This is a genomic window from Jejuia sp. G7-7, assembly GCF_055808955.1.
In genome coordinates, this window is sequence record NZ_JBVVSZ010000001.1 from 1,268,773 (window position 1) to 1,384,115 (window position 115,343).

105 protein-coding genes, 3 tRNA genes, 3 rRNA genes and 19 pseudogenes (2 of these 130 only partly in view) are annotated in these 115,343 nt (G+C 32.5%); 52 read left to right on the plus strand and 78 right to left on the minus strand.

The genetic code is table 11. The annotated features are described in order from the left end of the window. Both AC0L5U_RS06220 and ychF read right to left on the minus strand, forming a co-directional pair. Positions 1 to 126, minus strand: partial view of an SRPBCC family protein gene (locus AC0L5U_RS06220; protein WP_473415290.1) — the 5' end (the start) only. 438 nt of this gene lie to the left of the window's left edge; the window shows 126 of its 564 coding nt (coding positions 1–126); it begins with the start codon at positions 124 to 126; the stop codon falls past the left edge of the window. Positions 127 to 137: 11 nt separating this feature from the next. Continuing rightward, positions 138 to 1,232 carry a redox-regulated ATPase YchF gene (ychF, locus tag AC0L5U_RS06225; protein WP_473415292.1) on the minus strand — a complete coding sequence of 365 codons (1,095 nt, stop codon included), beginning with the start codon at positions 1,230 to 1,232 and terminating at the stop codon, positions 138 to 140. A 224-nt stretch (positions 1,233 to 1,456) separates the two neighbouring features. Here ychF and AC0L5U_RS06230 point away from each other — a divergent pair, with 224 nt between their 5' ends. Then, positions 1,457 to 2,926, plus strand: a complete 1,470-nt coding sequence (locus tag AC0L5U_RS06230; protein WP_473415293.1) for a carboxypeptidase-like regulatory domain-containing protein — start codon at positions 1,457 to 1,459, stop codon at positions 2,924 to 2,926. An 11-nt stretch (positions 2,927 to 2,937) separates the two neighbouring features. Here the strand turns inward: AC0L5U_RS06230 and AC0L5U_RS06235 are convergent, their stop codons facing one another. The 8 genes from AC0L5U_RS06235 to AC0L5U_RS06270 form a co-directional block, all read right to left on the minus strand. Then, positions 2,938 to 3,903, minus strand: a complete 966-nt coding sequence (locus tag AC0L5U_RS06235) for a sulfatase-like hydrolase/transferase (protein ID WP_473415295.1) — start codon at positions 3,901 to 3,903, stop codon at positions 2,938 to 2,940. Next, the gene (locus AC0L5U_RS06240; RefSeq protein ID WP_473415297.1) at positions 3,873 to 4,328 is read right to left on the minus strand and encodes a sulfatase-like hydrolase/transferase; all 456 of its coding nucleotides are present in this window, start codon (positions 4,326 to 4,328) and stop codon (positions 3,873 to 3,875) included. Before AC0L5U_RS06240 ends, AC0L5U_RS06235 begins: the two co-directional genes overlap by 31 nt. 188 nt (positions 4,329 to 4,516) lie before the next feature. Next, the gene (locus tag AC0L5U_RS06245) at positions 4,517 to 4,924 is read right to left on the minus strand and encodes a hypothetical protein (protein WP_473415298.1); all 408 of its coding nucleotides are present in this window, start codon (positions 4,922 to 4,924) and stop codon (positions 4,517 to 4,519) included. 108 nt (positions 4,925 to 5,032) lie between these two features. Continuing rightward, positions 5,033 to 5,167, minus strand: coding sequence for a hypothetical protein (locus AC0L5U_RS06250; protein WP_473415300.1), 135 nt, complete (start codon positions 5,165 to 5,167; stop codon positions 5,033 to 5,035). Next, positions 5,161 to 5,535, minus strand: a complete 375-nt coding sequence (locus AC0L5U_RS06255; protein ID WP_473415301.1) for a hypothetical protein — start codon at positions 5,533 to 5,535, stop codon at positions 5,161 to 5,163. Before AC0L5U_RS06255 ends, AC0L5U_RS06250 begins: the two co-directional genes overlap by 7 nt. A gap of 127 nt (positions 5,536 to 5,662) precedes the next feature. Beyond that, positions 5,663 to 6,310, minus strand: a complete 648-nt coding sequence (locus AC0L5U_RS06260; protein ID WP_473415302.1) for a sterol desaturase family protein — start codon at positions 6,308 to 6,310, stop codon at positions 5,663 to 5,665. Between the two features lie 76 nt (positions 6,311 to 6,386). Further along, positions 6,387 to 6,632 (minus strand): hypothetical protein, encoded by a 246-nt coding sequence (locus AC0L5U_RS06265; protein WP_473415303.1) that lies wholly within the window; start codon positions 6,630 to 6,632, stop codon positions 6,387 to 6,389. Between the two features lie 435 nt (positions 6,633 to 7,067). Further along, positions 7,068 to 7,421, minus strand: coding sequence for a 4Fe-4S dicluster domain-containing protein (locus AC0L5U_RS06270; protein ID WP_189362346.1), 354 nt, complete (start codon positions 7,419 to 7,421; stop codon positions 7,068 to 7,070). A gap of 97 nt (positions 7,422 to 7,518) precedes the next feature. Between AC0L5U_RS06270 and AC0L5U_RS06275 the strand changes: the two genes are divergently transcribed. The 9 genes and pseudogenes from AC0L5U_RS06275 to AC0L5U_RS06315 all read left to right on the plus strand — a co-directional run bounded on the left by AC0L5U_RS06275 (position 7,519) and on the right by AC0L5U_RS06315 (position 16,064). Then, a complete protein-coding gene (locus AC0L5U_RS06275; RefSeq protein WP_473415305.1) occupies positions 7,519 to 8,577 on the plus strand; it encodes an acyl-CoA reductase in 1,059 nt (352 codons plus the stop codon). Positions 8,578 to 8,654: 77 nt separating this feature from the next. Then, a complete protein-coding gene (serC, locus tag AC0L5U_RS06280) occupies positions 8,655 to 9,719 on the plus strand; it encodes a 3-phosphoserine/phosphohydroxythreonine transaminase (protein ID WP_473415307.1) in 1,065 nt (354 codons plus the stop codon). A gap of 127 nt (positions 9,720 to 9,846) precedes the next feature. Next, positions 9,847 to 10,796, plus strand: a pseudogene (locus AC0L5U_RS06285) (D-2-hydroxyacid dehydrogenase). A gap of 116 nt (positions 10,797 to 10,912) precedes the next feature. Then, positions 10,913 to 11,551 (plus strand): DUF937 domain-containing protein, encoded by a 639-nt coding sequence (locus AC0L5U_RS06290; protein WP_473415308.1) that lies wholly within the window; start codon positions 10,913 to 10,915, stop codon positions 11,549 to 11,551. Positions 11,552 to 11,762: 211 nt separating this feature from the next. Further along, entirely contained in the window at positions 11,763 to 12,200 is a 438-nt protein-coding gene (locus AC0L5U_RS06295; RefSeq protein WP_473415309.1) for a DUF6146 family protein, read from the plus strand. Between the two features lie 36 nt (positions 12,201 to 12,236). Beyond that, positions 12,237 to 12,731 (plus strand): DUF6787 family protein, encoded by a 495-nt coding sequence (locus tag AC0L5U_RS06300; RefSeq protein ID WP_473415310.1) that lies wholly within the window; start codon positions 12,237 to 12,239, stop codon positions 12,729 to 12,731. Further along, on the plus strand, positions 12,731 to 13,063 hold the full coding sequence (locus AC0L5U_RS06305) for a hypothetical protein (RefSeq protein WP_473415311.1): 333 nt from the start codon (positions 12,731 to 12,733) through the stop codon (positions 13,061 to 13,063). Before AC0L5U_RS06300 ends, AC0L5U_RS06305 begins: the two co-directional genes overlap by 1 nt. 30 nt (positions 13,064 to 13,093) lie before the next feature. Further along, entirely contained in the window at positions 13,094 to 15,490 is a 2,397-nt protein-coding gene (locus AC0L5U_RS06310) for a TonB-dependent receptor (protein WP_473415312.1), read from the plus strand. A 10-nt stretch (positions 15,491 to 15,500) separates the two neighbouring features. Then, positions 15,501 to 16,064 (plus strand): type 1 periplasmic binding fold superfamily protein, encoded by a 564-nt coding sequence (locus AC0L5U_RS06315; protein WP_473415314.1) that lies wholly within the window; start codon positions 15,501 to 15,503, stop codon positions 16,062 to 16,064. Positions 16,065 to 16,141: 77 nt separating this feature from the next. Here AC0L5U_RS06315 and AC0L5U_RS06320 read toward each other — a convergent pair whose 3' ends face one another. Together AC0L5U_RS06320 and folE are read right to left on the minus strand one after the other, a co-directional pair. Continuing rightward, complete coding sequence (locus AC0L5U_RS06320; protein WP_473415317.1) at positions 16,142 to 16,390, minus strand: hypothetical protein; 249 nt, start codon at positions 16,388 to 16,390, stop codon at positions 16,142 to 16,144. Between the two features lie 114 nt (positions 16,391 to 16,504). Beyond that, positions 16,505 to 17,093, minus strand: a pseudogene (gene folE, locus AC0L5U_RS06325) (GTP cyclohydrolase I FolE). 151 nt (positions 17,094 to 17,244) lie between these two features. On the opposite strand from folE, the gene AC0L5U_RS06330 reads away from it, so the two are divergent. Next, positions 17,245 to 17,907 (plus strand): ABC transporter ATP-binding protein, encoded by a 663-nt coding sequence (locus AC0L5U_RS06330; RefSeq protein WP_473415319.1) that lies wholly within the window; start codon positions 17,245 to 17,247, stop codon positions 17,905 to 17,907. On the opposite strand, the gene AC0L5U_RS06335 is transcribed toward AC0L5U_RS06330, so the two are convergent. The 5 genes from AC0L5U_RS06335 to AC0L5U_RS06355 form a co-directional block, all read right to left on the minus strand. Beyond that, entirely contained in the window at positions 17,904 to 18,188 is a 285-nt protein-coding gene (locus AC0L5U_RS06335; RefSeq protein WP_473415320.1) for a hypothetical protein, read from the minus strand. The genes AC0L5U_RS06330 and AC0L5U_RS06335 overlap by 4 nt on opposite strands. A 5-nt stretch (positions 18,189 to 18,193) precedes the next feature. Next, a complete protein-coding gene (locus tag AC0L5U_RS06340) occupies positions 18,194 to 19,075 on the minus strand; it encodes an MFS transporter (protein ID WP_473415322.1) in 882 nt (293 codons plus the stop codon). Positions 19,076 to 19,211: 136 nt separating this feature from the next. Further along, positions 19,212 to 19,685: a hypothetical protein gene (locus AC0L5U_RS06345; RefSeq protein ID WP_473415323.1), complete on the minus strand. Its 474-nt coding sequence runs from the start codon at positions 19,683 to 19,685 to the stop codon at positions 19,212 to 19,214. Continuing rightward, positions 19,649 to 20,545, minus strand: coding sequence for a Gfo/Idh/MocA family protein (locus AC0L5U_RS06350; protein ID WP_473415325.1), 897 nt, complete (start codon positions 20,543 to 20,545; stop codon positions 19,649 to 19,651). The genes AC0L5U_RS06345 and AC0L5U_RS06350 overlap by 37 nt, the downstream gene beginning before the upstream one ends. 21 nt (positions 20,546 to 20,566) lie before the next feature. Then, positions 20,567 to 21,943 (minus strand): 3-keto-disaccharide hydrolase, encoded by a 1,377-nt coding sequence (locus tag AC0L5U_RS06355; protein WP_473415326.1) that lies wholly within the window; start codon positions 21,941 to 21,943, stop codon positions 20,567 to 20,569. Positions 21,944 to 22,133: 190 nt separating this feature from the next. Here AC0L5U_RS06355 and AC0L5U_RS06360 point away from each other — a divergent pair. From AC0L5U_RS06360 to AC0L5U_RS06415, 12 genes and pseudogenes are all read left to right on the plus strand, one after another. Then, a pseudogene (locus AC0L5U_RS06360) lies at positions 22,134 to 22,897 on the plus strand (TIGR02757 family protein). Between the two features lie 42 nt (positions 22,898 to 22,939). Then, a pseudogene (locus tag AC0L5U_RS06365) lies at positions 22,940 to 24,424 on the plus strand (S10 family peptidase). A 202-nt stretch (positions 24,425 to 24,626) separates the two neighbouring features. Beyond that, positions 24,627 to 24,914, plus strand: coding sequence for a hypothetical protein (locus AC0L5U_RS06370; RefSeq protein WP_473415327.1), 288 nt, complete (start codon positions 24,627 to 24,629; stop codon positions 24,912 to 24,914). Continuing rightward, positions 24,884 to 25,090: pseudogene (locus AC0L5U_RS06375) on the plus strand (hypothetical protein); the annotation flags it as partial. The gene AC0L5U_RS06370 and the pseudogene AC0L5U_RS06375, both read left to right, overlap by 31 nt. A gap of 360 nt (positions 25,091 to 25,450) precedes the next feature. Next, complete coding sequence (rplS, locus tag AC0L5U_RS06380) at positions 25,451 to 25,801, plus strand: 50S ribosomal protein L19 (RefSeq protein ID WP_473415329.1); 351 nt, start codon at positions 25,451 to 25,453, stop codon at positions 25,799 to 25,801. Positions 25,802 to 26,649: 848 nt separating this feature from the next. Then, positions 26,650 to 28,860 carry an NADP-dependent isocitrate dehydrogenase gene (locus tag AC0L5U_RS06385; RefSeq protein ID WP_473415330.1) on the plus strand — a complete coding sequence of 737 codons (2,211 nt, stop codon included), beginning with the start codon at positions 26,650 to 26,652 and terminating at the stop codon, positions 28,858 to 28,860. A 135-nt stretch (positions 28,861 to 28,995) separates the two neighbouring features. Beyond that, entirely contained in the window at positions 28,996 to 29,337 is a 342-nt protein-coding gene (locus tag AC0L5U_RS06390; protein ID WP_473415331.1) for a hypothetical protein, read from the plus strand. Positions 29,338 to 29,526: 189 nt separating this feature from the next. After that, positions 29,527 to 30,288 carry a carboxypeptidase-like regulatory domain-containing protein gene (locus AC0L5U_RS06395; RefSeq protein ID WP_473415333.1) on the plus strand — a complete coding sequence of 254 codons (762 nt, stop codon included), beginning with the start codon at positions 29,527 to 29,529 and terminating at the stop codon, positions 30,286 to 30,288. A 277-nt stretch (positions 30,289 to 30,565) separates the two neighbouring features. Next, on the plus strand, positions 30,566 to 31,864 hold the full coding sequence (locus AC0L5U_RS06400) for a TonB-dependent receptor plug domain-containing protein (RefSeq protein WP_473415334.1): 1,299 nt from the start codon (positions 30,566 to 30,568) through the stop codon (positions 31,862 to 31,864). A 4-nt stretch (positions 31,865 to 31,868) separates the two neighbouring features. Next, positions 31,869 to 32,687: a DUF4249 domain-containing protein gene (locus AC0L5U_RS06405; protein ID WP_473415336.1), complete on the plus strand. Its 819-nt coding sequence runs from the start codon at positions 31,869 to 31,871 to the stop codon at positions 32,685 to 32,687. 61 nt (positions 32,688 to 32,748) lie between these two features. Beyond that, positions 32,749 to 33,573 (plus strand): N-acetylmuramic acid 6-phosphate etherase, encoded by an 825-nt coding sequence (murQ, locus tag AC0L5U_RS06410; protein WP_473415337.1) that lies wholly within the window; start codon positions 32,749 to 32,751, stop codon positions 33,571 to 33,573. Then, complete coding sequence (locus tag AC0L5U_RS06415; RefSeq protein WP_473415338.1) at positions 33,557 to 33,793, plus strand: DUF6095 family protein; 237 nt, start codon at positions 33,557 to 33,559, stop codon at positions 33,791 to 33,793. Before murQ ends, AC0L5U_RS06415 begins: the two co-directional genes overlap by 17 nt. Positions 33,794 to 33,860: 67 nt before the next feature. Here AC0L5U_RS06415 and AC0L5U_RS06420 read toward each other — a convergent pair whose 3' ends face one another. From AC0L5U_RS06420 to AC0L5U_RS06450, 7 genes are all read right to left on the minus strand, one after another. Then, a complete protein-coding gene (locus AC0L5U_RS06420; protein ID WP_473415339.1) occupies positions 33,861 to 34,361 on the minus strand; it encodes a hypothetical protein in 501 nt (166 codons plus the stop codon). Between the two features lie 263 nt (positions 34,362 to 34,624). Further along, complete coding sequence (locus AC0L5U_RS06425; protein ID WP_473415341.1) at positions 34,625 to 36,994, minus strand: HRDC domain-containing protein; 2,370 nt, start codon at positions 36,992 to 36,994, stop codon at positions 34,625 to 34,627. 161 nt (positions 36,995 to 37,155) lie between these two features. After that, positions 37,156 to 37,263 (minus strand): 5S ribosomal RNA (rrf, locus tag AC0L5U_RS06430). A gap of 132 nt (positions 37,264 to 37,395) precedes the next feature. Continuing rightward, positions 37,396 to 40,222: ribosomal RNA gene (locus AC0L5U_RS06435) — 23S ribosomal RNA — on the minus strand. A gap of 248 nt (positions 40,223 to 40,470) precedes the next feature. Beyond that, positions 40,471 to 40,544, minus strand: a tRNA-Ala gene (locus AC0L5U_RS06440). Between the two features lie 82 nt (positions 40,545 to 40,626). Beyond that, a tRNA-Ile gene (locus tag AC0L5U_RS06445) sits at positions 40,627 to 40,700 on the minus strand. Positions 40,701 to 40,789: 89 nt separating this feature from the next. Next, a 16S ribosomal RNA gene (locus tag AC0L5U_RS06450) occupies positions 40,790 to 42,311 on the minus strand. Together the 16S, 23S and 5S rRNA genes with 2 tRNA genes alongside form the textbook arrangement of a ribosomal RNA operon. 888 nt (positions 42,312 to 43,199) lie before the next feature. Here AC0L5U_RS06450 and thrS point away from each other — a divergent pair. The 5 genes and pseudogenes from thrS (at position 43,200) to AC0L5U_RS06475 (ending at position 46,654) form a co-directional block, all read left to right on the plus strand. After that, positions 43,200 to 45,135, plus strand: a pseudogene (gene thrS, locus AC0L5U_RS06455) (threonine--tRNA ligase). Positions 45,136 to 45,170: 35 nt separating this feature from the next. Further along, positions 45,171 to 45,712 (plus strand): annotated as a pseudogene (infC, locus tag AC0L5U_RS06460) (translation initiation factor IF-3). A gap of 47 nt (positions 45,713 to 45,759) precedes the next feature. Next, positions 45,760 to 45,957 carry a 50S ribosomal protein L35 gene (gene rpmI, locus AC0L5U_RS06465; protein WP_045468309.1) on the plus strand — a complete coding sequence of 66 codons (198 nt, stop codon included), beginning with the start codon at positions 45,760 to 45,762 and terminating at the stop codon, positions 45,955 to 45,957. A 100-nt stretch (positions 45,958 to 46,057) separates the two neighbouring features. After that, a pseudogene (gene rplT, locus AC0L5U_RS06470) lies at positions 46,058 to 46,401 on the plus strand (50S ribosomal protein L20). 167 nt (positions 46,402 to 46,568) lie between these two features. Further along, positions 46,569 to 46,654, plus strand: a tRNA-Leu gene (locus AC0L5U_RS06475). A 47-nt stretch (positions 46,655 to 46,701) separates the two neighbouring features. Here AC0L5U_RS06475 and AC0L5U_RS06480 read toward each other — a convergent pair. The 3 genes and pseudogenes from AC0L5U_RS06480 to AC0L5U_RS06490 all read right to left on the minus strand — a co-directional run. Continuing rightward, the gene (locus tag AC0L5U_RS06480) at positions 46,702 to 48,435 is read right to left on the minus strand and encodes a tetratricopeptide repeat protein (RefSeq protein ID WP_473415343.1); all 1,734 of its coding nucleotides are present in this window, start codon (positions 48,433 to 48,435) and stop codon (positions 46,702 to 46,704) included. A 22-nt stretch (positions 48,436 to 48,457) separates the two neighbouring features. Then, positions 48,458 to 48,715 carry a hypothetical protein gene (locus tag AC0L5U_RS06485; RefSeq protein ID WP_473415345.1) on the minus strand — a complete coding sequence of 86 codons (258 nt, stop codon included), beginning with the start codon at positions 48,713 to 48,715 and terminating at the stop codon, positions 48,458 to 48,460. 21 nt (positions 48,716 to 48,736) lie between these two features. Beyond that, positions 48,737 to 48,856: pseudogene (locus AC0L5U_RS06490) on the minus strand (hypothetical protein); the annotation flags it as partial. Positions 48,857 to 49,168: 312 nt separating this feature from the next. Between AC0L5U_RS06490 and AC0L5U_RS06495 the strand changes: the two are divergent. The 7 genes and pseudogenes from AC0L5U_RS06495 to AC0L5U_RS06525 all read left to right on the plus strand — a co-directional run bounded on the left by AC0L5U_RS06495 (position 49,169) and on the right by AC0L5U_RS06525 (position 54,033). After that, positions 49,169 to 50,071: a MerR family transcriptional regulator gene (locus AC0L5U_RS06495; protein ID WP_473415347.1), complete on the plus strand. Its 903-nt coding sequence runs from the start codon at positions 49,169 to 49,171 to the stop codon at positions 50,069 to 50,071. A 45-nt stretch (positions 50,072 to 50,116) separates the two neighbouring features. Further along, a pseudogene (locus tag AC0L5U_RS06500) lies at positions 50,117 to 51,579 on the plus strand (phytoene desaturase family protein). Positions 51,580 to 51,583: 4 nt separating this feature from the next. Then, the gene (locus tag AC0L5U_RS06505; RefSeq protein ID WP_473415348.1) at positions 51,584 to 52,423 is read left to right on the plus strand and encodes a phytoene/squalene synthase family protein; all 840 of its coding nucleotides are present in this window, start codon (positions 51,584 to 51,586) and stop codon (positions 52,421 to 52,423) included. Positions 52,424 to 52,433: 10 nt separating this feature from the next. After that, positions 52,434 to 52,887 (plus strand): annotated as a pseudogene (locus AC0L5U_RS06510) (sterol desaturase family protein). A gap of 6 nt (positions 52,888 to 52,893) precedes the next feature. After that, the gene (locus AC0L5U_RS06515; RefSeq protein ID WP_473415351.1) at positions 52,894 to 53,163 is read left to right on the plus strand and encodes a hypothetical protein; all 270 of its coding nucleotides are present in this window, start codon (positions 52,894 to 52,896) and stop codon (positions 53,161 to 53,163) included. 43 nt (positions 53,164 to 53,206) lie between these two features. After that, the gene (locus AC0L5U_RS06520; RefSeq protein WP_473415353.1) at positions 53,207 to 53,773 is read left to right on the plus strand and encodes a lycopene cyclase family protein; all 567 of its coding nucleotides are present in this window, start codon (positions 53,207 to 53,209) and stop codon (positions 53,771 to 53,773) included. A 44-nt stretch (positions 53,774 to 53,817) separates the two neighbouring features. Further along, complete coding sequence (locus AC0L5U_RS06525) at positions 53,818 to 54,033, plus strand: hypothetical protein (RefSeq protein WP_473415356.1); 216 nt, start codon at positions 53,818 to 53,820, stop codon at positions 54,031 to 54,033. Between the two features lie 15 nt (positions 54,034 to 54,048). Here AC0L5U_RS06525 and AC0L5U_RS06530 read toward each other — a convergent pair whose 3' ends face one another. From AC0L5U_RS06530 to mazG, 6 genes are all read right to left on the minus strand, one after another. Continuing rightward, the gene (locus tag AC0L5U_RS06530; protein ID WP_473415358.1) at positions 54,049 to 54,933 is read right to left on the minus strand and encodes a hypothetical protein; all 885 of its coding nucleotides are present in this window, start codon (positions 54,931 to 54,933) and stop codon (positions 54,049 to 54,051) included. A 17-nt stretch (positions 54,934 to 54,950) separates the two neighbouring features. After that, positions 54,951 to 55,259 carry a phospholipid carrier-dependent glycosyltransferase gene (locus tag AC0L5U_RS06535; protein WP_473415359.1) on the minus strand — a complete coding sequence of 103 codons (309 nt, stop codon included), beginning with the start codon at positions 55,257 to 55,259 and terminating at the stop codon, positions 54,951 to 54,953. A gap of 51 nt (positions 55,260 to 55,310) precedes the next feature. Next, positions 55,311 to 55,526, minus strand: coding sequence for a hypothetical protein (locus AC0L5U_RS06540; RefSeq protein ID WP_473415360.1), 216 nt, complete (start codon positions 55,524 to 55,526; stop codon positions 55,311 to 55,313). Beyond that, a complete protein-coding gene (locus AC0L5U_RS06545) occupies positions 55,513 to 56,340 on the minus strand; it encodes a hypothetical protein (protein WP_473415361.1) in 828 nt (275 codons plus the stop codon). The genes AC0L5U_RS06540 and AC0L5U_RS06545 overlap by 14 nt, the downstream gene beginning before the upstream one ends. A gap of 52 nt (positions 56,341 to 56,392) precedes the next feature. Next, positions 56,393 to 57,079, minus strand: coding sequence for an NAD(P)-binding protein (locus tag AC0L5U_RS06550; RefSeq protein ID WP_473415363.1), 687 nt, complete (start codon positions 57,077 to 57,079; stop codon positions 56,393 to 56,395). Positions 57,080 to 57,185: 106 nt separating this feature from the next. Beyond that, entirely contained in the window at positions 57,186 to 57,965 is a 780-nt protein-coding gene (gene mazG, locus AC0L5U_RS06555; RefSeq protein WP_473415365.1) for a nucleoside triphosphate pyrophosphohydrolase, read from the minus strand. A 184-nt stretch (positions 57,966 to 58,149) separates the two neighbouring features. Here mazG and AC0L5U_RS06560 point away from each other — a divergent pair, with 184 nt between their 5' ends. Beyond that, entirely contained in the window at positions 58,150 to 58,671 is a 522-nt protein-coding gene (locus tag AC0L5U_RS06560) for a WapI family immunity protein (RefSeq protein WP_473415368.1), read from the plus strand. Between the two features lie 284 nt (positions 58,672 to 58,955). Here the strand turns inward: AC0L5U_RS06560 and AC0L5U_RS06565 are convergent, their stop codons facing one another. From AC0L5U_RS06565 to AC0L5U_RS06590, 6 genes are all read right to left on the minus strand, one after another. After that, positions 58,956 to 61,223 (minus strand): aconitate hydratase, encoded by a 2,268-nt coding sequence (locus AC0L5U_RS06565; RefSeq protein ID WP_473415369.1) that lies wholly within the window; start codon positions 61,221 to 61,223, stop codon positions 58,956 to 58,958. 413 nt (positions 61,224 to 61,636) lie between these two features. Continuing rightward, positions 61,637 to 62,590, minus strand: coding sequence for an AAA family ATPase (locus AC0L5U_RS06570; protein WP_473415371.1), 954 nt, complete (start codon positions 62,588 to 62,590; stop codon positions 61,637 to 61,639). 3 nt (positions 62,591 to 62,593) lie between these two features. Beyond that, complete coding sequence (locus AC0L5U_RS06575) at positions 62,594 to 64,051, minus strand: peptidylprolyl isomerase (protein WP_473415372.1); 1,458 nt, start codon at positions 64,049 to 64,051, stop codon at positions 62,594 to 62,596. After that, a complete protein-coding gene (locus AC0L5U_RS06580) occupies positions 64,014 to 64,187 on the minus strand; it encodes a hypothetical protein (protein WP_473415376.1) in 174 nt (57 codons plus the stop codon). Before AC0L5U_RS06580 ends, AC0L5U_RS06575 begins: the two co-directional genes overlap by 38 nt. A 325-nt stretch (positions 64,188 to 64,512) precedes the next feature. Then, on the minus strand, positions 64,513 to 64,833 hold the full coding sequence (locus AC0L5U_RS06585; RefSeq protein ID WP_473415379.1) for a hypothetical protein: 321 nt from the start codon (positions 64,831 to 64,833) through the stop codon (positions 64,513 to 64,515). Beyond that, a complete protein-coding gene (locus tag AC0L5U_RS06590; RefSeq protein ID WP_473415381.1) occupies positions 64,811 to 66,817 on the minus strand; it encodes a peptidylprolyl isomerase in 2,007 nt (668 codons plus the stop codon). Before AC0L5U_RS06590 ends, AC0L5U_RS06585 begins: the two co-directional genes overlap by 23 nt. A 150-nt stretch (positions 66,818 to 66,967) precedes the next feature. Between AC0L5U_RS06590 and AC0L5U_RS06595 the strand changes: the two genes are divergently transcribed. Further along, positions 66,968 to 67,204 carry a hypothetical protein gene (locus AC0L5U_RS06595; RefSeq protein WP_473415382.1) on the plus strand — a complete coding sequence of 79 codons (237 nt, stop codon included), beginning with the start codon at positions 66,968 to 66,970 and terminating at the stop codon, positions 67,202 to 67,204. A gap of 92 nt (positions 67,205 to 67,296) precedes the next feature. Further along, complete coding sequence (locus AC0L5U_RS06600) at positions 67,297 to 67,803, plus strand: hypothetical protein (RefSeq protein WP_473415383.1); 507 nt, start codon at positions 67,297 to 67,299, stop codon at positions 67,801 to 67,803. A gap of 6 nt (positions 67,804 to 67,809) precedes the next feature. On the opposite strand, the gene guaB is transcribed toward AC0L5U_RS06600, so the two are convergent. From guaB to AC0L5U_RS06625, 5 genes and pseudogenes are all read right to left on the minus strand, one after another. Continuing rightward, the gene (gene guaB, locus AC0L5U_RS06605; protein WP_473415384.1) at positions 67,810 to 69,282 is read right to left on the minus strand and encodes an IMP dehydrogenase; all 1,473 of its coding nucleotides are present in this window, start codon (positions 69,280 to 69,282) and stop codon (positions 67,810 to 67,812) included. Positions 69,283 to 69,362: 80 nt separating this feature from the next. Then, complete coding sequence (locus tag AC0L5U_RS06610; protein WP_473415385.1) at positions 69,363 to 69,857, minus strand: hypothetical protein; 495 nt, start codon at positions 69,855 to 69,857, stop codon at positions 69,363 to 69,365. After that, on the minus strand, positions 69,848 to 70,339 hold the full coding sequence (locus tag AC0L5U_RS06615) for an FMN-binding protein (protein ID WP_473415388.1): 492 nt from the start codon (positions 70,337 to 70,339) through the stop codon (positions 69,848 to 69,850). Before AC0L5U_RS06615 ends, AC0L5U_RS06610 begins: the two co-directional genes overlap by 10 nt. Before the next feature lie 224 nt (positions 70,340 to 70,563). After that, positions 70,564 to 71,742, minus strand: a complete 1,179-nt coding sequence (locus AC0L5U_RS06620; RefSeq protein WP_473415390.1) for a porin — start codon at positions 71,740 to 71,742, stop codon at positions 70,564 to 70,566. A gap of 193 nt (positions 71,743 to 71,935) precedes the next feature. Next, positions 71,936 to 72,798, minus strand: a pseudogene (locus AC0L5U_RS06625) (hydroxymethylglutaryl-CoA lyase). A gap of 318 nt (positions 72,799 to 73,116) precedes the next feature. On the opposite strand from AC0L5U_RS06625, the gene AC0L5U_RS06630 reads away from it, so the two are divergent. Next, positions 73,117 to 75,039 (plus strand): T9SS type A sorting domain-containing protein, encoded by a 1,923-nt coding sequence (locus AC0L5U_RS06630; protein ID WP_473415391.1) that lies wholly within the window; start codon positions 73,117 to 73,119, stop codon positions 75,037 to 75,039. Positions 75,040 to 75,046: 7 nt separating this feature from the next. On the opposite strand, the pseudogene AC0L5U_RS06635 reads toward AC0L5U_RS06630, so the two are convergent. Continuing rightward, positions 75,047 to 76,080, minus strand: a pseudogene (locus AC0L5U_RS06635) (quinone-dependent dihydroorotate dehydrogenase). 161 nt (positions 76,081 to 76,241) lie between these two features. Between AC0L5U_RS06635 and pepT the strand changes: the two are divergent. The 3 genes from pepT to AC0L5U_RS06650 all read left to right on the plus strand — a co-directional run bounded on the left by pepT (position 76,242) and on the right by AC0L5U_RS06650 (position 78,469). Next, a complete protein-coding gene (pepT, locus tag AC0L5U_RS06640; RefSeq protein ID WP_473415392.1) occupies positions 76,242 to 77,489 on the plus strand; it encodes a peptidase T in 1,248 nt (415 codons plus the stop codon). A 122-nt stretch (positions 77,490 to 77,611) separates the two neighbouring features. Continuing rightward, complete coding sequence (locus AC0L5U_RS06645) at positions 77,612 to 77,818, plus strand: hypothetical protein (protein ID WP_473415393.1); 207 nt, start codon at positions 77,612 to 77,614, stop codon at positions 77,816 to 77,818. A gap of 78 nt (positions 77,819 to 77,896) precedes the next feature. Continuing rightward, the gene (locus AC0L5U_RS06650; RefSeq protein ID WP_473416188.1) at positions 77,897 to 78,469 is read left to right on the plus strand and encodes a YdeI/OmpD-associated family protein; all 573 of its coding nucleotides are present in this window, start codon (positions 77,897 to 77,899) and stop codon (positions 78,467 to 78,469) included. A gap of 75 nt (positions 78,470 to 78,544) precedes the next feature. Here AC0L5U_RS06650 and yajC read toward each other — a convergent pair whose 3' ends face one another. The 3 genes from yajC to nusB form a co-directional block, all read right to left on the minus strand. Then, complete coding sequence (gene yajC, locus AC0L5U_RS06655; protein ID WP_473415394.1) at positions 78,545 to 78,838, minus strand: preprotein translocase subunit YajC; 294 nt, start codon at positions 78,836 to 78,838, stop codon at positions 78,545 to 78,547. Positions 78,839 to 78,864: 26 nt separating this feature from the next. Continuing rightward, complete coding sequence (locus AC0L5U_RS06660; protein ID WP_473415395.1) at positions 78,865 to 79,206, minus strand: DUF1573 domain-containing protein; 342 nt, start codon at positions 79,204 to 79,206, stop codon at positions 78,865 to 78,867. A 228-nt stretch (positions 79,207 to 79,434) separates the two neighbouring features. After that, entirely contained in the window at positions 79,435 to 80,379 is a 945-nt protein-coding gene (nusB, locus tag AC0L5U_RS06665; protein WP_473416189.1) for a transcription antitermination factor NusB, read from the minus strand. Positions 80,380 to 80,718: 339 nt separating this feature from the next. Here nusB and AC0L5U_RS06670 point away from each other — a divergent pair, with 339 nt between their 5' ends. Further along, positions 80,719 to 82,344, plus strand: a complete 1,626-nt coding sequence (locus AC0L5U_RS06670; protein ID WP_473416192.1) for an ABC transporter ATP-binding protein — start codon at positions 80,719 to 80,721, stop codon at positions 82,342 to 82,344. A 146-nt stretch (positions 82,345 to 82,490) separates the two neighbouring features. After that, positions 82,491 to 82,885 (plus strand): annotated as a pseudogene (locus AC0L5U_RS06675) (PUR family DNA/RNA-binding protein). A gap of 67 nt (positions 82,886 to 82,952) precedes the next feature. Here the strand turns inward: AC0L5U_RS06675 and AC0L5U_RS06680 are convergent. Further along, positions 82,953 to 83,287: pseudogene (locus AC0L5U_RS06680) on the minus strand (tRNA-binding protein). A gap of 45 nt (positions 83,288 to 83,332) precedes the next feature. Between AC0L5U_RS06680 and AC0L5U_RS06685 the strand changes: the two are divergent. Continuing rightward, entirely contained in the window at positions 83,333 to 83,890 is a 558-nt protein-coding gene (locus tag AC0L5U_RS06685; RefSeq protein ID WP_473415396.1) for a thioredoxin family protein, read from the plus strand. Here AC0L5U_RS06685 and AC0L5U_RS06690 read toward each other — a convergent pair. The 4 genes from AC0L5U_RS06690 to AC0L5U_RS06705 form a co-directional block, all read right to left on the minus strand. Beyond that, the gene (locus tag AC0L5U_RS06690) at positions 83,887 to 84,372 is read right to left on the minus strand and encodes a GNAT family N-acetyltransferase (RefSeq protein ID WP_473415398.1); all 486 of its coding nucleotides are present in this window, start codon (positions 84,370 to 84,372) and stop codon (positions 83,887 to 83,889) included. The genes AC0L5U_RS06685 and AC0L5U_RS06690 overlap by 4 nt on opposite strands. A 1-nt stretch (position 84,373) precedes the next feature. After that, a complete protein-coding gene (locus tag AC0L5U_RS06695; RefSeq protein ID WP_473415401.1) occupies positions 84,374 to 84,919 on the minus strand; it encodes a YfiT family bacillithiol transferase in 546 nt (181 codons plus the stop codon). A gap of 217 nt (positions 84,920 to 85,136) precedes the next feature. Next, positions 85,137 to 85,559, minus strand: coding sequence for a hypothetical protein (locus AC0L5U_RS06700; protein ID WP_473415403.1), 423 nt, complete (start codon positions 85,557 to 85,559; stop codon positions 85,137 to 85,139). A gap of 135 nt (positions 85,560 to 85,694) precedes the next feature. Continuing rightward, positions 85,695 to 86,627 (minus strand): peptidylprolyl isomerase, encoded by a 933-nt coding sequence (locus AC0L5U_RS06705; protein WP_473415406.1) that lies wholly within the window; start codon positions 86,625 to 86,627, stop codon positions 85,695 to 85,697. A 178-nt stretch (positions 86,628 to 86,805) separates the two neighbouring features. On the opposite strand from AC0L5U_RS06705, the gene AC0L5U_RS06710 reads away from it, so the two are divergent. Together AC0L5U_RS06710 and AC0L5U_RS06715 are read left to right on the plus strand one after the other, a co-directional pair. Next, the gene (locus tag AC0L5U_RS06710; RefSeq protein ID WP_473415407.1) at positions 86,806 to 87,234 is read left to right on the plus strand and encodes a hypothetical protein; all 429 of its coding nucleotides are present in this window, start codon (positions 86,806 to 86,808) and stop codon (positions 87,232 to 87,234) included. 43 nt (positions 87,235 to 87,277) lie between these two features. Continuing rightward, complete coding sequence (locus tag AC0L5U_RS06715; RefSeq protein ID WP_473415408.1) at positions 87,278 to 87,829, plus strand: DinB family protein; 552 nt, start codon at positions 87,278 to 87,280, stop codon at positions 87,827 to 87,829. A gap of 267 nt (positions 87,830 to 88,096) precedes the next feature. On the opposite strand, the gene AC0L5U_RS06720 is transcribed toward AC0L5U_RS06715, so the two are convergent. Then, the gene (locus tag AC0L5U_RS06720) at positions 88,097 to 90,298 is read right to left on the minus strand and encodes a RecQ family ATP-dependent DNA helicase (protein ID WP_473415409.1); all 2,202 of its coding nucleotides are present in this window, start codon (positions 90,296 to 90,298) and stop codon (positions 88,097 to 88,099) included. Positions 90,299 to 90,548: 250 nt separating this feature from the next. Between AC0L5U_RS06720 and AC0L5U_RS06725 the strand changes: the two are divergent. From AC0L5U_RS06725 to lptB, 3 pseudogenes are all read left to right on the plus strand, one after another. Then, positions 90,549 to 91,465, plus strand: a pseudogene (locus AC0L5U_RS06725) (KpsF/GutQ family sugar-phosphate isomerase). After that, positions 91,465 to 92,288 (plus strand): annotated as a pseudogene (gene tatC, locus AC0L5U_RS06730) (twin-arginine translocase subunit TatC). Before AC0L5U_RS06725 ends, tatC begins: the two co-directional pseudogenes overlap by 1 nt. A 71-nt stretch (positions 92,289 to 92,359) precedes the next feature. Then, positions 92,360 to 93,098: pseudogene (lptB, locus tag AC0L5U_RS06735) on the plus strand (LPS export ABC transporter ATP-binding protein). Positions 93,099 to 93,916: 818 nt separating this feature from the next. Here lptB and AC0L5U_RS06740 read toward each other — a convergent pair. Genes AC0L5U_RS06740 through AC0L5U_RS06750 form a run of 3 tightly spaced genes read right to left on the minus strand, consistent with a single transcriptional unit; the run spans position 93,917 to position 95,826 of the window. Continuing rightward, positions 93,917 to 94,240 carry an LURP-one-related family protein gene (locus AC0L5U_RS06740; protein ID WP_473415410.1) on the minus strand — a complete coding sequence of 108 codons (324 nt, stop codon included), beginning with the start codon at positions 94,238 to 94,240 and terminating at the stop codon, positions 93,917 to 93,919. 12 nt (positions 94,241 to 94,252) lie between these two features. Then, on the minus strand, positions 94,253 to 95,068 hold the full coding sequence (locus AC0L5U_RS06745) for a TerC family protein (RefSeq protein ID WP_473415411.1): 816 nt from the start codon (positions 95,066 to 95,068) through the stop codon (positions 94,253 to 94,255). 5 nt (positions 95,069 to 95,073) lie between these two features. Beyond that, the gene (locus AC0L5U_RS06750; RefSeq protein WP_473415413.1) at positions 95,074 to 95,826 is read right to left on the minus strand and encodes a CDP-alcohol phosphatidyltransferase family protein; all 753 of its coding nucleotides are present in this window, start codon (positions 95,824 to 95,826) and stop codon (positions 95,074 to 95,076) included. Between the two features lie 199 nt (positions 95,827 to 96,025). On the opposite strand from AC0L5U_RS06750, the gene AC0L5U_RS06755 reads away from it, so the two are divergent. Together AC0L5U_RS06755 and AC0L5U_RS06760 are read left to right on the plus strand one after the other, a co-directional pair. Further along, a complete protein-coding gene (locus AC0L5U_RS06755) occupies positions 96,026 to 97,099 on the plus strand; it encodes a putative type IX sorting system protein PorV2 (protein WP_473415415.1) in 1,074 nt (357 codons plus the stop codon). Between the two features lie 76 nt (positions 97,100 to 97,175). Continuing rightward, positions 97,176 to 98,261, plus strand: a complete 1,086-nt coding sequence (locus AC0L5U_RS06760; RefSeq protein WP_473416194.1) for a lipoprotein N-acyltransferase Lnb domain-containing protein — start codon at positions 97,176 to 97,178, stop codon at positions 98,259 to 98,261. Positions 98,262 to 98,388: 127 nt separating this feature from the next. Here AC0L5U_RS06760 and AC0L5U_RS06765 read toward each other — a convergent pair. The 21 genes and pseudogenes from AC0L5U_RS06765 to AC0L5U_RS06865 form a co-directional block, all read right to left on the minus strand. After that, a pseudogene (locus AC0L5U_RS06765) lies at positions 98,389 to 98,924 on the minus strand (sugar transferase). A 16-nt stretch (positions 98,925 to 98,940) separates the two neighbouring features. Next, on the minus strand, positions 98,941 to 99,453 hold the full coding sequence (locus AC0L5U_RS06770) for a nucleoside-diphosphate sugar epimerase/dehydratase (RefSeq protein ID WP_473415416.1): 513 nt from the start codon (positions 99,451 to 99,453) through the stop codon (positions 98,941 to 98,943). Positions 99,454 to 99,533: 80 nt separating this feature from the next. Next, complete coding sequence (locus tag AC0L5U_RS06775) at positions 99,534 to 99,776, minus strand: hypothetical protein (RefSeq protein WP_473415418.1); 243 nt, start codon at positions 99,774 to 99,776, stop codon at positions 99,534 to 99,536. Between the two features lie 56 nt (positions 99,777 to 99,832). Beyond that, positions 99,833 to 100,531: a glycosyltransferase family 4 protein gene (locus tag AC0L5U_RS06780; RefSeq protein ID WP_473415420.1), complete on the minus strand. Its 699-nt coding sequence runs from the start codon at positions 100,529 to 100,531 to the stop codon at positions 99,833 to 99,835. Positions 100,532 to 100,572: 41 nt separating this feature from the next. Continuing rightward, complete coding sequence (locus AC0L5U_RS06785; RefSeq protein WP_473415423.1) at positions 100,573 to 100,842, minus strand: hypothetical protein; 270 nt, start codon at positions 100,840 to 100,842, stop codon at positions 100,573 to 100,575. Between the two features lie 32 nt (positions 100,843 to 100,874). Beyond that, on the minus strand, positions 100,875 to 101,516 hold the full coding sequence (locus AC0L5U_RS06790; RefSeq protein ID WP_473415426.1) for an O-antigen ligase family protein: 642 nt from the start codon (positions 101,514 to 101,516) through the stop codon (positions 100,875 to 100,877). An 8-nt stretch (positions 101,517 to 101,524) separates the two neighbouring features. After that, positions 101,525 to 102,244 (minus strand): hypothetical protein, encoded by a 720-nt coding sequence (locus AC0L5U_RS06795; protein WP_473415427.1) that lies wholly within the window; start codon positions 102,242 to 102,244, stop codon positions 101,525 to 101,527. Then, positions 102,245 to 103,312: a glycosyltransferase gene (locus tag AC0L5U_RS06800; protein ID WP_473415428.1), complete on the minus strand. Its 1,068-nt coding sequence runs from the start codon at positions 103,310 to 103,312 to the stop codon at positions 102,245 to 102,247. Positions 103,313 to 103,465: 153 nt separating this feature from the next. Further along, positions 103,466 to 104,428 carry a glycosyltransferase family 4 protein gene (locus AC0L5U_RS06805; RefSeq protein WP_473415431.1) on the minus strand — a complete coding sequence of 321 codons (963 nt, stop codon included), beginning with the start codon at positions 104,426 to 104,428 and terminating at the stop codon, positions 103,466 to 103,468. Then, on the minus strand, positions 104,425 to 105,420 hold the full coding sequence (locus AC0L5U_RS06810) for a glycosyltransferase family 2 protein (protein ID WP_473415433.1): 996 nt from the start codon (positions 105,418 to 105,420) through the stop codon (positions 104,425 to 104,427). Before AC0L5U_RS06810 ends, AC0L5U_RS06805 begins: the two co-directional genes overlap by 4 nt. 1 nt (position 105,421) lies before the next feature. Next, positions 105,422 to 106,975 (minus strand): glycosyltransferase family 2 protein, encoded by a 1,554-nt coding sequence (locus AC0L5U_RS06815; RefSeq protein WP_473415435.1) that lies wholly within the window; start codon positions 106,973 to 106,975, stop codon positions 105,422 to 105,424. An 11-nt stretch (positions 106,976 to 106,986) separates the two neighbouring features. Further along, entirely contained in the window at positions 106,987 to 107,715 is a 729-nt protein-coding gene (locus tag AC0L5U_RS06820; protein ID WP_473415436.1) for a glycosyltransferase family 4 protein, read from the minus strand. After that, entirely contained in the window at positions 107,687 to 108,130 is a 444-nt protein-coding gene (locus tag AC0L5U_RS06825) for a glycosyltransferase (protein ID WP_473415437.1), read from the minus strand. The genes AC0L5U_RS06820 and AC0L5U_RS06825 overlap by 29 nt, the downstream gene beginning before the upstream one ends. Continuing rightward, entirely contained in the window at positions 108,121 to 109,191 is a 1,071-nt protein-coding gene (locus AC0L5U_RS06830; protein ID WP_473415441.1) for a glycosyltransferase family 4 protein, read from the minus strand. Before AC0L5U_RS06830 ends, AC0L5U_RS06825 begins: the two co-directional genes overlap by 10 nt. Beyond that, a complete protein-coding gene (locus AC0L5U_RS06835; RefSeq protein WP_473415443.1) occupies positions 109,188 to 110,579 on the minus strand; it encodes a hypothetical protein in 1,392 nt (463 codons plus the stop codon). Before AC0L5U_RS06835 ends, AC0L5U_RS06830 begins: the two co-directional genes overlap by 4 nt. Positions 110,580 to 110,647: 68 nt before the next feature. Beyond that, a complete protein-coding gene (asnB, locus tag AC0L5U_RS06840; RefSeq protein WP_473415444.1) occupies positions 110,648 to 112,354 on the minus strand; it encodes an asparagine synthase (glutamine-hydrolyzing) in 1,707 nt (568 codons plus the stop codon). Position 112,355: 1 nt separating this feature from the next. Then, on the minus strand, positions 112,356 to 113,054 hold the full coding sequence (locus AC0L5U_RS06845) for an acylneuraminate cytidylyltransferase family protein (protein ID WP_473415446.1): 699 nt from the start codon (positions 113,052 to 113,054) through the stop codon (positions 112,356 to 112,358). Then, positions 113,054 to 113,374: a UDP-N-acetylglucosamine 2-epimerase gene (locus AC0L5U_RS06850; protein ID WP_473415450.1), complete on the minus strand. Its 321-nt coding sequence runs from the start codon at positions 113,372 to 113,374 to the stop codon at positions 113,054 to 113,056. Before AC0L5U_RS06850 ends, AC0L5U_RS06845 begins: the two co-directional genes overlap by 1 nt. Further along, positions 113,371 to 114,213 carry a UDP-N-acetylglucosamine 2-epimerase gene (gene neuC / locus AC0L5U_RS06855; protein WP_473415452.1) on the minus strand — a complete coding sequence of 281 codons (843 nt, stop codon included), beginning with the start codon at positions 114,211 to 114,213 and terminating at the stop codon, positions 113,371 to 113,373. Before neuC ends, AC0L5U_RS06850 begins: the two co-directional genes overlap by 4 nt. A 179-nt stretch (positions 114,214 to 114,392) precedes the next feature. After that, positions 114,393 to 114,845: a methyltransferase gene (locus AC0L5U_RS06860; RefSeq protein ID WP_473415453.1), complete on the minus strand. Its 453-nt coding sequence runs from the start codon at positions 114,843 to 114,845 to the stop codon at positions 114,393 to 114,395. 2 nt (positions 114,846 to 114,847) lie between these two features. Beyond that, positions 114,848 to 115,343, minus strand: partial view of an N-acetylneuraminate synthase family protein gene (locus tag AC0L5U_RS06865; protein ID WP_473415454.1) — the final stretch only. Its footprint extends 506 nt past the window's final position; the window shows 496 of its 1,002 coding nt (coding positions 507–1,002); its start codon lies beyond the right edge, outside the window; its stop codon occupies positions 114,848 to 114,850.

Here is a 115,343-nt window from a genome sequence, read left to right on the forward strand (position 1 = left end):
AATATTTCTGGCGAGATCAAAACAAGTTTTAGTATCACATTCAATCTCTGTTTTAATTTCAATTAAGGGCATTTTGTAATAATTATCTTTAATTTCAGTCGCTAAACTAACTAAAATCTTACACAAAAGGTAAAATATTACACATTAAATAAGAAGTGCATCACATCTCCATCTTTAACTACATAATTTTTACCCTCAACACGCATTTTCCCAGCTTCTTTTACTTTTGCTTCACTTCCGTAAGACACGTAGTCTTCATAAGCAATAACTTCAGCACGGATAAATCCTTTTTCAAAATCAGTATGAATTACCCCTGCAGCTTGGGGCCCAGTAGCACCAATATCTATAGTCCAAGCACGAACTTCCTTGACACCAGCAGTGAAATAGGTTTGTTGGTTTAGTAGTTTATAAGCTGAACGAATTAATTTAGCTGAACCTGGCTCTTCTAATCCAATATCTTGTAAAAACATTTGACGTTCTTCATAATCGTCCAATTCATTAATATCAGCTTCAGTACCAACTGCTAAAACTAAAACCTCAGCGTTTTCATCTTTAACAGCTTGTTTAACTTTTTCAACATAATCATTTCCTGAAACAGCAGCGCCTTCATCTACATTGCAAACATACATAACAGGTTTGTCGGTAATAAATTGAGAGGGTTTAACAAAAGCCTCATAATCATCTTCAGAAAACTCTAAAGCTCTTACTGAAATTCCAGATTCTAAGCCTGCTTTTATTTTCAATAAAACGGCTTCTTCTTTTTGAGCGTCTTTATTACCTGTTTTTGCAGCACGTTTTACTTTATCTAATTTCTTTTCAGCAGTTTCTAAATCCTTCAACTGCAATTCCATATCGATGGTTTCCTTATCACGAATAGGATCTACATTACCATCAACATGCACAATATTATCGTTATCAAAACACCTTAAAACATGAAGAATTGCATCAGTTTCACGAATATTAGCTAAGAATTGATTCCCTAAACCTTCGCCTTTACTCGCGCCTTTTACTAATCCTGCTATATCAACTATTTCAACTGTTGCTGGAATTACTTTTTCTGGATTTACTAAAGATTCTAATTTCTCTAAACGTGGGTCTGGAACATTTACCACACCAATATTAGGCTCAATTGTACAAAACGGAAAGTTTGCACTTTGCGCTTTTGCATTAGATAAACAATTAAACAACGTTGATTTACCTACGTTTGGTAATCCTACAATTCCTGCTTTCATAATTAATTAATTTTGCGAGTGCAAATGTAGTTAATCTAAAAGAATTTTTAGCAGTTAATCAATGCTAGCAATGAAACTTTATTGATTATATGAAAACATATTTTTTAACTAAACCAGCCATTAGATGATAACTAAAAGTTAAATACTATACTTATCGGTTTTGTGTTCTGTAACATTATTTAACTTGCCTCGTTTTATAAATAGAAACTATCATCATCAAAAAAATGCATTATAAAATCACACTACTTTTATTGCTTTTAGCGCCCCCTCTTTTATCTCAAAACATTACGGCTAAACTTATCGCTAAGGCTACTCAAAATCCAATCCCATATGCCAATATAAAAACAGGTAATTATTCTGGTGTGATATCAAATGACGAAGGCTTTTTTAGTGTTTACGCAGAAGATGAGACTAAAACAATTACTATCTCATGCATGGGCTACGAAAGTAAAACACTAAGTCTAGGAGATATTAAATCTCTAAAATACACTATAGAATTACGGGAAGTTATTAATCAATTAAATGAAGTTTTTATTAGCACTAAAACCCCAAACGTAGATTCTATTATTGCTAAAGTTAAATCTAAACTTGCAGATAATTACAACAATGATTTAAATGAATATAACATCTTTCAACGCACAACAGATCATGTTAATTTTAAAAAATTAGAATTTGAAATTGATAAAGCGTCACATGTTAATAAGAGAGAACTTGAAGCAGTTAATGCGAGTTTAAATAGCCTTGCTACTCAAGTGAAAAATAGTAATATGATCCAGTTTACTGATTTTAAAGGAAAACTTTACAGTTTAAATAAAGACAGTATTAAAATAGAAGTTGAAAAAGCTACTGAATTATTAGATTACAAAAACGATTTTTCAATTGAAAATATACAAGAAAAATCGCAAAAAATTATTTTAAGTTATTTAGATACCACTAAAACCTATAAGCTAAAAACAGGGTTATTTAAAATTGAAGATTCTTTGTCTTTAAATGATGACGATTTTAAAGAAGATGATAAAAACGAATACAAATTATCATTTTTAAATGGAGAAACAAAAGCATTGTTAAGGCGCGCTCAATTTTACAACAATTCTTTTTTAAACATAATATTACATACAGATTGGTACGAATATACTCTTGAAGATGTTGGTTATAACAATGGCGAACTCACATACATCATTAACTTTACTCCCAGGAAAGGAAAAGCGAAATATACTGGGAAAATTTATGTAACTGATGATACTTATGCTATTACAAGAGTAGATTATAATTATTATAAGAACCGACATGGCGAAAAACTAAATTTAAAATTTCTATTGGGGATTAAATACATTTCAAACATAAGTGAAGGGACTGTGATTTTTGAAAAAGACAGTTCTAATACCTACAACCCAAAATATATAAAGCGTACTACAGGAAGTTACTTTTATGTGAGTCGTCCCTTAAAATTTATCGAGAATAGCAAAAACCGCTATAAAGTAAGTTTTGACTTTAAAATTGAAGGCGACAATTTAAATAAACAGGAATTATTAATTACCGCTCATAACAAATTAACGTTTTTAGATTTTCAAGCCGAACGCCAAAAAGAAAAAACGCCTATTACAATTTTGACTAAATATGAGAAATCTGTTTGGGATAGTGAGGCTGTTTTAGAGCCTAGTTTAGAGATGAAAGCTTTTGAGGGTGAAAACTGAAACAAATAATATCACAATTTCGCTCTAATTTTAGCTTCATCGAGATATTGTTTCATTAGTATCACAACATCCTTATTTTTAGGTTTAGAGGCTATATTTATATTCTCATCAGCATCATTTTCTAAATCATACAACATTTCGCCTTCATTCTTTCCAGTATAACTCGTGTAAGTATGCGTTTTAGTTATAATAGCATCTGCACTTAAAAAACGACTGTACGCGTAATCTCTAAAACTTTTCTTTGGATTATTAAATAATTTTTTAAAACTTTCTCCTTGTAAATGCTCAGGTTTTTCTAATCCCACCAAATCGCAAAGTGTTGGATAAATATCTACAGATTCTACAATAGCATTAGTCTTTAAGCCTTTATAATTTTTGGGTAACTTAATTATTAGAGGCACACGCATAGAATGATGCATGGTGTTATGCTTACCCCAAAACTCATGTTCTCCTAAATTCCAACCATGGTCTCCCCAAAGCACAACAATAGTATTTTCTGCAAAACCTGAAGCCTCTAGTTGCTCCAACACATCTCCAATAAGTGAATCTATATAACTTACAGATGCAAAATATCCATGCTTCATCATTTTATGAAAATCATCAGATTTAGATTTTAAACTATCTAAATAGTAACTATAACGTTCTCCGCTACCTCGTAACGCTTTTGGTGCATCCTTTGGTCTAAACCTGTTTTCTGCTAATTCAATGGAATCTCTATTGTATAAATCCCAATACTTTTTTGGTGCATAAAATGGTAAATGCGGGCGAATAAAACCACAAGCAATAAAAAACGGCTCATTAGTTTTACTTGCATTTTTAATGTGCGCTTTTGTTTTTCTTGCAAACTCTCCATCAGGATAAGCTGAGTCTGGCACATCAGGAAACTCGTAAATTCGCCCTCTTCCTCTTTTACTTAATACTTTATAAGTTGATGGATCTAAGGCTTTTAAAAAACTTTCTTTACCAGAAGTCCCCATAAAATTGGGAGTAGTCCAGCTTTTGTTTCAGTATCAGTTCTATCATGAAACACTTTTCCAACAGAATATGTGTTATAGCCATTTTCTTTAAATAACTGTGGTAATGTTTTTATATTTGGTGCATCCTCAGACGCTTTAGAATCGTATTGTACAAATCTAGTTTTAGTAGGTAAAATACCTGTTAGCAAACTAGCTCTTGAAGCACCACAAACTGGAATATTACAATAAGCCCTATTAAACTGAAGGCTGTTTGCGGCTAACTTATCTATGTTGGGCGACTTTATTTGAGTCGCTCCATAAGCACCTAGCTCTGGTCTTAAATCATCCACAAAAACAAATAGCACATTGAGTTTTTCTTCACTTTGTGGTCTACATGATGCTAGACTAAAGAAAACTAATAAAATACTTATTAAAGTGATTTTCATTTGATATGCGTTATTATTTTAAAAAATTAACTTGTTAAAATGCAAGTTCTTTTTATTTAAAGTAAACTACCATTTCAAAATCCATTTCATAATATTTTCCTCCAATTCAAACTGCATTCGTTTTATTCGACTTTTTAAAACTAGATAAGGTACACCTAAGAGGATTAGAGATTGAATAAATACTGTAGTTAGAACAGAAATAATTGGTTCTTTTTTTCAATCAATGTAAATGAAACGAAATACATAAAAAAAACCACTATCAAAATATAAATTGAAGTTTTCAATAAACTCATACCAATTACTTCTGTATTCATATAAAGGACTTCTCCTTTCTGTCTAAAAACACCTTTAACAATTGATGAGTTTTTATTGAAATTGATAAATCGTTTTCGCTTCCTAATTTCAAATCCATTAAAATCTATCTGTCCTATATATGTGTTTTTACTTGAAGAGAAATATTCATTTAAATTAAAAACGCTTTTTGTGGTAGTAACATCAATATTTTCTTTAAAAATTTTTATACAATCACTCCTGTCAAGAGGAATTACAACAGAATAATCTTTAATCAATTTAATTTTCTTTAAAAACTCTTTCATTTTACTATTATTAGTAAATATAATAAATTTTACATCTGTAAAAAGCAAAAAAGTCCCAAGCTAAAACTCGGGATTCATCAATAATCGTCAATTTTCAATTTCTATTAATCAATTATGGACTTCTATTTCTTCCAAAACTATGTTACTCCATCCACCATAGCTTCCAACACCATAAACATAATTAGTTAATTCTACATCGCTATAAGCACAGCCGTCGTAAATTTCTACACCTAACTCTACCATTCCCATGAGTCTTCAACAAAATGCCAACTAAATACGTGAGTTGCATTTTTATTGCAACCTAAACTCCCCTGCTCTATTTCACCTAATGGAAAAAGCTTTCTATCTTCTAAAGATATTTTTAACTGGTTTAAACATTGTTGAATAACTTTTGAATTTGATGTTGCGGCTACAAACGAAGTGTCTTGCCAATTACCATGACTATTTTCAGGACAACTTTTAAACCTAAAGTAGCGCTTTAATACTTCAGGTGTGTTATTGTCATCATCATTATTACATGATGTAAGCATAATTCCAAAACCGTAAATAATGACACTTAATTTTAAAAAAATCTCTTCATCTTGATTTTTTTTAATACTATCATAATTCATTATTTACTCTGTTTTGAAATATCCCTGAATAGAAACATATCTTTTAATTTACTTGAAGCTCCATTATAAAAACCAGTTTCCTTTTCATAGTTTTTCGGATTTTGAAATGTGCCAAAAACCATATCTATTAATGGTAAATCAGAATAATTTTTTTATGAATCCCTCTACCATGATGTATAGAATGACTTTCTGGGCGTTGCACTATAAAACCTATCCAGCGAGGAGTTTTAATATTAGCATGTTGAAAAAAGGCAAGGAAGTTTATAATAAAAAGCAAAGGTGTTATAGATTGAGCCGACAACCCTAAAAGTAGTGCAAAACTTACGCTTCCAACAAGTGTAAATCCAATCATATCTAAAGGACTATGAAATAAGGAACCATAAGCATCCATACGTTCTGCACTATGGTGCACCTGATGAAATGTACGCCATAAAAAATCATATTTATGCATGGTTATATGATATAGATATATTACCAATTCATATACAAAAAAACCTATTATTAAGCTTGTAAAAAACCCTAAATGTGTTAAATCAAATACTTGAAATTTAGTGAGAAAAGGATCAATGAAAATTGGTAAATAAGAAGCAACAAAAAAGAAAGTAAAGAAGAAAACAAGTCCTTTAATTCTCCAAAATTTCACTTTAGGAAGTTTTCTAGCTGGAAAAATTTCTTCCCATAAAATTAAAAGTCCGTATGATGCTAAGATATAAAGCGATAATGGATCGAGTAATAGTTCTAAAGGTGTCGGTAATTCTGATAAAAAAGATTGCATAACTAATATTTTAATAATTGAAATGCTAAACTAGGAGCAATACAAGTATTAAAATAAAAATTAGACTTGACCTATGTTAGGAATTTAATTTATTCCTAATTCTACTCAAACTTTCAGGGTGTATGCCTAAGTATTTAGCTATTTTATTAACTGGAATGTTAGATAAATATTTAGAATGAGTCTTAAACATTTCCTCATAACGCTCTTCTGCCGTTTTTGATAAAAAATCTTTTTCGCGTTTAGCTTTTCTAATATAAGCCTGTTCTATCACTATACGACCTAGACTATTGGCTTTAAAAGATGTTTTATAAGCATCCTGCAAAGCTTTATATGTAACTTTCTCTAGACTACACTCGGTTAAAGCTATTACTTGAACATCCGCAGGTTGTTGCGTTAAAAAGAGGTTAATGCAGCTACCATTTCATTTTCAAAAAAAGTCAACTACCTTTTCCGTCATATAACTTTTAATATTCAATTCAACAATACCGTTATTTATAAAGTAAACAGCTGATTCTATTTTATTATAATCCGTTATAATTTGTCCTTTTTAAAAAAACTGGCTCTACTGCATATGGCAAATCATCGTATGAGTTACAATCTGTATTCAAAACCATATTATAAAATTCTAAAAAAGTCATATTAATAAATCAACTTTAAAATTAAAGTTTTTAAATTCATTATTTAAATTTGAAGCAAAAAAATCCCAAGCCAAAGCTCAGGATTAATTTTATAATTTAATGTCGGTTATCAACCTTAATTAACCATCAGGATGCATAAACTTCTGCTTCGCTAATAATTCTTCTTCAGTTTCCACAACATCCTCATCAGGCACACAACAATCTACAGGACAAACTGCAGCACATTGTGGCTCATCATGAAAACCTTTACACTCTGTACATTTATCTGGTACAATGTAGTAAAGCTCATCACTTACAGGTTCTTGAGCTTCATCTGCATCAACTTCGTTACCATTAGTAAGTACAACTGTACCTTCTAAACTTGTACCATCTTTGTAGCGCCAATCATCTGCACCTTCATATATTGCCGTATTTGGGCACTCAGGTTCGCAAGCACCACAATTTATACATTCGTCTGTTATTATAATTGCCATAGTAATTTTTATCTTTTAAAATTCAAGAACTCTATGTAGAATCCTTAAATTTGCAGTTGCAAAAATAAAGCCAAAACCATTCATAACCAAATTAAGGATGCTATTACAAGAAAGAATTAACGCTTTTGTAAAATTAGGAGATTTTTTAAGGCAATTTTCTAACGAAGTTGTCCAAAAAGATGATAATGTTGAACATAACGATATTTTCTTTGACGGCTTTAAACATCAACTTAAATTAGCTCAAGAACACAATGGATGGTTTACCAATGAAAATATCACGTTTGCTATAGACTCTTGGTCTACTGCTTTAACCTCAGAAAACATTTCTAAATGGCTTGAACCATATAACATAAACGAAACTGAACAAAAAACTGTTGCTATAATTATGGCTGGAAATATTCCGCTAGTTGGGTTTCACGATTTCTTGTCTGTACTTATTTCTGGGCATGATGTATTGGTAAAACAATCTTCAAACGATAAACATTTACTACCTTATTTAGCTAAATATTTAGAATATGTTGACAACAATTTCAAAGAAAAAATAACTTTTTCTGAAAAAAAACTAGAGAATTTTGAGGCTGTAATTGCCACAGGAAGTAATAATACAGCACGCTATTTTGAATATTACTTTAAGGAGAAACCTTCAATTATAAGAAACAACAGAAATTCGGTTGCTGTTTTAACTGGAAACGAAACACCTGAAGATTTGCAACACCTATCTGAAGATATTTTTAGATACTATGGTTTAGGATGTAGAAACGTTTCGAAATTATTTGTACCAAAAAACTACGATTTTACAGGTTTTTTTGAAGCTATGTATCATTGGCACCCTATCATCGATAAAGCAAAATACGCTAACAATTATGATTATAATAAAGCGGTGTATTTAATGAGCGAATTTGATATGTTAGAAAACGGTTTCTTTATGATTAAAGAAGACGAAAGTTATGCATCGCCCATAGCCACAGCCTTTTATGAATATTACGAAAACGTTGAACAATTAAAGCAAAAATTAAAAACGGATACACAACAAATTCAATGTATCGTTTCAAAAGGTTTTACTGAAAATGAAATTCCTTTTGGTCATACTCAAAAACCGCAACTTTGGGATTATGCGGATAGTGTAGATTCTATTAAATTTTTATTATCGATTTGACGAAAAAATTATTGAATTCTTAACAGAAAATACTGAATTAATTAGCAACTTTGCATCTTTAAATTTTACTAAAAAAAATGAAAAAACATAACTTTAGCGCAGGACCTAGTATTTTACCACCAGAAGTATTATTAAAAGCTTCTCAAGCCGTTGTTGATTTAGACGATAGTGGATTATCTTTAATAGAAATATCACACAGAAGCAAAGCTTTTGTTGACATTATGGAAAACGCTAGAGCTTTGGCTTTAGAGTTACTTGGTCTAGAAGGTAAAGGCTATAAAGCGTTGTTTTTACAAGGTGGTGCAAGTACGCAGTTTTTGATGGTGGCACTTAATTTATTAGAAAAAAGAGCCGGTTACCTAAACTCTGGAGCTTGGGCTGCTAAAGCAATCAAAGAAGCTAAAATTTACGATGATGTTTATGAAGTTGGTTCTTCTAAAGATGCTAATTATAATTACATACCTAAAGGATATGAAATTCCTGAAGATTATGATTATTTTCATTGTACATCCAATAATACCATTTACGGAACGCAAATGAAATCGTTTCCAAAAACTGATATTCCTTTGGTTTGTGATATGAGTAGTGATATCTTTTCTCGTACTCTAGATTTTACACAATTTGGTTTAATTTATGCTGGTGCTCAAAAAAATATGGGACCTTCAGGAACTACTTTAGTTATTGTAAGAGAAGATATTCTAGGTAAAGTATCACGTAAAATTCCATCAATGATGGATTATAAAGTACACATCGACAAAGGCAGTATGTTTAATACACCTCCTGTATTCCCTATTTATACATCTATGTTAACGTTAGAATGGTTAAAAGCACAAGGTGGCATTGCAGGTATTGCTAAAGAAAATGAAAAGAAATCTCGTTTAATGTATTCAGAAATAGACTTAAATCCGTTGTTTAAAGGATTTGCTTCTAAAGAAGATAGATCTGATATGAATGCTACATTCACATTAGAGAACGAAAATTTAAAAGATACTTTTGAAACTATGCTTAAAGAAGCAGGTGTTAGTGGTGTAAATGGACACAGAAGTGTTGGAGGCTACAGAGCTTCAATGTATAATGCAATGCCACTAGATAGTGTGAAAGTATTGGTTGAAGTAATGAGTGAATTAGAGAGTAAAGCTTAAAAAGTCTCAGTAGATAGTTGGAATTTTCAGTTACTCACTCAGATTAACAATATAAAAATAATTAAAAACTAAAATTTATCAGATGTAACTTCAAAACGTTACACTTTTAAACTTCTAAACTTAAACAATGAAAGTATTAGCAAACGATGGTGTTTCTCAAAGTGGTATTGACGCTTTAGAAAAAGGTGGTTACGAAGTAATTACAACTACTGTAGCGCAAGAACAATTAATAAACTATATCAACGAAAAAGATATTACGGTTTTATTAGTACGAAGTGCAACAACTGTTCGTAAAGATTTAATTGATGCCTGCCCTGGTTTAAAGATTATTGGTCGTGGTGGAGTTGGTATGGATAATATTGATGTGGAGTACGCACGCCAAAAAGGCTTAAGCGTTATAAACACACCTGCAGCGTCTTCACATTCAGTTGCTGAATTGGTATTTGGTCACTTATACGGTTTGGCTCGTTTTTTACATAACTCAAACAGAGATATGCCTTTAGAAGGCGATAGTAATTTCAAAGGCCTAAAAAAGCTTATGCAAAAGGAACTGAGCTTAAAGGAAAGACTTTAGGTGTCTTAGGTTTTGGTCGTATTGGTCAAGCAACTGCTAAAGTGGCTCTTGGTGCTGGAATGAAAGTTGTCGCTTTCGATCCGTTTTTAGAAAAAACTGATTTAGAATTAGAGTTCTTTGATGGTCAAAAAGTAAACTTTGAAATCAAAACAATTTCTAAAGAAGATGTTTTAAAACAATCAGATTTTATCACACTTCACGTTCCTGCTCAAAAGGATTATGTTATAGATGAAGCTGAATTCAATATGATGAAAGATGGCGTTATAATCGCAAATGCTGCACGTGGTGGTGTACTTAATGAAGTTGCACTAGTTAAAGCTATTGAAAGCGGAAAAGTTGCGAGAGCTGCTTTAGATGTTTTTGAAAAAGAACCAAAACCAGAAATGCAATTATTGATGAATTCTGCATTATCATTAACACCGCATACTGGAGCTGCAACTAACGAAGCCCAAGATAGAATTGGCACAGAACTAGCATCACAAATTATTAGTATTTTGGGATAGATTCTCTAAAATGTGACCTAAATAGAATTAATGAGTCCTAACTATAGAAGTTGGGACTTTTTTTGTACATTAAGCATCCATTTCACAAACTATATTAATTAAAAACACACACAAACATGTCTGGAATTTTAGATTTATTAAGCAGCGACCTAGGAAAAACTATAATTAGCGGAGTAGCAGGTTCAACAGGAAACGACACAAACAAAACAAGTAGCGTATTAACAATGGCGTTACCTGTATTAATGAAAGCAATGCAACGTAACGCTGCAACACCTCAAGGTGCAGAAGGGCTTATGGGTGCGTTAAGCGGTAAGCACGATGGCAGTATCTTAGATAATCTAGGTGGATTATTTGGCGGTGGTGTTGATGATAATGTAAAGCAAGATGGCTCAAAAATACTAGGTCATGTTTTAGGAGGAAGACAACAAGGTGTTGAAAAAATTATAGGAGAAAAATCTGGTTTAGATGCTGGTGCTGTTGGAAATATATTAAAAGTTGCTGCACCAATTTTAATGGGTGTTTTAGGAAAACAAACCAGACAACAAAATGTAAGTTCTTCAAATGGTATTGGAGACTTATTAGGAGGATTACTTGGCGGAAGTTCAGCTCAAAAAGAACAAAGCTTTTTAGAATCTATTCTTGATGCTGATGGAGATGGTAGCGTTGTTGATGATGTTGCTGGAATGGTTCTAGGAAACGCAAGCAAAAAAGGTGGTCTTGGTGGACTTTTAGGTGGTCTTTTCGGAGGAAAATAAACCTTATTGTACATATAAATAATAAAAATGCCAAATCTAATGATTTGGCATTTTTTGTTAAAAACACTTAAAAACAAACACTTGCGGAATGATTTTTGTAATTTCAATACTAAAATTACGTTAACTAGTTGAAATAGGCTATTCACTCATTTATACTTTTTAAAACTGGACTTTAGAGATACTTTTGAGGTATAAACAAAAACATATAATCATGAAAAATACTATTTACATCCTACTCATTAGTTTATTTCTTTTTAATTGTAATACTTCAAAAAAAGTAGTTTCAAAAAAAGACAACAAATTAGCAACTGCGAAACAAAATGATACTGTTAGGATTGCAAATGACGAATTAGAATATGAAATAATCATCATAGATCCGGGATTTGCTACTTGGTTAGTTTCTACTGCAAGACAAGAAGGCTTTTACACGCAACAGTATATGGAAACTAGAAATAGAATATATGTTATTGAGTGGAACCAACGTGTACAACAACCTTTTCGTTTCGATCCTAATTTGTACGAACTTCGAATAGATTACGAACAAAATATCGACTATGGCTACGAGGTAAATTATAAGCTCTACAATTACTTTATTTACTTTCAACAAAAATACAATCAAAGATTAGGACCATTTATTCCTAGAATTTAATTTCATTTTAATAGTTTTGCATCACAAATTGTTGATGTGAAAAAATTTAAAGAAAATTGGGAGATTGTTAGTAACTGGCAACTCATATTCCCAATATTAGGAATATTTGCTTTAGGCTACTCCGCTTTTAAGTTATCCTCTTTATTTTTAAAAGAATACCATATTGCATTTAATCTAGGGTTAAGTGCAATTATCTTTTTTGTGCTTTTGAAGCTCACTCTATTTATATTTTCCAAATTAGAAAAAAAATGGGATGTTAATTCTAGATGGGAATTAATAAGTATTTTTCTAGTATTTGCAATTACAGGCTCTTCTTCAGTTTTTGTTAGTAGACCATTAATTAAACTTGCTGGTATTAATAAAGAAAATTTACCCATCTTTGCATATTGGGTATTGTATATTATAATTGGTTTTATTTTCTATCAAATTTTATTGGTAGCTATTGGCTGGTTATTTGGTCAATATAAATTCTTTTGGGAATTTGAAAAGAAAATGTTACGCAGACTAGGTTTAAAACGTTTTGTGGATTAATGCATGAATTAAAAAAACATATCGTTTTTAGAGTATTTGCCTTAATTTTGGCAACAACATTGTTTGCGCCAACTATTATAAAATTTGCACACGTGTTTTCGCATCATGAGCATAAAGTATGTTCTGGAGATGAATCAACTCACTACCATCAGGTAGATTTAGACTGTGAATTTCAGAAATTCCAACTAAATACTAATTTTTTATTACCGCTTGAAAACGATAATTGGCCAGACACTTCTTATCCATATCAAGTATTCACATTAACATACAAATTCCTTAATAATCATCGGCAATTATCTTTCTCTTTAAGAGGGCCACCTGCTTTAGTTTAAATCCCAAATTTTAAACTAAAATACAATTCGATGAAATATTATTTATTGATTGTGGTGCTTTGTTTTTTAAACTTAGCCCATACTCAAAACTGCACATATACTTTTTTAGGAGAGATAAAAGACTTTCATGATGGTACACCTATGTCTGGTGCCACCGTTTATATTGAAACCTTAAACTCTTATACCACCGCAGATATTAATGGCAAATTCACTATTAAAAATCTTTGTGGCGGTTCTTTAGTGCTTATAATATCTCATGTTGGTTGTGAAAGCAAACGTTTGGAAGTTGACATCAATGGAGATACTTACAAAGAAATCAATATGGAGCACCACATAGAAGAGCTTCATGAAGTAAAAGTTTCTGGTAACTCCTCGAAAAAACTAACTAAAACCGCTCAAGAATCTCAGTTAAATACTGAAACAATTGAACGATTTAGTGCGCTAAACCTAGGTGATGCTATCAAACAAGTAAGCGGTGTGTCATCTATTAATACAGGAAACTCAATTGTTAAACCTGTTATTAATGGATTACACAGTAGTAGAATATCTGTAATTACAAATGGAGTATTATTACAAGATCAAGAGTGGGGTATTGAACATGCACCAAATGTAGATTTAAATGCAGCAGGTAGTATAAATGTGATTAAAGGTGCTAATGCTTTAGCTTATAGTGGCGATGCAATTGGAGGTGTAATAGTTTTAAAGCCTGCCAATATTAGTTTAAAAGATTCTATTTACGGAAAAACTATTTTAGGTGGACAAACCAACGGAAGGGGTTACAACATAGCTTCTACCCTAACCAAATCTTGGAAAACAGGTTGGTACGCTAATGGCCAAGTTTCATTAAAACGTTTTGGGGATTTTAAAGCACCTGATTATAATTTAACAAATACTGGGGTTAATGCGAAAGGATTCAATTTAAGTGCTGGTTTTAAAACTTTTGAAAAAGGCTTCAATATCAATTATAGTTATTTAAATAATGAAATTGGCATCTTAAGTGCTGCACATATTGGTAGTATTAACGATTTAGTTAGAGCTATTAATAATGGCGAACCTAATGTTGTAAAAGACTTTAGTTACGATATCAATTCTCCAAGACAAGAAGTGACACACCAAATATTAAAAACAGAATTTTATAAACGTTTTAAACAATTTGGGAGACTTCAAATACAGTATGATTTTCAAAACAATCAACGTTTTGAGTATGATATTCGAAGAGGCGACAATGATAGGGCTGCGATAGATTTAAATTTAAAAACACATACTATTAAGGCCAATTTGAAGTTAGATGCCAACACTAAAGCTGTTTATAATTTTGGAGTCCATACAAGATTGCAAAATAACTTTGCAAACCCTACTACTGGTATAAGACGATTGATTCCTGATTATGACAAGTATGATGTTGGAGTATTCGCTATTTCAAACTTAAAATGGGGAGAGCATACTATTCTAGACTTTGGACTGCGTTATGATTTTAATAGAATTGATGCTAAAAAATGGTTTTTAGAAAGCAGATGGGAAGAACGCAATTACGACAATGATTTTAGTGATATTGTTATAAGGACCGAGAATCTTCAAATCTTAGTAAATCCAGTTTACAACTTTCATAATGTATCGTTGTCAGCTGGAATATCTCATAAATTTAATGAGCAGCACTCTGTTTTGTTTAATTATGGCTTGTCGCAACGTTCTCCTAACCCATCAGAATTGTTTAGTGATGGTTTACACCATTCGGCAGCTAGAATAGAATTGGGAGATTTACGGATGAAGCAAGAAGTTTCAAACCGATTTGGAGGTACATACCAATTACAAACCTCAAATGTATCATTGCAAGTGGAGGGTTTCGCAAATCATATTAGAGATTTTATTCAAATCATACCTTTTGGAACAGAGCAAACTATTAGAGGTGCTTTTCCCGTATGGAATTATACCCAAACTAATGCATTTTTATTTGGTGTTGATATTACTGCAAATTATGATATTACTGAACAATGGCGCATTAATAATAAATCATCCTTTTTAAAAGGAAGAGATGTTGAAGCAAAAACTGCACTAATCGATATGCCTGCATTTAGAACAGTTAATGTGTTAGGGTACACTAATCAAAAATGGCTAGATTTCAATGCAAATTTAGAAAGCGAATGGGTTTTTAGACAAAACGATTACCCAAATTTTAATTTTGAAACCTTAAACCCAACTACGCAAGAAATGGTTTTGGTAGATATAAGTACACCTCCACCAGCGTATCATGTTTTGCATTTTAGAAGTGAAATTACAACAGCATTATCAAAAAAAACAAAATTAAACATTGGACTTAACGTATCTAATGTTTTAAATACTTCCTATAGAGAATACTTAAATAGATTGAGATATTTTGCCGATGATTTAGGAAGGAATTTTATGTTACAATTAAAGTTAAACTATTAAAAATTTAAAAATGAAACATTTAAAAAATTTATCAATTGCTATTATTACACTATTATTTATCTCGTCTTGTTCTGATGATGACACGCCCACACAAATAATTGAAGAAGAGGTAATCACAACCATGACGATAACCTTAACGCCTACTGGTGGAGGTACTCCAGTAATCATGCAAACAAGAGATGCAGATGGCAATGGACCAAATAATCCTGTGGTTACTAACCCGGTAAATTTGGCTGCAAATACTACATATAATGGAAGTATTGTGTTATTAAATGAACTAGAGTCTCCTGCTGAAAACATAACCGAAGAAGTTGAAGAAAAAGATGATGATCACCAATTCTTTTTCCAAGCTACAAATTCTATAGCAACATTTGCATATACTGATATGGATGGCGACAACAACCCGATAGGTTTAAGTTTCACACTTACTACTACTGATGCAGGTAATGGGACAGTTACGGTTACTTTAATTCATGAGCCAATGAAAGATGCAAGCGGTGTTAGTGATGGAAATATTGCAAACGCTGGTGGCGAAGAGGATATTTCAGAAACATTTAATGTAGTTGTACAATAATCTTTATTTGCACTTTAACCAAAAAATCCCTTTCCTAATTAGGAAAGGGATTTTTTTATCTTTAAAATTAATAGTTGCTATATATCTTCAGCTTCTACTTCTACTTCAACTACAATAGGCTCTTCTCCTTTTTGAAAGACATAAGTTAAAAACCACATAATCGTAAAGGTTGGAATGATATCAAACCCAGGAATTGCTTCTTCAATAAATGAAACAAAACCAGCAATTTTTCCTCTATTTCCTTTATACATTTTTGTCATTAAATATGCCGAAGCTGGCGCCCATAAAATATCTATAAAAGTTACCATACCAATGGCATCAAACAAGATGCTTAAGGCTAACTTTTTACTTTTGTAAATTTTCTAAATTCATAGTTATTTGTTTATAATAATAAGTACAATAAGTATACCAAATGTTACAACTAATTTTAAGATAATTAGCTACTTACCAATCAGCTTCAAAAACTCGTTACGAGTTTCTATCTTTTCAAACTGACCTCTAAACCCAGATGTTGTTGTTGTAGAATTTTGTTTTTGTACACCTCGCATCATCATACACATATGAGATGCTTCTATTACTACCGCAACACCCTGAGGCTTTTAAGGTATCATTTATGCAATCTAAAATCTGTTCTGTTAAACGTTCTTGCACTTGTAAACGTCTTGCAAAAACATCAACAATTCTAGGTAATTTACTGAGTCCAACAATATATCCATTCGGAATATATGCAATATGTACTTTCCCAAAAAATGGTAAGATATGATGTTCGCAAAGCGAATACAATTCAATATCTTTTACAATAACCATTTCATTATAAGACTCCTTAAACATGGCACCTTTTAAAATTTCAACTGGATCTTGCTCGTAACCTTGTGTTAAAAATTGCATTGCTTTTGCTGCACGCTCTGGGGTTTTTAATAAGCCATCGCGTTTGGTATCTTCTCCTATATCTTCAATGATGCTCTTATAACGCTCTTTTACATCATCTGTAATTTTTTCATTGTACTCTTCAAAACTTTTATATGGCATAACTCTTCTTTATTTTCAATATAAACATTTCCTTTTCATGTTTATTTTTTTCCTTAAAAATAAGTCCTAAAATACTATTCTGAAAAGAAAACAGTTCAAAATTGTGCAAAACATCATAAAATAGTAATTTCACACCTGTTATTTTTACCAAATGATAAAAGCAAAAAACATTCATAAATATTACGATGATTTACACGTTTTAAAAGGTGTTGACATTGAAGTAAAAAAAGGCGAAGTAGTTTCAATTGTTGGTGCTTCAGGTGCTGGAAAAACAACCCTTTTACAAATATTAGGTACATTAGATAAAGCCTCAAAAACTGAAGATTTCAGTTTAATTATAAATAACTCTGAAATAAAATCGTTAAAAGATAAAGCGCTCGCTAAATTTAGAAACGAGCATATTGGATTTATTTTTCAGTTTCATCAATTATTACCTGAGTTTTCTGCAATAGAAAATGTGTGTTTACCAGCATTCATTAAAGGTACAAATAAAGTTGAAGCAGAAAAACGCGCCAAAGAATTACTGGATTTTTTAGGGTTATCACACCGGTATAACCATAAACCAAATGAACTTTCAGGAGGAGAGCAACAGCGTGTAGCGGTTGCAAGAGCTCTAGTGAATAAACCCGATTTAATTTTTGCAGATGAACCTTCAGGTAATTTAGATAGTGAATCTGCAGAAAATTTGCATAACCTGTTTTTTAAATTGCGGGATGAATTCGGGCAAACTTTTGTAATTGTAACTCATAATGAAGAGTTGGCAAACATGGCAGATAGAAAGCTAGTGATGGTAGATGGTAAAATTGTGGATTAATCGTTCTTGTTTTTTAAAAGTATTACAATACCGAAAACTGGTCCTAAAGCAAGTACTAAAAAAAGATACTTCACATTAATTCCATTTTGTAAACTATTTAAAAGCTGAATACTAACAATAGTAATTGCAAAACCAATAGAATTAACTATTGTTAAAGCAGTACCTTTTGATTCTGAAGTGATATTTTGAGCCACCATTGTTGAGAATAATGGAGAATCTGCAATAACTACCATTCCCCAAAAAATCATAAAAATTATAAATAGTAGTTCTGAATGCTGCATAAAAATTATTGGAGACAACAAACAGCATGTACACGATAAAACCAGAGATAATGTCGCAATTTTTTTGCACCAAATGCTTGAGATAAATAACCAGATATAACACAAGCAACTCCTCCGCTAGCAATTATTACAAAACTTAATAACGAAATATTAAAATCTGTATTTGGGTTTAATTCATTATAACCTATTAATGCTAGAGGTACAAACGCCCAAAAAGCATACAACTCCCACATATGTCCAAAATACCCAAAAGCAGCAGTTCTGAATTTTTTCAGTTTGAATATTTTATAAAAAACAGAAATATCAAACCTATGAAGCTTTGTTTTATAAGGTCCATCAGGTACAAACAAAAATACCATACTACCCCCTAATATTGCTAAACCTGAAGTAAAATAAATCATATTTTTCCAAGAGATGAGATGCTCAAACCCTTTTAATAAATGAGGAAAAGCTGTACCCAAAACTAATGCTCCAACTAAAAAACCTAGAGATTTCCCTAATCCCTTTTTGTAATAATCTGAGGCAATTTTCATTCCTACTGGATAAATTCCAGCCAGAAAGAAACCTGTTAAAAATCGAAGCACTATTAAACTCAATAACGAATGATTTCCAAATGCAATCAAAACATTAAAAAGTGAAGCTATCAATGCACTAACAAAAAATACTTTAGAAGGCGAAAACCTGTCTGCGATAGTAAAAATCGCAAATAAAAATGTACCTATTATAAAACCAAATTGTACAGCTGATGTTAGATGTCCTAAAGAAGATTCTTCTAAATAGAAATTACTAATTAAGTCAGTAATAATAGCATTCCCCGCAAACCATAAAGAAGTACAGCAAAACTGAGCAAAAACTATTATTGGTAAAATTGACTTTTTTATATCCATTGATAGAATTAGATTCTAAAAAATTTAAGCGCCTAAATTAATGCTTTGTCGAAAACCAATAGAAAAACTTTAATAAAAAAACCAAAGATTATATTCTTTGGTTTTTATTCTTCCCTTTTATATGTTAACCTTGAATTTATAGCTTAGGCTCCCACCCTTTTTCATAATCTCTTTTCCATAGCATATCAGCACCTCTATTATGTAATACTCGACCTGTTTTAGAGTCTACATTTAAACTTTCTTTTAAATCTTGAGCAATATTACCTAAGTGGCATAATTGTGTAGAGATGGCAGCATCAGCAATTGGAGAATTTAGTTGTTCTCCTTTTAAAATAGCATTAATAAAGTTTTGCATATGTGAAACCGTTAAACCATCAAAACCAATAGTATCAGATGTTTTATTTGCTTTAGTTGCTTTAGCTTGATTTTCAAACTGCTTTTTTATTTCCTTTCCGCCTAAATCGAAAAGCGCATATTTAGCCCTATCCAAATGTATGCTCCCTTTTGTACCATAAATAACAGCACCTCTTCCTCCTATATATTTAAAGGCATTGCAACTTCTGCCATCCCAAGTTAATAACTTCCCATCTTCAAATTCGTAATTAACCATTTGTGTATCAAACCATTCCCAATCGTCATTTTTGTAATGTAACCTCCCCCTGTAGACACTACTCTTGTTGGATATTCTACACCCAAAGCCCAACGACAAATATCAATTTCGTGTGTGCCATTGTTATGTATTTCTCCTGTTCCCCAAGTCCTGAACCAATGCCAGTTGTAAGGGTGTACATTATCTCTGTAAGCTTCTCTTGGTGCTGGCCCTTGCCATAAATCCCAATTTAAAGTTGATGGCACAGGGACTTGTTTTCCTACTCCAATTGATTTTCTAGCATTGGCGTAAACTGCTTTTGCAGCGTAAACATCTCCAATAATTCCATCCTTAATATCGTTGACAGCTAAAGCCGAAGTTATCGAGGAACGTTGTTGATTTCCCATTTGACAAACCTTTCCGTATTTATTCTGAACCTCAACTATCAATTCATTTTCATGCGGATTATGGCTACATGGTTTTTCAACATATACATGCTTTCCTGCTTGCATTCCCATAATTGCCATTGGTGCGTGCCAATGCTCAGGTGTTGCAACTACTATGGCATCAATATCTTTGTCTTCTAATAATTTTCTAAAATCGCTTTCCGTCTTAGGTTTAGCGTTGGCTTCCTTTAAACAAAAATCCTTAAACTTATTTAAACGATTTGCATCAACATCACAAATCGCCGCTACTTTTCCCTGTTTAGATACAGCAATAGCTTTTACTAATCCATGGGCTCTACCTCCACAACCTAAAATTGCAAAATTCACAGCATCGTTAGATCCTAAGATGCTCGCATAAGAGCTAGTGTTGCTTAAAAGTGTAATACCCGCTGCACCCATTGCAGTATTTTTTATAAATTTTCTACGTGTAGTCATTTTAATATTTTTAGTTCTCAGTTAGTTTAATTCTTTAATTTTGATGTTCTTAAAATGAACTTCATCTCCATGGTCTTGTAATAAAATGAGACCTTCTTCAGCTTCGCCAAAATTTGGCCAATTTTTGTATTTACTATAAGCAACTAAAGCTCTCCACATTTGAGTGTTTCTGGTATATTTCACAACAGTACATCCGTTTAAAATGTGCTCAACGTCATTACCTTTTACAATAATTCGTGCACGATTCCAACCACCTTTATTTACATACTTTTTTGTATATAGAGATGGAATATACTCTTGCGCATTTGCAGTTATCAAATCATATAAAGATCCAATAGTTCTATTACCACTAGTTCCCTTTTTTGCATCAGGGTGTTTTTTATCATCTAAAATTTGAAATTCACAACCAATGGCTGATCCTTTTCCTTTATTCAAGTTAGTATCAACAAAATATTTAATACCACTATTGGCACCTTCAGTAAATTTAAAGTCTACATCTAACACAAAATTCTTGTAGGGTTTTGTAGTAACAATATCTCCACCGTGCACAGATTCTCCACCACCTGATGCATGAACTGTAAGAATCCCATCTTTTATACTCCAACCTTTGTCTGGGAAATTATCTTTTTTTGCACCTCTCCAACCATTAGTAGTTTTTCCATCCCAAAGCAACTTCCATCCATTAGATTTTTCTTCCTCAGTTAAGCTATTTAAAGTATAATTAACAATAGGCGCTGTGGTTTCAAATTTATAATCATCAGAAATCTGAGTTAGTTTAATATTTCGCCATCTAATTATTTTACCTGCTTTTTGTTTGTTATTACCAATACTATGTACTTGTAAGGCTATAAATCCTGTTTCGATAGTTTCCTCAAACAAATTGGCACAATTTACGCCATTAACCCACGTTGCAATTCTATTACCAGAAGCAATTACTTTTACTTTATTCCACTCTCCGTGTTTGTAAGCATTTCTAGAATCTGGGTTGTATTCTAAAGGATAGCGCCAACCTTTTCTGGCTTCATCAAATAAACCACCAAACCATCCTCTTGGAGAGTCATCTGCTTCAACCTGTAAACCATGTACCCGACCATCATTATAATCCTTATAACTATGACTTCTTATTTGTACACCTGAGTTTAACCCAGCACCAAGAAACATTTCGTATTCCAAAATAAAATTGGTGTAATCTTTTTTAGTCGTCAAAAAAGTGTTTGGAGTACCTATTTTGGAGGTGCCAACAATTTCATTATTTGCTACAGTATATTCAGCAGTACCATTCAGGACTTTCCATCCCTTTAAGTTTTTACCGTTAAACAATTCTATAGTTTTTTCTTGGGCATGTAAAAGAAATGTTAATGCACAAAGCATTGTGATACAAAAAACAGTTTTTTTCATTATTATAAGTAATTTTAAATGATTAGTTTGATTGAAAAACTATTGCTTCCAAATATATAGAAATTAAGATTCCTACGTAGGTTTTATACGTTCATAAATGTTGCTTATATGGTTAATATTTGATAAAATATAAAATCTTTGTGCTTATTTTTACTTTTCTTTGTTACTCAAATAATTCTATTTGATGACAATAAATAAAGCTGAACTTAAAGATTTTTTAGACTCTAAAGTTGAACAATACAACAATCCGAAATTTATAGAAAGTGACCCGATTCAAATCCCTCATGAATTCACAAAAAAAGAGGATATTGAAATTTCTGGTTTTTTAACTGCTACTATTGCTTGGGGGAATAGAAGAAGCATCATCAATAATGCAAATAGATTAATGAAATTATTGGATAATTCGCCGTATGATTTTGTTACCAATCATCAAGAAAATGATTTAAAAAACTACTTCCTTTTGTTCACAGAACATTTAATGGCGATGATTGTATGCAGTTTATAAAGTCTCTACAACATATTTACAATAACCATAATGGTTTAGAAAATCTATTTGCCAAACATGCTGAAGCCAATTCACTACAAACATCAATTTCAAAATTTAAAACTACTTTTTTTGAAATTAATCATTTAAAACGCACAGAAAAACATGTGAGTGATCCTTTAAATAAATCTGCTGCAAAACGCATTAATATGTTTTTACGGTGGATGATACGAAACGATAAAACTGGTGTGGATTTTGGAATTTGGAAAAGCTTATCCCCACATCAATTATCTTGTCCGTTAGATGTGCACTCAGGAAATGTTGCTCGTAAACTAGGATTATTGAAACGTAAACAAAATGATGCTAAAGCACTTTTAGAATTGGATACTGCGCTAAGAAAATTAAACAAAGCCGACCCTGTAAAGTATGATTTTGCGCTTTTTGGACTTGGGGTTTTTGAAGGGTTTTAACATTTGTTTTCTTTATCTTTAAGCAAAACTTAATTCTAAGTTATGAAACGTTACTTTTTTCTACTCTTTACGATTAGTACTTTTATTGGATTTTCGCAATCAAGAAAAATTCCAACTGATACAATGGTGGTTACAACGCATACCACATCTATAAAAGGAACTACAATTTCTTATACCGCTACAACAGGTACTCAACCTGTTTGGAATAAAAAAGGAGACCCGATTGCAACTTTATATTATACTTATTACGAAAGAAATAATGTTAAAAATAGAGCTAACAGACCATTGGTAATTTCATTTAACGGAGGTCCAGGTTCTGCATCGGTTTGGATGCATATTGCATACACAGGTCCAAAAGTTTTAAATATTGATGATGAAGGGTATCCTATTCAACCTTATGGTGTAAAGAACAATCCTAATTCTATTTTGGATGTGGCTGATATCGTTTATGTGAACCCTGTAAATACTGCATACTCAAGAATGTTAGAAGATAAAGAAGGGAAACTACCTAAACGCGAAACATTTTTGGTATAAATGCTGATATAAAATATTTGGCCGAATGGATTAACACCTTTGTATCCAGAAAAAGTAGATGGGAGTCTCCAAAATATATTATTGGTGAAAGTTATGGTGGTACGCGTGTTATGGGTTTAGCAAAAGAGTTGCAAGACAATCAATGGCTATATTTAAATGGTGTTATTTTAGTTTCCCCAGCCGATTATAAATTATATAGCACAAATCAGCCTGTGTATTCTGCTTTGAACCTACCCTATTTTACTGCTGCCGCTTGGCATCATAAAGCATTACCAAATGAGTTACAACAAAAAGATTTATTAGAGATTTTACCCGAAGCGGAAAACTTCGCCATAAATATATTAATGCCAACATTAGCAAAAGGTGGTTTTGTTTCTGAAAATGAAAAACAGGAAGTCGCAAAAAAATGGCATATTATTCGGGTTTAAGTGAAAAAGCTATTCTTCAGAATAACTTAGATGTACCCACTCGCTTTTTTGGAAAGAATTATTACGTGATAAAACAGGACAAACCATAGGGAGATTAGACTCAAGGTATTTAGGCGTTGACAAAAGTGAAGCTGGTGCTAGTCCAGATTATAATCCAGAATTAACCTCATGGATGCACTCATTTACACCTGCCATTAACTATTACATAAGGGAACATTTAAATTTTAAAACAGATGTGAAGTACAGTATGTTTGGAGATGTACACCCTTGGGACAGGCGCAATGACAATGTTCGTGAAGGTTTGAGAGATGCTATGGCAAAAAACCCTTATTTAAAAGTACTGGTACAATCTGGTTATTATGATGGTGCTACTACTTATTTTGCAGCAAAATATACCATGTGGCAAATAGACCCTAGCGGAAAACTAAAAGATAGGTTTATCTATAAAGGATACAGAAGCGGACATATGATGTATTTGCGACAAGACGATTTAGTGTCTGCTAATGATGATTTACGGGAGTTTATAAAGAATTCTTTATCAAATGGGAAGGCTGCTAAGTATTAGTTTTTATAGAATTTGATGGTTATAGATATGGTATTATTTAATCTCTTATTGAATTTTAAAAAATCGTTTGTTTATTCTAAAAACAAACTAACACTTACTTATGATTGACTTCATTTGTAAAACAATTTATAAATTCTATTAATAACGGAGTATATATTTGCTTTGTGTATCATTTAAGAAAACCGAAATAGAACTGTAGTCGATGATTAAAAAATGGATTCATAATTTTTTCAAAAAGAAACAGATTGTCGATGTTAATCTTGATATAATTCAAGAAGCTATTCTAAATTATCGAGAAGAAGGAAAAGAATTAATGTTTAAGCTTGGAGAAAAATATGGCTTGGATATTAATTTTAAAGAAGATTACGAAAAATTAATTTCTAGAAGCAATAATGATATCCCGCGAAGGGAAAGCTTTCAAAAAGATGGAATTATAGCTTTCACGGACAGGAATGTGGTTTTTATAATAAAAAACATCAAAAGAATGTAGAAGTTGTTTTGAGCAATCCACCTGAATTTGGACATATCGATTCTTGGTTTCTTCTATCTTATATGCAATCAATAGAGAAATACAAAAACGAAGTTGCAGGAATGAATTGGCAAAAATTAAAGTTGTTAGTTGATAAATTATATATGGATGGTAAAATTAAAAAAGTAGTTAAGTAAAACGTATCCCATATATTCAAATGAAGTTCTAATCGGAACAACCTTCAATCTAAAACCATAAGCCAGCAAACACACCCGTGTTAGGGATTGAACGGCATGTTTGAAATCCTTTTTAAAACTAAAGTAAAACGTATATTTAGGAAGGAATGAAACATTGTAGATTGCCACAGTCGTGCCTCCTTCGTAATGACGTTTTAAAAAGATTGAGTAGTGAAAGCCCAACCCTTTAGGGGAACACCATAAAAAATAAATTTAAAATTGCGCATTATCAATTATTAACTATATTTGCAGCCAAATTTGGGTTAACCTCTGGCGAAAATCGTGAATGTTGTTCTGAATTAATTATATAAATATTAAAAAATGGAATCTTTAGTAAAATTTGTTCAAGACGAATTTGTAACAAAAAAAGACTTACCAGAATTTGGTGCTGGAGACACAATTACTGTGTTTTACGAAATTAAAGAGGGTAACAAAACACGTACTCAGTTTTTTAGAGGTACGGTAATACAACGTAGAGGCTCTGGAGCATCAGAGACGTTTACAATTAGAAAAATGTCAGGATCCGTTGGTGTGGAACGTATATTTCCAATTAACTTGCCTGCTTTACAAAAAATTGATATTAACAAGCGTGGTAAAGTACGTAGAGCTAGAATTTTCTACTTTAGGGGACTTACTGGTAAGAAAGCAAGAATTACCGAAAAAAGACGCTAGAAATAACACTAGTACAATACTATTAAAAAGCTTTGGAAATTATCCAAGGCTTTTTTTATGAACAAAAGTTAATAACTACGGTTTATAACCAGTTGATATCTAATTTGTTGTGTGATTTTGATTTTTGAAACTTATTTTGTACTTTAGTATGAGAATCAAAAATAGAAATATGAAACTATTTTATTGAAATTCTTTAAAGATACGTTCTTTACATATTATTGTTTTTCGAGGTTAGTAGTTAAAAACGGTAAAACGTTGGCAACAAAAACCATGAGGTTATAAAATGTTTTAGTAGTTTAAATTACCAAAGCAAATGAGTAACTGAAAGCTTTTTTAAAATAAACGGTTACACCTATTATTTAATTTAGAAGTGTTTGGAATATTTGAATTAGTTTACTTAAGTAAATAATGAATGCCAATCATAAAGAAAAACAATCTACTGAAACATTGCGTGATAGGTCAATACATTTTGAAAATCACAAATTATGTTTCATTGATTTAACTGGACTTGAATTAAAAAGATTTGAATGTAATGTTTAAATTGATTTTAGTTGAAACACTAAAATAGGTCATGTAAAGTTATTTCAGAAAAGCCATGTCAGAAATAGATTAAATTCTATAGTGATATGGCTTTTGTTTTTTTGATACTTTCATATCGTTATTCTTGATAAATCCTTATCAGCTAGAAACTTTATTAAATTTATGCTAAATCTCTAGCATTTGGGTGTTTTTCCTGAATATATTATTCATATTTAAGTGTCAATTTTTGTATATTCGCAGTCGCTAAAAACGAATCATCTTTTTACTCCTGTTTTTAGTATTGTTATAATTCAAAAAACACGACACGAATGTCTAAAATTATTTACACTAAAACGGACGAAGCGCCAGCATTAGCAACACGCTCTTTATTACCAATTGTACAAGCTTTTGTAAAGTCTTCTGGTATTAATATTGAAACTAAAGATATTTCATTAGCAGCAAGAATTTTGGCTGTTTTTCCAGATTTTTTAAATGAAGACCAACGTGTTTCTGATGATTTGGCAATACTTGGGGAAATGGCAAAAAAGCCAGAGACTAATATTGTAAAGTTACCAAATATAAGTGCTTCTATTCCCCAGTTAAAAGCTGCTATTAGCGAATTACAAGCTAAAGGTTTTAATATTCCTGATTACCCAAACGACGCTGAAAATGATACTGATAAAGATATCAAATCACGTTATGACAAAATAAAAGGAAGTGCTGTAAACCCAGTATTGCGTGAGGGCAATAGTGATAGACGTGCACCAAAAGCCGTTAAGAATTATGCCAAAAACAATCCACACTCAATGGGTGCTTGGTCTAGCGATTCTAAAACACATGTAGCAACTATGAGTGGTGGCGATTTTGCCCATAATGAAAAATCTGTTACGCTTGTTGATGCAACTAGTATTAAAATAATTCATACTGATGAAAGTGGTAGTACCACAACATTAAAAGATAGTTTTGCTTTACTTAAAGGCGAAATTATTGATGCTACGGTAATGAACAAAAAGGCTTTGGTTAGCTTTTTAGATCAACAAGTTGCTGATGCGAGAGAAAAAGGGATTTTATTTTCGCTTCATATGAAAGGCACAATGATGAAAGTGAGTGATCCAATTATTTTTGGTCACGCTGTGAAAGCTTTTTTTAAAGATGTTTTTGCCAAACATGGCGAAACTCTTGAAGAATTAGGTGTAAATGTGAATTCTGGCTTAGGGAATCTTTTAGAACGTATTCAAGAACTGCCTGAAGCAAAGCGTAATGAAATTGAAACTGATATTGAAGCTACTTATAAAAAAGGGCCTGGTGTAGCTATGGTAAATTCTGATAAGGGGATTACCAATTTACACGTACCTAGTGATGTAATTATTGATGCTTCTATGCCTGCAATGATTCGTACTTCTGGTAGAATGTGGAATGCACAAGGAAAACTTCAAGATACTAAAGCGGTAATTCCAGATAGTAGTTATGCTGGTATTTATGCTGCAACTATAGATTTTTGTAAAGCTCATGGTGCTTTTGACCCTACAACAATGGGAACTGTTCCTAATGTTGGATTGATGGCTCAAAAAGCTGAAGAATATGGCTCACATGATAAAACTTTTGAAATTCCCTCAAACGGAACTGTAAAAGTTGTTGATGCTTCTGGAAATACTCTGCTTGAACATTCTGTTGAAGAAGGCGATATCTGGCGTATGTGTCAAACCAAAGATGCGCCAATTCAAGACTGGGTAAAACTAGCTGTTACACGTGCAAGAGCTTCTGAAACTCCAGCAGTATTTTGGTTGGATAAAAATAGAGCTCATGATGCTGAATTAATTAAAAAAGTAAATACGTATTTGAAAGATCACAATACAGCAGCATTAGATTTAAGAATCTTATCTCCTATTGAGGCGACAAAATTTACTTGTGAAAGAATTATTAAAGGTCAGGATACTATTTCGGTTTCTGGAAATGTATTACGTGATTATTTAACAGATTTATTTCCGATTTTAGAAGTTGGAACTAGTGCAAAAATGTTATCTATTGTGCCATTAATGAATGGTGGTGGTTTATTTGAAACTGGTGCTGGTGGTTCTGCTCCAAAACACGTGCAGCAATTACTTGAAGAAAACCATTTACGTTGGGATTCTCTCGGTGAATTTTTAGCATTAGCAGTTTCTTTGGATCATTTTGGTGAGGTTAACAATAATACTAAAGCTAAAATTTTAGGAGAAGCTTTAGATGACGCTACTGATAAACTGTTAGAAAACAAAAAAGGACCTTCTAGAAAAGCAGGTGAATTAGACAATCGAGGAAGTCATTTCTACCTAGCCATGTATTGGGCTCAAGAATTGGCAAATCAAAATAAAGATGCCGCTTTAAAAACCGAGTTTACTCCTATTGCAAATCAACTGGAAGAAAACGAAGCAAAGATTGTTAATGAATTAAACGAAATACAAGGTAAACCAACGGATATTGGCGGCTATTACGAACCAAATGAAGATTTAATAAATCAAGTAATGCGCCCAAACAAAACGTTTAATGCAATATTAAATTAGTCCATAAAATGTTATATAAAACAGGCTCCTTCAATAGGGAGCCTTTTTTAGTTTAGGGGATATTTTTTTGAGGTATTCTACGAGTTATCAGTCAATAACATTTAAGAGCATATTAACTTCTCTGTAAGTATTTCTGTGCTTTTTTTATTTAAATTTGAACAAGAAACTTACCTTCACGTTCTGAATTGGTCTAACCAAAGAGACTTTTTATTTACTGCCGAAAAAGCCAAAGAAGTAGCACAAAAAAGGTATGATATTTCTAAAAAGCGATATACACATGGTGAAATCACAATTACAGATTTAAACATTGCGCTTCAAGAAAAGGATAGAGCAATACTACAGTATTTAAATTCGCTTCAAAATTTCTGGCAAGACTATTATATATTAAGACAACTAACCCTTTATGATTTTATTAATGAAAAAAATAGAGTTAGAAGATATTCTTTACGATTAAACATTAACATAATCATAATTTAATACTTGTAATTTTTAGAAATAACTAATATTTTAACTAATAAAAACACATATTATAAAATATAAAGTTATTTAAACTAAAATCTTGCACACTTCAACTAATAAAAAAGTTACCATAGAGATGCTTTTCTAAATTTGTTAGCTCTCATATTACTTAATGGTTAATATTTTTAAATTCTCTCTCTTTTTTTATTGCTCAATATATCGGTTGTTAACGCCCAGCAACGATTTACTATAAGTGGTAAGATAACTGAAGAAAATAGTAACGAAACTCTAATTGGTGTTTCTGTAGTATTTCCAGAAAAAACAACAGGAACAATCACTAATGAATATGGCTTCTACTCTATCACGCTTCCAGAGGGTATTTATAAAATACAAATAAGTTACTTAGGGTTTTCTACAATAACAGAAACCATATCACTTTCACAAAATATCTCAAGAAATTTCAGTCTAAAAAATTCTATAGAAAGTTTAGATGAAATTATAATTACAAAAAGTTCAGAAAAAGTAAATACTCGTTCTCCCCAAATGAGTATTAATAAACTTTCATCTGCTGCTATCAAAGAAATTCCTCTATTGCTTGGTGAACCAGACATTATCAAAGCCATAACACTTCTACCTGGTGTTAGTAATGCAGGAGAGAACTCATCAGGGTTTAACGTTCGAGGTGGTGCCGTAGATCAAAACTTAATTCTTTTGGATGAAGCTACGCTTTATAATTCATCACATTTATTTGGATTGTTTTCAATTTTTAATCCAGATGCCATAAAAGATATAAGATTGTATAAAGGTGGAATCCCTGCACGCTATGGTGGTCGCGTTTCTTCGGTCTTAGATATTTATCAAAAAGAAGGGAATAGCAAAAAGTTCCATGGTAACGGAGGTATTGGTTTAGTAACTAGTAGGCTACTATTTGAAGGACCACTCAAAAAAATAAAAGCTCATTTCTTTTAGGGGGCGCTCCAGCTATGCACATTTATTTTTACCACTTTTTGATATTAGCAACAAAGCCTATTTTTATGATATCAACACCAAATTAAGCTACAAAATTAATGATGAAAACAATATATATCTTTCTGGATATTTTGGAAGAGACGTTTTTAGAGTAGATGATACTTTCGAGAATATTTATGGTAATTCGGTATTAAACTTTAGATGGAATCATTTATTTTCTGACAAATTATTCTCAAACCTTTCTATCATTTATTCTGATTATACATTCGGTCTAAACTTGGCCTTTATCGAATTTGATTGGACATCAGGGATTCAAAGTCTAAATATTAAGTATGATTTCAAGCATTATGTTTCAGATAAAATAAAGCTACAATACGGTTTTAATAGTTACTATTATAAATTCAATCCAGGTGATATCAAACCAAATACAGAAACTTCAGGAATTAATGAGGTATTACTAACCAATAAGTATGCCATGGAAAATGCCGTATACATTGATACAGAACATAAAATATCTGATAAGTTGGCTTTATCATATGGTTTAAGGGCTAGTGCGTTTTTTCGTTTAGGCCAAGATGAATTTGATATTTATGATAATAACCAACCAGTAATTTGGAATAATACTTTTAAAATCTACGAGAAAGCAGAACCAATTGACAACAAATCATTTAAACGAACTGATGTTATTGAACAATTTTTCAACTTAGAACCTAGAGCTGCACTTTCTTATCAACTCAACTCAAATAGTTCCCTAAAGATTAGTTACAACCGAATGAGCCAGTATTTACATTTATTATCAAATACTAATTCACCAACTCCTTTGGATATTTGGGTGCCAAGCGGGAAATATATAAAGCCACAATTACTCGATCAATATGCTGCAGGCTATTTTATAAACTTCAACAAAGAAAAATACTCCATTGAACTAGAAAGTTTTTACAAGACTATAAAAAACAGAATTGATTATATTGATGGAGCAGACTTAATTGCAAATAACAACATTGAACGTGCAATTTTAAACGGAAGTGCTAGAGCATATGGCTTAGAGTTTTTATTGCGAAAAAACAAAGGAAGATTTAAAGGTTGGATAGCCTACACACTATCAAAATCTGAACAGCAAACAGAAGGAAGAACTCCTGAAGAATTTGGGATAAATAATGGCGATTGGTATAATACGCCTTATGATAAAACACATGACATTTCAGTTACTTCTAGTTTTAAATTAAGTAATTCTTGGAAAATAAATACTAACTTTCTGTTCCAAACAGGACAGCCAGTAACATTTCCTAATAGTCAATATGTGTTTAATGGGGTAGTTATCCCAAATTATAGTGGAAGGAATAAGGATAGACTTCCATCCTATCATAGATTAGATTTGGCATTTAATTACACACCAAAGCCCAAGGGAGAACAAAGATTGCGAAGTTCATGGGATTTTGGAATTTATAATATTTATAATCGTAGAAACGCCACTTCTATAGATTTCAATAGAAATGGAAGAACAGGACGAAATGAGGCTACACGTCTATCTATATTTGGTATAGTGCCATCTTTATCATATAATTTTAAGTTTTAAGATTATGAAAAAAATAATAGTAATATGTTTATTGGGAGTTTTAACTTTTTATAATTGTGAAGATGTTATTCAAGTTGAATTAGAAACTTCAGAACCGAAATTAGTCATTGATGCTTCTTTAGGATGGATTAAAGGCACTAGTGGCAACATGCAAGAAATTAGATTAACCCTGACATCTGGTTTTTTTGATACCATAATACCTCCAGCTAGTGGTGCAATTGTTACTGTAACGGATGAAAATGATAATACCTTTAATTTTATTGAAAAAGATGCTACAGGGAAATATAGAAATCAAAATTTCAAACCCCTTCTAAATAATTCATACACATTAAATATAGATTATAATAACGAAATATATACTGCTACTGAAACATTAACACCAGTAGTACCAATTGAATCGGTTGAAGAGCGAAAAAACGTTGGTTTTGCTGGAGATGAAAAGGAAATCAGAGCTTTTTATACAGACCCTAAAGGTGAAAGAAATTTTTATTTGTTTGAATTTATAAATCCAGATACAGGGATTAGAAACAACGAACTGTATGATGACGAATTTACCGATGGTAATAGAACATTTGGAGTTTATTTTGATGACGATTTAAAAACAGGAGACACGTTAATTATTGCTAATGAAGGTATTTCTAAACAGTTTTTTGAATATGTAAATATACTGCTCCAGCAAATTAATATTGAAGATGGAGATCCTTTTGAAACCCAACCTGCTACCGTTAGAGGAAACTGTGTAAACATAACAAATCCTGACAATTTTCCGCTAGGTTATTTTAGAGCATCCGAAGCTTCTATTTTTATTCATACCATTGAATAAACACTCTACTCATCAGACAAATTATATACTGTTTACATTAAATTTTATGTACTTTTGAAGCATGAATTTTATAAAAACTACAGAGCAAGATTCTAATCATAACCATCTGGAAAAGATGTCTATTTCAGAATTGCTAAAAAACATTAATGAGGAAGATAAAACTGTACCAAATGCCGTTGAAAAAGCTTTGCCACAAATTGAAGCCCTAGTTGAACAAATTGTTAAAAAACTTAAAATTGGCGGTCGCTTATTCTATATGGGTGCTGGTACAAGTGGTCGATTAGGAATTTTAGATGCCTCAGAATGCCCTCCTACCTTTGGAGTATCGCATGACTTGGTTGTTGGCTTAATTGCCGGAGGAGATTCTGCCATTAGAAAAGCAGTAGAATTTGCTGAAGACTCTACAACCCAAGGTTGGAAAGATTTAGAAGCATACAATATCAGTTCCAAAGATTTTGTTGTTGGTATTGCTGCATCAGGTACCACTCCTTATGTTATTTCTGCTTTAGAAGTTTGTAATAAAAACAACATAATTACTGGATGTATAACTTGCAATAAAAACAGTCCACTTTCCAATGTTTCCAAATTCCCTATTGAAGCAGTTGTAGGTCCAGAATTTGTAACTGGAAGCTCAAGAATGAAAGCAGGTACTGCTCAAAAATTAGTACTGAATATGATTACCACTTCTGCAATGATTCAGCTAGGTCATGTAAAAGGGAATAAAATGGTAGACATGCAATTAAGTAATAATAAGCTTGTAAACAGGGGTGCCAAAATGATAATGAAGGAAATAAATGTTTCTGAAGAGGAAGCATTAAAATTACTAAACCAACATAAGAGCGTGCGTGAAGCCGTTAATAACTTCAATAATGGAAATAACCAATAGAACAAATAAGGAAGTTCTTGCAAAAGGAATTAAACTCATGGGAGTATCATTAGCTTGTATGTTCTCAGGACCAACGCTTATTTACATTTCGCAAACAAAATTAAAAACCCCAATAGATACTATTATATTAATCTTGGCAATAATAATTTGTGGTATGGCTATCTTTTTAGGATTTAAAGGCATAAATACAATTCTAGATAGCATATTTAAAAAGAAGTAAATTCTTTTTAAGCAATTCAATGTCAGTTCGAGTGATTTTTTTAAAGAAAAATTGTATCGAGAACTAATTATTCAGCCGAAACATGCTTAGGCGTGGTAGGGTTATAACCAAACTCAGTATCATCAATTACAATTCCTAAACTATCAAAAATATAATTAATAATCGCATAATGGTGTATAGTATGACTGTTCGCTTGTGCCAATAATGAACCATAAGTATACGGAATTTCAGTTTTACCCAATCCTAAATCATCAATTACAAACACTATTTCATTAATATCAAATGCTTTAGCACATAACCTCCCAATTATTAAGCTTAAATAATCTTGAGCACATCCACAATCTGATTCTACATCTTTATTTCTACTTCTTGCAGTTAAATCTACTTTGCTTTCAGAGTTTAAGCTGAATATACAATCGTAAAAATCTAAAATATGCCTAATATGTGTCCCTATACTTGAATGATAAGGCGGAACAGAAGCATCACACAATTGCGTATTGGATAAATTATCTAATAAAACTTGGGATTTTTGTAGTGTTTTAAGAGTAGATTGGATGATAATATTCATGGATACTAAATTAACTAAATAATTTGAATTTTTTAGATGATTGTACGTTTAGTCTAAACACTCTAAAATCCTTACATAAATTAAAAAATTTGTCATTATGAGGAGCGCTAAAGCGCGACGTGAGAATCTCTCTATCATTTTCAGAGTAAAATAAAACCAATCTCCACACACCTCCAATATTATCAAATATCATTTGGAATTTGACAACACATTCACCACCAAACGCAACTCTCCATAACTAAACTTATCATCCAATTGATGTTTTAAATCCGATAAATTTTCAAACTTCTTTTTGGAATAATCGCTTTCAACTCTTCATAATGGTCAGTAGACATCAAATCAGTAATTCGTACTTCACCAGTTGGCATAAAGCTAGCCAAATGCCCAATAATTGTATTCGTATTCAACTCCCGCTCGTCAGCAATCTCTTGAACTGATTTTCCAGATTGAAACAATCCCAACGATTCCTTTTTAGTATCACCCTTTTGTCGCTTAGGCTTCTTTGGTGTATCAAAAATCTCTACTTCAGCCGAAGTTTCAATATCATGCTCATCACAATACGCTTTTATCACTTTCAGAATAGCAGCACCATATTTTTCAACACGGGTTTTTCCCATACCATTCACTTTTAATAACTCTGCTTTATTCGTCGGCAAAGTTTCGCACATTTCATACAACGTTTTTTGTGCAAAAATCTGATAATGAATCAAATCTTTCTCTTGAGCAATATCATTTCTCAACATTCGAAGTCGTTCAAACAACTCCACATTACTGGTGCCTTCAACAACTGCTTTTCTAAGTTTTTTAGGCTTTTCCTTTCCATTAAAGACAGATTTAGCTCGTAACTCCAAAAATTGTTTCGCATTAAAATCACCAGTCAAACCCTTAAAGTATAATTGCTTAGTAGTCAGTAACTCTTCAAAGTTGTCTAGGTTTTTAGTTATATCTGTGCCAACAGCATTATTATCAGTAGTAAAACCAAACTTTTTTAATGGTGTTACAATCTTAGTTTCAGCTTCAGCTTTAAAATAAGCAATCGCTTTTTTAAATCGTTCTTGAATCACAGTACTTTCTTCTGCTAAACCTTCACTTTCCGAAAGTTGCTTCAATTGTACATTAAACCCATTAGCAACTTTTAAAAAGTTAGCAATAGTATCTTTAATGGTTACAAAAGTGGTTTCAATAGGCCCTTCAACCACAGTTCTATTCTTATAATAAATATCTAAAATCCTATTTGCAGGATATAGCAACGGATAAAAATCAAACACTTCAGCAATTAAATCCAATTGGAAGTTTTTTTCTGAAGCTTTTAAAACAGTTTCATCTGGCTCATTTTCTTCCGCATTCTTATTAAATGAAATCACATTCGCATCACTAATAATTTGGTTGGAATGAATTTTACTCTTCAAAACCAAACCTTCCAAAGATTTACATCTACTCAACGCCACATAAGTTTGCCCATGCGCAAAAGCACCTTGCGCATCAATAATAGCCTTTTCAAAGGTTAAGCCTTGACTTTTATGTATGGTAATACTCCAAGCCAAACGCAACGGAATTTGCGTATAACTTCCAATTTTTTGCTCAGTAATAGCCTTTGTATCAGCATCTACAGAATAATTAATATTCTCCCAAATCTCTGGCGTTACGTTAATATTAAAATCATCATCCGGACAATTTACCACCACTTCATCCCTATCCAACAGAATTACTTTTCCTATTTTTCCATTAAAATAACGCTTCTCTGGATTGCTATCATTTTTAACAAACATTACTTGAGCACCTACTTTCAATTCCAAAGATGCAGCATTTGGATAAGCATACTCAGGAAATTTACCATCCACTTCAGCCTTATAAGTTTGTATTTTGGTTTTCAACTTATGTAACTCCTCCTTGTTAGTTGCCTCTGCCTTATTATTATGCGTCGTTAATGAAATATAACCCGCATCAGGCTCAGGCGTAAAATCTGGGATATATCGTTTATTTAATTCTTTAGCCGCAACTTCAGTCAACGCATTATTCCGAATCTGATTCAATATTTCAATAAATTTCGGATTATCCTGTCTGTAAATATGTTTTAACTCAATACTAATGGCATCACATTGTTGGTAAGCTTTACTGCTAAAAAAGAAACCATTCTTATAAACATGTTTCAACAACTCCCATTCCTGTTCTTTAATAACAGGCGATAATTGTTGTAAATCGCCAATCATCAAAACCTGCACACCTCCAAACACCTTATTTCTATTTCTAAAACGGCGTAACGTTTTATCAATACCATCCAACAAATCGGCACGCACCATACTAATCTCGTCAATCACCAACAAGTCCATCGACTTAATAATATTAATTTTCGTCTTGCTAAATTTTCTATTAAAACCTTTCGAAGCATTCAAATCTGTATCAGGCAAAATAGGACCAAAAGGCATCTGAAAAAAAGAATGAATAGTTACACCTTTAGCGTTAATAGCAGCAACACCTGTAGGTGCAACAACTACTAGGCGTTTTAAGCTATTCATTTTCAAACGGTGTAAAAACGTAGTTTTACCAGTACCAGCCTTACCTGTTAAAAAAATAGATCTACTTGTATTATTAACAAAAGCCCATGCTAATTCTAGTTCTTTATTTTCTGCCATTAATTACCTTAAAATTTAGAGGTTTAAGATAATAATTTGAATAATTTTTTGAGTGGGTTTTCAAATTTAAAATTAAAAGGAATACAGCAAATAGCTGTCAGGTATTTTTAGCTTATTCAATAAAAAGCAAAAAAATCCTGATTCTAACGAATCAGGATTAAAAAAGGCAACGACCTACTCTCCCACAAATGTAGTACCATCGGCGCAAATGGGCTTAACTTCTCTGTTCGGAATGGTAAGAGGTGAGCCCCATCGCTATAACCACCTTAAGTTATAGCTGCTCGCTATTGGATATTACTCCTTAAGCATACAGCGTCCCGATAAGCTCGGGACAAATATCTTAACATATTGAATAAAGTACATGATTTGTAATAACTATTGAACTTATAAAAAAACAGGCGTACAATAAGCCTATGGGTTATTAGTACTACTTGGCTATGACATTACTGCCTTTACACCTATAGCCTATCAACGTGGTCATCTTCCACGACCCTTTAAAGAAATCTCATCTTGTGGTGGGTTTCGCGCTTATATGCTTTCAGCGCTTATCCCTTCCGAACGTAGCTACTCTGCAATGCCGCTGGCGTGACAACAGATGCACCAGAGGTTCGTCCAACTCGGTCCTCTCGTACTAGAGTCAGATCCACTCAAATTTCTAACGCCCGCTGTAGATAGAGACCGAACTGTCTCACGACGTTCTGAACCCAGCTCGCGTGCCACTTTAATGGGCGAACAGCCCAACCCTTGGGACCTTCTCCAGCCCCAGGATGTGACGAGCCGACATCGAGGTGCCAAACCCCCCGTCGATATGAGCTCTTGGGGGAGATCAGCCTGTTATCCCCGGCGTACCTTTTATCCTTTGAGCGATGGCCCTTCCATGCGGAACCACCGGATCACTATGCTCTACTTTCGTACCTGATCGACTTGTAGGTCTCTCAGTCAAGCTCCCTTATGCCATTGCACTCTACGCACGGTTACCAAGCGTGCTGAGGGAACCTTTAGAAGCCTCCGTTACTCTTTTGGAGGCGACCACCCCAGTCAAACTACCCACCAAGCACTGTCCCTTCAGAAGAAGGTTAGACTCTAGATAAGCAAAGGGTGGTATTTCAACAATGACTCCACAACGCCTAGCGACGCCACTTCAAAGTCTCCCACCTATCCTACACATTACTTATCCAAAACCAATACTAAGCTATAGTAAAGGTGCACGGGGTCTTTTCGTCCCACAGCGGGTAATCGGCATCTTCACCGATACTACAATTTCACCGAGCTCATGGCTGAGGCAGTGTCCAGATCGTTGCACCATTCGTGCAGGTCGGAACTTACCCGACAAGGAATTTCGCTACCTTAGGACCGTTATAGTTACGGCCGCCGTTTACTGGGGCTTCATTTAAGATCTTCGAAGTAAACTTCTAAACCCTCCACTTAACCTTCCAGCACCGGGCAGGTGTCAGGCCATATACGTCATCTTTCAATTTAGCATAGCCCTGTGTTTTTGATAAACAGTCGCCTGGACCTTTTCAACCGCGGCCACCCCAAAGGGTGGCGACTCTTCTCCCGAAGTTACGAGTCTATTTTGCCTAGTTCCTTAGCCATGAATCTCTCGAGCTCCTTAGAATTCTCATCCCAACTACCTGTGTCGGTTTAGGGTACGGGCCGCTTCTCTTGCTTTTCTTGGAAGTCGATTCTCTGGATTATCACCGCAGCCGAAGCCTTAGTGTACTATCGCGGTATTACTACTCGCTTCAACGTACTATTCCGTCAGTACGCACCAAATATTCGCCTCCGTCACTTTTAATGAGAGCGGGTACAGGAATATTAACCTGTTGGCCATCCACTACCCCTTTCGGGTTCGCGTTAGGTCCCGACTAACCCTCAGCTGATTAGCATAGCTGAGGAAACCTTAGTCTTTCGGAGTGCGGGTTTCTCGCCCGCATTATCGTTACTTATGCCTACATTTTCTTTTGTAGCTTCTCCAGCATGTCTCACAACACACCTTCGACGACACTACAATGCTCCCCTACCGATATTTCTATCCCATAGCTTCGGTAATATGTTTATGCCCGATTATTATCCATGCAGAACCGCTCGACTAGTGAGCTGTTACGCACTCTTTAAATGAATGGCTGCTTCCAAGCCAACATCCTAGCTGTCAAAGCAGTTCCACCGCGTTTTTTCAACTTAACATATATTTTGGGACCTTAGCTGATGGTCTGGGTTCTTTCCCTCTCGGACATGGACCTTAGCACCCATGCCCTCACTGCTGATTAACATTTTATAGCATTCGGAGTTTGTCAGGAATTGGTAGGCGGTGAAGCCCCCGCATCCAATCAGTAGCTCTACCTCTATAAAACTATAAATCAACGCTGCACCTAAATGCATTTCGGGGAGTACGAGCTATTTCCGAGTTTGATTGGCCTTTCACCCCTACCCACAGGTCATCCGAAGACTTTTCAACGTCAACCGGTTCGGTCCTCCACCTGTATGTTACTACAGCTTCAACCTGCCCATGGGTAGATCACACGGTTTCGCGTCTACCACTACTAACTAAAGCGCCCTATTCAGACTCGCTTTCGCTACGGATCCGCACCTGAAGTGCTTAACCTTGCTAGCAACGGTAACTCGTAGGCTCATTATGCAAAAGGCACGCCGTCACAGCTTGCGCCGCTCCGACCGCTTGTAAGCGTATGGTTTCAGGTTCTATTTCACTCCCTTATTCAGGGTTCTTTTCACCTTTCCCTCACGGTACTAGTTCACTATCGGTCTCTCAGGAGTATTTAGCCTTAACGGATGGTCCCGCCAAATTCACACAGGGTTTCACGTGCCCCGCACTACTCAGGATACCACTATCGCCATAAGATTTACCTTTACGGGACTATCACCCTCTATGGTCTGTCTTTCCAAACAGTTCTAATTCATCTTAATTTGAATATCGTGGTCCTACAACCCCAATATTGCCGTAACAACATTGGTTTGGGCTAATCCGCGTTCGCTCGCCGCTACTTACGGAATCACTTTTGTTTTCTTCTCCTCCGGGTACTTAGATGTTTCAGTTCTCCGGGTTCGCCTCCTTGCGGATACTATATCTTCAATATAGTGGGTTGCCCCATTCGGATATCTGCGGATCAATTCGTATGTGCCAATCCCCGCAGCTTTTCGCAGCTTATCACGTCCTTCATCGCCTCTGAGAGCCTAGGCATTCCCCATACGCTCTTTTGTAGCTTATTGTACTTTTTGCTTTTTTAATGAGTTTATTATAAATACCAAAACGATTTGATATCTATAATATGATTAATTAGATATCGCTCGTGGTGATTCTAATTAATCCTAATTATTACTTTAATAAATTAAACTATGTCTAATCTATTTTCATGTATCTTTTTTCAATATGTCAATGAACTTTCTTCAGTTGGCAGTCTCAGTATTGAGTTAACAGCAAAACTGCTAACTGTTAACCGTGACTGGTTACTGATTCGTGGAGAATATCGGAGTCGAACCGATGACCTCCTGCGTGCAAGGCAGGCGCTCTAGCCAGCTGAGCTAATCCCCCGTTGTCGATTTCAGATTGCTGAATCTCGATTAACGATTGTTGATTTCAACTCAACTTCTAAAATTTCCTGTATTTAGTATAGTAGTCTCAGGCAGACTCGAACTGCCGACCTCTACATTATCAGTGTAGCGCTCTAACCAGCTGAGCTATGAGACTCTACTAAATCTTTATTTTAAATTAACAGCAATGAGAATAAACTATTTTTCATAATAGTTATAGATACTTAATCAGTCGTCTTTCTCTAGAAAGGAGGTGTTCCAGCCGCACCTTCCGGTACGGCTACCTTGTTACGACTTAGCCCTAGTTACCGATTTTACCCTAGGCCGCTCCTTACGGTGACGGACTTCAGGCACTCCCAGCTTCCATGGCTTGACGGGCGGTGTGTACAAGGCCCGGGAACGTATTCACCGGATCATGGCTGATATCCGATTACTAGCGATTCCAGCTTCACGGAGTCGAGTTGCAGACTCCGATCCGAACTGTGATAGGGTTTATAGATTCGCTCCTTCTCGCGAAGTGGCTGCTCTCTGTCCCTACCATTGTAGCACGTGTGTAGCCCAGGACGTAAGGGCCGTGATGATTTGACGTCATCCCCACCTTCCTCACAGTTTGCACTGGCAGTCTTGCTAGAGTTCCCATCTTTACATGCTGGCAACTAACAACAGGGGTTGCGCTCGTTATAGGACTTAACCTGACACCTCACGGCACGAGCTGACGACAACCATGCAGCACCTTGTAAATTGTCCGAAGAAAAGTCTATCTCTAAACCTGTCAATCTACATTTAAGCCCTGGTAAGGTTCCTCGCGTATCATCGAATTAAACCACATGCTCCACCGCTTGTGCGGGCCCCCGTCAATTCCTTTGAGTTTCATTCTTGCGAACGTACTCCCCAGGTGGGATACTTATCACTTTCGCTTAGCCACTGAGCCGAAGCCCAACAGCTAGTATCCATCGTTTACGGCGTAGACTACCGGGGTATCTAATCCCGTTCGCTACCTACGCTTTCGTCCATCAGCTGTCAATACATTATTAGTGATCTGCCTTCGCAATTGGTATTCTATGTAATATCTATGCATTTCACCGCTACACTACATATTCTAACCACTTCATAATGATTCAAGATAACCAGTATCAAAGGCAATTTTACGGTTGAGCCGCAAACTTTCACCTCTGACTTAATTATCCACCTACGGACCCTTTAAACCCAATGATTCCGGATAACGCTTGGATCCTCCGTATTACCGCGGCTGCTGGCACGGAGTTAGCCGATCCTTATTCTTACAGTACCGTCAAGTTACTACACGTAGTAATGTTTCTTCCTGTATAAAAGCAGTTTACAACCCATAGGGCAGTCTTCCTGCACGCGGCATGGCTGGATCAGAGTTGCCTCCATTGTCCAATATTCCTCACTGCTGCCTCCCGTAGGAGTCTGGTCCGTGTCTCAGTACCGAGTGTGGGGGATCCCCCTCTCAGGGCCCCTACCTATCGTTGCCATGGTAAGCCGTTACCTTACCATCTAGCTAATAGGACGCATACTCATCTTTTGCCGTAACCTTTAATACAATGTTCATGAGAACTCTGCATACTATGAGGCATTAATCCAAATTTCTCTGGGCTATTCCTCAGCAAAAGGTAGATTGTATACGCGTTACGCACCCGTGCGCCGGTCGTCATCAGAATGCAAGCACTCTATGTTACCCCTCGACTTGCATGTGTTAGGCCTGCCGCTAGCGTTCATCCTGAGCCAGGATCAAACTCTTCATCGTTAAATTTTTAAGTCTTATATGACTTATTTGCTTAACAACTAATTAGAATCTCTAGTACTCAAAATGGTCTATTCTCTTTGTTGATTTTTATCGTTTCCAATTAAAATCTTACGCTGTCAATTCAATATGTTTATGAACTTATTTCTCTCTTTTCTTAACTCGTTTCCTCGTTAAGCGGGTGCAAATATAAAACCCTTTTTTTATTCCCACAATACTTTTAAATCTTTTTTTTGAAAAAAAATCTTAACTCCTTTTCTTTAATCTAAATCGTATTTTATAAGAACTTCGCTTTTCAACTTTACTGCTGTTTTTAGCGGCTGCAAACATACTATCCTTTTTTAGTTCCACAATGACTTTTTTTGCCTTTTTTTTATCTTTTTTTAAACACGCTTTTAACTCCCTCTTTTTCTGTTATTTATAGAGAAAACTTTTATTAACAATACTGAACCTTAGTGGAGTATTATGAGAGTCTGTGGATATATTAGACTCGATTTTATGGTCTAGAGCTCACTAACGGTAGTGGGGTGACAAAAGTTGCCCTGCTTTTTTGCTCACACCAAGGCGCCAAGGCACAATGATATCTTGATGGTTTAACTTATTCCTTAATATATGTACCTAAAAAAACTTTATGTTCATTTTGACTTGATGCACTACTCTCTATTATGTAATAATATAGATAATCGCTGAACTTATATTGAAAATAGTTTTTATAAAATTGCACACGCTAGGAATAGTAGTGGAAAGCCCACAGCATGACAAACGACGTGCGAAGACTTGAAGCGGATAGCTAGACCCTATAGGGAGTAACCAATTAAAAATTATACTTATATATATATTGTGTGGGTTTGTTTATACTATTATCTTTGCAGCTTGATTTTAATTTGATTTATGATACATATTACTTTGCCCGATGGGACTGTGAAGACGTTTGAGGAGAACGTTACCCCTATGGATGTTGCAAAAAGCATTAGCGAGGGTTTTGCTAGAAATGTGATTTCGGCTAATTTTAACGGTACTACTATTGAAACTGTTACGCCTTTGACTACCGATGGCTCGTTGGTTTTATATACTTGGAGAGATGATGATGGAAAGAAAGCGTTTTGGCATTCTTCGGCACACGTTTTAGCACAGGCTATTGAGGAATTGTATCCGGAAGCCAAATTGACTATAGGTCCAGCTATTGAGAACGGGTTTTATTATGATGTTGATTTTGGTGATGCTGTAGTTTCTGAAAAGGATTTTAAAACTATTGAAACCAAAATGTTGGAGATTGCCCGTGGAAAACATGATTTTAATTTGAGAGCGGTTTCTAAAGCTGATGCGTTATCCTTATATAAAGGTAATGAGTTTAAGACGGAATTGATTGAAAATCTAGAGGATGGTACGATTACGTTTTGTGATCATAGCTCCTTTACAGATTTGTGTCGAGGTGGACATATTCCTAACACCGGAATTATAAAAGCGGTTAAAGTTTTAAGTGTTGCTGGTGCTTATTGGCGTGGTGATGAAACTAAACCACAGTTAACCCGTGTTTATGGTATTTCTTTCCCAAAACAAAAAGAGCTTACTGAGTATTTAGCAATGCTGGAGGAAGCTAAAAAACGTGACCACAGAAAATTAGGTAAAGAATTGGAGCTTTTTACGTTTTCGCAAAAGGTAGGACAAGGCTTGCCTTTATGGCTACCTAAAGGCGCCGCTTTACGTGAGCGTTTAGAAAATTTCTTGAAAGCTGCACAGAAAAAAGCAGGGTATGAAATGGTAATTTCTCCACATATTGGACAAAAAGATCTTTATGTGACTTCTGGACATTATGCCAAGTACGGCGAAGATAGTTTTCAGCCTATTAAAACACCCAAAGGAAGATGAGGAGTTTTTGTTGAAACCAATGAATTGTCCACACCATTGTGAAATATACAAAAGTGCACAATGGAGTTATAAGGATTTGCCAAAACGCTATGCTGAATTTGGAACTGTATATAGGTATGAGCAAAGTGGAGAGCTACATGGTTTAACTCGAGTAAGAGGTTTTACGCAAGATGATGCGCATTTGTTTTGTATGCCGGAGCAATTGGATGAAGAGTTTAAAAACGTCATTGATCTTGTTTTGTATGTGTTTGGATCATTAGGTTTTGAGAATTTTACGGCTCAAGTTTCTGTAAGAGATCCTGAAAATCCCGACAAATATATTGGTGATGTTGCAAATTGGGAAAAAGCTGAACAAGCTATTATCAATGCTGCGGAAGATAAAGGTCTGGATTATGTAATTGAAACTGGCGAGGCTGCTTTTTACGGGCCGAAGTTAGATTTTATGGTGAAAGATGCTCTAGGAAGACGCTGGCAATTGGGAACAATACAAGTAGATTACAACTTACCAGAACGTTTTGAATTAACGTATAAAGGTAGTGATAACGAGTTACACCGCCCTATTATGATTCATCGTGCACCCTTTGGAAGTATGGAGCGTTTTGTGGCATTATTATTGGAACATACTGGAGGAAACTTCCCTATTTGGTTAATGCCAATTCAGGCTAAAATATTATCTCTGAGTGAGAAATATGAAAAATACTCCGAAAAAGTTTTAAATTTGCTTGAAAATGACGAAATTCGCGCCCTTGCAGATCACAGAAGTGAGACGATAGGAAAGAAGATTCGTGAAGCTGAAATGCAGAAACATCCCTATATGCTTATCATTGGAGAGCAAGAGGAGAAAGAAAATAAAATTACTGTGCGAAAGCATGGTGGCGAAGATTTAGGAATGATTTCCATTGATGAGTTCGCCAAAATTATAAAAGAGGATATTAGTAAAACGTTAAAATCGTTCTAAATAAAAGTTTAATTAAAAAATAGATAGCCATAGCAATTAGAAGAAGAAGGCAACCCAATAGAAGGGTTGTACAAGAGGATAAGCATAAGATTAACTCCAAAATTACAGCACAAAAATTACGTCTGGTTGGAGATAACGTAGAAATTGGTATTTATACCAAAGGAGACGCTATGAGAATAGCTAACGAACAAGAGTTAGATCTTGTAGAAATTTCTCCAAATGCAGATCCGCCTGTTTGTAAGGTTATGGATTATAAAAAGTTTCTTTACGAACAAAAGAAACGTGACAAAGCTTTAAAAGCAAAAGCTACTAAAGTTGTTGTTAAAGAAATTCGTTTTGGTCCGAATACTGACGATCATGATTACGAATTTAAAAAGAAGCATGCTGAAAAGTTCTTAAAAGAAGGTGCAAAACTGAAAGCTTTTGTGTTTTTAAAGGACGTTCCATCATATTTAAGGAGCAAGGTCAAATTTTATTATTACGTCTTGCTCAAGATTTAGAAGAGTTTGGTAAAGTTGAACAAATGCCAAGACTTGAAGGAAAAAGAATGACAATGTTTATTGCTCCTAAAAAGTAATAACATTCAAAATAATTAAGCGAAATAATTAAAACTAGGAGAAGAAAATGCCTAAAATGAAAACAAAATCTAGTGCTAAAAAGCGTTTTAAGCTTACAGGTACTGGTAAAATTAAAAGAAAGCACGCTTTTAAGAGTCACATCTTAACAAAGAAGTCAAAAAAGCGTAAGCTTAAGTTAACTCATGATGGTTTAGTACACAAATCTGATGAGGATAACATTAAAACAATGTTACGTTTAAAGTAATATTCGTTTTAATCGGTTAAAACAATTTATAAACCCTGGAGTTAGGCAAAATTAAAAGTGTTGATTTATTAACCGCCTACTACAAAAAACAATTAAAATTATGCCAAGATCAGTAAATTCTGTAGCAAAAAGAGCCAGAAGAAAAAGGTTCTTAAACAAGCAAAAGGTTACTTTGGACGTCGTAAAAACGTTTGGACAGTAGCAAAAAATGCGGTTGATAAAGCGATGCAATACTCGTACAGAGACCGTAGAAATAAGAAAAGAACATTCCGTGCTTTATGGATCACGCGTATTAACGCTGGAGCCAGAGAACATGGTTTATCTTATTCTCAATTTATGGGTGCATTAAAAGCTAATAATATCGAATTAAACCGTAAGGTTTTAGCCGATTTAGCTATGAATAACCCAGCAGCTTTTAAAGCTGTAGTTGATAAAGTAAAATAAGGCGCTTAGCCTATTGTAAAACATATTATTCGCTTAATAAAAAATCCGATTCGTTTGAATCGGATTTTTTTGTTTTATAAAGTTGTTTTATATGCTTTACAAATCTTGAAATTAATTATATTTGCTCACTCAATTGAAGTTACTACAAGCGGTGGACTTCAAAAAAGGCACACGTGGCGGAATTGGTAGACGCGCTGGCTTGAGGGGCCAGTATCCGTTTTAGGATGTGGAAGTTCGAATCTTCTCGTGTGCACTACTTACTCTTAAAACAACACTTTGTTATTACTTAATTTAAAGCGTTTAGTTGGTTGTAAAAGTACGGTATTGCGTATTATTAGGGGACAATTCTACTAGTCTAGAACTAATGTTTTTAGCTTTATTAATTTCACCTCCTTTTTGATAGACATAAGCCAAGACATATAACAAACTTTCATTGTTAGTATCTATTTTCAGTCCCTTTACTGCTATTTCTTCAGCTTTTTTAAGATTACTGGTTTTATCATATAACAAACTTAAATTATAATAAAACCTGATGTTATTTGGCATATACTTAATAGCCAAATGCATTTGTTTAATAGCTTCTTCAGTTCTATTTAACTCAGCCAATAACAAAGCATAGGAATAGTAGGTTTGTGCAAACCCTGGTTCTTGATCTATAATAGTTTTAAAAGCTTGTTCAGCCTTTTCAGCATCATTATTTCTGTAGTATAGATTTGCCAAATTAGTTCTAATCATATTGTTAAGACCATCAATTTCTAAAGCTTTTTCGTACCACTTAATAGCACCTAGCAAATCTCCTTTTTTTAAATAAAAAGCTGCTTTTTTTGCCCTGCCTCCACTAAAGTCGGCAGTAACTTTTAAATGAGTATTGAATTCTTTTTTTACTTTTTTGTATACCTCTTTGTATTCCTCTGGAATTTGCATTTCATTTAAAGAAGCAATCGCCAAAAATGCTTTTACTCTTACCGCTCGCTTTTGATCTTTAAGAAGAGGTAAAAAAGAGTTTACATAATCAGTTATCTCTAAATCATTTAAAGCATCAACTGTAGCACCTCTAACCAATGGTGATTCATCATTTAAAAAACTCAATAACTCGTTAATGGATTCTTGAGTTGCGTAACTACTTATGGATCTTACAGCTGAAGCTCTTGCAATTTCCGGGTAAATTGTATCCTTAGATAATTCTAATAATTTTTCAAACCCATGTGGGTCTTCAGTTAATCCGGGAGCTAATAATTCAGAAAAATGTTTTGATTTTGGTCTACCATAAGTTTTTTGATATTGTTCCCATGCCCATTTATCATCTTTATTTGTATGGCATTGTATGCAAGCATTTGGTGTACCATATTTTAAACTTAAATCAGGCCTCGGTATCCTGAAGCTATGGTCTCGACGATAATCATTTCCCATATAAAATTTCCCTGTCATATGACAATTAATACATTTTGCACCTTCAGAATCCATAGCATGAAAATGATGAGACGGTTTGTCATACTTTTTAATATCGTGACACTGGGTACAAAGTTGATTTCCTTCAAACCTGAGTTTTAGTGAATGAGGGTTATGGCAATTAGTACAGGTTACATTATTCTGATACATTTTACTTTGTAGAAATGAGCCATAAACATATACTTCATCCAATATCTGACCATCAGGATAATACAAATTATTGGCTAGTAATTGAGGGTAATAGTGATCTAAAAAACTCCCTTCAAAATTAAAGTGTCCTGAAATCTGTTCACGTCTTACATGGCATCTAGCACATTGGTCTACCAAATCTTTCGGGTGTGTATCAATCGTCATTTTTAAATCACCCGAAGGTTGGTATTTTACACCTTCAAAATTTACTTGTTCTACATGTGTTTTACCTGGGCCGTGACACGCTTCACAACTAACGTTTATAAGTGCATATTTAGTATCATAGCCATGCTTACTTAAATCATAATTCTTCCTAACATTTGTAGAGTGGCAGTCGGCACACATATTATTCCAGTTTAAACCGCCTCTAGACCAATGTAACCATTCTGAATGCACTACTTTAAAATCTGGATATAAATCAAACCATTTTTTTCTCCGTATCCCAAGCGGTTCTTAAGCATTGGTAATGGCCATCAGGAAATTTTACAATATACTGTTGTAATGGTGTTATCCCAAAGGTGTACTCAATTTTATAGTCATGATATTTTCCATCTCTACCCTCTGTATTAACATAATAACTGTCATCTTTTTTGAAAAACCTAGACGTAATATTTTGACTTTTGAAGCTAGCTTCATTAAAATCCCCTAAAATTGTTGAATCTGAAGCTATTTGCATTGCTTTATCATGATGAGACCCCTTCCAATCTTTAAACTCTTCTTTATGACAAGATTTACAAGCATCGTCTCCTAAAAAAGAATTATCAGGGATTAATTGAGTTGAAGTAAAAACATCATTATTTTCTGGAATTACATCTATATAATTCGCCTTATTTTTATTACATGAAAAAAATAAAACTTAAAAAAACTAAAAAAAGTAGCGCATAAAATAATTGCTTATGAGTAAATAACAAGAAGATATAAACCTTATCAAAAATAAAAAATATTAGTGTTGCAAGCAAAGTTTCAGTCTTATTAAAACAATATGATAAACTTCTTTAAAAGTTCAGAAAAATGTTGGTTTTTGATTGTATTTTTCGATAGTATTACTCACATTTAAAAAAATAAAGCTCTTATCTTTCTTATATTTAATTTGATATTCGTAATTTTGTTTAACGATAATTAATTTTTAATGAACAATATTCAGATTAATTTTAGTATTAAGGACTTAGAAAATCTAACTGGTATAAAGGCGCACACCATAAGAATATGGGAGAAACGCTATAGCTTATTGCAACCCAATAGAAGCGATACTAACATAAGGAATTACAGTTTAAGTAGCTTACAGAAGTTATTAAATATATCTTTTTTGAATAACAATGGCTATAAAATATCTAAAATAGCTAATCTAACTGAGGAAGAAATACCTATCAAAGTTCGTGAAATAGCTTCTAGAGTAAAAGTTGAAGACCATGCAATAAATGCTTTCAAACTTTCAATGTTAAATTTTGATCAAGTTTTATTTTACAACACTTATAATAATTTAATAGAGAATAATACATTTAATGATATTTTTTACAATGTGTTTTTACCCCTTTTAAATGAAATAGGTCTCCTATGGCAAACTGATACAATTACTCCTGCACATGAACATTTTTTAACGTCTCATATAAAACAAAAAATACTTTTAAATATAGAGCGTCTACAAAGTTTAGAACCTAAACCTGTTTCTAAAACTTTTATTTTGTATTTACCTGATAACGAAGTACATGATATTGGATTACTATTTATAAACTACCAGTTGAGAAGTAAAGGTTATCACACCATATTTCTAGGAGAAAGTGTTCCTATGGATAGTTTAATTAGTGTTTTAGAATTTTTTAGTGAGATTACATTCATATCCTACTTTACAGTTAGTCCTGAAGTAAAACAAATCCCAACTTACATCAAGGAGTTTGACGAATTACTACTGAATGACGACAAAACAAACCTTCTTCTACTTGGCCCTAAACTAGCTTCATTAGACAAAGATTTAAAACTTCCAAATAGTGTAAAAACTTACGATTCTATCGAAAACTTAGTTAAAGATTTATAAAAATATTTTATTTTGTTTAACTTTTAATTATATTTGTTAAACAATATGAAAAAAACAGTTTCAATAATCGGCTCTGGGTTCTCCTCACTAGCTACATCATGTTACTTAGCTCAGGCTGGTTATGACGTTACAGTATTCGAAAAAAACGCGACCATTGGTGGTCGTGCAAGACAATTAAAAAAAGAAGGCTTTACTTTTGATATTGGGCCTACGTGGTATTGGATGCCAGATGTATTTGAAAAATTCTTTGGAGATTTCAACAAAAAACCTTCTGATTATTACACGTTAGAAAAACTTAATCCTGCCTATAGTGTTTACTTTGAAAAAGACGATTACATTACCATAGGCGATACTTTAGACAAAATTAAATCTACTTTTGAAGCAGAAGAAAAAGGAAGTTCTAATAAACTTCAAAAGTTTATGGATGATGCCAAAAGCAACTATGATATTGCCATAAAAGATTTAGTATACAACCCTGGGGTTTCTCCCCTAGAACTTATTACTACTAAAACAATTAAGAAAGTAAATCAGTTTTTTAGCAACATAAAAAAAGATGTTAGAAAAGATTTTAAAAATGATAGACTAGCAAAGATTTTAGAATTCCCAGTATTGTTTTTAGGCGCAAAGCCTAGTGATACACCTTCGTTCTATAGCTTCATGAATTATGCTGATTTTGGATTAGGAACCTTCCATCCAAAAAAAGGTATGTATCAAGTAATTCTTGCCATGGAGTCCATGGCTAAGGAATTAGGAGTTAAAATCAAAACAAATGCACCTATCGAAAAAATAAATGTCGAAAATGGAGTTGCTGTCAGTTTAACTTCAAACGGAAAAAATTACAATTCCGATGTTATCGTAAGTGGTGCTGATTATCATCATACCGAAACACTTTTAGATATTACTTACAGACAATATTCCGAAACCTATTGGACTAAAAAAACATTCGCACCTTCCTCACTACTCTTCTATATTGGCTTTGATAAAAAATTGAAAAATGTAAATCATCACACTTTATTCTTCGATGTAGATTTTGATGTGCATGCTGAAGCTATTTATGACAACCCAAAATGGCCCGAAAACCCTTTGTTTTATGCAAGTTTCCCAAGTAAAACAGATGATAGTTCAGCACCCAAAGGAAAAGAAGCTGGAATTTTTTAATTCCACTTGCTCCAGGAATTCAAGATACGCCAGAACTAAGAGAGCTCTATTTCAATAAAATTATTGATCGTTTTGAATCATTGACATCTCAAAAAGTAAAAAATCATGTTATATTTAAAGAATCCTTCTGTTTGAAGGATTTTATAAAAGATTATAATTCATATAAAGGAAATGCATACGGAATGGCAAATACACTACTACAAACCGCTTTTTTGAGACCAAAATTAAAAAGCAAAAAAGTAAAACAGCTATATTTTACAGGACAATTAACAGTTCCTGGGCCTGGTGTACCACCTTCATTAATTTCTGGAAAATTAGTTTCAGATTTAGTAATAAAACACAATAGTTAATAGTATGAAAGCAATTTTTGATACCGTTTCTTATAATTGTAGCAAAGTAGTTACCAAAACGTATAGCACATCTTTTTCTTTGGCAACCAAAATGCTATCGAATTCTATAAGAATGCATATATACAATATTTATGGTTTTGTTAGGTTTGCCGACGAAATTGTAGACTCCTTTCATGATTATGACAAAAAAGAACTTTTTGAAAATTTTGAAAAAGATTTAGAAAAGGCTTTAAAACATAAAATCAGTCTTAACCCTATTCTAAATTCATTTCAACACACTTATCACAAATATGCTATAGACAAAAGCTTGGTAGATGCCTTTATGAGTAGCATGCGCTTAGATCTACATAAAACAGCTTACCTTACAGATGAGGAATACAAAGCTTATATTTATGGTTCTGCTGATGTTGTTGGTTTAATGTGTTTAAAAGTTTTTGTTAATGGAGATCAACAAAAATATGATGAATTAAAAGACACAGCCATGTCACTAGGTTCTGCATTCCAGAAAGTGAACTTTTTACGTGATATCAAAGCCGATTTTAATGAATTAAATAGAAGTTATTTTCCTAATGTTGACTTGAATAATTTAGATGAAGCTTCAAAACAGAGAATTATTGATGATATTGAAAGTGACTTTGAAAAAGGTTTAAGTGGTATTAAAAAATTACCTATAGAAGCCAAGTTCGGAGTTTTTATGGCATATCGATATTACAGTCAACTTTTGAAAAAACTAAAGAAAACACCAGCATTAAAAATAAAAGACACACGCATTAGAGTTTCAAACCCAAAAAAAATTGAGCTTTTAATGCGTAGTTATGTAAAATATCAATTAAATTTAATGTAAATTTTAAGTGATGCACACACTATTTTGGATACTTATTTTCTTTAGGAACTTATTGTGGTATGGAATTTATGGCATGGTTTACTCATAAATACATAATGCACGGTTTTTTGTGGAGTTTACACAAAGACCATCACCATAAAGATCATGATAGTTGGTTTGAACGAAACGATGCCTTTTTTATTTTTTACGCCATAGTAAGTATCGCATGTTTTCTTTTATGGAAGAACACTAGTTTTTGGGCAGGATTACCAATTGGCTTAGGCATTTTTGCATACGGCTTATCTTATTTTTTGGTACATGACATTTTTATACACCAACGTTTTAAACTGTTTAGAAATGCAAATAACTGGTACGCAAAAGGTGTAAGACGTGCGCACAAAATACACCATAAACATTTAGGTAAAGATGATGGCGAATGCTTTGGGATGCTATTTGTGCCGTTTAAATATTTTAAAAAACAATAAAGCGACATGGCGAGTCGTAACAGTTTTAATTACATCATCATAGGCAATGGCTTAGCTGGTTTACAATTGGCTTTACAAATGGCTACGGATGATTTCTTTAATGATAAACATATTGCATTAATTGATCCTTCAAAAAAAGCTCCAACGATAAAACTTGGAGTTTTTGGGAACTTTCGCCTTCTAAATGGGACGCTATTACTCATAAAAAATGGAGTTTTGCTAAAATCTATACTTCAAAAAAACTATAAATTTAAATCTCTCCCCTTATTATTATAAATCAATAAGAGCAATAGATTTCTATGAGTTTGCTAAAACTGAATTGAGCAAACACAGCAACATTCATTTTATAATTGATGAAGTAATATCGGTTATAGATGAAGATGAAACTTTTATTAATACCCATAACAACACTTATAAAACACATCATGTATTTGATAGTCGCGTGCCAGACGAATTTTATAATTCGAACAAAAATATAAACATCATTCAGCATTTTAAAGGTGTTATTATAGAAACTGAAACAGGCGTTTTTGATGTCAATACTGTCACTATGATGGATTATCGTTTAAAAGACAGAGATCAAACTACCTTCACATATGTTTTGCCATTTTCTAAAACAGAAGCTTTAGTAGAGTTTACCTATTTTACAGAAACTACTGTAGATGAATCAGTTTATGACACTTACATTGAAACTTATATTAAAGATTATTTAAAAATTGACCATTACAAGATAATTGATTCTGAAATGGGAGAAATACCAATGACAACTTTTCCTTTTGATAGTTTTAATACCAAAAACAGCACTAAAATTGGTACTGGTGGTGGTTGGGTAAAGCCTTCAACTGGTTACTCTTTTAAACATACCGAAAAAAAGTTGCTAGAATAATTAATAATATAAAATCTAAAAGAACACCATCAAATAACCTGTTCTTGAATAGATATAAATTCTACGACAAAGTATTTTTAAAAGTTTTAAAAGATGAAAACAAAAAAGGTGAATGGCTTTTTCAGCAGTTTTATGATAAAAATAACATTAAAACTATGCTTCGCTTTTTAGATGAAGAATCTAGCTTGTTTGAAGAGTTTAAAATTATGAAGTCTTTATTTTCGTGGAGTTTTATTAGAGCGTTTTTCAAGACAATCTAATCATGGTATTATTATCTAAAACTCTTTCATTTCATTTCTTCTATAAATTATAATTTCTCCAAAATTATTTATGAAACTATAATTTTCTAAAAAATAGTGGTGGATTGAGTTGCCATAAATTTCTTTAATACTAATATCTCCTTTATATTCTAAAATATATTTTGGAGGTTTTGCCGTTAGTTCTTCAAATATCTGATTACGTTCTTCTTTTTTATTTACAAATATCAAATTAAAGTACTTGCTAGAAGACACTCGTTCAGAATACAATAATGTTGAAATTAAACTGTAATCAGCACCAAATAAATATATATAATCTTGTTTAGATGAGTTGTTTTGAATCCACTTTGCAGCAGTTTTATATTCAATACTTTTATTTTCCGATAATAGTTTACCAACTTTAAGCACTTGCCTATAAGGAAAAAACCATAACATTACAATTACTAAAAATTTCAAATTTGATACATTTTTTATCAAATTAACTTTACCATGTAATTTGTAATTACTCAACACTATACCAATTATAATTGCTATTGATGGTAACATTTGTTTTAGCTGGTGTCCATAAAAATTTCCAGACAAAACTCCTCCTACAAAATCTATTAAAAACCATACTAACACCAAGGCATATATTTTATTTTTAAATAGTTCTCTTTTTAGATAAACCAATATTAATATTGGATATAGCATTAAAAACCTTGACTTAAAAAAAGTTTCAACAAAACCTTTAATATAAAAAGATATCCCCGTTCCTCTAGAACCTGAATTTAATAGAATTAACCATGTCCCTTCAATATATTGTTTTAGAGATACTCCATTAAAATATAACACTAAAATCACTATTAAGTTAATCAATAGTATTCCAAAAACTAATAGTAAACTATTAATCAATCTTGATTTCAAAGTGGCTCTATTCTCTATCAATACGAAAAGAAAAAAACGAATGTTGTGGTTATTGCAATTTGTTTAAAAAGTAAGGCGCATCCTAATAAAACACCAGTACTAAAAAGAAGCAATTTTGAAGATTTTGATTCCTTATACTTTATGAAGGTATAAAATGCTGAAATGGCAAAGAAAACCATGAATGTTTCTGTGTGCGCCAGAGACCATCCATCAACAACATACCAACACATCATCAATCCAAAAATAGACATACTCAATATGCCGCAAAAAAACCTTTTAATAGTTTCCCTATAAGATAAATAAGATAGGAAGACAACATAATGCAAATAGCACCTAAAAGTCTAATACAAATTATATTACCATTAAAAAAAACTGATTTAATTTGTACAGAAAAAAATACCTGGAGGTTTATTTTCTACCGAATCTGCATAAGGTACAAAGTCATTCTCATTCCAAATCCTTCCAATATAACTCCAAAGTATTTCGTCATATAATAAATATGGCGAAGTCGAAATAAAAACTAAAACAGCAAAAAGAAATACGCCAATTGCGAAAGGATTAAAAAGCAAATAGTGAACACTATTTTTCTTCATGATAATCTTTTTCTAAATTAACTTCCCAAATATTGTTTTTAGATACCACATTATTTATAATATTTCTAACAGCAGTTATTGCGGTTAACATCGAATGATCTTGGTTATTGTATTTATGCATTCCGTTTCTTCCAATTAAAAATAAATTAGGAATTTTATCCGTAAATTCTCTAATGGTATTAAACTGTGAATACGTCCCAAAATAAGCAGGGTAAGCCTTTGGCATTTTTATAACAGTACTATCTAGAACATCTTCTTTTTCAATAATATCAATTAACACCAATTCATCAATTGCAAACTTTATAAATTCTTCACTACTCATACTCCATAATTCGTCGCCAACATTAGAGAAATATTCTAATCCAATCCAAATATTATCATTATCTGAAACCATATAAGGTGACCAATTATTGAATATTTGTAGTCTCCCAATCTTAACTTCTTTTTCTTGTATATAAATCCAATTATCCTTTATAGGGTTTTCTTTAGTACCAATTTTAAGATTTTTAAGCAGTAACCCAACAGTTATAAAATCTCGATACACTAATCCTTCAGCGACATCTTTTATAGTGTTAGAAACTTTACTTCCCATACTTCTTATCAAATGTTTTACTGGCATGGTTGAAAAGAAGTAATCTCCCTTAGCATTTTGAACTTCTCCTGTGACTTTATCTTTATAAGAAACACTTTCTATTATACCATCATGCGATTCAATCAGAATTACATCAGCGTTCATAATAATCTTTCCGCCTTTTTCTGTTACTATTTTCGCTACTGTTTCCCACATTTGACCCGGACCTAGTTTGGGATACATAAATTGCTCAATTAAACTTGTATCAACATTTTTTTGATCGACCGATTTAGTCTTAAAAAAAGAGATTTAAAAAATGAATTAGCGTTCTGGAGATAGATAATTTTTTTATGCGTTGAGCACCCCAATTAGCATCTATATCAGTACAAGGTACACCCCAAACTTTCTCGGTGTAATCTTTAAAAAAAGTTTCGTATAATTCTTTACCAAATCTACTGATAAAGAACTGCTCCAAATTTTCTATGTCTTTAATTGGAAATAATCTTATTTGAATATAAGTCCAACCTATTTTCACAAGTTTAGTAAACCCTAACGAGGATAATGTCTGCCAATTTATAGTTATTGGATAATCAAAAAATTTGCGTAAAAAGAAAATTCTGGATAATCTAGAGCGAATTAACATAACTCTATCTACCTTTTCTGGGTTTGGTCCACCTTTGGTTAACCTATTAGAAATACTTTTCTTTATTTGTCCAGTTCTAGGGCTAATATCATCTCTAGAAGGAAAGCCTTGAACTGGTAATATATTACGCCACCAGTTCATTACGACATCAGACTTAGAAAAAAAGCGATGTCCACCAATATCTATTCTATTGCCTTTATATTCTTCGGTTCTAGAAATACCTCCTATTTTATCAGACTTTTCTAAGACAATAGGTATGATATCCGTTTTTGTAATAAGTTCATACGCGGCAGTTAATCCAGCAGGACCTGCGCCTATTACTATAGCATATTTACTCATTTAACGTTGGTATTGGACATATTTTCATGAATATTTTGCAATATAGTTATAATGTTTTTGCTTCTTCAAAATTTTAGTATTTGAAAATCACAGATTTTCTAATTACTTATTTTTGCAGTAGCTTCGCTTCCTCCCAAAACACATCCATTTCTGTAAGAGTCATGTCTTTAAGTGGCTTATTTAAACTTTTGGCTTTACTTTCCAGATACTGGAAACGTTTAGAGAATTTTTTATTGGTGCGTTCTAAAGCGTTTTCTGGGTTAATGTTTAAAAAGCGCGCGTAGTTTACCATAGAAAATATCACATCTCCAAATTCGCTTTCCATCTTATCTGGGTTACCAGATTGCACTTCAACTTTAAACTCATTTAGCTCCTCCTCTACTTTTTCCCAAACTTGATTGGGTGCTTCCCAATCAAAACCTACACCAGCTACTTTTTCTTGTATTCTATTCGCTTTTACTAAGGCTGGCAAGCTTTTTGGAACGCCTTCCAAAACACTCGTTTTACCTTCTTTAAGTTTTAAGTTTTCCCAATTACGTTTAACATCCTCTTGGTTTTCTACTTTTACGTCGCTGTAAATGTGTGGGTGTCTGTTAATTAGTTTTTCACTAATGCTATTGCACACATCGGCGATGTCAAAATTACCAGTTTCACTACCTATTTTAGCATAAAATACAATGTGTAATAACACATCTCCTAACTCTTTTTTAACCTCTTCTAAATCCTTATCCAAAATAGCATCTCCAAGTTCGTAAGTTTCTTCTATGGTTAAATGGCGTAAGGTTTCCATAGTTTGCTTTTTATCCCACGGACATTGCTCGCGCAACTCATCCATAATGGTTAATAATCTATCAAAAGCTTTGAGTTTGTCTTGTCTGGAGTTCATTTTTGGAATTTTTTCAAAAATACGATTTTGATGTTTTGGATGGGGAGTAATTTGGTTAATAATTGACTCTTGCCAATATAATCTATAACTTGATTTTGTCAGAAAAAAATGATAACTTCGTTTAACGTCGGATATAAGTCATTAAAACGACGCATATCCGTAAAAACATTGGCACCAATGCGAAATGACAGACGTATCTGAAACATATTTTGAAATAAAAGATGGAACAGACTTCATCCGAATTGAAGTCCTGAAACAAAATTTCCCTAATGGAGATTTGGATTGGGACCGAAATTCCTTGAATTGTAATGTTTCTGTTACGTGCGGAGCATTTTCAGGAGAGTTTAATGCAGACCTAATGTCGTGGGATTTTGATATTTTCAAAACAGAACTGAAATATCTCCACGAAAACCTGAACCGAAGAGCAATTTTTGAGGGAATTGAAGGTCAAGTTACAATACTTGTGCAAGGCGACGGAATTGGACACTTGAATACCACTTGCCGAATAATGGACTATGCAGGAACTGGAAATGAATTGAATTGTGAGCTTGAATTTGACCAGACAGAATTGCCTGTAATTATCGGACAATTAGCAAAAATAACGTCGGAATACAAAGTTTACGGAAGAATAAATGAAAAAAGCACAGGAGCCAACAACGTGTATAATTCATTGTGGCAGAGAGTTAAATCAAAGTTTAAATTATAAATTGTACTGATTTCTTAAGCGGAATAATCCTGCGGAAGATTCCACAACGAAATCATACACGAACACGTTAAACGAACTTTTTCAAAAAAAACGACTTTTGTTTTAAAAACAAAGCTAGTAGATATCTGCGTTAGGGATTGCAGTAAAAAGCCCATAGGGAGGTACGACCGAGGACTTGTAACGTAAAGCCCGACCCTTTAGGGTAACGCCCAAAAATTATTATTATTATAAACTAAAAAATCCAGCCTTTATAGACTGGATTTTTAAATATATGTGCTTGAAATTTAAGCGTTTTGCTTCTTAATCAAATTAAGTGCAGAACCCTCGTTATACCATGCGATTTGTGCATCGTTGTAGGTATGATTCAATTTGATGGTGTCTGTTGATCCATCTTCATGAACGGCTTCTAATGTTAATTGTTTTCCTGGAGCGAATTCATTTAAATCTGTGAAATTGAATGTATCATTTTCTTGGATTAAATCGTAATCGCTTTCATTAGCAAAAGTTAAGCCTAACATCCCTTGTTTTTTAAGGTTTGTTTCGTGGATACGAGCAAACGATTTTACAATAACCGCAGCAACACCTAAATGACGGGGTTGCATTGCAGCATGCTCTCTTGAGGAACCTTCACCATAGTTATGATCTCCCACAACAATTGACTTGACACCTGCTGCTTTATAAGCTCTAGCTGTATCTGGAACACCTCCATACTCACCTGTTAATTGGTTTTTAACAAAATTAGTTTTCTTGCCAAATGCATTTACAGCTCCAATTAAGGTATTATTTGCAATATTATCTAGATGCCCTCTGAAACGCAACCAAGGACCTGCCATAGAAATATGATCGGTAGTACATTTTCCAAATGCTTTGATTAATAGTTTTGCACCATTAATTGCTCCTCCAATTGGTTGGAAAGGTGTTAGTAATTGTAAACGTTCTGAATCGTCTTTTACTGAAACTTGCACATGACTACCATCTGCTTCTGGTGCTAAATATCCGTTATCATCTACTGCGAAACCTTTTGGTGGTAATTCCCACCCTGTTGGCTCATCGAACATCACTTCTTGTCCATCCTCATTAATTAACTTATCAGTTAATGGATTAAAGTCTAAACGTCCAGCAACAGCAATAGCCGCTGTTAATTCTGGAGAAGCTACGAATGCGTGTGTGTTTGGATTTCCATCGGCACGCTTCGCAAAGTTTCTATTAAAAGAATGTACAATGCTGTTTTTTGGGGCATTTTTAGGGTCTGAATATCTTGCCCATTGTCCAATACATGGCCCACATGCATTGGTAAATATTTTAGCGTCTAGGTTTTCAAAAATTCCAAGGATGCCATCGCGTTCTGCTGTGAAGCGTACTTGCTCAGAACCTGGGTTGATACCCAATTCAGCTTTCATTTTTAAACCTTTATCTAAAGCTTGTTGTGCAATAGATGATGCTCTTGATAAATCCTCATAAGATGAATTTGTACATGAACCGATTAATCCCCACTCTACTTTTAAAGGCCACTCGTTAGAAGTTGCTTTTTCAGTCATTGCAGAACCTACTTCTGTAGATAAATCTGGCGTAAAAGGACCGTTTAATAATGGTCCCAACTCTGATAAATTGATTTCTATTACTTGATCGAAATATTGTTCTGGATTTGCATATACTTCTGCATCAGCAGTTAAGTGTTGTTTTACTCCGTTAGCAGCATCGGCAACATCAGCTCTATCTGTAGCGCGTAAATAACGTTCCATAGATTCATCATATCCAAACGTAGATGTAGTTGCACCTATTTCTGCACCCATGTTACAAATGGTTCCTTTTCCTGTACAAGACATTGATGTTGCTCCAGGTCCGAAATACTCAACAATAGCTCCAGTTCCCCCTTTTACAGTTAGAATTTCAGCAACTTTAAGAATTACATCTTTTGGTGCTGTCCATCCAGACAATTTTCCAGTTAACTTCACACCGATTAGTTTTGGAAACTTTAATTCCCAAACCATACCAGCCATAACATCAACTGCATCAGCACCACCAACTCCAATAGCAACCATGCCTAATCCACCTGCGTTAACAGTATGTGAATCGGTACCAATCATCATTCCTCCAGGGAATGCATAATTTTCTAATACTACTTGGTGAATAATACCTGCTCCTGGTTTCCAGAAACCGATACCGTATTTATTTGAAACAGATTCTAAAAAATTAAAAACCTCACTACTTACATTATTTGCATGTTTTAAATCTGTTGCAGCACCTTCTTTAGCTTGGATTAAGTGATCGCAATGTACCGTAGTAGGTACAGCAACTTTATCTTTACCTGCTTGCATAAACTGTAATAATGCCATTTGAGCTGTTGCATCTTGACATGCAATTCTGTCTGGTGCAAAATCTACATAGTCCTTTCCTCTTGTAAATGCCTCTGTAGGTGCACCATCCCAAAGATGAGAATATAATATCTTTTCAGATAGTGTTAATGGTTTACCTACAATCTCACGTGCTTTATCTACGCGATCTGCCATTTTGGTGTACACACCTTTAATCATATTGATGTCAAATGCCATATATAAAATTTTAAGTTTTTAGTTATTTATTTCAGTCTTGCAAATTACGAAATTAATGTAAAGATTTAAAAAGAAAGTCAGGATAAAAAGAAGTATTTATACCTAATTATTATAGCATCATTATTAAACCAAATGATTGCGTTTTTAATAGTATTTCACTCTATAAAATGAAAATAAATCAAGTATTTAATAAAACTACAATAATTAAACTACTTTTTTTATAGATGACAAGTAATTTTATAATTGCTAAAATGATTCCTAATAATTTAAAACCAGTTGCAATAGATAGTAACCCATTCCCAGTTAAACTTCCTATTTCGAAATGTATAATTTTGAATAATGCCCCAATACTAGTAAAAGCCATACCTATTAAAAAACAAATTATAGGAATAATAAATGGCTTTAAACTCATTTTAGAATAAGCTTTTTATGATTTTGATTTCAGAAACTCCTTCAGCTTCAGCTTTATAGTTTTTGATAATTCTGTGTCTCAAAATACTTATCGCTACCGCTTGAACATCTTCTATGTCAGGAGAAAACTTACCATTTACAGCTGCATGTGTTTTTGCTGCTAAAATTAAATTTTGAGATGCCCTTGGCCCTGCTCCCCAATCAATATATTGTTTTACTAATTCAGGAACTGCATCTCCGTTTGGCCTTGTTTTGGCAACCATCCCTACTGCATACTCAATGACATTGTCTGCAACAGGAATTCGTCTAATAACATGTTGGAAATTTAAAATTTCTTGATCTGTAAAAAGCGCATTAACTTTAACCTGTACATCGTTAGTTGTAGATTTTACAACTTGTACTTCTTCTTCAAAAGAAGGGTATTCTAAATTGATGGCAAACATAAAACGGTCTAATTGTGCTTCTGGTAACGGATATGTTCCTTCTTGCTCAATTGGGTTTTGTGTTGCTAAAACAAAATATGGTAAATCTAACTTATAATGATGTCCTGCAACCGTAACCGCTCGTTCTTGCATGGCTTCTAATAAAGCTGCTTGAGTTTTTGGAGGTGTTCTATTTATTTCGTCAGCCAAAATAATGTTAGCGAAAATTGGACCTTTTACAAATTTAAAGTGACGGTCTTCGTCCAAAATTTCACTACCTAAAATATCACTAGGCATTAAATCTGGTGTAAACTGAATACGTTTAAAATCTATTCCTAAAGCTTGAGCAATAGTATTAACCATCAGGGTTTTTGCTAACCCAGGTACACCTATTAATAATGAATGTCCACCAGAAAATATAGAAATTAGAATTTGATTTACAACAACGTCTTGACCAACAATTACCTTAGCAATTTCCTGTTTTAAATCTTTAAATTTCTTTACAAACTCTTCTATTGCAGCAACATCAGACATACTTTATTTTTTTAACCAATTACTAGAAAATTCACAATCTCTCAAGCCTCCAGAGATTTTTATGTAAGTATCGTTAATTTTTTCAGCTTGCCATTTTTCAATAGCTTTTATTTTCTTTTCGTTTAATGCTTGCTCCTTAATTTTGAGAAAATCCCTAGCATAATCAGCCTCGTGATCTTCTATTCTATCAGAAACAGTCAATAATTTAAACTTTAATTTATTATTTCTATCTCTTTCTGAAAGGACTAAACTCACTTCTCCATCTTTTAAATCTTGAATTTGAGAATATAGTTCTGGATCCATTCTAGTCAATTCAAAATTATAATCCTGAGTTTCTGGGTTTATTAATTGCCCTCCATCAAATTTAGTTTCTTTTTCATCGCTAATTTCTTTAGCGGCATCTGCAAATGTAATTTCTCCAGCAACTATTTTTTCTCTTACTTTTTCAATCTTTTCTTTAGCTTCAACAACTGCATCAGTAGAAACTTCTGGGATTAGCAGTACATGACTTACATCATACTCCTGACCTCTTATTTTTTCACAATACACAATGTGAAATCCAAAATCGGTTTCAAAAGGCTCTGATACTTCACCTTCTTGTAATGAAAAAGCAGCCTCTCTAAACTCTTTAACCATTCTTGGTTTTTTTCTGTTTAGAGTATATTTATATCCTGATTGTTTTATTCCTGGGTCTTGACCATATAATATAACTTTAGATCTAAAACTTGCGCCATTTTCTTCAACATCTCTTTTAAAACCTTTTAACTTATGAATTACTTTTTGTTTTTCTTCATCAGAAATTTTAGGCTCTACAACAATTTGAGCTACTTTTAACTCTGTTCCAAATGTTGGTCTTTCGTCCTCCGGTATCTTATTAAAAAATTGTCTTACTTCCTCTGGAGTAATCTCTACTTCTTCAATAACTTGAGCTTGCATTCTTTGAGATAGCATCATACTTTTATTAGCCTCAAACATTTCTTCTCTTAAGCTCTCTTCACTATCCTTGTTATATAACGCCAAAAGACGATTCATATCTCCTTTTACTTGTTGTAAAAACTGTTGGATTTGGTAATCTACATTTCTTCTTACTTCAGCATCTGCAACCAAAATACTATCTTGAACCGCATGATGAGCGTAAAGTTTATTTTCCAATAATTTTCCGAAAATCTGACAGCGGGTAATATCTTTTGTATCAACACCGCTTGCTTGAAGTTGTAAATATTCCTTATCAATATCAGAGTTTAACACAATGTAATCCCCAACAACACCAGCAACACCATCTATTTTTACTTTTTTAAAAGTATTTGTAGAATCTATTTTCTTTACTTCTTCTGGGACTTCTTGTTCTTTTTCCTCTTGAATAATTTCTTGTGCTTGTAAATTAAATATCCCTACAAACATGAACATCAATACTAATTTTGCACTAATTGTATATCTCAAATTCTTTGTTTTTAATAGCATCTTTTGCAATATCTTTTTCTAATTTTTTAATGAGCTCTAGCTTTCTTTTATTAATAACAATTTGGTTTATGGTTGGTTTTACATATTCCAACGGTGCCGTATCATTACGCAATAAAACATCATTAATTTGCATCAAATATACTCCTAATGAATCTTTGAGTTGTACAAAATTAGATTTTTTAACAGTTGTTTTTTGTTTTCAGAATTTACGCCTGGTATTTTAGTAAGTACTTGACTCATTTTTACCCAAATAGAGTCATTTAATGAGTATGATTTAAACTGTATGGCAATAGAGTCTAATTGCCTTTTGTCTTCGTTGGTAAACCTTTTTAATTTTTCTTTTATATTTTTAAAGTCTATGATATCTTCATCTACATGAATGTATCGAAACTTTATGAGTTCCTCATTCAATTTAAAGGCATCTTTATTTTCATTATAATACCCTTCTGCTTCTGTATTTGTTAACGATGTCTCAATATTTTTTTAACCAAAGCTTCCAAATAGGCCTTGCTGTATAAATCACTTTTGTACTGCTCTACTAATTTGTTGAACGCTTCTTGTTTGTCTTCATTTAAATTAAGTAAAGCTCCGTCTACCAATAATTGTTGTGTTGCCCATTTATTGATAAAGTTTTGAACTATCAGAATACTATCTTCTTTAGTAATTCCCTCTGAAATCACTCCTTGTAAATCATCATAATACAAGTAAGAATTGTTTACTCTGGCTATTGGCTTTCTTTCATCTGTCTTTTTAAATATATCACAAGATGAAAGTAGACACAATGTACTTAATAAAATGAGGGTTTTTAGTCGCACAATTATTTTTAATTTCTGCCTTAACTGCTTTTAAAGCGTCTTGATTCAATACCACTTTGTATTTGTTTTTTAATTCTTCAAGCCACAAATTTTCTTTATGTGTTTGATAATCGCTCATTACAAGACCTTTAACCTCTTCAAACGTTTTTTGTTTTTTTGGCAATACGTTTTGCACTTTTGCTACCACAAATCCATTATTATGCTTGTAAACTTTGGAAATACCATTCTTAAAATCAAACGATTTTGGTAACGCTTGATGTTTTGCATCCATGGTATCAACCGTAAAAATAACATTTACTTCACCATTGGTATTTACAAGTGCTTCAATATCTTCAGATTTCATGTTCTTGTGCATTAATTTCGCTACTTTTTTAATCACTTTTTTATTGGTTGAAGATGCAACTTCTGCATTGACTCTTTCTGGCCAGAAATACTTAGTCGTATTGTTTTCATAATAAGTTTCAATTTCTAAAGAATCTGTTTTAGCTGCTTGCCAAATTGTAGATTCCATTAAATCAAACAACAACAAACCGTCTCTATATTCTCCTAAAATATGTGCAAAATCTTCGTTTTCATTTTCTAGGTTTTCTTCTTGATGTTGCTTTAAGTTCGAATTTAAAAACGTTTTGTACGAGCTTTTTATTATTTCACTAAAAGCTTGTCTACCACGATTACTTTTTTGTTGTTTTAGCAGAAAATTACCAAAATCTAAATAATCTAATTGTTTGTTGCCTATTTTTAGTAATTTTTTATTAGCCTTAAAATCTTTAGGCAGTTTCCAAGTACGTTTGTAAAAATCTTCATTTAAAATTGAACCAAAATAGTCTGAATCTAGAAATTCATCACTTATGTTATATTTAGCTTTTAATTTGCTAATTAATGCTTCCTCAATTAATTGAGATCGAGAATCTCGTTTTACTTTCCCTTCCAACTCTGGCTTCAATTCATCAAATTTTCCAATAGGATCGGCTTTTTCTAATTTTATAATATGCCAGCCAAATTTACTTTTTACAGGTTCAGAAACACTTCCCTTTTCTTGTAAAGCAAAAGCAGCTTCTTCAAATTCTGGTGCGCTTAATTGCCCACTTGAAAATGCATTTAACAGGCCTCCTTTGGGAGCTGAGTTTTTATCATCTGAAAACTCTTTAGCCAATACCTCAAACTCCTCTCCTTGTTGGATTTTTTTATAAATGTCTTTTATTCTTTTTTCAGCAGAATTAATAGTGTCATTCTTTTTATCAACCACCATGATATGTTTTACGGTACGCTCTCCTCTAGATTTACGTTTGTCCAAAACATTTATAATATGATACCCAAAACGGGTTCTAAAAGGTTTCGAAACTTCACCTACAGATGTATTAAAAGCTACTTTTTCGAATTTATAAACCATTCTAAATCCAGAAAACCAACCTAATTCTTCACCAAAAAGAGTTTTTCCGTTATGCACTTCTTTCCTAACTTTATCAAAACCTTCGCTTAATGCTCGTGTTCTCAGTTTTTTAATTCTATTATAAGCCACTAAAGTATCTTGCGGATTAGCATTCTCAGAAATCTTTACTAAAATATGGGTAGCTTTTACCTCATGTAATATATGCTCATAAGCTTCTTTAACTAAATCTTCACTTATGGTAGTATCGGTCATGTAATTCGCAGCCAACTGTTTTTTATAAGTTTCTAGTTCTCGCTTATAAGTAGGCTTTTCATGAAGTCCTTGTGCTTTAGCTTCCTTTAGTTTTAATTTATAGTTGGTAAATAGTTTTAAATATTCATCTACATCCTTTTGAGTTTCATCTTGAACTAAATTGAGGTTTTTGTTGTAAACCCTTAAAAATTCTGAGGTATATACCGGGGTACCATCAACTGAAAAGAGCACATCTTTTTCTAGCGTTTGCGCAATTCCTGATGTGATAAAAAGTAATAAGGATACTAGGAGGAAATTCTTTAATTTCATAGATAGGACATTATTAATCAACGGATACAAAAATACTAATATATCTGTGTAAAACAAGTTGAATTCACAAACGTAAATAAAGGTTATTTATTTTAATTTTTATACTGATTTAAATGTAAATTTGAAGCTTTCAGTTTAAACGAAAACACTATGCGAAAACTAAAATTAATTTGGGATTTTCGAGGTCCTGATGCCTTGAAAATTGCAGAACACCATGAAATCCATTTAAAAGACTTCATTAAAGCTGAACAATTGGAGTTGCTTATTACTGGTGTTGAAACTGTAACTGATATGCATACTATTGCATTTATGGTTGTAAATGAAGCAGAAATGAAACCAGTAAGAAATGCATTGAGGCCACATCGTGGGCAGGTTTATTCTGAATAATCTGTTTTTACAAACTTGAATTTGTAAAAAATTTCTGCTATATTCGTCTAATGACGGATATCCGCGAACCATTGTAACACATTAACCAATTTATGTCAAAAGAAAGTATTGGTTCCTTTTTCGGTTGTTTAATAGTTGGAGGATTTAGTGCGTTTTTACTATTACTATTCGCGATAGGCACGTTTTGGATTATAGCTTTACCACCAACCCCTAATCGAACAAATTTTAGAATATACTCTTCCGACAAAAAACAATGTCTAACTATAATTACCAACGGACATACAAGATATATCATTAACGGAAATCATAAATACCCACCAAAGTCTCACTATATAAAATTGGATATAAGTGGAACACCCAAATTGGGAGATGAAATTGGTATTTGTTGGAATAATGGAAAATACGAATGGGAAATGGTCAACGATAAAACAAGAATTGTCGAAAATCGATTAGATACATTTAAGTATAAATTCAACACTAATTGGGAGAAAGACAAACATGGAATACCAAATGCAACTAAATATCATAAACCTAATTGCGGAACTGTCGATCTTTTAAACATGAAAACCTATGATGAAACAATTATTATAGAAAATTAAAAAAAACTACCTAGAATAATTAGGAGACTCTTTAGTAATAGTTACATCATGTGGATGACTTTCATTAATTCCACTAGCCGTAATCTTTACAAACTGTCCGGTTTCCTTTAAAGTTTCGATATCTTTTGCGCCACAGTATCCCATTCCTGCTCTTAAACCACCAATAAACTGATGAATACTTTCGTATAAATCGCCTTTGTACGGTACACGTCCAACAATACCTTCTGGTACTAATTTTTTAATATCGTCTTCAACATCTTGGAAATAACGGTCTTTACTACCTTCTTTCATAGCTTCAACAGACCCCATACCACGATAGGATTTAAATTTTCTTCCTTCGTAAATAATAGTTTCGCCTGGAGATTCTTTTGTTCCAGCTAAAAGCGATCCTAACATAACGGTATCTGCACCAGCTGCAATCGCTTTAGGAATATCTCCAGTATAACGAATACCTCCATCAGCAATTACAGGAACACCTGTTCCTTTAATGGCTGCAGCAACTTCCAGTACTGCCGAAAATTGTGGAAACCCAACACCTGCAACAACACGAGTTGTACATATAGAGCCTGGTCCAATACCTACTTTTACAGCATCAGCTCCAGCTTCTACTAAATATTTTGCAGCTGCGCCTGTTGCTATGTTTCCAACAATGACATCTAATTTTGGGAATTTTGATTTTATTTCTTTCAAAACTGCAACTACACCTTTTGTATGTCCATGAGCTGTATCTATAACAACAGCGTCAACTCCTGCATTAACCAGGGCTTCTGCTCTATCTACTGCATCCCCTGTAACACCAATTGCTGCTGCAACTCTTAAACGTCCGTATTGGTCTTTATTGGCATTTGGTTTTTGGCTTAATTTCGTTATATCTCTAAACGTAATTAAACCTGATAATTTATAATTATCATCAACAATTAATAATTTTTCAATTTTATATTCTTGAAGAATAGCTTCAGCATCTTGTAAAGACGTGCCTACTGCTGCTGTAACTAAGTTTTCGCTTGTCATTACCTCAGTAATTGGTCGCTTGTTATCATGCTCAAAACGTAAGTCTCTATTGGTAACAATACCTTTTAAAGTGCCTTCTTCATCTACTATTGGAATACCTCCAATACTATATTCAGCCATGTACTTTTTAGCATGTTTTACTTTAGCAGTAAGTGGTAACGTAACAGGGTCAATAATCATCCCGCTTTCTGCACGTTTTACTTTTTTTACTTTTTGCGCTTGCGCCTCTATAGACATGTTTTTATGCAACACACCAATACCTCCTTCTTGCGCCATGGCTATTGCCATTTTACTTTCAGTTACTGTATCCATAGCTGCTGATATAACAGGAACGTTTATGGTAATATTTCGTGTAAATTTTGTTTGAATATTTACTTCTCTTGGAAGTACTTCAGAAAAGGCTGGAACTAATAGAACGTCGTCGTAGGTTAATCCTTCTCCAACTATTTTGTTTTCGTGTGCAGTCATTTGCAATTACAATTATAATTGCGTGCAAATATACGATATATAAACGAATTAATTATTGTAATAAATAGCTTTACAAAAATTTAACGTATTGGTTTGTGGAAGAGTTGTTTTAATATAATAAATATAGAAACTGTAAAGGTAAGTGTCATTAAAATACCAGAAAACATCACAATATACTTTGTCCAAAGTATCCCTGTCCATAATAAATATAACCCTCCGAAAGTAAGTATGACAGAAATAAATGGTTCTAGAATTAAAAATAGTTTAAGTTTTCTGCTTAATTTGGTTATTGAAACTAATAAACCTACCAAAAAGAAAATGATAGACATTGATAAAATATGATTGTGCACAAGTGTGAGCATTTCCCGATCACTTTTTTTAAAGCGCATAATTTCGGCATTTTCGTCGTCTTCATTTCCTAAATAATGCTCTTCTATGCCGTTTGGGTTTGCTGAAGATGTTTCTCCTACAAAAAGTAATCCTGTGTAAAACCCTATACTTAATACAATAACAAATGCACCGATTAATATTTTAATCTCTTTGGGAAGCGTAAATATTAATCCGTTTAGCTGCATTTACAGAGCGTTTTGCTTTTAAGTATTTTTAAAGATTTTAATAAATCGTTCATGGCATTAGTCATTGAACGAACTGAAATTGTGGCTCCTGCAATAGCATCTATATTATCCCCATACTTTAACTCATCGCCACCTTTTTTATCGATAAATTGCTTTAACCAGCGTGTGCTACCAATTTCCCCTCCGTATTCTTCGCGATACATTAATATTTTAGATTTCTTGACAACTAAGTCTTTATCTAAAAGCACTAAATAATCAAACTGTGCTGTTTTACTTGGTGCTTTTGATATATAAGCATAACCAATAAGTTCTTTTTTAGATTCTATTTTGAAAAAGTTATCTTTTTGGAATTTAGAAGGTAGGTCTTTTGTGAATTCTGATTTTAAAATGACTTCTGAAAAATCAAAAATTTCTATATCGTAAGTTTTTGCTATTTCTTTATTAACGCGTTTCTGTATGTTTTTTGGCAAACCAAAAGACATAAGGAGAAATGCTAAAAATATTATTAAAACGTGTTTAAAATTCATGTTGCAAAAGTATTGTTTTTTATTGTTTTTACAATAAAATTACCAAAAGGCAATCATCAAATTTATATTTAATAACTGCCTTTAGCTAGTTAATGCGTTTGGGATTGAGGCATTTGTTGAAGCTCCTCGCAGAGAGGACCTGCTGAAAGCCCAATCCTTGCGGTAACTCTATAATTATTTTAGAACCAAACACCTATTCCGAAATTTAGCCTATTATCAACATTACCACCAGAGACCGCGTTATCTCTAAATTGGTAATCACCTTTAAGCACTACGCCTGGTGCGATATGATAACTTAAGCCTGTTGTGATATCGGTACGGTTGTATGCATCGTTTTGTGCTAAACCACCATCTGTTTTTTCATGAGTATCGAACTGCTCGTATCTTAAAAATGCAAACAAACGTTGTTGCTTTACTTGAGGTAATAAGTTGTAAGCACCCTCTATATACCAACCCTGAAGTGCGCTCCCTAAATCACGACCTGTTAGATTATTGTACGCTTCGGTATCGTTTAAACTGGCATGGATAAACTGTCCGCGGGCTGTGAAACGTTGGTATGCATAACGCGCATCCAAACCTATCATTGAGATGCCAATATTTGCACCATCTACTTCTTCAATGTCATCAGCAGCTTGAGTTTTTCCAAAATATCCAGCTAATCCTAAACGTAAACCTGGGATGCCGTAATAATCAAATTTCGTGGATAATGTAGGGCTATCAACAGTAGATTTTATGGCTTTTTGACGTCCGCCTCGTAATCCATTTGAGCCTTTTAGAAATCCGCTTATGCCTCCTTCTCCATCAGCAATAGTGGATTTAAAACCATTAAATATATAAGCTTGATAGCCTAAAGAGATTTCGTTGAATCTTCCTGTTACACCAATACCAATTTCTCGCCATGTGGTTGGTACAATGGCATTATCTAATGCTGGTCGTTCCACTCCATTAAAGGTTGTTGGTTCGTGAAACTCATTAATAATACCCATAGGTACTAGCATTAAACCACCTCGTAAACTTACATTAGGAGCTACTACATAATTAACGAAAGCTTGCTCTACAAATATTTCTACTGTATGCTCTAATTCTAGTTCTGTTACAAACTGTGTTTTATCATTGAATTTATATCCAAAAAGTAATACTAAACGTTGAATATCTAATTCTCCATTTTTACTTTCTGGCTGGTTATAGGTTGTTTCTCCATAGGCACCTACAGTAACTGCTTTACCATAGTTTCCAGACAGCAAACGTTGTGCTGCATTTAATTGTTTTTGTGGATCAAAGGTTATTGAATCTTGAGGTGTTTGCGCACTAGCAAATGCAATTGTTAAGATTGAAAAAAGTAAGGTTAATCTTTTCATTATTGTTTGATTTGTTGTTTTTATTTAGACTTGTTATAAATAATACTTGATTTGAAGTTGCAAATATAAAACTCATTCTCACTCACGCAAAGTTTATTTAGATTAAATTTAAATAAAGATTTTGAAAAACAAATAACAAATTGAATTTCAAATATTTATATTTAAATGAAACTCGAAATTTAACATTTCAATATTAATAAAAGTGCTTAAAAATTTTTGAAGCCTCATTATAAGCACTTTCAAAACTTAGCGCATTTAAGTTGTTTTTGTGTTGAGAAGTAAAATAAGACAGTAGTTTTTCGGTAGGCATATTTCCTGTTAATTCGTCTTTAGCCATTGGGCATCCACCAAAACCTTGAATGGCACCGTCAAAGCGATGACAACCTGCCTTATATGCTGCATCAACTTTTTCAAACCAACTACTGGGAGTGGTATGAAGATGCGCACCAAATTCTATATTTGAGTATAAAGGAATTAAATTTGAAAATAAATAGTCTATACTTTCAGGATCTGAAGTTCCAACGGTATCACTTAAAGATAAGATATTCACTCCCATATTGGCGAGTTTTCAGTCCACTCTCCTACTATATCTACATTCCATGGATCTCCATATGGGTTACCAAAGCCCATAGAGATATAAACAACTAATTGCTTGTTAGATTTATCTGCTATTTGAATAATTTCAGAAAGCGTAACAAGAGACTCTGCAATAGTTTTATGGGTATTCCTCATCTGGAAGTTTTCTGATATTGAAAACGGATAGCCCAAATAATCAATTGCGGCATGTTTGCTAGCATCATTTGCGCCTCTAGTGTTCGCTATAATTGCTAAAAGCTTGCTCGTTGTTTTACTCAAATCCAATTGTTTTAAAACTTCGGCAGTATCTACCATTTGCGGAATGGCTTTTGGAGAAACAAAACTCCCAAAATCAATAGTATCAAAGCCCACCCTCAATAAAGATTGTATGTACTGTACTTTTTGCTCTGTAGGGATAAATTGCTTTATACCTTGCATTGCATCTCGCGGACATTCAATAATTTTTACGGGATTTGACATGTTTTAAAATTAAAGGTGGATAAAAGTACTATTATTTTTTAGAATTCAAGCCTAAATTAAAAGTACTAATCAAAGCAATAAAGCATATAAATCTAATATCTTAACTGACTTATCAAACAACTATTTAAACCAAATCTAAGTCAAAAAAACACTTTTAATAATTATTAATTACAAGTCGAAATTAGTTTCAATTTCATAATTATAAGGCAGTTATGCCTCCTATTTGTTAAATAAACGAAAATATTAGCCGTATATCGTCTTTATTATCGCTCAAATTCATTTCCATATACATTTGTTTTCGAAATAATTCAACCCCAAATGAATATTTTTACCTACAAAGTTAACTTCCTCGTATCATTGCTGTTTTTTGCAATGACGCATTTTGCTATTTCGCAAAATGAAACTCATGTTAATTGTGGGCATACAACATCTACGCAATCACTAGCATTTTATAATAGCATTAAACCGCAACTAAAAAAATACCAACAGGAATTTTCTAATTTCAAATTAAAAAAAGGTCCTATTCCTTCTGATGTTATTAATGCTGTACCTATTAAAGCACACATTATTAGAAATTCTAATGGTTCTGGTGGTTTAAGTACTGGCAGTTTAAATCATGCTATAAATAATCTTAATCTATCTTTTGAAAATGCTTACTTAGAATTCTTTCTATGTGATGGTATTGATTATATTGATAGTGATACATTTTCAAATTTTAAAAGTGGAGATGAAGATGCTTTAAAGGAAACAAACTATGTTCCAGGTGTTATTAACATCTATTTTGTTGATCATCTTACAAATGCTTCAGAAGATGCAATTTGCGGCTATAGCGATAATACAGGAAGAAACGACGTAGTTGTTATGAAAACTGATTGTGCAGTAAATGGATCATCCCTAGCTCATGAAATGGGTCATTTTTTCTCATTATTACATACTCATGGGCCATCAAATGACACTTTAACTACCGAGTTAGTTAACGGTAGTAATTGTGATACAGATGGCGATGGTATTTGTGATACGCCTGCTGACCCTAGATTAACTACTACAAATGTTGACAGTTCTTGTAATTATACTGGAACTAAAACAGATGCTAATGGCGATGTTTTTATGCCAGACACCAACAACATCATGTCCTACTCAAGAAAAAATTGTAGAACAACTTTTTCTAACGAACAATCTGCACGTATGTATGCCTACTATATGGCGATAAAAAATTATTTAGCATGTCCTTCTTTTAATGCAACCATTGCTGTAAATGAATCTGAAACATGTGAAACTTCTTTAACTGTTAATTTTGAAAGCCTTAGTGAAAATGCTACGGATTGGGCATGGGATATTGATGCAGATGGCGTTGTTGATTACACCACTCAAAACCCAACTCATACTTATGAAACAGGTATTTATGATGTTATTTTGACTGTTACAAACGAATCTAAAAGTATTACAAGACAATACATAAATTATATAAAAGTAGGAAGTGAAATTGAACCTTTATTTGAAGATTTTGAAGATTTTAAAATGACGGGAAAACATGGTTGGTCTGCAATTGACACTTCTGGAAAGGGTTATAATTGGCTTGCTAGTACCGGTGTAATTCATTCTAAAGGTACAGGACCAAAACAAAAAACGAGTAGTGCTGCAAACACTTATATATTTGCCGAAGCTTCTGGAGTTGAAGAAGGTGCTGTAGCTGAATTTATTTCTCCTTGTTTTTATGTTGAGTATGAAAATAGTGAAATTGAGTTTGCATACCATATGTTTGGCGCACATATTGGTGAACTTCATATTGATTTAAAAACTGAAGACGGTTATATCAATGATATTATTCCAGCTTTAGTTGGCAGTCAACAACAAAATCAAGATGATGATTTCTCAACTAAAGCTGTAAATTTATCACCTTATACTGGGCAAAATGTAAAGATACGTTTTAGAGCAATTAGAGGCAACGGATGGGATGGAGATATTGCCATAGACAATATTTCAGTAAACACTATATATACTCCAATTACTGATGATCTGTATACCGTATACCCTAACCCAGTTAAAAACAACATCATTTATATTAAGAATCAAGATCCTAAAAATATTTCTACATACATAGTTGCAAATTTAATGGGACAGGAATTCTTAAGAGGTACTATTTCTAATCAACCTATTAACGTAAGTAGTTTATCTTCTGGAACTTATTTATTGACTATCTCAGATGGAAAGTCAACAATCATGAAAAAAATTATCAAGTAATTAATTTCTAACTGCTCTTCAAAATTAGTTTATTTATACGTTTTATAAGGCTTGGGCCTTCGTAAATAAATCCAGTATAAATCTGAATTAAATCTGCGCCAGCATTTAGTTTTTCTAAAGCATCTTCAGCAGAATGAATACCTCCTACTCCAATTATCGGGAATGACTTATTACTTTTTTCTGAAAGATATTTTATAACCTTAGTACTTTTCTCTTTAATTGGCTGACCACTTAAGCCTCCGTTTCCAATGGCCTCAAGTTTTTCTTTTGAAGCTTTTAAACCAGTTCTATCAGTAGATGTATTACTCGCAATAACACCATCAAGATTTGTAGTTTTTACAAGTTCAATAATTTCATCTAATTGCCCATCGTTTAAATCTGGAGCAATTTTTAAAACTATTGGTTTTTGATTTTCAAATGTATTATTTGCTTTTTGAACCGCTCCTATTAATTCTTCCAAATAATCCTTATCATTCAATTTAGCATGACTTCCCACATTCGGGCAGCTCACATTCAAAACAAAATAATCCACATAAGGATGTAACGCATTAAAACACTCTAAATAATCTTTGGTATAATCTTCAGGTTTGGTAGCAGTATTTTTTCCAATATTACCACCAATAATCAGTTTCCCTTTATTCTTTTTAAGTTGACTAATTGCAGCCTCTAAGCCTTCATTATTAAAACCCATTCGGTTGATGATTCCTTTATCATCTTTAAGTCTGAATAATCTTTTCTTCGGATTCCCCACTTGTCCTTTAGGGGTAACCGTTCCTATTTCAATAAAACCGAAACCAAAATTTGCCAATTCATTATACAATACCGCATTTTTATCAAATCCAGCTGCTAAACCAACAGGGTTTTTAAATTTAAGTCCGAAAACTTCACGTTCTAAACGTTTGTCTTCAACACTATACAAACTTCTAAATACAGCAGGTAATCCTGGTATCTTGGATGTGATTTTAATTAATGAAAATGTAAAATGATGAATTTTTTCAGGATCAAAAGAAAAAATAGTGGGCGAAGTAGCGATTTATACATCAATATAATTTCATGCAAAAATAGGTTGAAAAGTTGTAAATAAAAAATGAAGTTTCGTTTCTACTATTCTTCTTCTTTTTCGATTAATAATTGTAAATTAGAGCAAATAATGGGTTTTAAAAATTCCATTATAATTGTTCTCTAAAAACCAATAATTTAAGATGATTTCAAAAGAACATATCATAAAACGATTTATAAGCTATGTAACTATTGATACTGAATCTGATCCCACTTCAGATACTACTCCAAGCACAAAAAAACAATGGGACTTGGCGAATAAACTTGCCGATGAATTAAAAACAATTGGCTTAAATGATGTTACCATAGATGCAAATGCATACATCATGGCAACCTTACCAAGCAATGTTGATCATAAGGTGCCTACAATTGGTTTTATTTCACATTTTGACACGTCTCCAGATTTTACTGGTTCCAATGTAAAACCGCAAATTATCGAGAATTATCATGGTGGAGATATTGTTTTAAATAAAGAAGAAAACATCATATTATCGCCTGATTATTTCGAAGATTTAAAACTGTACATAGGTCAAACACTTATTACTACAGACGGCACTACCCTTTTAGGAGCAGATGATAAAGCAGGTATTTGTGAAATTGTTTCTGCAATGGAATATTTAATAAATCACCCGGAAATTAAACATGGAAAAATTCGTGTTGGGTTTACACCTGATGAAGAAATAGGCAGAGGTGCTCACAAATTTGATGTTGAAAAATTTGGAGCAGATTGGGCTTACACTATGGATGGAAGTCAAATTGGCGAATTAGAATACGAAAATTTTAATGCTGCAGGTGCCGTAGTAAAAGTAAAAGGAAAAATTGTACATCCAGGCTATGCAAAAGGGAAAATGGTTAACTCCATGTATATAGCTACGGAATTTATCAACTCACTTCCAAGAATTGAAACTCCAGAGCATACCTCTGATTATCAAGGTTTTTTCCATTTACACAATATAAAAGGAGACGTTGAAGAAACTACACTTGAATATATTATCCGCGACCATGATAAAGAGCATTTTGAAGCGCGAAAAGAAGTGATGCAAAAATTAACCAACGAGCTCAATTCGCAATACGGAAGAGAGGTTATTGTTACCGAAATAAAAGACCAATATTACAACATGCGCGAAAAAATTGTGCCAGTAATGCATATTGTTGATATTGCCGAAGAAGCCATGAAACAATTGGATATAGCCCCGCTAATTAAAGCCATTCGTGGTGGTACCGATGGTTCTCAATTAAGCTATATGGGCTTACCATGCCCTAATATTTTTGCTGGCGGTCATAACTTTCATGGGCGCTACGAATATGTACCTGTTGAGAGCATGATAAAGGCTACCGAAGTAATTTGTAAGATTACGGAGTTGACGGCTTTAAAAGCTCAAAGCACATAACATATTCTTTTTTAGCTTTCAATTTTGCTAATTATTTTTGAAATTTGACTTTATAGTAATTTTTCATTAAATTAGTTTATGTAATAATCACATTTACAGGAATTCTACCTAAATAGTTACATATGGAAAACACATGGAAAATAGCATTAGCAATAGCTCTTTTTGTAATGATTACTTTTCTATATTGGAAAATGACTAAAAGTTATGCTGAAAAAGAATATGGCAAAGTATTCTGGAAACATTGGGGAACAAAAATGTATTATTGGACAGGAGCATTGTTTTTTAGTGGAGGCATAACGGTTGTATTAATTTATCTTTTTAAAAGGTAATTTATTTTAAATTTTGAAAACTCTAACTTCAAATTAATCCAACTTCTAAATGAAAAAGTCCACTCCGTAGAAGAGTATATCGAAGAAAACGCCAATTATAGTGATGCATTAAAGGTATTACGCGCTATTATACTTTCAACAGAACTTGAAGAAACTGTAAAATGGAGTTTTCCTGTGTATGCCATAAATAACAAGAATGTATTAAGTTTAGGTGCTTTTAAAAATCATTTTTGTATTTGGTTTTTCAATGGTGTGTTTTTAAAAGATGAGCAAAACCTGCTTAAAAATGCACAAGAAGGAAAAACCAAAGCAATGCGTCAAATGCGTTTTGAAAATATAGATGATATTAATAAAAGTATTGTGTTAGCCTATGTTAAAGAAGCTATTGAAAATCAAAAATTAGGTAAAGAAATAAAACCCAAAAGAACCACTAAAAAGGATATTGTTATTCCTGAAGAACTTCAAGCAGCATTGTATTCTAATTCTGAATTAAACAACGCTTTCAATCAACTCACTCCGGGCAAACAGCGCGAATATTGTGATCACATTGCTTCTGCAAAACGAGCAACTACAAAACAAACTCGTTTGGAAAAAATAAAACCAATGATTTTGATAGGTGCTGGTTTACATGATAAATACAAAAACTGCTGAATTTTAAATCTAAAAATTTTGACAAAAAAAGGCTTTCCAACAGGAAAGCCTTAATTATTATGTATTCAAAGAAGTTTATTTTTTGGCTGGAGCATTAAGCTTAGCACTAGCTTCCATAGAAATCGCAGAACGATCAAACTTAAGCTTACCTGCTAAAGTTTCAATAACACAAGAGTTATCTTTTTCATTTAACTCTGCTACTTTACCATGTAAACCGCTTTTAGTGATTACTTTATCACCTCGTTTTAATTCAGCTGCAAATTTCTTTTCTTTCTTAGCGCGTTGCATTTGTGGCCTAATAATGAAGAAGTAAAATATTACCATCATTAAAATTAAAAGTCCACCTTGTCCTGCAAAAAATTCTCCCATTATCTATTTATTTGTTTATTTAGCTTTTATGCCGCTGGTTTAACAGCTGGTTTAGCTTTGTTTGGATCAGGTTTAACAAATGCCGTGATTTTCACAGTCTCTGTTCCTTTTTCTGTATTAGCTGTAACTGTAATAGTTTTTGATACTTTATTACTACCACTACCATTAAACTTTACAGAGAATTGTCCCTCTCCTCCTGGAGCTAAAGGCTCTCTGCTCCAATCTTTAGGTACAGTACAACCACAAGAGCTTTTTATATTTGTAATTACTAATGGTCCTTCTCCTGTATTTTTATATTTAAACACAGTTTCAACAGCGGTTTTAGCTTCTATTTCGCCAAAATCGTGTTCTTTCTTATCAAACGTCAAAACTGGAAACTTAGAGGCTACTGCATCTCTAGCTGCAGCTTCAACTACATTAGCTTCACTAATTTTTTTGTTGCGTCTTCTTTACAACTTGTAAAGGCTACTAAGCATAGTGTGCTTATTCCTAAAATTATTTTTTTCATAATTGATTGTTTTTATGATTTGGTGCGTAAAAATAGCAATAATTTAACGGTTAAAAAACTTTTTGAGAATTCTATAACAATTTTCAACCTACATCAACCCTCTACCAACTTTATTTAGCTTACCATCTTTAGTATATTCTTTAACCAGCTTATCTAAAATACCATTAATAAATATGCTGCTTTTTGGTGTAGAATATTCTTTAGCAATTTCTAAATACTCATTAATAGTAACCTTAACAGGAATAGAAGAAAAATGATTTAATTCGCAAATCCCCATCTGCAGCAATACATAATCTATGTTGGCAATTCTATCTGCATCCCAGTTTTGGGTTTTTAGCTCAATTTCTTTATTAAGAGATGTACTATTTAAAATGGTTTTCTTAAATAAATCTATTGCAAATTGTTTGTCCTCAACATCTTTATATAGTTTTGGTGTAAAATGAGATTCGGGACTATTTTGTTTCACTTTTCTAAGTAATTTTAAAATAGTAGTATTTACTGTTGGAAGGTCATCTAGCCAAGTTAAATTATTATCTTCAATATATTCGTAAAGCTTTTCATTTGGCGCAATTACCTCTTTAAAAATATCGATAAAAAAGTCTTTATCTTCTCTAAAATCAGATGTTCTGGTTTGCATATAGTCTTTATATAAATCACTATTAATGATTGCTTTAAAGATTATGTCTACATATTCACTATCTAAATCCCAATTAATTGCTTTGTTTTGTTCTAAAGCAGATTTAAGAGTTTCGTTATCGGCTAACAATTGAAAAATTTGATTGTTTACAAACTTTCTATTAGGATTTTTATCTTCGGAAGTTGCTAAATGCTTTTGTTGTTTTTTTTGTAAATCTTGTGCTGCTCTTTGCTTTACTTCAACCAATAAAGACATCAGAAGCAAGTACAAATTGTGCATGTTTTCAATACTAAACAGCAAGAATTTTTGATCTTTTGTTAAATCATCACTCTCACTTCCATTAAAAGCATAAATGGTTTGCATTACTTTTACACGAATATGTCTTCTGTTTAGCATCATTACAAAGAACTTAAGTTAAAACGCACTATTTGTTTTTTACTTTTTACGCTGGCAAAAATAATACTATTTTAACAAATTCAATTGTAAATTGATGTTTTGTTATCGTAAATTTTCTTTAGGTATTATTTAACAATTCACTATAACAACAGTAACCCAATTGTATTTTTATTGATGTATATTTGCTATTCATTTTTTCTAAGTTTAAGTGAAAGAACTCAAGCATCTCAACAAATACTTCCTAAAATATAAAACCCATCTTTTGATTGGGGTTGTAATTACTATTGTTGCTAGGATTTTTTACTCTTTACGCCTCGTTATATCAGAAGAATTTTCGAAATCATCGAAAATAAAGCAGGTTTAAGTGAATCTGCAATTAGGTCTGAATTATTAGAAGCTATACTTTACATCATAGGTGCTGCAGTAATTGCAGGTGTCTTTACTTTTCTGATGCGTCAAACAATCATCAACGTATCTAGATATATTGAATACGATTTAAAAAATGAGATATATGCGCAATACCAAAAACTATCTCTAAATTTTTATAAGAAGAATAGAACTGGAGATTTAATGAATCGTATTAGTGAAGATGTTGGTCGCGTTCGTATGTACGCAGGGCCCGCCATAATGTATAGTATTAATACAATTACGCTATTTGTAATTGCGCTAATTTATATGTTTAACCAAGCACCAACACTAACACTTTACACTATCGTACCGTTGCCCATTTTATCGGTTATTATTTATAAGCTAAGTAAAGAAATTCATAAACGTAGTACTGTAGTTCAAGAATATTTATCAAAACTTTCAACATTTACACAAGAATCCTTTAGTGGAATTTCTGTAATTAAAGCATATGGCATTGAACCTAAAACCTCTGCTAATTTTGATGCCCTTTCAACCACTAGTAAAGAAAAGCAATTACACCTAGTAAAAGTGCAAGCGTTATTTTTTCCAATGATGATTTTACTCATTGGCACAAGTAACCTCCTGGTAATTTACATAGGTGGCATGCAATATATTAATGGCGAAATAGAAAGTTTAGGTACTATTGCTGAATTTATAATTTACGTAAATATGCTCACATGGCCAGTTGCTACTGTTGGTTGGGTTACGTCTATTGTGCAACAAGCTGAAGCCTCTCAAAAACGTATTAATGAGTTTTTAAAAATTGAACCAGAAATTAAAAATGAAGTTGAAGAACACACCGAAATTACTGGAGATATTTCGTTTAAAAACGTATCATTTACTTATGATGATACCAATATACAAGCTTTAAAGAATGTATCATTTAATATTGAAGAAGGAGAAACTTTAGCTATTTTAGGAAAAACAGGTTCTGGAAAATCTACCATTTTAGATTTAGTAGGCAGACTTTATGATGTAGATGAAGGCAGTATTTTAGTAAATAACAAAGAAATTAAGCAACATAACCTTACAGATTTAAGAGAAAGTACTGGCTATGTCCCTCAAGATGCTTTTCTGTTTTCTGACTCTATAAAGAACAATATTAAATTTGGAAAAGAAGATGCTACTGAAGAGGATGTCATTACTGCTGCAAAGAATGCACAAGTCCATAAAAACATTATAAAATTCAACAAAGGTTATGATACCGTTTTAGGCGAACGTGGTATCACACTTTCTGGCGGACAAAAACAACGTGTCTCTATTGCTCGCGCTATTATAAAATCCCCTAAAATTTTGTTGTTTGATGATTGTTTATCTGCTGTTGATACCGAAACAGAAGAAAAAATATTGAAAAATCTGTTTAAAATTTCAAAAGGAAAAACTACCATTATTGTAAGTCATCGGGTGTCCTCTGCTAAAAACGCAGATAAAATAATTGTTTTAGATAATGGGGAAATTGTTCAAAAAGGAACACATAACACACTTATTGATACTGACGGTTACTATAAAGACTTATATTTAAAACAGTTGAGTGAAACAAACGATAATAAAATTTAAATAAAATAGCCATTTGTACTATTCCAAATATTTCATTTAATGCAATAAAAACCAATATTTTAAAAAGAAACTTCAAAAAATGTTGGTAAGTTTAGGTTTTTTTAGATTTTTGAAGTGAACAATGATTTTTTTAAACTGAAAGTACAATGGCTAACAACGGCATGATGGAGAAAGAGGAGATTTTTCTAAAGTATTAAGAGCAGGAAGACGGACATATTTTTTTGATGTAAGAGCTACTAAAGCAGATGATTATTACTTGACGATAACGGAGAGTAAAAAATTCACAAACGATGATGGTTCTTACCACTACAAGAAGCACAAAATCTACATTTATAAAGAAGATTTTACTGAGTTTAAAGAAATTTTAGCAGAAATGACCGATTACATCATCGCTGAAAAAGGAGATGAAGTAATTAGTGAGCGTCATCAAAAAGACTTTAAAAAAGAATATGACACGCCTGTTGCTGAAGAAGCTCCTTCTTCTGAAGAAGATACTAAATCTACTGAAAGCTTTACAGATATAGACTTTGACGATATTTAATAGTTCTGTTTTTTGAACTTAAATTTAAACCGCTATTTTAAAATAGCGGTTTTTTTATGCATTTAAATCAACTAACCGATGTTCCGTTTTTAACTTTATACTCTGGATTTAAAAGTATTACATCTTCATCATTAACAGCACCAAGTACCAAACATTCACTCATAAATTTGGCAATTTGTTTTTTGGGAAATTTACTACTGCAACAATTTGCCTGTTCAATAAATCATCTTTTGTGTAAAGTGTTGTTATTTGAGCAGAAGTTTTTTTAATACCTAAATCTCCAAAATCAATCGTGATTTGGTATGCTGGATTTCTTGCTTCAGGAAAATCATTTACCTTAATTATTGTTCCAACTCTCAAGTCTACTTTAGTAAAATCTTCAAAAGATATTGTGTCGTTCATTTTTAAAAATAGTAATTTTACCGAACTTTGAGAAAACTTTAGATTATGGCAAGAACTGCTTCAAATATGCTTCCGTTAGGAACAAAAGCACCAAATTTTTCACTTTTAGATACGGTTTCTAATTCCAAATTAAATTTGAATGATTTGAAAGGCGATAAAGGAACAGTTATTATGTTTATTTGTAATCATTGCCCTTTTGTAATTCATGTAAATTCTGAGTTGGTTGCTATGGCCAAAGAATATCTGTCCAAAGGCATTTCTTTTATTGCTATTTCTAGTAATGATGCTGTAAATTACCCTCAAGATAGTCCTGATAAAATGACAGAACACGCAAAATCTGAAGGCTATCCATTCCCCTATTTATATGATGCAACCCAAGCAATTGCAAAGTCTTACGATGCTGCTTGTACACCAGATTTTTATGCCTTTGATGAGAAATTGGAGTTAACATATCGTGGCCAATTGGATGCTTCTAGACCAGGAAATGGTATTCCTCTTTCTGGAAAAGATTTAAGATATGCTTTAGATTGTTTATTGAATAACAAAGAAAATTCAGAATTACAAAAACCAAGTATTGGATGTAATATAAAGTGGAAAGGTTAATTAAGTTTTAGTTGCCAAAAACCTACATCTAGCCAAGTATTAAATTTTCTACCTACTTCTTTAAAATGAGATACCTGTGTGAAACCAAACTTTTCATGTAATTTTACACTAGCTTCATTAGGCAAAGTTAGCCCTCCTAATACTATATGATAATTTTGACTTTTTAATATTTCTAAGAGTTTTTTATACAGTTTAGATCCAATTTGCCTTCCTCCAAATTCATTCTTAACATAAACCGTAGTTTCTACAGTTTTATTATAGGCGGGTTTTGGGCGCCATTTACTTCCATAAGCATAACCCAATATTTCTCCATTTTCTTCAAAAACCAAACAAGGAAAATCACTATTAATTCTTGTTAATTTTTGTTCAAAAGTATCCAAGGTTAAAGGCTCAATATCAAATGTAATTACTGTATTTAAAACGTAATAGTTGTAAATATCAAGTAACTTCTGGGTATCGCTACTATGAAATGGTCTAATCATTTTAAAGCCAACCTTTACGTTTCATTACATTTTCAACATGAGCATAATGGTGTTTACTATGCCACGCATAATTACCAACATTATAACTTAACAACACTTCACTATTGGTTTCTGGGTGGATAAAACTCTTTTTTAAATCTTCATCAGATAAAGATTTTAATAGGTTTACTAATTTATAATGAACTGCTTTTAAATGCTCTATGGACATTTGTATTGGTGCCGATGTACTATCACTCAATTCTGCCCAAAGTTTTTCATTATAAGCTTTTATAACAGGCTTATCTTCTGTTAATGCCCATTTAAAACGTGTGTAACTATGATGATGACTATCCGAAACATGATGAACTACTTGCCTAATGGTCCAACCTTCTGGTCTATAAGGTGTATCTAATTGCTCTTTAGTAAGATGTTTTACAAGCGCTTCAAAACGAATAGGAAATTGTTCTAAAGTAGTTATCCAATCTTCAATATCTCTTTTGGAAATGTTATTAGGACATTCAAACTGCCCGATAGGATATTTAAGGTGTTCTAGTTCTGCTGAAGTCACGAATTTAAATTTTGAAGTGAACCTCTAAAATAAGTATTATTTGTAAAATAAAAATTTCTTTTAAAAGTATCTTCGAGACAGAAGAGATAACATTTAACTAGTTCTATTTTGAATTTTTAGAGTTAAAAATCGAAATTTTGTATTTGGATTCCCGTTTTCACGGGAATGACAGTTTCATTGGAAACCATGACGCAAAACATCAAGGAACTCTTTATGATTAAGCAACTTCTACCATTCCTTTTTTTGCCCAATTAACTGCAGCGTGAAGCGTATCAAAACTCTTTATTTTATTTTTAAAAAATAAATTTTCTACCATGAGATTGAGTTTACTCTGCGGCGAGCTAGAAACTATATAATATGCTTTTAAAAGATAATTACTTTTAAAAAACTTTAACCAATCTGCTGCCATAACTGCATAAGAGTTTATGCGATTGGAAATGTAGACTATGTCACTACCATCTGTCCCAAGATAACAGGACACATCTTCAGTAATAAGTTTTGCATGGTTTTCCCAACTTACATTAATCCCTTGTTTAATTTCAGTAATTACAAATCCATTAAAAATGAACACATCGCCAAAAGAATAATTAAGTTCTTTTAGTATTTCAGAGTATAGGTTGGATTGTTTTACGCTGGTCACACAACAAAACTACAAGTAAGGATTTAATTAAAACAAAATAATCGACAAACAAATTAATTAAACGTCAGGATACTTTAGGGCAAAAAAAAGCACTCAAAAAAATGAGTGCTTTTTAAATTTATTACGCTGATAATTTTATTTCACATTCATCAACTCTACATCGAAAATTAAATTGGCGTCAGGTGGAATTACGCCTCCTGCACCTGCACTTCCATAACCTAAATGACTTGGAATTACTAAACGTGCTTTATCGCCAACATTTAACAAGCTAATGCCTTCATCCCAACCCGGAATTACTTGACCAACACCTAATGGAAAATCAATAGGTTGATTTCTTTTGTATGAAGAATCGAATACAGTACCATCAATTAATTGACCTTTATAATGTACAGAAACAGTTTTTCCTTTTTCTGCTTTTACACCATCTCCTTTTTGGATAATTTGGTAACGTAATCCGCTTTCCGTTTTATCAAATCCAGAAGCAACTTTATCTAATTCAGCCTCTACTCTGGCTTTTTCTTCGGCTAATCTTTTTTCTCTTGAACCTTCAAAAGTTCTAAATGCTTCAACAGCTTGAAAAGCTTCTGCCTCAGCTCCTTCTCTTACAATTTCTATACTGTCAATTTTGTCGCCTTGCGAAATGGCATCTACAACTTCTTGTCCTGTTTGTACTTTTCCAAAAACAGTATGTTTTCCATCTAACCAAGCAGTTTCGGTATGAGTGATAAAAAACTGACTTCCGTTTGTTCCTGGGCCAGCATTTGCCATAGATAATACACCTGGACCATCATGTTTTAAATCTGGATGAAACTCGTCATCAAACTGATATCCTGGATTTCCAGCCCCTGAACCTTGTGGACAACCACCCTGAATCATAAAATCTGGAATTACTCTGTGGAATTTTAAGCCATCATAATAAGGCGTTCCTTGAGGTTTTATCTTATTTTCTAAATTACCTTCAGCCAAAGCCACAAAATGACCTACTGTTCCTGGTGTTTTTTGGTATTCTAAAGCGACTACTATTTCGCCTTTTGTTGTATTGAATTTTGCGTATAATCCGTCTTGCATTGTGCTTGTTTTTATTGAGGTGCAAATATATGAAATGATTTATGATTATGGTTTTGCGCGAGTTAATTAATTGATTTGAAAAATGGATTATCTTTACAGGGTAACGACTTCAAAAAATTATTATTTCCTGATTCTTATATGAAATATAATTATATCAAAGGTTGTGTTTAATTTAGGAATGACAGAAACCATTTCAAATAGCGAAAAATCATTTAGTATTCTGAATAAATTAATTCAGAATGGATTTTATGATGGAAATATCAATCCGAATAGAATTGAATTAAATAGGAAAAAAGGTTTATTCAACTCTAGAGGTAATCATAGAATAATCGGAATTTTAAATAGTGAAAATAAATTTGAATTAGATTTTGACTTTAAGTTCCCAATTAATATCGCTGTGAAAATTGCAATCGGAATTGGAATAGTTTTCTCTATTATTTCATTAGCTTATGGAAATTGGTTTTTACCCATTCCTTTTTTCATTTTACCATTTCTGATTATGTATATTGACTTTAAATTAAAAAAGAAAAAGGAAATTAGCCTTCTTACTTCAAAGTTTTTGGAATTATACAAATCAGAATATATAACTGAACAAAAACCTATCTAAACTTATAAAGAAACTGTTGCCATTCATCTCAAAAAATTCAAAAATGAAAAACACAAAACACATCATAATTCTGATTTCAATACTATTATCTTCTTCATTTGTAGTTCCTCTTTTTGCTCAAGAACACATTTTTATTAAAGAATACTTAGAGCGATTAGAAAATTCAAAAAAATATTTAATTCTTGTGTCGGAAACTATGCCAGAGGAAAAGTACGATTTTAAGGCTACGCCAGAATCTATGAGTTTTGCTGAAAATTTAATGCATATTGCTTGGGCAATGGATTGGCATAGTCAATCACTTTTGGGCGGACGCGATGCTAGAGACTGGAACACAGACACGGAACTGAAAGTTGATAACAAATCAAAAAAAGAAATGATTACGACTATCGTTAAAACGTTTGATACAACTATTGAATTTATCTCAAAGTTTGATGTAAACAAACTAGATGAAAGGTTAGATTATTTTGGGGCGGATAGAACAAAACGACAAGTTTTATTGTTGCTTGCTGACCACATCACACATCATAGAGGACAGATGCTTGTTTATATGCGACTTAATGGACTTAAGCCACCTAGATATGTTTTGTATCAATAATTAAACGCTATTGAAATCTAATCTAAAATTTATAAACTCTGAATTTAACGGATAAGAAAGCAACTGTAAGTTAAGTACTATCGCCAACAAACTTGCCCGCGTTAGGGATTGCAGCGGCATCCTTTTTAAAACTATTAAAGCGATAAAGCCTATGCGGAACTAACATTTATGAGATAGCCACGACCTTCGTCCTTGCTATGACGCTTTAAAAAGATATAGCGGAAAGCCCGACCCCTTTTTTGGGGTAACGCCCAAAGAATAAAACTATTAATTTGCTACTTCGCTAATGAATTTAATTCTGTAGAGTCGCAATTCCTCATCATCATAATCGCCATCAAACTCTTCGATGGCATCGTCGATACTATCGGACTCTGACTCCATAAAATAATCGTGAATTTCTTCTTGTTGGTCTTCGTCTAGAATCTCATCTATCCAATAATTAATATTTAGTTTTGTGCCAGAATAGACAATAACTTCCATTTCTTTTATAAAATCGTCCATGGACATACCCTTTGAAGAGGCGATATCGTCCAGCGGTAATTTTCTATCTACATTTTGAATGATGTACAGTTTATTTGCCGAATTACTCCCTGTGGATTTAACCACCAAATCGTCTGGTCTGGTAACATCATTATCTTCTACATATTGGGCTATTAAAGCCACAAAATCTTTTCCGTATTTTTTGGCTTTTCCATCGCCCACACCGTGTACATTGCTTAACTCTGCAACGGTAATTGGGTATTTAAGCGCCATATCCTCCAAAGAAGGATCTTGAAAAATAACGAAGGGTGGTACACCCAATTTTTTTGCACTTTTCTTTCGCAAATCTTTTAACATGGTCATTAAAGCGGCATCGGCAACACCTCCTCCACCTTTTTCGGCGGTAATGATACCATCACTTTTGGCATCGTCAAACACATGGTCTTCAGTCATTTTAAAAGACTTTGGTGTTTTGATGAACGTCTCCCCTTCTGGACTTAATTTTATAACACCATAGGTTTCAATATCTTTCTTTAAATAGCCCGCCACTAAAAGTTGTCGCAATAATGCCATCCAATATTTAGCGTCTTCATGTTTTCCTTTGCCGAAGAAAGGTTGCTCATTTGTTTTATGGGAATTTATCATGGCGTTTTCTTTACCCACAATAACGCTTACCAAATCTTTAGATTTATATTTTTCGTTGGTACTTTGTACAATTTCTAATAAAAGTTGAGCGCTATCTTTGGCTTCAACTTGCTTTTTTGGATGACGGATATTATCATCCATATCGCCACCTTCTCCCGTTTTGGTATCAAATTCTTCGCCAAAATAATGCAAAATAAATTTTCTACGAGATATAGAAGTTTCAGCAAATGCTACAACTTCTTGTAATAAGGCATGTCCAATTTCTTGCTCTGCAACAGGTTTACCAGACATGAATTTTTCTAACTTTTCAATATCCTTATATGCATAATACGCTAAACAATGACCTTCTCCTCCATCACGACCAGCGCGACCCGTTTCTTGGTAATAACTTTCTATACTTTTTGGAATATCATGATGAATTACAAAACGCACATCGGGTTTATCTATTCCCATTCCAAAAGCTATGGTAGCCACCACTACATCTACATCTTCCATTAAAAACATATCTTGATGGCTAGATCTTGTTTTGGCATCTAATCCTGCATGGTAAGGCACCGCCTTAACACCATTAACTTGTAGTACTTGCGCCAGTTCTTCAACACGTTTTCTGCTTAAACAGTAAACGATACCTGACTTTCCTTCATTCTGTTTTACAAATCGAATAATATCAACATCTACATTTTTGGTTTTGGGGCGTACTTCGTAATATAAGTTAGGTCTATTAAAAGAAGCTTTAAAGGTTGTAGCTCCAGATATTCCTAAATTCTTAATAATATCTTCTTGTACTTTTGGTGTAGCAGTAGCGGTCAATCCAATAATTGGAATATTATCGCCTATTCTACCTATAATATGTCTTAAGTTTCTGTATTCTGGTCTAAAATCGTGTCCCCATTCACTAATACAATGCGCTTCATCTACAGCCATAAAAGAGATTTTTACAGAACGTAAAAACTCTACGTTTTCTTCTTTGGTTAATGATTCTGGTGCAACGTAAAGTAATTTTGTAATACCATTAGTAATATCTTCCTTTACACGTTTAACTTCAGTTTTATTTAATGATGAATTTAAAACATGGGCTACACCTTCTTCATTTGAAATGCCTCGAATAGCATCTACCTGATTTTTCATTAAAGCAATTAAAGGCGACACCACTATAGCCGTTCCCTCTTGCATTAAGGCTGGTAATTGATAACATAATGATTTACCACCACCAGTTGGCATTATCACAAATGTGTGATTTCCTGTTAGTAAACTTTCTATAACAGGCTCTTGTAATCCCTTAAATTTATTAAATCCGAAATACTTCTTTAATGCATCGTGCAAGTCACTTTTTACGATTGCCATGAAATCTATACAATTTATTAACTAATTAACAAATATACATTGCTAAATAACCTCGATAATTTAGTAATGCATATGGAGAGTCCCCATTCATTTTTTCGTTAGTTTTGTAACGAAATTTGAATTTACAATAAAATTTTAAATTGACTCACATTAAAGATAACAAAATCTTTGATTGCGCTAATTTTATAAAACCAAAAAAGTTTTGAATAGTAAAGCAACTATTTTAGATACAGCAAGACAGACCATTGAAATGGAAAGTAAAGCCATTTTAAATTTATCTACACTTGTAGATGAAGATTTTGCTGATGCGATTGAATTGATATACAACTCCAAAGGACGCGTGATTATTACCGGAATTGGTAAAAGTGCTATAATTGCGAGTAAAATTGTGGCTACTTTAAACTCTACAGGAACGCCAGCTATTTTTATGCATGCTGCTGATGCCATTCATGGAGATCTAGGATCAATTTTGGAAGATGATGTTGTAATTTGTATTTCTAAAAGCGGAAATACTCCCGAAATTAAAGTATTAGTGCCGTTAATTAAAATGGCAAAAAATAAAATGATTGCTATTACTGGCAACACAAATTCTTTTTAGGTATGCAAGCTGATTATGTTTTGAATGCTTATGTTGAAAAAGAGGCCTGCCCTAATAACTTAGCGCCTACCACAAGCACTACTGCGCAATTGGTAATTGGAGATGCTTTAGCTATTTGTTTGTTAGAAAAAAGAGGGTTTTCAAGTAAAGATTTCGCTAAATACCATCCAGGTGGTGCTTTAGGAAAGAAATTATATTTAAGAGTTCATGATATCTCTTCAGTAAATCAAAAACCACAAGTAAACATTAATGCTAGTATTAAAGATGTTATTGTAGAAATTACCGAAAAACTCCTAGGAATTACTGCAGTAGTGGAAAACGAAGCTATTGTAGGAGTAATTACCGATGGAGATTTACGTAGAATGCTGAGTAAAACTGATGATTTCTCATCACTTACTGCAAAAGAAATTATGAGTAAAAATCCAAAACGCATTTCTCCTGATGCTATGGCAGTTGATGCTAAGGAAGTTATGGAGGATAATGGTATTACTCAATTATTAGTTGAAGACAATGGCAAATATGCAGGGATTATTCACTTGCATGATTTGGTAAAAGAAGGTATTATATAATGGCAAATAAAAATGTAAACGAGATGTCTTTTTTAGATCATCTGGAAGAATTACGGTGGCATTTAATCAGGATTATTTTAGCTATTGTTATCATTGGTACGGTTGCATTCATCTCTAGTCGGTTTATTTTCGACGAGATTATTTTTGCGCCGTTAGAAATGAATTTTGCTACCTACGATTTACTTTGTAAATGTGCCACTTTTATAAATGTTGAAACTACATTTTGTGGTGAGGAAATTCCTTTAATACTGCAAAACAGAACCATGGCAGGGCAGTTTTCTGCTGATATTTGGACTGCAGTTTTAGGAGGTTTTATACTTTCATTTCCATACGTGATTTATGAATTATGGAAATTTATAAGCCCAGCAATGCATGCCAATGAAAGAAAACATTCTAGAGGTTTTATTATAATTTCATCTTTATTGTTTTTCCTTGGCGTTTTATTTGGATACTATATTATTTGTCCGCTTTCCATTAACTTTTTAGCAAATTACAGCATATCCCTAAAGGTTGATAACCAAATAGATATCAGCTCCTATATAGGGCTGGTTAGATCCTCAGTTTTAGCCTCTGGGATAATTTTTGAATTACCAATAATCATTTACTTTTTAACTAAAGTAGGGTTGGTAACACCTGAGTTCTTAAAAAATACAGGAAATATGCTTTGGTCATCGTTTTGATACTTTCAGCAATCATAACGCCACCAGATATTACAAGTCAAATTATTGTGGCTATTCCTGTTTTAATTTTATACCAAGTAAGTATTTATATTTCTAAATTAGTACTAAGAAATCAACGCAAAAAAGAGAAAGTTCGGATATAATTTTAACTAAGAATTTCTTTTGGTGTAATTTGAAAACCCAATAATTAATATTTTTTTACGTTATTGCAAATATGATTTTAAGAGCTGAAAATTTGATGAAGTCCTATAGCGGGCGAAAAGTAGTAAAAGATGTATCTCTTGAGGTAAATCAAGGAGAAATAGTTGGGCTTTTAGGTCCTAATGGTGCTGGAAAAACCACATCTTTCTACATGATTGTTGGATTAATAAAACCTAATGGCGGTCATATATTTTTGGATAATACCGAAATTACAAAATACCCAATGTACAAACGTGCGCAAAACGGTATTGGTTATTTGGCACAAGAAGCTTCTGTATTTCGTAAATTAAGTATTGAAGATAATATTTTAAGTGTACTACAACTTACCAAATTAAGTAAGAAAGAGCAGCAAATGAAGATGGAGTCTTTAATTGAAGAATTCGGACTTGGACATATTCGTAAAAGTAGAGGCGATTTATTATCAGGTGGAGAGCGTCGACGTACCGAAATTGCGCGTGCTTTAGCTACAGATCCTAATTTTATTTTATTAGATGAACCTTTTGCAGGTGTTGACCCTGTTGCTGTAGAAGATATTCAACGTATTGTGGCACAATTGACAAAAAAATATTGGAATTCTTATTACCGATCATAATGTACAAGAAACGCTTGCCATTACAGATAGAACGTATTTAATGTTTGAAGGTAGTATTCTTAAAGCTGGAGAACCTGAAGAATTAGCCAATGATGAAATGGTTCGTAAGGTGTATTTAGGTCAAAATTTTGAGTTACGTAAGAAGAAGATTCGGGAGTAAAAGTCTGAAATCTATTTAATCATATATTTTTCTAAATCAGAGACCTGTCATTCCTATGTAGGCTGGAATGAATAAGTAGTTACTGTAAGGCAAAAAATAAGATGACGGTAAACTGTTAACTAAAAACCTAGTGCGCAATCCTCTAATACAATTATATTATTATTTCCCTTAATTAGACAGTTATAATTTTGAGAATACCATGCAGACCAATTTTCATAATCTTTTATGGTTGGAGCCTGTAAACCATCAATTTGAATATCAGCTGTAGTCTTAATCGTAGTTATTTTTTCAAAAAAATTCCTGCTTCAATTAATTTATAATGATCAATTTTCTTTAATAAAAAATTATAATCATGAATAAGTTTTAAGTTTTCCTCGTACTCAAAACACGCATCTGTATCTTTACATTCAAAATTAATTTGAACATCCTTGTTTTTTTTACAAGAAACAGACAACAATAATGTCAATATTAAAAGTGATATTTTTTTCAAAATTTAAAATAGTTTTAATCAACTTCTTACTATTCAATTAATTTATTTATTTAAATCTAACCTTTCCTCCTCTCCAAAAGTACCATCATCATTAAACCTAAAATAATACGTTGTTCATCATCAGTATCAATCTCATTCAACTTTATCAATTCAAATTTTCTTCCAAAAAAGAAGGTTCTTTTTTAAGCTTTACAATGGGCTTATTTTGTAAATCTAAAACACTATAACTTGGATTAAAAAGATAACCTGTAAAGAAGCCCAAAATAGGGATTTCTCCCAAAATTGAATCTAACACCTTAACCCAAGCATTATCTTCTCTTATACGGTACTATAGCTTTTGGTTTTGGTCTATTAACTCATATTCAGCCTTCCAAATAGAGCGCCATCCTTTTCGTGCTATTTTACCAAGCTCATCGCCACTCTTATCTTTCATGCTGTATGCTGCAGAAAAATCAATCCACCTATCTGCTTTTATTCTATACTCAACCGAGGATTTACTTTTATCTCCATACACTAAAACGTCTTCTTTAAGTTTGAACATTTTTTGTCTTACATAGGCTAATGTAATTCCTAACGAATCTACCGCAGTAAAATCGTTAGACAATGTAGAAATATGAAACGTAAACTTAACTGGGAATTTAATATCCTTCATTTATAAAGTATTTTATTTTTTATTAGCAATTTCATTTTCTTGCTCTTTCAATAACTTCTTTTGGTAGCGTCCTTGAACAATATCAGTAATTACTAAAATGGCAATTACAAAATAAAATGTTGTTTTACTCATAGATTCTATCGGGTTTCCAAATAGTTTTAAATGTGCTAGATGCCCACCTTCTGTAACTAACATAATTCCAACTATAAAAAGAATAAATAGACCTAAAACCTCATACATTCTATTTTTTGCCAAAAATGCTGAAATTCTATCAGCTAAAAACAACATTAATAATCCGCTAATTACTATGGCAATTGCCATAACTATAAATGCTGTAGTAGAATTTTTAATTTCGCTAGTCAATCCTATGGCTGCCAAAATAGAATCAAACGAAAACACCAAATTCATCAAAACAATACTTGCTATTACTGCGTTTGAACTCTTAGTCCCTTTGCCATCCTCTCCTACCGCATCACTTAAATCGTGTTTAGAAATCATATGCCAAATCTCCTTAATAGCCGTGTAAATTATAAATCCGCCACCTGCTAGAACAATTATACTATGCCCATTAAACGCAAAACTTGTTACATCCTCTATTTCTCCCGTTAAAAACGAAAATGGCTCTTGGAATAAATCAATAATAGATACCAACACAAAAAGTAATACAATCCGTAAGCCAATAGCAATAAGAATACCAACTTTTCTAACCCGCTTTTGATCAGCTAAGGGCGCTTTTTTTGATTCTAATGAAATGTATAATAGATTATCAAATCCTAAAACAGCTTGTAATAACACAAGCATTAAAAGTGTAAAAATAATTCCTAGCATAATTTTTATTTTGAAAGATTGTCTAAAACAGACATGAGTATATAAAGTAAAATAATAATTGGTATTGCGGCGAAATGCAATACAATAAGTGAAACCAAACACAAAATTATAAAAATGTATCGCGTTGCATTTGCTTTAAAGCTATAATCTTTAAACTTTAATGCGAACAATTTAATATTTGAATTTAATATCCAGCAACTAAAAATGGTTAATGCTATTAAAAACCATTTATTGATGATGATAGCGTTAATAATATCATTGTTCTGGTATTTTAAAATTAATGGTAAAGAGATAATTAGTAAGGTATTTGCTGGGGTAGGCAAACCTTTAAAAAAGTTTTGTTGTTCTGTATCAATATTGAATTTTGCTAATCTGTATGCTGATGCTAGCGTAATTGACAAACCTAAAAGTGGCAAAATTGATATTTTCATTCCCACCCAATGCATAGTTTCTGTCCATTCCTGAGAATTTTCAATTGGCTGAATAGCCTTTCCGTCCGCAAGTTCTAACAACTTATACATCACTAGCCCGGGCACTAAACCACTCGTTACCATATCTGCCAAAGAATCTAACTGAACCCCTAATTCACTTTGCACATTCAATTTTCTGGCAGCAAAACCATCAAAAAAATCGAAAAATATCCCTAAAAACACAAATAAAGCTGCTGCAATAAAATTATCGTTAACGGCAAAAATCACAGCAATGCTTCCGCACAATAAATTCAGAAGTGTAAGTGCATTAGGTATGTATCGCTTCATATATAAAATTATTTTGGTAAAAATAATAAACAATTTTAGTCTACAGCACGTATTAAACAATATCTATTACATTTTGTAGTTTATAGGTTAACATTTTGTGCGCAAGAGCATTTTAAAAATAACCTATGAAAATATAGTTTTCCAAAGGATATGTTATGATAGAAAATGTATAATGTGCATCTTTGTAAAAAAATTGCGATTGAAACCATACATAACTGCTTTATTTAGTTTGATAACGCTGTCCGTATTTAGTCAAACCGTTAGAAAATATTCTAATGAGTTTATGAATATTGGTGTGGATGCTGCTGCTCTGGGTATGAGTAGTGCGGTTACTTCAAATTCATCTGACGTGAATTCTGGCTATTGGAACCCTGCTGGGTTGGTAAATATAGAAGACAACCAACTAGCTTTAATGCACTCCAGCTACTTTGCAAATATTGCTAACTACGATTATGCTGCTTTTGCTATGCCTCTTGATGATAGAAGTGCTGTTGGTATTTCTTTAATTCGATTTGCAGTTGATGACATTTTAAACACTACACAACTTATTGATGAACAAGGCAACATCAATTATGATAGGATTAGCTTATTCTCTACTGCCGACTATGGTATTACATTCTCTTATGCTAGAAAATCTACTTTAAAAGATGGTTTGAGTTTTGGAGCTAATGCGAAAGTAATTAGAAGGGTTATAGGTGATTTTGCATCGTCTTGGGGGTTTGGATTTGATGCTGGAATTCAATATAAAACTAGGAATGATTGGAATTTTGGTATTATGGCAAGAGACATTACTACTACCTTTAATGCATGGGCTATAGATGAAGATGAATTTGCAACTATTAAAGATGCTGTTGAAGGACAGAATCAAGAATTGCCTGAAACTACTGAAATTACTATTCCAAAATTACAAATTGGTATTTCTAAGTTAATGACATTTCATTACGATTATACGCTTTTAGCTTCTGCTAATTTAAACGTCAGGTTTGAAGAGAATAATGATATTTTCTCATCATCCTTTGCTAGTGTAAATCCTGCTTTAGGTTTTGAGTTTGGATATGTTGATATGGTGTATTTAAGAGCTGGAATGGGTAATTTTCAGAATGAATTACAAATTGATAATTCTGAACAATTGACTTTTCAACCCAGTTTTGGTTTAGGTTTTAAATATAATGGCGTACAAATAGATTATGCGTTTACAGATATTGGCGACCAAAGTGTGGCGTTATATTCTAATGTGTTTTCGTTAAAACTCGATTTTAGTATCTTTAGATAATGAAGCAATCATTACTCTTACTTTTTCTTTTATTTTCTTATCATTAAACGCACAACAACTTTCAGAAAGTTCTCAAATAAGCGTTTTAACTGTTGGTCCTGGCACCTCTTTAAACGATTCATTCGGGCATAGTGGTTTCAGAATAAAAGACAGTAAAAATGGCTTAGATGTTGTTTATGGTTATGGCGAGTATGACTTTGATGCACCTAATTTTTATTTGAAATTTTGCCAAGGTAAACTCAATTATTTAATCAGTAAAACTGAATTTAGTCGATTCTATCGTATTTATGAATATTACAATAGACGTATTGATGAACAGGTTTTAAATTTAAATCAGGAGCAAAAACAGAAACTCTACGATTACTTACTACATAATTATAAACCTGAAAACCGACGCTATTTATACGATTTCTTTTTTGATAATTGTGCTACCAAAATAAAAGATGTTGCGAATATTTCTGTGAATAACACTATTAATTTTAAGATTCCTGAGGATTACAAAGAAGTTTCTTTTAGAACATTAATACAAGACAATTTAAATAGAAATTCTTGGGGTAGTTTTGGAATAGATTTAGCTCTTGGTTCTGTTATAGACAGAAAAACAACACCTGAGGAACATATGTTTTTGCCTAAGAATATTTATAAATTCTTTGATAATGCAACTTTTGGAGTTAATAAAACACCCTTGGTAAAAGAAAAGCAGAATATTTTCAAACCAAAACCTCAATATAGTACTTCTAATTTTTTATTGAGCCCTATATTTATTTTTGGTCTTATTGGAATTTTAATTCTCTTTATTACTTATAAAGATTATAAATCTGAAAAGCAGACTAAACTCTTAGACATAATCATCTTTATAATTACTGGTTTGGTTGGTGTTTTTATTCTACTGCTCTGGTTTGCAACAGATCACAAAGGCACACATCAGAACTATAATTTATTGTGGGCTAATGCGCTTAATTTAATTGTTGTTTTTCAATTATTTAAAAATCAAGTAAGCTCTTGGTTTGTTAAATATTTAAAACTTTTGGTTATTTTACTATGTTTGTTAACACTCCATTGGACTATTGGAGTTCAGGTTTTTGCAATTGGCTTAATTCCATTGCTTGTTGCATTGTTCATCAGATACGTGTATTTGATAAAGCATTTAAAAAAATCTTAGACACGAATTTAACAGAGTTACGTAAAGATTAATAAGAGGATTCTTGAAATATTAAAATTTTCAACATTTTATTTCTATTTCTGAATAAAACACTATCTTCAACTGAGACTGAGACTACAAACTAAAGTTACTGCCCTCTGAAGAAAATAACTGTACTTAATGTTTTGAATAGAATATTTACGTCCAAAACAAAACTCCTGTGTTTGATATAGTACAAATCATATTGCAACTTTAATAGGCTATCATCAATTGATGAACCATATCTAGTTTTCACTTGCGCCCAACCTGTAACTCCCGGTTTTACAATATGACGTGTCTCATAAAAAGGAAGTACTTGAGATAACTCTCTAACAAAATGAGGACGTTCTGGTCTTGGCCCAATTAAACTCATTTCTCCTCTTATAACATTTATAAACTGTGGTACTTCATCTAGTCTTGTATTTCGCATGAATTTTCCAAAGGGTGTTATTCTTCTATCATTCTTTTTGCCCAAACTACGCCGTCCTTTTCAGCATTTATAATCATGGTTCTATACTTCACAATTTGAAAAAGTTTACCGTTTTTACCAATGCGTTCTTGGGTATAAAAAAGAGGACCTCTATTAGCTATGAGGTTTCCTAATAGAATAAAGGGTAAAAACAAAACTCCAATTAAAATTCCCATAGCTGATATAATAATATCAAAAAACGATGAAAAAAAGATACATCTTATTTTGATTACTTCTACTAAATGGGAAATATTTATAAAAATCTTTCCCAACAAACTGCACAGGTACTCTTTGGGTCAATTCTTCATAAACCTGCGTATATTCTTTAATTGGTAATCCACCTTCAAGCAAAGTAATTAAGTCTGTATAAATCTCTGAGGTAATATTCTCAGAGTTATAACTTACTACTACTACTTCAGAGATATGATTATCTTTAATTACTTGGTAAATTTGTTTCGGGCTGTATTCGATTAAATCCTTAAACTTGACCTTTTCTGTTTTTTCTATTTCACAATTAATAAATCCTACTATTTTGTAATTAGGGTCTGCATCATTGAAGGTCTTTAATATGGTTTTGATATTCGAGGTCTCTCCAACTATCAATACTTTCTTATAAAACCGAGGAGAGGTTACAAATGTAATGTATGCGAAACGCCAAATTAATAGTGCTCCTAAAATCGAGACGAAAAAATACAAAATTTGCAATCTGTTTTCTGGTAAAACAGGAGTTAGGTAAGGCGTTAAAAGATAGAATAATACTGTTATAGAAGATGTTAATAAAACATTTATCCAAACTTTTCAATCTTGCTAGACTTTTGCAAATCATATAATTCGAAAATAGTACCAAAAACAGAAATATAGACAATTAAAACAAACATCCATTTCCAATTTTCAGGGGTAATTGAGAAGTAATCAAATTCGAAAGTATTACCCACAAAATATAAAACCAACAATACTATTGCTACATCGATGAGCCTTAAAAGCACCTTTCGCTCGGAGATATTAAAATGGATACCTTTTTTTGGCATTTATATTAGGGAGGTTAGAATGCAGACCCAAATATACTAAGTAAATTTATAAAATGTTAAGAAAGAATTGAAAACCACTTATACTTCACAACGTCCCAATCATATTGTTTTACTTTTTCTCTTGCATTGATTACAATCTTATCTAAATAATTTTGATTATCTACAAGATTTGAAATTGCCGATATAAAAATATTAATATTATCAGGTTCAACTAATACACCATCTACTTCATTATCAATTAAAAAAGGTAATCCTCCAACATTTGTAGATATTACAGGTAAACCTAAAGCCATGGATTCAATAACGCTTACTGGCATATTATCAATGTTTGTAGTATTGAGAAAAATATTATACCCTGCCGACTTATTGTGCCATTCTGTTTTGGTTAACTTTCCTGTGAATTCAACATCCAGATTCATTTTTTTTGCAAGCGCTTTTGTTTCAATTAGGCTTCCGTCATTATCTGGACCAATCATACATAGACTAGCTTTTATATTTTCATCTTTAAGTGCTTTTAGAATCTTAACTGCCAATTGAGGATTGTATAGTTTAGAAAAAGACCTTACCCATAGTAGTTTTACTTTTTTAATAGTTCGTTTCTCAAATTTGTAATTCTTAAGCTGAATTGAATTAGGTATGTAAGTCAAATTTTTAAAACCAAATTTTTCAAAATTTGCTTTTAGATATAAAGAGGGAGATACATTTATAAAAGCATTACTGAATAACTGTTTTGAAAGTTTGGGAGAAGTTTTCAATCTATCAGGTAAATTACCCCCATGCAAAATTGGAACATATTTCAACTTAAAAAATCGACATAATTGACTTGATAAATAGGCGTAAAAAAGTTGGTAGTACTATAAGTATCAATTAATACATAATCAGCATAATTTCTATACTTAATTATATGAAATAACATATCTAATAACCGTAACAGTTTATTAGTTTTACTAGAAGCTGTTAATACATCAAAACCGTCTGAACGCAACAATTTACTTAATGTATCAATTGTAGTTTCAGTTTTATCCTTAGTTGATAATTGATTTCCTATGTAAAGGATTTTCTTCATATACTTCTATCTCTTAAACAATTACATTAGCTTTAGTTTACTTGTGATAGTTTCTTTTTTCTTTTAGGTTTTGGCGACTCAAAAGTTAAATTCAATAGACATAAACTATAAATAAATGCTGGTGCTGCTATTCGCATAGCCGAATGATTTATGGTTAAAAACCAAAACAAATAGAAAGAATAAAAAAATATATTTTTCCTGTTTTTTATTCTAAATACTAAAGGTGTAGTAATTAAAATTAAAAGCGCTAAAACACCAATCATTCCATGTTCTGATAGCATTCTTGTGACCTCATTATGAGATGCAGATACAATACCATCCTCTGCTAGTCTTATTTCTTTCATTTTTCCGACACCTACACCAAAAAAAGGATTTTCAAAAAATGCATTTAATTCTGATTCTAAAAGATTTTTTCTACCTGTAGTAATGTCTTGTTTTTCTCGACCAATAGCATCTTCGTTGGCATAACGTTTATCCAATAATCCAAAAGTATTAAAAGAACTTACCATCCATGTAAAAGCTAAAACAAGTCCAAATATGCTCATTAAACTAATTATCTTTATTCGAAACTGTTTAGTTGTATACACATAATAGGTTCCTACAAAAGCAATAATCATTATTGCAGCAACAAAAACACCACCTCTACTAAAAGTAATTAACGCTCTATAAGTCATAAAAGCAATTAAGCACAAGTTAAATAGTTTAAAAAAAGAGTTTTAGAATCCAGAAAAAACTTTACAACCAACATAAAAATACCAATTCCTAGCATTGTAGACACTTGATTTGGACCAAACCCTCCTGAAGTTGCAAAATTTGACCCTGTACTTGTTAATACTTCTTTTAGACTTGGCGTATATAAAGATAAATATACTACAGTAGAAAGCAGCGGTAATAAAAAAGCGAGAATTAACTTTTTCATTTCCTGAAACCTTAAAGATCTGTTGTAACAATAAAGTGCAGAAATTCCTAAACAAAACGGACCACTTAAATTAAAAGTCACAGCTTTTCTTACGTTTGTGTCTAAATTCAAGGTGCTAGAAGCTACTATAATTCCGGGTACTAATAGAAAAATAAAGATTATATATGTGTAAGCTCTCGTATCAACCTTTCCACTCAACAACATCCCTAAAATCATAAATAGAGTTACAGCATATTTAGAAGATTCGTAACCTATATTTCCTCCTGTCATTCTCAAAAACACTTCAGCACTAACCGAATATGCACATGCAATAAGCACCGTAATAGTTTTATCCTTTATTGGAGCTTTAAGTATATATAAAACACTTACTCCAACAATTAACAAAAAATAAATTACAGACAGGGATTTTACCGTGTAAATAATAAACCCTAATACCAAGTGAATTATTGCTAATCTTAAATATGTACTTTTTAGAATATACACTTATATATTTTGATATATATTAACCAATTTTTTAATAGCTTGTTGCTTTCCAAAATTTTCTTTTACATGATTAAACAGAGAAACCCCCAATTGTGTTCTTAAAATTTCATCTTCAGTTAGCTCAAATAACGCTTTACTAAATTCTTGTTGATTATTTGAATCTATTAACCTCCCCAAACTACTGTTTGAAATCACTAAATTACAATCCCCAACATTTGTGACTATAACTGGAAGTTTTGCCAAACCATATTCTAACAATGATAACGGCAAACCCTCTGATTTTGAAGATAGTACACCAATATCAGATTGATTCAAAATATTACTGATATCAGGGCAGCTTCCATAAATAAAAACTGAGTTAGATAAATTAAGTTCAAAAATTTTATTTCTCAATGTCTTGGAATAGTCATCATTAAAATCTTTACCAACCAAATGTAACGACCAATCATTATTTTTTAAGTTAGAAAATGATTCTATCAGTAATTGATGATTTTTTTGAGGTCGTAAATTTGCCAAACAAAGCAATCGTTTACCTGCTATACCTTTCAAGGTTGTTTGTTTAAAACCACTTTTATTTTCATCTACAAAATTAGTTAAAACATCTACTTGTTTACATTTTAGGTTCTTAATAGCCCAATCTTTTAAAGTAGAGTTAACACTTATTATATGGCTAAATTTATATGAACAAAGCATAAGCACCATTGATTTTCGCTCATGTAAAAACTCACTATTTCCGTAGTGATCATGCCATATAATTTTTATTTTTCTATTAACTAATTTAACTAATGTTGCCAAAAAATAAGATGATGAATGTGCATGAATAACATCTATTCGTTCTTTTTTTACAAACCTATTCAAAAGCTTTAAAGCCTTAAAGTCTAGTGTAGCTGTTTTGTTCAAAAATAAGTACCCAACACCTTTATCAATACTCGCCTTCAAAACACCTTCTCTACGGCTTGTACATATAAAAACTCTATCACATGAATCTATTACCCCATTAGCAAAATTAACTGCAACACGCTCGGCACCACCTGGTTCTAAGGAATCTATAAGTTGAAGAACACGCATCTAGGATATCAAAAGTTTTTTTAATTTCAGATTCGAAATAATCTAAAGTAAATTGTTGTGACCATTCTGATGCTAATTTAGACATCTTGAATAAATCTCCATGAGTTATAACTTGGGATATTTTAAAAACTGCATCATTTACTTCTGGTTCAATCAAAACCCCCTATTTCCTGTTTCTAGCATGTATGGCAAACACGATACTTTTGTAGCTATTGGAATAGTGCCAAAAAACATAGCTTCTGCAACCGCTTTAGGCCAACCTTCTGATTTTGATGGTAATATTAAAAAATGTGCTTCTTTTAAAACCCTTTTAATAATTTCAATGGGTTTATTACCTTCAATGCTTATGTAAGCATTTAGGTTATTAGTTTTAATGTAACCCTCCAATTCACCCCTCATTACACCCTCTCCAAATAGTTTTAAATTGATATTGAAACCCTTTTGAATTAGTGACTCTACAATTTTAATAGACAAATCTGGACGTTTTCCTGCTACTAAACTCCCAACAAAAATAAATTGTAGTTGATCTTTATAGTTTCTTTGCTTTATAGGTTCTATATCAGTTTTTTTAAAAGATGCTGTAAAAAAAGGTTTGATATTTTTGGTTTGATGCTCCCATTCCCCATAAACCAAGACAGTTATGTTTTTAGATAAAAATGAATTATTTAATAGCCATTTTTGAAATTTATAACTCAAAGGTTGTTTTGCTTTAGGATTCCAATTACCAGCATATTTGGCAGTTTTTATTTTCTTAGGAAATAAAATTTGAACAAGACATCCTAATAAACCAATGTTTCCTGGACACCTTAAATGAATATGATCTGCGCTTTTACAAACATTAAAAATTTGAATATAAATTATAGGTAATAGAATAATTGATTTAAAGATATGCTTGAGTGAGGTAAACTCTATTTTAGGTATTTTCTTTAATGCTATATTTTGGTGCTGATAAGGCACTTCAATAGTTGTGGGTTTTTCTACTATCGCTGGGGCAACTATGGTAACTTTATCGACGTATTTTAGCCATAAATTCATTTCTCTAATATAAGGTTCGTAGGCTGAAATTTTTCCAACACTTACTTTATGAATTACATGAGAAATGATTACAAAATTCATAATTCAATTTTTGGTTTATTAAAAACTAAAGACCACCAACCTATTATTCTTCCTAAAGTCTCTGAAAATGCCTCACCTTTTTTATTTGAAGTAAAAACATTAGTAAATCTAATTAATGTTAATAATAAGGCTGTTGCATGCCACTTAATTCTGGCTTTTATAGTGGGGTTTGCATATTTAACTCGCCATATATACCAGCCATTTCGCATCACCATTTTTCCATATTTATAGGTATTTGGCCTTCCGGATGCTTCATGATAATGTGCCAATTGCGCTTTTGTATTTATATATAGTTTCCCTAGTTTTGCAAGTCTTAACGAAAAATCTGTATCTTCATAAAGACCATACCCTTCAAAATATGTTGAAAACTTCAACGTTTCAAAAATCTCTTTTTTATAAGAAGAAACACCTCCCATAATTTGTTCTACTTCATATATTTTTTCTGAAGGAGGCAAAAAACTCACACTTCTACCATGAGCAAATGTGGGTAAAAACCCAGGATTAGTATCTGGTAATAAGCCAAATTTTCGTCTTAATTTAAATCGGGAAGGCTCATTACGTATCCAACCATCAAAGTGAAATTTATTAGAGCTGAATATACTTGAAACTTTTTCCCACTCAACTTCATTTGTAATATAACCACCAACTGCCAATGCTCCTGGCTTAGCTTTATAAGTACTGATTAATTCTTCAAAATAATTAACATTTAAAATAATATCATCATCTAAAAAACAAATAATTTCGGAAGCTTTGTCCACTAAATTAATACCGTAATTACGTTGTTTTGTCAAACCTCTATATTTCTCTTCAACGTTGTAATATTTTAAATTTTCAAAATTGTTTTTCTGAAATACCAACTCTGTTTCATTAGTTACTGAACCATCTATTATCAAAATTTCATTTGGATAAAGCTTTTGCTGTCGGACCGATTCAAGTAAATCTAAAATCGATTTTGGGCGCATATAAGTACAAATAATTAATGAAAAATTCATGTTAATGATGTTTTTGCATTAATTGATTTGCCCAATAATGACTTTTTTCCCATTGCTCTCCAAATTTTTTATAATAGTTAAACGGGTTCTTTACTTTTTGAACTCTATAATATTTTAAAAATAATGTTGTTTTATAACCTAAAATTTGTGCTTTGGTAAAATGCTTTTTTAAAAATAATAGTATTGTTGGTGATGGTTTGGGTTGCACATTGTCATCAGACCATAGCAGTTTAGGCGTGGTTCTAAAACCGCCAAAAGGCGCTTTTAAATGCAAAATTTTAGGTTCTGGTAAATATATAATATCAACACCTTTATTTCTAAGCTGCATTCCAAAATCTGTATCTTCTCCATAGCCATGTTCAAAAGCTAAAGAAAAACTGGCATCTTTAATAGCATCTACATGTACCATACTAGAACATGTTCCAAAAGTTAGCCATTGCTTTTTGTTTTTGACAGATAACTTTTCATTTATTAGGTGACAGCAAAATGTATAGGCTTGCTGACCAACTTCTCCAATTACTTTATTTGCCTTTTCTAAAAAATCTGATTTAAGTACAATATCATCATCTGCTAAAAACACCCATTCGTTCTCAATCATTTCTAATGCAATATTTCTAGCATTACAAGCACCTGTTTGATGTGTAAAATGATGTTGGATTTTAAACGGCCACTCTTGATCAAACAGGTAATTTAGTTCTGTTTTAGAATTTGGAATCGGGTTTTGTTCTACAATAATAACTTGCTTAGGTAAAAGAGTTTGATGCGACAAATCCTTTAATGTATCATACAAATATTTTTTTCTACCAATTGTTGGAATGACCACATCCACCGAAATGGAATCGCTGCTTGTAACTGATTTTCTTTCTAATGTTATATGGTTAAAACTATTTTCTTTCAATGTTCTCCTTTTCATGAATAAAGAAAAGAAAAATGGAATCAAAGGAATTCTTTTTTGATGAAAAACAAAATTAACAAATAGTAAGAAAACCCAAACTACTTTATAATGCTGTTTCACGAACTTAAATAAAACATAATTACTTGTGCTTTTATCAAGTTCTTCTTTAACAGAATTAGGCTTCAGCAATTTAGGGTTACTATAACATAGTACACCTAACGGCATACTTAACTTAGCTAAAGAATTTAAAAAATAACCAAAGTTAACATCTTGTTTTATTTGATTTTCAACAGCTAATAAAATTGATGCATTTACACCTCCAATATTACTACTCATCAACCATGTTGGATATACAACCTCTCTGTTAATTTTAATAAAAGGTGTTTCGTTTACATAACCGATGGCATTTGTCAAAAAGGGTGTTTCATTTAAATTAAAAGACACAAAAACCTTTTGTTGAAGCTCCATTTTCTTAAATTCCTCATGGTTTAAATTATCTTTTACGTATTCATTACACCAAACTATAAACTGGTTAGAATAGATGTTTGCAAGCTCTAAAAGTACTTTTGATATTTTTTTTGAAGACAAAGGAATTGCCTCTGAAATATCGGTGTTCCAAATAGAAGTTACTGCGTTATTTTTGTGGTAAATGATAATCACTCTTATTCTTACTATCTTTTTTTATTAATGATTCGTCTATATAGATTAATGTTTTTTTGTGTAATCATTTTAGATTCGAACTTCTCTAAAACTACCTTTCTAGCTTGTTTACCAAAACTATTTGCCAAATCTTCATCTTCTAAAAGTTGTTTCAATTTGTTGGCGTATTCTTGATGGTTTTTAGGATTTACTGTAAATCCTGTTTCTCCATCAACCATCATTTCTTTTGCCCAACCTATGTTTGAGGTTACTAGTGGCTTTTCCATTGCCATTGTCTCAAGCCAAGTCATTGGTAGGGCTTCAGCAAAACTCGGTAGCGTTATTAATTGTGATCTGGCAATAATCTTAGAAACTTCATTATAAGGCACTTCAATTAAATAGACTACTTTGGGTTTTACTCTAGGGGACAAATTATCTAAAAATAGCTCTAAAGTTGATTGTCCTTCAAAAATATCTACAACATCTTTTCCTAATAACACCAACGAAACATCTGCATTTTGTTGAGCTAAAAAATTAAAAGCTTTAGACAACTCTAAAACGCCTTTTTTTCTTATAATACTACCAAAATATAGTATTTGCCCTTTGTTTACTTTTGCATCTACTGGCTTAAATTTTTCAATATTAATTCCATTAAAAACCACTTCTATATCATCATTTAAACTAAAAATATCCTTAGTTTTTTTTGCAGTAAATTCACTTACCGAAACTATTTTATCGGCGTTTTTTAATGCTTTTTTCAAAGAAATAATTTTTAAATTTCTGCTTTCTATTTTCTAAATCACAGAAATAAGCGTCTGTTCCATGAAGTCTTATAAGTAAAGGACATTTTAATGACATAAATGCTGTTATTCCAGTCCAATCTGGTGCTTCAATAATGCTAATTTTATTACTTTTTATATATGAATTGATTCGTTTTTCAATATGTTTTCGATATAAATACCATCCAAAAATTGGATAATTTTTTTGAGCAATTTTATGAATTTCAACACCTTCTGTATTAATAATCTCATCATTATTTTGACTATATACAAATACAGATACTTTCACATCTTGTTTTACAAGTTCTATAGCTAGATTTTTGATACTTGTACCTAAACCTGCCGAGTTACCTAGACTTTCGTGCGGATATTCTGGAGTTAAAAAAGCTACGTGCATGGCAAACATTTTATATGTTCATCCACCATCTTTTCAAGAAAGTATTCAGTTTCTATTAGCTTGCTTACGTCATCAATAATTTCTATTTCCCCTTTAGTTATAGATGAAAGAATTGCAACTAAATCATTAACCTGTCCTGCTTGAAAAACATATCCATTCACTCCATGAGAAACCACTTCTAAATTGCCGCCTACTTGCGTTGTAATTACTGGAACATTAGCAGACAAACTTTCTAAAATAGATAAACTAAAACACTCCATGTAGGTAGGCTGTAACATATAACTGTAATTACAAAAGAGTTCTGGAAGCTTTGATGAACTACCTTTAAAATTAATAGATTGCTCCAACCCTAAAGTCTTTGTTAGTAACTTGAGTTCCTTCTCATAAGGGCCTTCTCCGTAAATATCTATCTTTATTTTAGCACTTGAATCTTTATCTAAAAGCGATACTGCTTTTATTAAATCTTGAATACCTTTTGAATGTCTTAAATGTGATGCTACAATAAACTTATGCTTGTTCGGCAAGATTCGTTTTTTAAATCTACCAAAAGCAATGCCATTGTAAACAACTTTAACTTTAGGTTTTAAAAAATGTCCATAATCTTTTAAAATATGGTTTTGTGTGTATTTTGAAACACCTACAAATTCATCAATATATCTTGAATAAATAATGCCTTTTAATTTGTTTTTAATACGCTTCTTAAATGAAAACCCTTCTAAAGGTCTTGGATTATGATCCACAGCAATAACATGAGAATTATTTAGTGCTTTAACCGATTTAAAAAAAGCAGTACATAATTCAACAAAATGAGTTATTACAACATCATAAGTTTTATTTTGAATTTTTGAATGTTCTAAAAACAGATTTTCTACTGATTGATTTTTCGCACCGTGAACATTTAAATCTTTATAAAAATCAAATTCTTGATAACCCGAAAAAAACCAGTCGATTCTATATCCCTGCTTTTTAACCTTTACATCAAAACCAAGATAGAATCTATCCATACTGCCAATTCTCTCAGGCTTTAATTGGTAATTACAAATAACGGCTATCGATTTCATTTTAAAGCTTCTACAATGCGTTTACTGGTCCCTAAAATAGGTCTACCAATTTCTAATTCTAATATTTCTTTTCTTTGTCCTTGCCTTTTATTTGGAGTCGTTAATGCCTCATCCAACTGTTGATAGAGTTCCTCTTCATTTTTGGCAATAGTTACTGCGCCACTTTTCACAACATAATTATAATGTACATATTTTAAAAAACGCTGATCGTCATACAGTCCATTTTCTGCATTTCCAAAAACAGTATTTATGACAGGTTTATCAAAAATCATAAAATCTAAACTCATGGTGGAGAGCATATTTACGTTCACATCAGAAAACTGTAAAATAGATTTTAAATCGATAACATCTTCAACTGTTGGTAATCGCTGCGACCAAGATTCGGTATGAATTTTTCGCATTTGAATCCAGTTTGGAATATTCCATATTATTTCTGGAATATCTTTAACCAAATGTTCAAAACGTTTACCCTCTTCGGCAGGAGATGTTCTTACTAAGAGTTGCAAATCATCACGTTTTTTTATATAATTCCACAAAGCCCTAATATGAACTTCATCATTTGCTCCAATAGAACTATCAGCGCAACTATAGCAAATAGTTTGCTTAGCACTATCTAATTTAAACTTTGCCATAAAACTAGTTTTATCAGTTTTATAACGTGACAGTACATAAGGTTCAAATTGCGGTGTTCCAACTACTGTAACTTGGTTGGGTTTTAAATTAGTATAAAACTCCAACAGCTCACTTTTCATTAAGTTACTCCAAACAAAATACTCATCAAAATTACCAGCCATTCTACCCTTAGAGGCTAAATTATCCCAACTAAAAATAAAGGTAATTGTTTCTATATTTTGTTGTTCAGCGGCAACAATTATAGGAGCTACATATGCCGGACGTTGGTGTGTAAAAAACAACTTATCTGGATTGTATTTTTTAAGTAATTGGATATAACCTTTAGTAACTTTATTATTTGCCAAAGTTTTCTTTTGAAGGTTCCAATATCTATTTATCCAAGATTCTGAATTAAAAAAATACGTCCACAAGAACACCAATTTTGTTAAAACTCCGCGTTTTGAATTCTTTTTAGGGTAATTGATTTTGAGATTATCTTGTATTCCGAAATTATTGTTTTTATGACGCTGCAAATGCGCCACTTCCTTTAATTTTCTAAACAACCATATTTTAGGTGTTTCTCTAAAATCTTCGAGTTCTTCAACAATACAGTTGCTTAACAAAAAACCTTCAAAGCTAGATTTTGGTAAACCCGAAAATATAATGATTTCATCAAATGCCTTTGACGCCTCATTAAAAAAGTCACTCAATACATAATTTCTAAAGCCTACTCCATCAGTTATCACTAATGCTAATTTTGACTTTTTTTCTTGCAAATCTGAAAGGTTTTATCATTTGAAAATTGCGATAAATATAGGGCTTTTTCAACTAAAGCATTACACTTTTAGTCCATTAAAGTCGCACAATTTACAAGTTGCCAAATATGAAAACTTGATTGATTATCTCCAGCTATATAACGTTGCCATTCCTTATCAATTTCAGTTTGATTGAACCAAGATTTAACTTTACTTGACTTGAGTTTATCTAAATGCTGCTGTACATATCCTTTCAGTTCGTTTCCTAACCATTCTCTTTGAGGCGTTTGTAAAGGGCGCTTTGGCGCATAGGACACACTTTTATCTACATATTTTGAAATTACATCTCGTAGCAATTGCTTTCCGTGATTACTCTTTAATTTGAATTCTGTAGGTAATCCAATCCCAAATTCTACTAATCTATAATCTAAAAAAGGTGTTCTTAATTCTGTTGAATATGCCATAGAAATTCTATCATTAAATCGTAAGGCTCTCGGTATTTTTGTGTAAAACAAATCTCTATATTGCAGGTTTTTAACAATATCATCAAATAGCCTTGGGTATTTGTTTTTAGTACTATTATTTAGAAATGCTTCATTCAACATGTTCTTTCTAAAAGGCGATTTGCTTACCCCCTGAATTGTAGACTGAGAATTGGTTCTGTAATAATCGTAACCAGCTAATTGTTCATCCATGCCTTGTCCGTCCAAAATCACTTTTACGCCTTTTTTAGAAGCAACAGCAAATAGCTTTGAGTATGCCAAGGTTGGAATTCCCCCAAATGGTTCATCTTGCTTCTTGGAAATAAATTTAGACAAGGTATTCACTTCACTTAGCTCCAACAACACTCTATTTAATGGGTTTTTATAGCTTGTAATAATTTGCTCTACCCATGGAATTTCATCATAATTTTCGTCACCAGTATAAAAGGTAAAAGCTTCAATTTTTGAAATATTCTTTTGAGAAATATTCGCCAATGCCAATAATGCAGAACTATCTAAACCACCGCTAATGTTGAAACCGATTGAAACATCTGCTCTGAATCTTAACGAAATACTATCAATTAATAAATTGGTATAAATATCTTTAGCTTCATGATAATCTTTTATTTTAGATTGATTCTCAACATTTACAACAAAGTCATACCATTTCTCAATTTTCAAACTCTTTTGATGGTACTCTAAATAATGTCCTGCCGATAGTTGTTTAATTCCATCCCAAAATGTTTCATCTGGCAATCCGTAACTCCCATATGCAAAATATTGAGACCATACTTTTTCATTGGGTTGTTTTTTAATTCCAGCAGCGAATAATGCTTTTATTTCACTTGAAAACAGAAATACATTTTTATTCTGAATGTAATAAAATGGTTTAATCCCGAAACGGTCTCTGGCAGCAAATAATTCTTTCTTCAAATTATCCCAAATAGCGAACGCAAACATACCATTCAATAATGACAAACAATTTTTACCATGTTTTATAAATACAGCTAGTAATACTTCAGTATCTGAAACTGTTTTGAAATCGTAATCTGTTTCTAAATCTTTTTTGAGTTCTAAATAATTATAAATTTCGCCATTGAAAACAATGGTATATCGCCCCGAATTATCCTTAAAAGGTTGGTTTGCACTTTGAGACAAATCGATAATAGATAATCTGTTATGCCCTAAAGCTATCTGACCTTCTTCAAAAAAATCACCTGTGAAATCTGGACCTCGGTGGTTTTGGGATTGCAACATATTTTCCAATTGAAGCTTACGATTACCCGCTCCAATAATTCCTGCAATACCACACATATTAAATACTTTTAGAGTTTAAAAATGCCTCAGCCTGTTTCCAATCTTCCATAGTATCAATATTTATGGTGTAATCTAAAGGCGATTTTATATATCCCAATTTTGTGCCATATAAAGAGTTTTGTTCCATTAAAACAGACGTTTTAGTGATGTAAATCAAACCATCCCTATGGTAAATTTCAGGTAAGTCTTGACGCCTTGAGATGATTCGCGGTTCACCTGTGAACAATTCCAAATTGCCATTTGCGTTTTCCTTGAATGTCCAATGAGGATTGTACTCGTCTGGTACTTGCTGCGCTGAAACTAAGGCGTCACATTTACTTTCTATAAATTTATGTATAGCAGCATCTATGAATTCACCTGTTTTAAACGGACTTGTAACTTGAAGTAAACAAACCGCATCAAACATGATGTTTTGTTCCTGATAAAATTTTATAGCATGTTGAATAACACCCAAAGTAGGCGATTTATCTTCTGCTAAATGTTCAGGTCTTATAAATGGCACTTCTAAATTCAACTGTTTTGCAACTTCAATAATGGCATCATCATCAGAACTCAAAATCACTTTTGAAAGTAGTTTTGACTGATTTGCAGCTTCAACCGTATATTGCATCAGGGGTTTCCCATTCAGAATTTTTATATTCTTTTTGGGAATGGATTTTGAACCACCACGTGCTGGAATAAGACCTAAAACTCTCATTAGTAAGCAATGGTTTTATGAAAACGTAGTGTTATTTCAGCTAAAATATCAGCGATTTTCTCTCCAGAGTTCCCTTCACCATAAATGGAGTCATTTGGAATACTTCTATGCTCCTCAATCCTATTTAATATACCAGATTTAATAGCAGCCTCTTCATAAGAAACATCTACTACATTTTGCCCTCTTGCTCTTCCGTTTTGTCGTGTACCAATATTAACTACTGGTACTCCCAAATAAGCACATTCTCTGATTCCAACACTTGAATTACCCACTAAGCACTTGCTATTAATTAACAATCTCAGAAAATCTTCTGGAATCATATTTTTAAAAAATGAATATTCTCTGGCTTATGAATTTCTCTATACGAACGAATTCCGTTTGAAGTGCCATCTGCTCCTGCATCTACATTCGGCCAAAACCAAAACGTTGGAATTCCCAAATCATGAATCACTTTTAATGTTGCTAAAACATTTTCTTTTGCTGCTGCATACTCAGTAGTTACTGGATGCTGCATCACAACTATATATCCTTCTTGCCAATTTATGGTATTACCTACACCCCCGTATTTTTGGATTGGATTGTAATTTAACTGAGGTGATTTACTCACTTGATATGCAATATCAATTGAAGGACAACCTGTATTAAACACATAAGCTTCGTCTTCTCCCATTTTAATAACTCTAGCTTTTGCATCTTTTGAAGCTACCAAATGGATATCTGCTAACTTTGTATTCGCATGTCGTACTTTTTCATCAATATTACCAGTAACCTCACCTCCTTGAATGTGAATGAGCGGAATATTTTGATACGAGGCCGCTATTGAAGTTGCCAAAGTCTCAAAACGATCTGCAATGGTTACTACTGCATCAGGTTTTAAATTATAGAATGTATTAGCTAATTCCATAACGCCTAAACCTGTAGTTTTAGCCATAGAAGTTTTGTTTTCACCTTCTAAAACCATAAAAACTTTAGCATCAATTTTAAAACCATCGTTTTCAATATAATCTACTGCATTTCCATAACGATCTAATAAAGCCGAACCTGCAACAACAAGTTGCAACTCTAATTTTGGATGATTTTTTATAGCCGTTAAAGCAGTTTTAACCCTACTGTAAGAAGGTCTCGCTGTAATTACCACGCAAATTTTTCTTGTACTCATTCTAACTTCTGATTTTTCTAATTTTATATTTAATAAAAGTTAGCCATTTATGTTTACTGTAATACAAAAGTTGCTTTAAATTGGGGTTTATAAAAAATACTTTTACGCCTCCTTGATAGTTATAATCTTCAAAAACTCCTTTTGAATTATTCTTTTTAAGAGATATTATATGAACAAATTTAGATTTTGGATACAATTTTTTTATTTTTTTCTTGATCTTTTCTATCTCCTTCAATAATCAAAACACCATTTTTGTTTGTTAAAGATGGTAAAACATCAATAGATTCATCTTTACCATCAATAATAATTAAATCAAAATTATCTCCCTTTATTGAACTTACATCATTATAAATATCTAAATCATTGTAACTATCATTTAAGTTTTTCTTTAGACTATTTAGGCAAAACTCATTGTTTTCTGTTCCAGAATACCTTATTTCACTATTAAAGCAGTATACAGAACTGTATAAAGTTCCAATTCCCAAACCTATCTCTAAAACGCTTTCTGAGTTATTCATTTTAACATTTTCAAGCACTCTATATATGGCATGTTCCGTAGCAATATGTTGACTTCCTTCAAAATTTGAGAACTTCAAATATTTGTTTAATGCTAAACGTTCTAATTTATTCATATTTAATCTATGTCCTCTTTAGATAAAAAATCCCATTGCTTCATATCTCTTACAATTTGTTTTCCTATGATTTCATTAAATCTTGAAGCTGAAACACCTCTATTTGCTGGCTTTTTGGCTTCTAAATCTGAAAACTGAATACTATGTCCTTTTTTCAAATCCTTATTGATTGCTAGTGATTTTTCAAAAATAACCTTAAGTTCTGCAAATTTGGAATTATCAGATTTATCTATTGGATGTTTTTGCGCCTTTTCTATATTTCGGACAGCAATTACCAGTTCTTTTATGGCCTCTATAGTTAATGATGATGTGACATCCGGACCAAAATCATCTTTACTAAAAACAGCATGAAACTCTAAAATTTCCGCACCTAAAGCAACTGCTGCTACAGCGGTTTCGATTTTTGCAGAATGGTCTGAAAAACCAACGGGAACATTATATCTTGATTTCAATTCTTGAATTACATTTAAACCGTATTGCTCTGGTTTTGTTGGATAG

Bases quoted from the DNA above. Each gene is read 5' to 3' on its own strand.
- ychF (WP_473415292.1), bottom strand. From the start codon at position 1,232: ATGAAAGCAGGAATTGTAGGATTACCAAACGTAGGTAAATCAACGTTG.
- AC0L5U_RS06230 (WP_473415293.1), top strand. From the start codon at position 1,457: ATGCATTATAAAATCACACTACTTTTATTGCTTTTAGCGCCCCCTCTT.
- AC0L5U_RS06235 (WP_473415295.1), bottom strand. From the start codon at position 3,903: ATGGGGACTTCTGGTAAAGAAAGTTTTTTAAAAGCCTTAGATCCATCA.
- AC0L5U_RS06240 (WP_473415297.1), bottom strand. From the start codon at position 4,328: ATGAAAATCACTTTAATAAGTATTTTATTAGTTTTCTTTAGTCTAGCA.
- AC0L5U_RS06245 (WP_473415298.1), bottom strand. From the start codon at position 4,924: ATGAAAGAGTTTTTAAAGAAAATTAAATTGATTAAAGATTATTCTGTT.
- AC0L5U_RS06250 (WP_473415300.1), bottom strand. From the start codon at position 5,167: ATGGTAGAGTTAGGTGTAGAAATTTACGACGGCTGTGCTTATAGCGAT.
- AC0L5U_RS06255 (WP_473415301.1), bottom strand. From the start codon at position 5,535: ATGAATTATGATAGTATTAAAAAAAATCAAGATGAAGAGATTTTTTTA.
- AC0L5U_RS06260 (WP_473415302.1), bottom strand. From the start codon at position 6,310: ATGCAATCTTTTTTATCAGAATTACCGACACCTTTAGAACTATTACTC.
- AC0L5U_RS06270 (WP_189362346.1), bottom strand. From the start codon at position 7,421: ATGGCAATTATAATAACAGACGAATGTATAAATTGTGGTGCTTGCGAA.
- AC0L5U_RS06275 (WP_473415305.1), top strand. From the start codon at position 7,519: ATGCTATTACAAGAAAGAATTAACGCTTTTGTAAAATTAGGAGATTTT.
- serC (WP_473415307.1), top strand. From the start codon at position 8,655: ATGAAAAAACATAACTTTAGCGCAGGACCTAGTATTTTACCACCAGAA.
- AC0L5U_RS06290 (WP_473415308.1), top strand. From the start codon at position 10,913: ATGTCTGGAATTTTAGATTTATTAAGCAGCGACCTAGGAAAAACTATA.
- AC0L5U_RS06295 (WP_473415309.1), top strand. From the start codon at position 11,763: ATGAAAAATACTATTTACATCCTACTCATTAGTTTATTTCTTTTTAAT.
- AC0L5U_RS06305 (WP_473415311.1), top strand. From the start codon at position 12,731: ATGCATGAATTAAAAAAACATATCGTTTTTAGAGTATTTGCCTTAATT.
- AC0L5U_RS06310 (WP_473415312.1), top strand. From the start codon at position 13,094: ATGAAATATTATTTATTGATTGTGGTGCTTTGTTTTTTAAACTTAGCC.
- AC0L5U_RS06315 (WP_473415314.1), top strand. From the start codon at position 15,501: ATGAAACATTTAAAAAATTTATCAATTGCTATTATTACACTATTATTT.
- AC0L5U_RS06330 (WP_473415319.1), top strand. From the start codon at position 17,245: ATGATAAAAGCAAAAAACATTCATAAATATTACGATGATTTACACGTT.
- AC0L5U_RS06335 (WP_473415320.1), bottom strand. From the start codon at position 18,188: ATGCAGCATTCAGAACTACTATTTATAATTTTTATGATTTTTTGGGGA.
- AC0L5U_RS06340 (WP_473415322.1), bottom strand. From the start codon at position 19,075: ATGGATATAAAAAAGTCAATTTTACCAATAATAGTTTTTGCTCAGTTT.
- AC0L5U_RS06345 (WP_473415323.1), bottom strand. From the start codon at position 19,685: ATGGTTAATTACGAATTTGAAGATGGGAAGTTATTAACTTGGGATGGC.
- AC0L5U_RS06350 (WP_473415325.1), bottom strand. From the start codon at position 20,545: ATGACTACACGTAGAAAATTTATAAAAAATACTGCAATGGGTGCAGCG.
- AC0L5U_RS06355 (WP_473415326.1), bottom strand. From the start codon at position 21,943: ATGAAAAAAACTGTTTTTTGTATCACAATGCTTTGTGCATTAACATTT.
- AC0L5U_RS06370 (WP_473415327.1), top strand. From the start codon at position 24,627: ATGATTAAAAAATGGATTCATAATTTTTTCAAAAAGAAACAGATTGTC.
- rplS (WP_473415329.1), top strand. From the start codon at position 25,451: ATGGAATCTTTAGTAAAATTTGTTCAAGACGAATTTGTAACAAAAAAA.
- AC0L5U_RS06385 (WP_473415330.1), top strand. From the start codon at position 26,650: ATGTCTAAAATTATTTACACTAAAACGGACGAAGCGCCAGCATTAGCA.
- AC0L5U_RS06405 (WP_473415336.1), top strand. From the start codon at position 31,869: ATGAAAAAAATAATAGTAATATGTTTATTGGGAGTTTTAACTTTTTAT.
- murQ (WP_473415337.1), top strand. From the start codon at position 32,749: ATGAATTTTATAAAAACTACAGAGCAAGATTCTAATCATAACCATCTG.
- AC0L5U_RS06415 (WP_473415338.1), top strand. From the start codon at position 33,557: ATGGAAATAACCAATAGAACAAATAAGGAAGTTCTTGCAAAAGGAATT.
- AC0L5U_RS06420 (WP_473415339.1), bottom strand. From the start codon at position 34,361: ATGAATATTATCATCCAATCTACTCTTAAAACACTACAAAAATCCCAA.
- AC0L5U_RS06425 (WP_473415341.1), bottom strand. From the start codon at position 36,994: ATGGCAGAAAATAAAGAACTAGAATTAGCATGGGCTTTTGTTAATAAT.
- rpmI (WP_045468309.1), top strand. From the start codon at position 45,760: ATGCCTAAAATGAAAACAAAATCTAGTGCTAAAAAGCGTTTTAAGCTT.
- AC0L5U_RS06485 (WP_473415345.1), bottom strand. From the start codon at position 48,715: ATGCAAATAGCTTCAGATTCAACAATTTTAGGGGATTTTAATGAAGCT.
- AC0L5U_RS06495 (WP_473415347.1), top strand. From the start codon at position 49,169: ATGAACAATATTCAGATTAATTTTAGTATTAAGGACTTAGAAAATCTA.
- AC0L5U_RS06505 (WP_473415348.1), top strand. From the start codon at position 51,584: ATGAAAGCAATTTTTGATACCGTTTCTTATAATTGTAGCAAAGTAGTT.
- AC0L5U_RS06515 (WP_473415351.1), top strand. From the start codon at position 52,894: ATGGCGAGTCGTAACAGTTTTAATTACATCATCATAGGCAATGGCTTA.
- AC0L5U_RS06540 (WP_473415360.1), bottom strand. From the start codon at position 55,526: ATGAAGAAAAATAGTGTTCACTATTTGCTTTTTAATCCTTTCGCAATT.
- AC0L5U_RS06545 (WP_473415361.1), bottom strand. From the start codon at position 56,340: ATGTATCCCAAACTAGGTCCGGGTCAAATGTGGGAAACAGTAGCGAAA.
- AC0L5U_RS06550 (WP_473415363.1), bottom strand. From the start codon at position 57,079: ATGAGTAAATATGCTATAGTAATAGGCGCAGGTCCTGCTGGATTAACT.
- mazG (WP_473415365.1), bottom strand. From the start codon at position 57,965: ATGAACTCCAGACAAGACAAACTCAAAGCTTTTGATAGATTATTAACC.
- AC0L5U_RS06560 (WP_473415368.1), top strand. From the start codon at position 58,150: ATGACAGACGTATCTGAAACATATTTTGAAATAAAAGATGGAACAGAC.
- AC0L5U_RS06565 (WP_473415369.1), bottom strand. From the start codon at position 61,223: ATGGCATTTGACATCAATATGATTAAAGGTGTGTACACCAAAATGGCA.
- AC0L5U_RS06570 (WP_473415371.1), bottom strand. From the start codon at position 62,590: ATGTCTGATGTTGCTGCAATAGAAGAGTTTGTAAAGAAATTTAAAGAT.
- AC0L5U_RS06575 (WP_473415372.1), bottom strand. From the start codon at position 64,051: ATGCTATTAAAAACAAAGAATTTGAGATATACAATTAGTGCAAAATTA.
- AC0L5U_RS06590 (WP_473415381.1), bottom strand. From the start codon at position 66,817: ATGAAATTAAAGAATTTCCTCCTAGTATCCTTATTACTTTTTATCACA.
- AC0L5U_RS06595 (WP_473415382.1), top strand. From the start codon at position 66,968: ATGCGAAAACTAAAATTAATTTGGGATTTTCGAGGTCCTGATGCCTTG.
- AC0L5U_RS06600 (WP_473415383.1), top strand. From the start codon at position 67,297: ATGTCAAAAGAAAGTATTGGTTCCTTTTTCGGTTGTTTAATAGTTGGA.
- guaB (WP_473415384.1), bottom strand. From the start codon at position 69,282: ATGACTGCACACGAAAACAAAATAGTTGGAGAAGGATTAACCTACGAC.
- AC0L5U_RS06610 (WP_473415385.1), bottom strand. From the start codon at position 69,857: ATGCAGCTAAACGGATTAATATTTACGCTTCCCAAAGAGATTAAAATA.
- AC0L5U_RS06615 (WP_473415388.1), bottom strand. From the start codon at position 70,339: ATGTCTTTTGGTTTGCCAAAAAACATACAGAAACGCGTTAATAAAGAA.
- AC0L5U_RS06620 (WP_473415390.1), bottom strand. From the start codon at position 71,742: ATGAAAAGATTAACCTTACTTTTTTCAATCTTAACAATTGCATTTGCT.
- AC0L5U_RS06630 (WP_473415391.1), top strand. From the start codon at position 73,117: ATGAATATTTTTACCTACAAAGTTAACTTCCTCGTATCATTGCTGTTT.
- pepT (WP_473415392.1), top strand. From the start codon at position 76,242: ATGATTTCAAAAGAACATATCATAAAACGATTTATAAGCTATGTAACT.
- AC0L5U_RS06645 (WP_473415393.1), top strand. From the start codon at position 77,612: ATGGAAAACACATGGAAAATAGCATTAGCAATAGCTCTTTTTGTAATG.
- yajC (WP_473415394.1), bottom strand. From the start codon at position 78,838: ATGGGAGAATTTTTTGCAGGACAAGGTGGACTTTTAATTTTAATGATG.
- nusB (WP_473416189.1), bottom strand. From the start codon at position 80,379: ATGCTAAACAGAAGACATATTCGTGTAAAAGTAATGCAAACCATTTAT.
- AC0L5U_RS06685 (WP_473415396.1), top strand. From the start codon at position 83,333: ATGGCAAGAACTGCTTCAAATATGCTTCCGTTAGGAACAAAAGCACCA.
- AC0L5U_RS06690 (WP_473415398.1), bottom strand. From the start codon at position 84,372: ATGATTAGACCATTTCATAGTAGCGATACCCAGAAGTTACTTGATATT.
- AC0L5U_RS06705 (WP_473415406.1), bottom strand. From the start codon at position 86,627: ATGCAAGACGGATTATACGCAAAATTCAATACAACAAAAGGCGAAATA.
- AC0L5U_RS06710 (WP_473415407.1), top strand. From the start codon at position 86,806: ATGACAGAAACCATTTCAAATAGCGAAAAATCATTTAGTATTCTGAAT.
- AC0L5U_RS06715 (WP_473415408.1), top strand. From the start codon at position 87,278: ATGAAAAACACAAAACACATCATAATTCTGATTTCAATACTATTATCT.
- AC0L5U_RS06720 (WP_473415409.1), bottom strand. From the start codon at position 90,298: ATGGCAATCGTAAAAAGTGACTTGCACGATGCATTAAAGAAGTATTTC.
- AC0L5U_RS06740 (WP_473415410.1), bottom strand. From the start codon at position 94,240: ATGAAGGATATTAAATTCCCAGTTAAGTTTACGTTTCATATTTCTACA.
- AC0L5U_RS06745 (WP_473415411.1), bottom strand. From the start codon at position 95,068: ATGCTAGGAATTATTTTTACACTTTTAATGCTTGTGTTATTACAAGCT.
- AC0L5U_RS06750 (WP_473415413.1), bottom strand. From the start codon at position 95,826: ATGAAGCGATACATACCTAATGCACTTACACTTCTGAATTTATTGTGC.
- AC0L5U_RS06775 (WP_473415418.1), bottom strand. From the start codon at position 99,776: ATGCCAAAAAAAGGTATCCATTTTAATATCTCCGAGCGAAAGGTGCTT.
- AC0L5U_RS06785 (WP_473415423.1), bottom strand. From the start codon at position 100,842: ATGAAGAAAATCCTTTACATAGGAAATCAATTATCAACTAAGGATAAA.
- AC0L5U_RS06790 (WP_473415426.1), bottom strand. From the start codon at position 101,516: ATGACTTATAGAGCGTTAATTACTTTTAGTAGAGGTGGTGTTTTTGTT.
- AC0L5U_RS06800 (WP_473415428.1), bottom strand. From the start codon at position 103,312: ATGCGTGTTCTTCAACTTATAGATTCCTTAGAACCAGGTGGTGCCGAG.
- AC0L5U_RS06805 (WP_473415431.1), bottom strand. From the start codon at position 104,428: ATGAATTTTGTAATCATTTCTCATGTAATTCATAAAGTAAGTGTTGGA.
- AC0L5U_RS06810 (WP_473415433.1), bottom strand. From the start codon at position 105,420: ATGAATTTTTCATTAATTATTTGTACTTATATGCGCCCAAAATCGATT.
- AC0L5U_RS06825 (WP_473415437.1), bottom strand. From the start codon at position 108,130: ATGCACGTAGCTTTTTTAACTCCAGAATATCCGCACGAAAGTCTAGGT.
- AC0L5U_RS06830 (WP_473415441.1), bottom strand. From the start codon at position 109,191: ATGAAATCGATAGCCGTTATTTGTAATTACCAATTAAAGCCTGAGAGA.
- asnB (WP_473415444.1), bottom strand. From the start codon at position 112,354: ATGTGTGGTATTGCAGGAATTATTGGAGCGGGTAATCGTAAGCTTCAA.
- AC0L5U_RS06845 (WP_473415446.1), bottom strand. From the start codon at position 113,054: ATGAGAGTTTTAGGTCTTATTCCAGCACGTGGTGGTTCAAAATCCATT.
- AC0L5U_RS06850 (WP_473415450.1), bottom strand. From the start codon at position 113,374: ATGATTCCAGAAGATTTTCTGAGATTGTTAATTAATAGCAAGTGCTTA.
- neuC (WP_473415452.1), bottom strand. From the start codon at position 114,213: ATGAGTACAAGAAAAATTTGCGTGGTAATTACAGCGAGACCTTCTTAC.
- AC0L5U_RS06860 (WP_473415453.1), bottom strand. From the start codon at position 114,845: ATGAATAAATTAGAACGTTTAGCATTAAACAAATATTTGAAGTTCTCA.